Below are 115,343 nucleotides of genomic sequence, written 5' to 3' on the forward strand. Positions count from 1 at the left end.
GAATGTAGGAGCAGGAATAACATTACAAGCTGGAGGAAGCCTAGCTGCGAATAATATAGATTTTGGAGCCGGGAGTACTTTAGATTTTAACGGACCTCTTGGTGGTGGTAACGCAATCCCTTATTATTTTAAAGGAGCTATAGCAAACGGCAATAATGCTATATTAAATGTTAATACAAAGTTAACGGCATATCATTCAACTATAGGAACAGTTGCAGAAATCAATATTGGAGCCGGTAATCTTTTGGAAATTGATGCAAGTGCTGGTGATGTTACTATATTAAATGCTCAAGATATTAATTTTAGAGCTCTAGATTCTGCTTTAGTACTTTCTAACTTAACCGGAGTCGGAGTAAATAATATATTATTAGCAGCTGATTTAGTAGCTCCCGGTGCTGATGAAGGTACGGTAGTCTTTAATGGTGGGGTTAATGGCCTGAATATTGGGAGTAATGTAGCAGGTACTGCTAGAAATATCGGTGATGGAGGCGGTAATAAATTTAACACTTTAAGTATTTATAATGCTGTTACAATAACTGACGATGTAAATTTAGAAGGTATACAGAACGTGCTTATTAACGATAATGCAGATTTTACTAGTAGTACAGCATTTAATGCTGGTACTATACAAATAAAAGATGCTACTTATACGATTGATGCAAATAATGGTAATTTAAATATACCGGCGGGAAATATTCAATTTGCACATGCGGATGCTCAATTAATATTACAAAATAGTTCAGGAAACGACCGTACGATCACACTAGGTGCGAATATAGACCCTGATAATGACGATGAGGGTATAGTAATATTAAATTCTGTAACTGCAGGAAAAAAATTAACGATAGCCGGAGGCAAGATGTTTGGTGGAGCTCATAAGTTACAAACTATAGTTTTCAAAGGAGCGGGAAATTGTGGCGCGGCAGGTACCACTTTTAATACAACAAATATAGTGCTTGATATTACAGGTCAATTAGAACTTGGAGCTACTACGGCAAGTGTAGTTTTATTTAATGATGCTGTTCAATTAACTCAAACCGGTAATATTGGCGGTTTCTTAGATTTTAATGCAAAAAACGGTACGGTAACATTAAATAACAATGTAAATGTTGCGGGAACAGTCCAAAATACCGGCGGTACTAATAACGGTACGTTAATAGTTTTAGGTGCAAGTAATCTTAATAGAGTAAACGGGATTGCTATGTTAAAAGTAGGTGCAGGAAATGTAACTATTGCCAAAGGCGGTAACGTTAAAATCGGCGAAATCCAAGGTACAGGCACAAATACTTTAACATTACCTGCACACTTTAACTTAACAGGCAGCATAAATAAAACCGGTGGTCAGGCTCTGAAGCTAAACTTCATGAATAGTGGTAGTGTTAGCGGTGTTGTAGGGACTGCGGCTAATTCGGTTGGTGATATCACAACGGCAGGTGCTACAAGTTTTGCAAGCAGTGTTAACGCAAAAGGTACGGCGACACTTGGCGGTACTACAAGTTTTGCCAATACATTCACTAATACAGGTGCGGTTACTTTAGCCAAAGGTTCTATCACTAGTTTTGCTAAAAATGTAACGGCTACCAGCTTTGTAGCTAACAGTGCTACTATTAATTTCGGCAATAGCCTAGCCTTTAATAGTAATATAACAGGTAGCGGTACTACACTTACTTTAGGTGCAAATCAAGTAACATATACTGGCACCGGTAGCTTTACCGATACGCTAACCTTAAATACTACTTTTGACGGAGCAGCTAAGTCAGGTGGTAATATCTTAATTAAATCAGGTAGTACTCTTGATTTATCAGGGGTTTCAACTTTAGCACTTGTTGTTACTGCTACTAATTTCGACATGAATAATATAAGCCCAGATACAAAATATACGGTAATATCTGCAGAAACAGCAGGTGGTTTAAAGCCTACTCCTAAAGAGAATGTTAAAATAACTATTAATAATGACAACCGTTTTGTTGACTTTACTTTTGATGCATCGACTTTAACGTTATTTGCAGAGGATATAGCTGCAGATGTTATAGATGAAGATTTTGCACCGGGTGGACCGCTTGCAAATATCCCAAATGCTGCAAATATAAAGAAATCGCTTGAGTTAATGGAGGATGCTCCCAATGGTTCAGATGCACGTCAAGCTTTCAATAACTTTGGTCTAATGACACCGCTACAGGAAGCAGATGCTACAACTCATCTCATGCAAGATGTTGTAAAACCTAGCGATACTATAGCTGCCGTTAATAATCAAGTTGTAGCGAGTAATATATCAAGTAATATAACTGCTCTAAATGCTAGAATGGATAAAGTACAAGCAGGGAATAAAGGTCCTGTTTCTTCCGGTGATGAAGATATGGATGCTAAGTTTGGTGCGTGGATAAGCCCGTTTGTCAGTAATGCAACGCAGAAGATGTGTAACAGTATAAGTGGTTATAAGTCTGATACAACTGGTGGCACTATAGGTTTTGACGGCTTCGTTAGCGATGATCTAGCACTCGGACTTGCATATACAAGAGCCGATACTGACATTAAGCTAAAAAATAATAAAACGGGCGATAAGAATAAGGTAGAGAGCAACATCTATTCTGTATACGGTTTATATAATGTACCTTATGAAAATCTCTTCGTTGAAGCTATAGCATCTTACTCAGATAATAAGATAAGAAGCAAATCAAGACGTGTTATTGCAACGACACTAGAGACTGTCGGTTATCAAACTGCAAACGGTAAGTATAAATCCGAAAGCTATACAGGTCAGTTAATGGCTGGTTATACCTATATGATGCCTGAGAACATTAACTTAACACCGCTAGCTGGGCTTAGATATTCGACTATCAAAGATAAGGGCTATAAGGAAACCGGTACTACTTACCAAAATCTTACCGTTAAAGGCAAGAACTATAATAATTTCGACGGTTTACTCGGTGCTAAAGTATCAAGTAATATCAATGTCAATGAAATAGTGCTAACACCTGAGCTTTACGCAATGGTCGATTATGCATTCAAGAATAAAGTTTCGGCGATTGATGCAAGATTACAAGGCATGACTGCTCCTCTTCCAACCAACAGCTTTAAGCAAAGCAAAACAAGTTTTGATGTCGGTGTCGGTGTTACTGCTAAGCATAAAATGATGGAATACGGGATTAACTACGATACCAATATCGGGAGTAAGTATTTCGCTCAGCAAGGTAGTGTAAAAGTTCGTGTTAATTTTTAATTAACCGTTCTATAATCATAAAAAAAGCCTATATAGTTTGACTATATAGGCTTTTTTTGCTTTATAATGTAGTTTTGAGAAGCGTCATTGCGAGGAGCGAAGCAACGTGGCAATCTCGTCAAATATCCTGAGATTGCTTCGTCACTTACTTCGTAATTTCCTTGCAATGAAGATAAAAACTTAAATAAAAAATTATGTTAGATAATATTAGAAAAACTGCCGATAGTTTTATAATGCGGGTTTTATTCGCAATGATAGCTTTTGCTTTTGTCGGCTTTGGTATTAAAGATGTATTAAATGGAAGAAGAAGCGGCGATATTGTTACTTTTTCTCATGTGAAAAATATCTCCCAGGAAGATTTTTTGAGAGCAAAATCTTTAGAAATTAATGCTATAAGTAAGCAAACGGGAACAAGTTTAACGGATGAAGAAATAGCACAGTTAAATATTGATAACCGAATCCTAAAAAGGCTTGTTTACGATAATGTCTTAGATTATTTAGTGAGTTATTATGACTTAGATCTAAGTGATGATACAGTTAAAATTTTAGTTAAAGAATCACCAGTTTTTAAAAATGAGCAAGGTGTTTTCAATATAAAAATTTTTAAAACTTATTTTAGAAATTCTTATATGGATGAAGAAAAATATTTATTAAACTTCAAAGAAAAAGCTCTAAAAAATATTTTTGTTGGTACTTTTATAGAAAGTTTCTATGTTCCTAAAGCTATGACTGACAATATAGTAGATTATATGGCTGAAAAAAGAGAAGTAGAATTAATACAAATAGATTTACAAAATAAACCGAAAGATTTACAAATCCCTACTCCTACCGGTCAGCAATTAAAGGATTTTTACCAAGATAATAAAACCGCGTTTGAGGTACCTGAGAAACGCAGCTTTTCTTATATTAAAGCTAATATTAAGGATTTAAAAGTCTCAGTTACTCAAGATGAGTTGTTAGAATTTTATAATGAAAATAAAGATGAATTCGGTGATCAAAGTTTTGAAGCGGTACAAAAACAATTACATGATTTATTAAAGACTCAAAAAATCGACATACTTAATATGGAGTTTGCTAAAAAGCTGGAAGATGAGACGGCAGCCGGTTCTAGCTTAGTTGAAATTGCCGAAAAATATAAGCTACCGATACAAAACGTTAACTATATCAGTTATGCAGAGCTTATTGAAGATAAAATAATTGCTGAAAGTGCCGATAGTATTTTTGAGCTTTCGGAAGGTGAATTATCTTATCCTATAGAAACAGAGGATAAAAGCTATCTTATATTGGTAGAATTAAAATCTATTCAGCCGGCAAAAATACCTGAATTTGATGCTATTAAAGAGCAGGTAAATAAAGCTTGGATAAAGCGGAATATTGCAGATGTAAACTTAAAAATTATCAAGGATTTAGCAAAGGAATATAATTCAGATCAAGAGAACATAAAAGAGCTTAAAGCTATCGGAATAAAAATAAGCAAAAAAAGCTATATTAGATCCGAAATGGAAAATGATCTAACACTAACTCCTGAAATATTATTATCAATTTTTAATACTAAAATAGGAAGTAATACGCCTGTATTTCAAGTAGGTGATGAAGTATATTTTGCACATATTAAATCTAGCAGTATCGATGAATTAACAGCTAAAAATATTCATGTCAATTCAGAAAAAAATATAATATATAATATTAAAAATTCTGTAATTGACGAGCTAATTAACTACACAATTATTCAGAATGATATGCAGGTAAAAGCTAATTTTAGTAAGTAGCGAAATCCATCAGGTCATACCGTATCGTCATTGCGAGGAAATTACAAAGTAATTGACGAAGCAATCTCAGGATATTTAATGAGATTGCCACGCAGCCTATGGCTGCTCGCAATGACGATAAAATAAGCCGCACATTATAAACAAAAAAAACTATGAGCTTTAAAGATTTACCGGAGTTTTTAAAATTTTTAGAAAAAAACGGTGAGTTAAAGCGTATTACTCTTGAGGTTAAAACTGACTTAGAAATTACTGAAATTAGTAGAAGAGTATTAGCACAAGGTGGACCTGCATTACTTTTTGAAAATGTTATAAAAGTCGACGGCATTAAGTCCGACATACCTGTTCTAACTAATCTTTATGCTAGTATAAATCGTATTTGTATGGGGCTTAAACTTAAGTCACCCAAAGAATTAAGAGAACTTGGCGTTTTACTAGCATTCCTTAAACAGCCGCAACCACCCGCATCTTTTAAAGAAACATTGTCAATGTTACCGCTTGCTAAGCGTATATTTGCTATGTCTCCTAAAACCGTATCAAAAGCAGCTTGTCATGAAATCGTCATTGACAAACCGAATATTAATATATTGCCGATCCAAAGATGTTGGCCGGATGATATTTCGCCTTTAATTACTTGGGGTATAGTATTTACTAAAGGTCCAACAAAAGATAAAATCGATAATTACAACCTTGGCATATATAGAATGCAGGTTATTTCAGAAAATAAGCTATTGATGCGTTGGTTAAAGTTACGGGGGGGAGCAGAGCATCATAAACGTTGGAAAGAAGCAAAAAAAGAACCTTTTCCTACTGCTATCGTTATCGGGGTAAATCCAGCGGTAACTTTGGCAGCAGTTATGCCGATACCTGAGAATATCTCGGAGTATAATTTTGCTGGTTTACTCGGTAATAAAAAAGTAGAGTTGGTACAATGCAAAACTATTGACCTCAAAGTACCTGCACATAGTGAAATAGTTCTGGAAGGCTATGTAAGTTTAGAGGAGTATTTGCCTGAAGGTCCTTTTGGGGATCACACCGGATATTATAATGATGTTGAGGCATTTCCTGTATTTACGGTTACCGCAATAACGATGAAGAAAAATCCAGTATATTTAAGCACCTATACAGGAGAACCGCCTGATGAACCATCAATCTTAGGTGAAGCATTAAATGAAATTTTTATTCCTATATTACAGCAACAATTTCCGGAAATAGTCGATTTTTGGCTTCCACCTGAAGGTTGTTCATATAGAGTTGCGTTAGTATCGATTAAAAAATCCTATCCCGGTCATGCTAAAAGAATAATGCTTGGGATTTGGTCTTACTTACGGCACTTTATGTATAGTAAGTTTATTATAGTTGTAGATGACGATATTGATGTTCGTAATTGGCAAGAAGTAATTTGGGCAATAGCAACAAGAAGCGACCCAAGGCGTGATACGAGCTTTATAGATAATTCCCCGATAGATTATTTGGATTTTGCATCTCCTGAGTCAGGCCTTGGTAGTAAAATGGGAATAGATGCAACCGATAAAATATACCCTGAGACAAATAGAAAATGGGGTAAAAAAATAGAAATGAGTCAGGAAGTTATCGACAAGGTTAATAGTATGTGGAATAGTTTAAAGATATAAGGTATACTCGTTTAATTTGAAAAATTGGCGTTGTTGTTTCATATTTTTTGATCCTCACTTAGGGCTAATGATTTAATTTGGACGTTTTTTGTCAATAATTACTTACTCGGTAAAAAACCGATGCCTTTTGATTTGCTATATTGGAATGCGGATTCTACTAATTTGCTGGCAAAAATGTATGAGGAATATTTACAAAATACATATTGCAATAACTTGCTAAAAGAGTCTAATAATTTAGAGGTACTCTGAACAAAAATAGATCTTGGAAAAGTTAATTGTAACTCTTTTTTCGTAGCCGCAAAAGAAGATCATATAGCTCCATGGCGTTCAATATATGATGGAGTAAAATTATTAAACGGACATAAGATTTTTTGTCTCACGGATTCAGGGCATGTAGCAGTTGTAGTTAACCATCCCGCTAGTGCTAAATATAATTATCGGTTTAATGACGACTTAAGTTTAAGTAGTCATGAGTGGCTTTATGAAAGCTACGGAATATAAAGGCTCATGGTGGAATTATTGGCTTATAAAAAATAATGATAATAAGCTAGTAGATTCTTTAGATTATCAGAATCTAGAGGCTATTGAAGAAGCTCCAGGAAGTTACGTAAGGAAGTAGGTGTTGTTTGTGGGGATACTAAATCGTCATTGCGAGCAGCCATAGGCTGCATGGCAATCTCATGAGATTTTGCTTCGTCAATTACTTTGTAATTTTCCTCGCAATGACGGAAAAGCCGATCTATGCAACGCCTAAAATATAAATAAGTCATGAAGAGAAAAAATAATAAATTTATAGAAATATCTATTGCCTTTATTTTGGGAATTGCTTTAGGTATTTATGGACAGAATCCGGATTATTTTACTAATCTAATAAGTCAAAAATCATTAGCTTTATCTGCTCTGCAAATAAAGCATTACAATATTTCAGAGCTTTCAAGAAGTAAAGTTAGTACATGTTTTACTCCGCCTGCCGGTTGTACTAAGTTTATAGCAAATCAGATAGATAAAGCTGAAGAATCTATTTATATGCAGGCATACGGTATGAGCGATGCGTTAATTACTACTGCACTTATTAATGCACAAGCGCGAGGAGTAAAGGTTAGAATATTGCTTGATCGTAGTAATTTAAAGCAAAAATTTTCTAAATTACATGAATTACAACGAGCAAAAATTGATGTAGATATAGATAAAGTACCCGGAATCGCTCATAATAAAGTTATAATTATTGATAAAAAGAAAGTAATAACCGGTTCGTTTAATTTCACGGCTGCTGCTGATAAACGTAATGCTGAAAATGTAATTATTATAGAAGATCAGGAGCTAGCAGAATCTTATTTACAAAATTGGTTAAACAGAAAGGCGAGCAACTGAGAGGAGATTGCCACTATGTCATTCCTGCGAAAGCAGGAATCCAGTAGCTAAAAGATATAAATAGATTTTAAACATTTTTGATGACATTTACTAGCTTGTTTGAAATCTTTAGAAGTTGCTGCTTCTTTAGTAGTATTCAAAATAGTATTAACATTATTTTGTATAATTTCGGAATTTTTCTTAAGCAAAGATTGCATGCTTTCTGTAGCAATTTGGTTAGTTATTAAAAGAATATTCATAGCTTTTTGCATTGTATTTGTGATAGATGCTAGATCTACACTAGGGATATTTTTCATAGAACTCATATAAAATTCTGGATTCATATAGGATTTCATTAAATCTAAAAATTGTGTATTATTTCACATTATTCATTATCCTAAAAAATTTTTTGTGTTTTATAGGTTACGTATATGTAAACATAAACCCTCAATTCATGCTCACATTTATAAAATTATGAGTCAATAATTGTTAGCATTAAGAATAATATTAAAAATAGTTAAGTTTTTATAAATGTTAGATACATCAATTCAAGCATTAATAAATAAGTGGCAAAAATACCTCGTTTTGCAAAGAAATTACTCTAATCATACAGTAATTTCTTATAATAATGACCTTAAGCATTTTCTTGAGTTTATGAATTATTATAATTCAGAGCTTGTAACGATAAATCATATTAAAACCGCAGATATCAGATTAATCCGAAGTTGGCTTGCAAAACGTAACTGTGATAATTTTACCGCTTCTTCAATTTCACGTGGTTTATCTGCAGTAAAAAATTTTTATAGGTTTTTAGAGAAAACAACACAATTAAATAGTCATATAATTTTTTCTATAAAATCTCCTAAAAAGACTAAATTGTTACCAAAAGCTTTATCGGAAGATGATGTAGTAATATCACTTGAACATATTGAAGAATACGGGAATGTTAAGTGGGTAGAACTTAGAAATAAAGCCCTACTTGTTCTTATATATGCTTCAGGTCTACGTATATCGGAAGCATTATCAATTACGAAACTTCATCTACAAAATCTAGAATTTATAAGAATAATAGGTAAAGGTAGTAAAGAAAGAATAATTCCGTGGTTACCGATTGCTAAAAATTTAATTACCCAATATTTAGAAATATTGCCGTATAAGTTAGGTGATAATGAACCCATATTTAGAGGAAAGCAGGGTAAGAAATTGCAACCACCGGTATTTAATCGTGAATTAATTAAATTAAAGCATTTTTATGGTTTACCGCAGCATTTAACTGCTCATTCATTTAGACATAGTTTTGCTTCACATTTGCTTGAGCATGGTGCAGATTTACGCTCTCTTCAAGAACTATTAGGTCATAAAAGTCTATCTACTACACAAAACTATACTAAAACAAGTATAAAGCATTTAGAAGCTGTATATACTACCGCATATCCAATTAAAAAATAAAATATATTAATATTCATAATCTTCTTGCATTAATTTTAAGTTATATATTATTTTAAAAACCTTATAAACATAATATATTAAAGTTAATATTGAGATATTAATATGCTAGAAACACTTTTAAAAACCTTATAAACATAATATATTAAAGTTAATATTGAGATATTAATATGCTAGAAACACTTTTAAAAACCTTATAAACATAATATATTAAAGTTAATATTGAGATATTAATATGCTAGAAACACCTAAATTACCTATGGGATATAAACCTTCTCAAGATGAAGAATATATGTGTCCTAATCACCTAGAATATTTTAGACAAAAACTTTTAAGATGGAAAGAGGATTTATTAAAGGAATCTCAAGAGACTTTAAATCATTTAAAGGAAGCAAATTTAAAAGAATCCGATCTTAACGATTGTGCTACTCATGAAACAGAAAGAGCTTTTGAGCTTCGTAGTAGAAATAGATATTGTAAATTAATGAGTAAAATAGAAGAAGCATTATCACGTATTAAAAATGGGGAATATGGTTACTGTGAAGAAACAGGCGACCCAATAGGTATAAAAAGATTAGAAGCACGACCTATTGCTGCATTATGTATTGAAGCTCAAGAGCGTCATGAAAATTATGAGAGAAGTCATTTGGATGAGCCTGGGAATTAAGTAGCTAGGTAATTTATGTGCGTGGATCGCAGGAATCCAAAAACATTTAATGCAACCCCGTGGCTTGACCACGGGGTCTAGAAAAACAAATTATTATATTAATAATTTTAGTATTTTTAACTAGATTCCGCGATCAAGTCGCGGAATGACAATAATTCATTTTTGCAGGCATGATACTTGAACATCTAAAACCTAAAGAAGTTAGAGCATTTACTGTTTCAAATAAAGGTAATCCCATAACATTTGAATATGAGCCGGAAATAAATGAGATAAAAGCTTCTGCATAACCGGAAATTTTACATCCGCCGGCTTTATCTATTCCCTCATCTAAAGAACAATAAAAATTAATCTCTTCATCACTTAATTTTTTGAACTTAACAATAGTCTGAACTATTTTTTGTCTAACTGTAAGCTGATCATTCTCTTTTTTGATAATACATAAACCGGTATAGACACGATGACGACGCCCGGATAACATCTTAATACAATTCTTGACTTCTTCATAAGTAGTAGCTTTCGGCAATATTCTTCTACCTACTGCCGCTACGGTATCGGCAGCTATAATTATAGCTGATTCCTCTATTTGAGATGCAATTTTTATAGCTTTTTCGTACGCAAGTCTTATGGCTAAGGGAGCGGGTAATTCACGCAAATTAGGTGTTTCGTCTATATCTGCCGGAATAATTTGTGAAGGGATAATTTTGATTCTGTTTAGTAACTCAATTCTTGCAGAAGAGCTTGATGCTAATATAATGGGTAGGTTTTTTCTGTTCTGCTTCATACTTATAAAGACTAGTGACGATGAATCACTCGCCCCTTAGTTAAATCATAAGGAGTCATTTCTACCATAACTTTATCTCCTAGTAATATTCTGATACGATTTTTACGCATCCTACCGGAAGTATGAGCAATAATTATATGATCATTCTCAAGCTTTACTCTGAAAGTAGCATTAGGTAAAAGTTCAAGTACTGTACCTGTAAACTGAATGAGGTCGTCTTTTGGCATTATAATTTATGTTTTTATGGTCGGGGCGGAGAGATTCGAACTCCCGACCCTCTGGTCCCAAACCAGATGCGCTACCAGGCTGCGCTACGCCCCGATAATTAATTATGTCTATACTATATACTCTATTATTCGTAGCAAATCAATTTGTTTATGTAAAAATTTATAGATTTTACCTAGAAAAAGTGGTTTTGTTAGGTTCTAAGCGTCATTGTATTAGTCCTGCGGCTTTGTTGTATGGCCCTTATGTTCATACCCGTGGAAGCGGGAATCCAGTCTTTTTTGCTGTTATACTGTGACTTGACCCCGATCTTGTATAACAGACTGTGTCCTGAGATCCCGCAATCAAGTTGCGGGATGACATTAAAGATTACTGGATTCCTGCTTTCGCAGGAATGACATAAGAGGTACAAAAATTAATAAAGTTTTGCGGTTTTCACTAAGAAGCTAAAATAGATAGGTTTTACCCTTGTATTTCTTAAGTTTTATATACGATTTACCGAATTTCTATAAAAAGTACATAAAGTTTAATGTATTTTAAACAAGAAAAAGTAATCATAAGTTACTTTTCTATAGATATTTTTAGTATTAATTAATGTTTTTCAATTAAAAGTAATATGTTATTTATATAACAAAATCATAAGTTAGAAAAATTAAGCCCAAATTTAGGAGATGTTATGTCAAGTCAACGATAAAACATTTAATAAAAAAAGCATTTTTACATCAATTGCGGCATTGATGCTTGCTAGCACTAGTTAGTGCCCTTGATACTGCTAACCGAATCGTAACAGTAGGAGGGGGTGGCTCAAGTAGTTGATGGTAGTGCTTTTGGCGGAGGAGCATATGTATCAGGTTCATTTGTAACCCTTGGTGAAGTAAATAATTTTACTGCAGATGTGCCAGCAATTCCTGCTATATATTTAGATACCTTTAATAATGCAACAATGACTGTGCCAAATAACATATCTTGGACTGGTTATACCTAGTTGATCTTACTAAAGAAAATGTCGGGCGTGTTGTAGATGTCCCTAACGCTATAAACATCACTTTAACAGGTACGCCAGTTACAAATGCACAAGCACTTGCAGTGGTTCCTCCTTTTGCTCCAGGACCAGGAGAAGTACCAGGGAATACTTACTATTTTAACAGCTTTAATTTTAACGATTTAGCTAGTACTTTGATTTTTCAGGATCATCACTTTTTCCTCCTAATGGTGATAATAGAATCGCCTTTATCTCAGGTCCAGGTAGTATAGTAACTTCTGTTCAAGGCCAGGCAGATCTTACATTACAGATTGACACTGACTTTCAATTTAAACATCCAAGTTGGATTAAGGCAAAAACTTTTAATATTGCAAATAATAAGTTACTTAATTTTGCTACTGATACTTCACCAGCCGCAGGTCTTTACGTTAATGAAGTTATGGATATACAACTTATAGAAATAGTATCAAGTTCGGCGGCCAAAATGCTACTTATGACGTAAGTAATGAATCGCCAAATGCTGCAGAATTTGTGGCTAGCTTCAACCTAGTTCCAGCAAATGATGTAGATGGTCAATTAAGAGTACACGTGGCTTCCGGTAGCCGAGAAATTGCACTTAATGCAGGTAGCGGTAATGGAACAGGAGGGACAATAAGGCTTAACAAATTTTTAACCGATGGGATAGAAGCTCCTCTAAATCACACTCCAGCTACAATTACAGGAACCATCTTTGCCCAAACTATTCAGATAGGGAACCAGTATCAGCCTATTAATATAGGAGTAGACACGCCGTATGGTGTGGATTGGATACCGGCGCGGGAGGATTAGTACAATTTACGCAGAACTCGTTAGTACGATTTCAGCAAGATGTAATTTCTGATATAGATTTTAACGGTATGGCCGCACAAGTAACAATCGCTGATGGTAAGAATGTTGGTGGGGCTACCGGTGGTAATATAGATAATAAATTAGGAGGAGGTGTGAATATATTAAATTTTGTCGGTAATAGTACGGTTATCGGTAATGTAGGAGCTACAAATCCGGTTAATATATTATAAATGTTCAAGGCAATAATGCCGGTACAATAAACCTTGCTGCGGGCGGTAATTTAGCGGTAGTAAAAAGTAGCGGAGGTATTAACGGTATTGTTAATGTTTTAGGAGTAGGTACGCTTGGACCTGTAACAGGTATTGTGGCTTTGAATCTTAACGGAGCAGGTAATATAGAGCCAGTTGTTCCAAATACCGGTGTAGTTGAGATAAATGCAAGAAATGCTAATACCAAGTTAACAATAGATTGTATGGCTAATAAGTATGCTATCGGAACAAAAGCAAATCCGGTGAGTAAAGTACAACTTACAGGGCACGGAACACTGGTAATAACTGCTCTTAATACCCCAAATATCGACGTATCCGTTGTAAAAGTTGCTATAGGATCAAAGTTTGGATCAAATTTTTTTCTCCACTCCTTCCGGTCCTATTAATAGCGAGCTTGGGGCTGTAAAGATTGATGGTAATATGAATTTCCAAAATAATGCCGGTACCGTAGCAATATTTGCTAGTGATATAGCAAATAATATAACATCAGCTATTACCGGTAATATAACAAGTACCGGAGGTACTAACGGTACTATAGGTACAGTTGACGGTAACGGAAACTCAACGAATAAAATTACGAACCTTACAATGTTAAAAGCGGGTGTTGACAACAGCACCGTTACGATTAACGCCGGCGGTAATATGTCAATTGCTGAAATCCAAGGAACCGGCACGGGTAATAAGTGTTTACTCAAGCAACTAATTTAACCAGTGGTATTAACATCACAGGCGGTAAAGCTGTGGATTTAATGTTTACCGCTCCAAGCAGCGTTAGTGGAGCTATAGGTAGCAGTACTTCAAAAATGGGTGATATAAATATTAGCGGTGATGTATTAAATTGTACCGGAGGTATTAATGTATGATATGTAATATTAATAAATGGTGGCGACATAAAATTTAAGGGAACAACGAATAGTTTAGATATTTCTGAAGGATCAAGCTTTTCTCCTTTTGCTTTTTAAATCCTGAGGATAGAGCATGGTAATTTTTGATGAATTTACTGCTATTACTTATTCCGGTAGTATAGGTACTAAAGGAATGGTCGATATAGTGCAAATAGACGGGGATGATGTTACAATTCAAGGTACCGTGAAAACAGGCTCGATTTCATTTACTACTGCTCAGTCTGCAACTTTAAGCCTTAATAATACAAGTATAATAAATGAATCAATTACGACCACAGGTAAATCCATACTCTTGCAATATCAAATGATTTAACAACTGGAGCTAGCGGTAGTGGTTCGGTAGGTTCAGACTCAAATCACCTTAAAACCGTTCAGTTCAACGGTGTAGACAGTAAAATCACAATCGATAGCGAAGATTTTTACTCGAGTATAACAACCAAGACTAATAATCAAGGTACGGCAATATTTAACGCTAATAATGGTTTGACCGATGATTTAGGCGGTGAGAATTTAAACCTTAAACTAGTTCAGTAGTAATAAAGGCACGGTAAAAGGGGATACTATGCTAAATATATTACTATTGATGCCGGTAAATCAGCGGTGTTTACCGGTTATAACAGTAGAAGTTTAGACATTCCGTCAGCCGCCACGGTCGGCGGTGTTAAAGTGCCAAGAGCAACAACAAAATTTCATTACAAAACAAAAATCGTTTCAGAGAACTTCAAAGGGAGCAGCAGCAACTCTTCAGCGGAATACACTAATGCTGCACTTGTACAAGCACCGATTAATGGCGGTAGTCATAAATTCGATGATGATGTATGGTTACAAAAAGCGGTAACAGGCACTAATACTATTACTTTTGCACCGAAGAAAACTGCTTTTATTATTGCATCGGATTTAGGAGAAAATACTATAAGTTGCCGATCAAGCAACAATAATGTTTACCTGTGATAATACTAGCGTAAATGTCGGGGGCAATATCTCAGGAAGTAATATAACTTTCGATCTTGGTAATAATAAAGTTACTTATACAGGCTCTGCTACTCCTACCGGTGAGCTTATTATAAATGTCTTCTATGATACTATAAATGCAGGGCAAACAGGCAACGCTAATAGCGGTAATATAGTACTCGCAAGCGGTAGTACCTTTGATTTATCAAATGTTTCTTCAATTAAAGTATTTTTAACTGCACAAAATAATCCGTTTGCTATTGGGCAAGGTAGTGCTTATCCTATCATCACGGCAGGAGGTAATATCATAGTTGGTAATGCTGTAAGCTTACCGTTTAATGTAACCGCTAATGAAGGTGGTTTTGTCAGATGGCAAATTACAGGTAATTCCTTTGTACTTTTAACGATAGAACCAACAGGAGATGTAACAATAGAGAATATCATCAAAGTTTTAATAAATACTCCTGTTGGTAATGTTATAGTAAATACCCTTGTAGGGCAAAGATGAGAAGTTGTTGAACATCTATTACCTAATAATTCAAAGACCTTCAAATGAAATACATAGAATAACTACTCCGCTTATTAACCCAATGGGGTCCTTCCGTCGGTCCGAGTGTTGGAGGTTTTAGCCCTCTACAGCCGCCACCAACTAGCGGTAGTGTAGTTAACAATATATATGTTCCGCCTACCGCTCCGGGCGGCTACGACGTAACACCTAGCAATCCGACAGGATATAATACTCCGACTACTATGGTTACAGGCACAGGCGGATTTGGTCCTAACGGACCTGGTACAGGAAGTAATATTGGGACAGGCGGCGGGTAGCCCATCAGTTGGTACCGGTGGTTTTGGTCCTAACGGTCCTGCTAATGTTGGAGGCAATCCTTACGGTCCGAATGCTTTGGTCGTAACGACTCCAACCTCAAATGTAGGCGCTAACCAGTTATCAACTGGAGGAGGCGGTAGCTTTGGAGGTACTACGGGTTATAACAGTCCGTCAACAGGTGGCTCAAGCTACAATAGTTCAGTTTTCGGTTCGGATGTATACAGTTCATCAACGGCTTCTAGTGGTTAGAGTGGTGCCAGTGGCTCAAGTTATAATAGTCCTGCTGCAACCGGTATTGCTCCTGCTAATAGCGGTAACTCTTCAGCACAAGGGAGCAGTTCTAGTTTGGGAGGTACAACTAAAGGCGGTGTAACCAACAGCGGAAGTAGTCCATACGGTAATAGCTGTAATCCTAAAGCAACAGGTGTTTCTCCTGCTAATAATAGTAACGGCATGGGAAGTAGTTCCGTTAGCGATATGTCTGCTATAGGTAGTAGCCGAGATAATTCTGCAGGTATAAGTAGCGGTGGAAGCTCAGGTAGCGGAATAAGTCGTGCTAAAGCGAATGACGGCTTTAATGCTGCACAAGATAATACTAGTATCGGTAATCAAAAAGTAAGGGAGAGAATTAAGGTTCTTGAAGATGAAAATAACAATGCTACGAATCCTACAGCAGAAGATGCCACATCACGTAAGAGAGGTTTAGCTGTCGGAGGCGGTGATTGTGAACTTGATGAAAGTAAAGCTAATAATTCCATTTACGGGGTATGTGGGCTAGCCTATATTACGGTAAGGCAGTACAAAAAGCCTTTAACGGACTTTATAAAGCTAAATCTACCGGTGGCTCAATCGGGATTGATACCATTATAAACGATAATATAGTTCTGGGTGCTGCTTATACTAGAGTCGATACGAAGTTACGTAAAATGCTAAAGCCGGCAATACTACTAAGGTCGGAACTAATATGGGCTCTATATACGGTTTATATAGCTTTATAAATAACCTATTTATAGAAGGCGTAACCACCTATGCACGAAGTGATGATATTAAAACTAATGAACTACGTAATATTATAGGCGGTTATGAAACAGCACACGGTAAATATCATTCAACTTCTTATAGCGGTCAAGTAGTTGGGGGTTATAATTATCTATGGAAAGAAACTTTATTTGCACCGATGGCAGGAATCAGGCTTACTAAGATTAAAGATTCCGGTTATCAGGAATACGGTACTTCTTTCCAAAACCTAGCTATTCAGAAACGTCAATATAACAAGGTTGAAGGTATACTCAGCAGTGAAATTAAGACAACCTGCTATAAGGATGAATTCATAATTAGACCGCAAATTCATGCCTTTATTAATTACGATTTCAAAGGTAAAACACCGGTAATCGTTGCAGATCTTAACGGTCTTAATGAGCCTCTACCGGTACTGGCACCTAAACCTACTAAAATGCTATATGATTTAGGGGCAGGTGCAGTAATTAAGAAGGGTAGAATGGAGTACGGAGTGCATTACAGTCTGAGCTTAGCTAAAAAATACCATGCCCAGTCCGGTACGCTAAGATTTAAAGTAAACTTCTAAAAACCCGCATCAATTAAGAATAAGGATTTTAAAATCCTTATTCTTAATTACACACCGAATAGCGGATTACTATATAATCAGCTGTTTGCATAAAAATAAGTTGAATTTATACAAGGATTATCATATTAATATTTGTAATTATTTTTCGGGAACTGTGATAGTTTTTATGGTAATTGCATGTAGTTTTTTATTTAATATTTCAGACAGGGCGTTTTTTACTAATTTATGTTGATTAATTAAAGAAAGTCCATTAAATTGAACATCTGATATTTCTAAGGCATAATGGTCTTGATCTCCTACTAAATCAGTAATTTTCATTGTACTGTTCGGAAATGATTCTTTAAGTATTTTTACTAACTCTTCTACAGATATTGTCATTATTTTATCAATATTAATTTAAGTATTAATTAAAGTTTTTTTGCTTAAAGTAAAGCTTTATATGAATTTTTATTATAGAATTTTAAACATTCATTGATAAAATCGACTCTTATGCATATAATAATATTATGTCATTCTATTAATTATTATGAAAAAAGAAACTGAAGAATTAAAATTATTTATCTTAGAATGTTTAAGTGAGAAAAAAGCAGAAGATATTGAGGTAATTGATTTAACAGGAAAACATAAATTAGCCGATTATATTATATTTGCTAGCGGTCGTTCGACTAAAAATGTTGGAGCAATTGCTGAATATGTAGCTTTAGAATTAAAAAATAATGCTGGTATAAATAGTAATATTGAGGGGCTTAGTAAATCAGAATGGGTACTAATAGATGCAGGTACTATTTTAATTAATATTTTTTATCCTGAAGTACGGGAGCATTTTAAGTTAGAAGAAATTTGGAAAAGATGAACGATCATATTCTTATTAACGTTATAATTTTACTCGGTACTGCGGTTTTTATCGTGGCTATACTTAAGCGTCTTAGATTAAGTCCAGTACTTGGTTACTTAATTGCCGGAGCTGCAATAGGTGATCACGGTTTAAAAATCGTAACATATGACCAAACTAAGTTACTAGGTGAACTTGGTGTAGTATTTCTATTATTTGCGATAGGACTTGAGTTATCCTTCGAGCGATTAAAAGCTATGAGACGATATGTATTTGGTCTCGGTAGTTTGCAAGTTTTAACAACCGCTATAGTAATTGCCGGTGCAATGGTGCTTATAGACGGCAATAGTAGTGCGGCTATTATTACCGGCGGTGGTCTGGCCCTTTCATCTACAGCCCTTGTTATGCAGGTTATTGAGGAAAATCGTAGTCAATCAACGCAAATAGGAAGAGTTTCTTTAGCTATTCTGTTACTACAAGATTTGGCCGTAGTGCCATTGCTTGTGATAGTTCCGTTACTTGCCGGTAACAGTAAAGCCTCGCTTGCAGTGGCTCTTGGTATTGCACTCTTAAAAGCCGTAACGGCCTTACTTACAATATTTATTGTCGGTCGTGTTTTTCTTCGTCCTGTATTTTCATTCATTTCATCAGAAAGTAATAATGCAAGCGAGTTACCTATTTCGATGACTTTGTTAATAGTACTTTCTGCTGCTTGGGCTACCGAAACATTTGGTTTATCTTTAGCTCTAGGAGCATTTGTTGCCGGAGTATTAGTTGCAGAAACTGAATTTAGATTGCAGGCAGAGGAAAGTATTTATCCTTTCAAAAGTTTATTTTTAGGATTGTTTTTCATGACCGTGGGTATGAATATCGATGCCCTAGAAATGTATGAAAAAATATCTCATATTCTTACTTTATCTATTGCTTTAATAGGTATAAAAACCTTAATCATAACGGCTTTTTGTATTTTATTCGGTTTTAATAAAGGAGTTGCTTTTTATTCAGGCTTATTATTATCGCAAGGCGGAGAGTTTGGTTTTATATTATTCAGTTTAGGTAAAGATAGTGGAGTATTAGAAGAAAGTACTGCCGATATATTATTACTCGTAGTTACTTTTACTATGGCACTTACTCCATTACTCGCAGCTTTAGGGCAAAAGATTGCTGAGAAAGTTGATAAAGGACTTGGTAAAACTCCGACTCAAATGATTGAGCTTGGGGCAAGAGATTTAACAAACCATATTATTATTGCCGGACTCGGTAATACCGGTAAAATGGTAGCAAGAGTTTTGGAAGCGGAAGGTATAAGTTACGTAATACTTGATTTAGATGATGATAGAGTAAAAGAAGAGCTATCAAACGGTTTGCCGGTTTTTAAAGGTGATGTATCGCAAGCCGATACTCTAAAGGCATTAGGTACGGAAAGAGCATTCACTATAATACTTACTATGAATAATCAAGTAACTATCAAGAAATCGCTTAAAACAATTAGTGGTAATTATCAGGATATACCGGTTGTCGTTAAGTTAAAAAATTTAAAAAATGCTAGAGAGTTTTATGATTTAGGTGCCACAACTATTATTCCAGAAAGTTATGAGACTGGATTACAAATAGGTGGGACAGTCCTAAAAAATATAGGTATTAGTGAGCAGGAAATTAATAGAATAAAAGTACAATTTAGGCTTGGTAATTATATAATAGCAAAAAAAGAGGATGCTTTATCTGAAGCGGAAGATAATGATTAAAATTCTTATTACTTTAATTATTGTAATATTATCAACAACAATTAATGCCGATAATAAAAAATTGCCTATTCCGAGATTTGTTTCAATAAAATCTAATGAAGTAAATGCAAGGAGCGGACCAACTACTAAATCTGCCGTAGAATGGGTTTTTGTTAAAAAAGGCGAACCGGTAGAAATAACTGCAGAGTACAAGCAATGGCGACAAGTACGTGACATTAACGGCGAAGGCGGTTGGATACATTCAAGCGTTTTATCAGGTAAAAGATCAGTAGTTATTACTTCTGATAAGGAAATAGAACTTACCAAATCCGCAGACCATAAAAGCCGAGTTATAGCAAAATTAATGCCAAAAGTTCGTTGTAGTTTAAAAAAATGTAAAGAACAATTCTGCCAAATTACATGTAAGGATTACACAGGTTGGATTTCCAAGAAAGTAATTTGGGGAGTGTATGATGATAATGATAGGTATTAATTAATAGGCTTCTTGCATAACCTCCTTCTAAAGGTAATTTGTACGTCAATCCGGTACTCGCATCCTCACGTACTTTTATGTACGCTGCAGTGCTGTGTTCCGTGTTTCCTTCAAGTTCCTCTTTATAAGATAGGTGATGCAAGAAGCCTAGTACCGATAATAAATTGTAAAAGTAATTTACTGCCTGAAGTTAATTTGCTATGTATAAAAACTTCAAAGATATAGTTATTTATCCAAAGATATTTAGACGGTACAAATGATGTCGCATTTAAAAAACTATTTAGCGATAAAGTAAAATTAATAAATTTATTGAACTCTCTTCTTAGGTTATCACAAGGAGATAGAATCATAGATTTAAGCTATATAACTACTGAACAGTTACCTGTATTTCTTGAAGGGCAAAGAAGTTTGTTCGATATAAAAGTTAAAGATGAAACCGATAGATGGTATATAATTGAGATGCAGCGTAAAATGGAGAAAGATTATCTTAATAGAACGCAGCTTTACGGTTGTTATACCTACGTTAGTCAAATTAAGAAGGGTATGAAACATAAGGATTTATTGCCGGTAGTAATAATTTCTATCATAGGAGCAAAAGCTTTGCCTGATGAATTGCCGTATATTATCATCATATAAAAGAAAGCAATACCCATAAATAATATTTGTTTTCATTAACTTATGTATTTATTGAACTAGGGAAGTTTAAAAAAATGATCTTAAATATGATACCGATGAATGGTTGCATTTATTAAAATATGCTTCGCAAGAACAAGAACCGCCAAAAGAGATTAAAAATGAAATTGTGTTATCGGCATATGCAAGTTTAGAGCAATATAAATGGACAGAACAAGAGCATGATGATTATTTTAGAGCTGAAATGGCTATATAACAAGAAATAGACAAGTTTGAAGAAAAGTTTAATGCCGGGATGGAGAAGGGCATAGAAAAAGAGAAAATTGAAACTGCACAAGAAATGCTAATAGAGAATGAACCTACAGAGAAAATAGCACGATATACTAAGCTTACAATAGAAGAAATAAAAAAGCTAAAAGCAGAAAAATATAAAGTATAGATATTTAAATGAAAACTACCTTACCCGAACGTTCTCTTAAAATTAGAGCAAGGCTTAATTTTATAGTGCAGCAGATTTTAGATATTGCACAGGAAAAATCGCTATGATTATCTTGTACGGCTCTTTTGCTAGAGGCGATTGGGTACATGATCTACCTTACGGCTATCCATAGCGATACTGATATTTTGATAATTCTGAAAAAAGGTAAATATAAAGGATACACTGCTTTAAGATTAAAAGATAATATAAATATATAAGATTAGAAAACACAGGAATAATAAACCATAAGCAAATTATTCCGTATGATTCAAGAATATCGATAAAATTCTAGAGTCAATAGAGGAAATAAGTAGGCAGTTAGAAAAAGGACGTTATTTTTATACCGATATAAAAAAAGAAGGTATTCTTTTATATGATAGCGGTGAATTTATACTTAGCGAGGCTAAAGATTTATCTTGGAGCGATTGGTAGAGGTAAAGGTTTTTTAAAAGGGGCAACTACTTATTTAAGCGATTTGTAGTATGCTTTTTATCAGCCTGTGCCCTTCATCAAGCTACGGAAAGTCTTTACAGTACTATTTTTATTAGTTTCCTCAAACTACAAACCTAAATTACATAATTTACAAGAACTAGGTAGCATGGCAGGAAATTATGACAATGAATTATGGAGTGTATTTCTTCAATTAACCGAAGAACAAAAAAAGTGTTTTAAGTTTCTTGAAAAAGCTTATGTTGATGCGAGATATGATAAAAAATATAAAATTACTAAAGAACAGCTGCTTTGTCTTATTGAAAGAATAGAAAAATTAAAAGAAATCACCGCAAGAATCTGCACAGCAAGAATTAATCCGTAAGGATTGAGTGTCATTCCTAACTCAGTATTACCTGCGTGAATACCGAGTCGTCATTGCGAGCGACTGCAAGGAGCGTAGCAATCTAGCAAAAATAATAAAAATCTAAATATTAGCATTTTTAACTGGATTGCTTCGTCAAAACTTGCAGTTTTCCCTCGTAATGACGGGGCTTTTAAAGATATCTATAGTTATTGAGCAATGCCCATCAAGGTTTTAGTTTAAAGATTGATATAAATATAGTATAATATAAAACTTTAGTATATTCGATGAACTGCAAAAATTGGCTGAGTCGTTCTACAAGAGCTTCGGTGCTCGCGTATTACGTTATACGCCGCTCATCTTGCCTTGTGAACTCCTCGCTCTTTTTGAATTTGATCTTCGTATACTAGGCTTTTAGTTTAAAGATATATATAATTATGAGTAAGAAGCTTTATATTAAGACCTACGGATGTCAGATGAATGTTTATGATTCCGTTAAGATGCAGGATTTGCTTTATCCCTTTGGCTATGAACCTACTGAAAATATTGAAGAAGCAGATGTTATTATTCTAAATACTTGTCATATCAGAGAGAAAGCAGCTGAGAAAACTTATTCTGAACTCGGTCGTATTAAGAAACTACAAGATACCAGAACAAAACAAGGTTTAAGTTCTGCAATAATAGTTGTAGCCGGTTGTGTTGCACAGGCGGAAGGGGAGGAGATTTTTACAAGAACTTCTTATGTTGATATTGTTGTCGGTCCGCAATCTTATTATAACCTACCGGAATTAATCTCAAAAGTCGTTAGACACGAAAAGCACTTAATCGATCTTGATTTTGTTGAAGAAGCAAAATTTGATCAGCTACCTGAGCAATTATATCCGCAAGGAACAAGTGCCTTTATATCGGTACAGGAAGGGTGTGATAAATTTTGTACTTTCTGTGTAGTACCTTATACTAGAGGTGCTGAATTTTCAAGAAATGTAGAGCAGGTTTACAGAGAAGCACTAAAAGTAGTTAGTAGCGGTGCTAAAGAAATTATGTTACTTGGACAAAATGTCAATGCATATCACGGTAAAGGTCCTGCAGATAAAATATTTAGTCTAGCCGATTTACTCAAACATCTAGCACAAATTCCCAATTTAGAGAGATTACGTTATACCACCTCACACCCGATAGATATGAATGATGATCTAATAAAGTTGTACGGTACCGAACCTAAATTAATGCCGTTTCTACATCTGCCGGTGCAGTCAGGTTCAAATAAAATATTAAAAGCCATGAACCGCAAACATGATCGGGAATATTATTTTGATATAATTAATCGCTTAAGAGAAGCAAGGCCCGATATAGTTTTATCCTCTGATTTTATTGTCGGGTTTCCCGGTGAAACAGATGAAGATTTTGAGGATACGTTAGATTTGGTCCGTAGAGTAAAATATGGTCAGTGTTATTCGTTTAAATATAGCCCACGTCCCGGCACACCTGGTGCAACTAGAACCGACCAAATACCTGAACATATAAAATCAGAGAGATTAACTATATTACAACAAGAACTCATGGCTCAGCAACTAGCTTTTAATACAAGTTGTGTTGGTAGTACTATGAAAGTTCTATTTGATCGCAATGGTAAATTCGACGACCAGATAATAGGTAAAACTCCATACATGCAGTCCGTATATATCCAAAACCCTAATAAATCTTTACTTGGTAAAATCATTGATGTAAAAATTACTAAGGCTTCACTTAATAGTTTAACCGGCGAAATATTATAAGTCATGTATAAATCTCTTCTTTTTTGTTTAAAAATTTTTGTCTTCCTTATTTTAGTAGGTTGCGGGATTACTGCTTATATAATATACCACTATTCACGTGATTTGCCTGATTACTCACAGCTTGCACGTTATTATCCACCGTCGGTAACGCGTATTTATTCCCGTGACGGCAAATTAATGGAGGAGTACGCTTTTGAACGTCGTGTATTTGTACCGATTAATAGCGTACCGAGTTCGCTAATAGAAAGTTTTATTGCAGCTGAGGATAAGAATTTCTATAACCATCCCGGCGTTGATTTGTTTGGAATAGTTAGAGCGGCATTTTTAAACATATCTAATTATTTACATCATAGGCGTATGGAAGGAGCGTCTACCATTACTCAGCAAGTGGTTAAAAATTTTCTGCTAACTAACGAAGTTTCTCTTGAACGTAAGATTAAAGAAGCGATTCTTTCTTATATGATTTCAAGAGTATTTACTAAGGATCAAATTTTAGAATTATATCTTAATCAAACATTTTTTGGTCGTGGTGCATACGGTGTTGCGGTAGCTGCACAAAATTATTTTAATAAATCCGTAGAGGAACTTACTATTGCAGAATCAGCTTTTATTGCGGCACTGCCTAAAGCCCCTTCCGAACTTAATCCTGAGAGAAACTATGCTAGAGTAAAAGCTCGTCGTGATTACGTAATAGCACGTATGTTTGAAGATGGTTATATAACAAGAGACGCTGCGAAAGAAGCTATGGATAGCCCGATAGTTTTACGTAAACGAGCTAAGGAAGAAACTGTTACGGCAGATTATTATGCTGCACAGGTCAGAGAAGAAGTAATTAGGATGTTAAATAGTAAGGAAGAATTTTATACCGGAGGTCTTACTATCATTACTTCTTTAGATGCAAAGATGCAGCAATTAGCTGAAAACTCTCTAAGAAAAGGTTTAAGGGAGTTTGATAGAAGGCGTGGTTTTAGAAAGCCTATAGCTAATATTTCTCTTGATAATTGGCAAGGAGAGCTAAAAAAACTACCGACTCCTCCATCGCTTTTAGAGTATAAATTAGCTGTAGTTCTAGATGTAGCCGATAATCATGTAGAGATTGGACTTATAGACGGCAGCAAATCTAAGATGCCTATTGCTGAAATGAAATGGGCAAGAAGTAATCTTAAATCAGTTAAGACCTTGCTTAAAAAAGGTGATGTGATAGTGGTTGAGGTTATAAAAGAGGGGTATGCTCTTCGTCAGATTCCTGAAGTAAACGGTGCTATTATGGTTATGAACCCAAATACCGGACAGGTACTTGCAAGCGTCGGCGGTTATGATTTTTCCACAAGTAAATTTGATAGAGTAACTCAAGCATTGCGTCAACCCGGTTCTTTGAGTAAAACCTTTGTTTATTTAGCAGCTCTTGAAAACGGTGTTAAGCCGAATCAGGTTTTTAATGATGGACCTATTGAGATTTCGCAAGGTCCAGGGATGCCTAGTTGGCGTCCTAAAAATTATGAGGGTAAGTTTTTAGGTGAAATCACTATGCGTACTGGTCTTGAAAAATCTCGTAATCTTATAACCGTAAGAGTTGCAACTGCCGTAGGACTTACAAAAATCGTTGATATAATTAAGCGTTTCGGTATTAATAATGAACCAAAAAAAGTTTACTCTATGGTACTTGGTTCAATTGAAACCACACTTAGCAGAATGACTAATGCTTATGCAATTATTGCTAACGGCGGTAAAAAAGTTGAGCCTCATTTTGTAGAATTAATTAAAGATCGTAACGGTAAAATTATTTATAGGCGAGATGATAGAGAATGTCTTGCTTGTAATGTTTCGGATAGTAATTTAGATACCGCAATATTAGAAATACCGAAAGAATATATCTATAGAGTTACGGATGAAGCTAGTGATTATCAAATTACTTCGTTTTTAACCGGAGCAATAGATAGAGGTACCGGTTATGCTGCGAAGAAGTTAGGGAAAATTATCGGCGGAAAAACCGGTACTAGTAACGATAGTAAAGATACATGGTTTGTAGGTTTTACACCCAAAATAGTAGTCGGCAGTTATGTGGGTTATGATACACCGAAAGAGCTTGGAAAAAGAGCAACAGGCTCAAACGTAGTATTACCGATTTTTATTGATTTTATGAGTAATGCTTATAAGGATAAGCCATCGCTGCCTTTCAAAGTTCCAGATTCAATTAAGCTAATCGCCGTAGATAGAGCAACTGGTAAAATTACACCAAGCGGTACTGTTATAGAAGCATTTAAAGTAAATAATGTTCAGATGCTTGAGAATGAAGATATGATTGATAATCAAGATAATAATGATATTTTTGATTATGTACCGAGTAAGGAAGATCAATCGCAGGAAATTTACTAAACTGTATAATTAGTTTAAGCCGATGTCATTCCCTGTTCTCTATGTCATGCAACAAAACCACCTATTTTTATTTTAACCTATGAAAAAAATTATTTTATATCTCACTGCCCTAATATCACTTACTATAACTTTTATAACTCAAGCGGATTGTTTTTTAGTTAATGAACATTATAAAACAAGAAGGTAATTGTGAGTCTCGTTATGCTCCATGCTCAACATTTAAAATTGCTATAAGTTTAATGGGTTATGATGATGGGTTTTTAATTGATGAAACTCATCCAAAATTACCTATTAAAGAAGGATATGCTGACTATCTTGAAGTTTGGAAACAATCCCAAACACCTAAAGATTGGATGAAGAATAGCTGTGTTTTGTATTCTCAGATTATTACTAAAGAATTAGGTATTGAAAAATTTCGTGATTATGTAACATAATGTGATTATGGTAATCGTGATATTTCAGGAGGAGATAAAGGAAAGAATAACGGTTTAACTAATGCATGGCTTTCTAGTTCTTTAGAAATTTCACCGTAAGAACAATTAGCTTTTCTTCAGAAACTAGCAGAGAATAAATTGCCTGTAAGTGTTCAAGCCCAAGAAATGACTAAAAATATTTTGTTTATTGAAGATTTTGTAGATTGTTGGAAGCGTTACGGTAAAACAGGCAGTGGTAATAAACTTAGCCAAGATAGAACTGTAAAGTTAAAGGATCGTAAAATCGGATGGTTTATAGGTTGGCTACAAAAAAATGACAGAACAGTTTTCTTTGTACATTTCATTGAAGATAATAAAAATTATGATTCTTATGCAGGGCAACGTTCTAAAGAAGCAGCGCAAGAAAAGCTAAAAGAATTGATAAATCAAGAATTGAAATAAATCTCAATTTTTATTTTCGAGGAACAACCAACAGTGAATTTGCTATTGGTTGTTGATTAAAAAGCAATACTCTAGGTTATCTATACTAAAGTACCTTCTTCTTCATAGGAGACTCCGGTCATATCTACCACAGCATGATCATTATCAAGTAGAGTGTTATTTTCAGTAGTAACATCTTCATTAATTTCAGCAGCAAGTTTTTCAGCTTCAATTTCATCAATATATTGTTTTAATTTAGCTTTTGTTGCGTTTTTATTTCTAACATACCAATACCAAGTGAACAGCTATGGAGGCAACTACAGTTGTGCCAATGCTTATATATTGAGCAACCAAGGAATTATCGTTATCACTCTCATCAAACATATTTTCTTGAGAGTTGTAAGTTGTATTGAAAGCAGTATTAGTAAGTTTTGCTACGGTGTTATTAATTAAATTTATTCCCGTTTCAGTCTAACTAGTTAATTGATGTATCATTTTGCTATTCCTTTGGATTTTTAAAATTGAAGGGCATAATCAGCAGTACTTATTTGATAGTCAAGAAATTATTAACAAAAATTAATAATTAATATATAATCATTGCAATTAGGTGAAATTATATAAATTTCAATATCGCTTGAAGTATCTAAAGAAATGTTATAAAGTCAAAAAGTTCATAGAAATTTAAGGGTATTATGCAAGTAGTAAAAGCTTTAGAACAAATTTTAGCAGATAGCTATATTTTAAAACACAAAATTATCATTGGAATGTAGAAGGAGCAGAGTTTAGAAGTCTACATTTATTATTTGAGGGGCAGTATGAAGATTTAGCTGAAAGCTTAGATGAGCTTGCTGAAAGAATAAGAAGTTTAAATGCTAAAGTTCCCGCATTATCAGATTTAATAAAACTTGCATCTATAGATGAGGCAAATCTAAACGCAACGGCAAATGAAATGCTTAAAAGTCTAACAAAAGATCAAGATATTATTAGAGATACATTATATAAGGGACTCAAAGTAGCACAAGCAGAGGGCGGTGAGGGTACAGCCGATATGATTATTGGACGAATTAAGGTGCATGAAAAGAATAGATAGATGCTGAAGAGTAGTATACTCTAGTGTCATTTCCATTTTCGTCATTGCAAGCGACTGAAAGGAGCGTAGCAATCTCAGGAGATAGTGTATGATTCCTGAGATTGCTGCGTCGATGCTGTGCATCTCCTCGCAATGACGTTAATGCTCATAACAAACAAACTAACAAAATAAAAATAAAATGGAACAATATGATGTAGCCGTTATAGGCGGTGGTCCAGGTGGATATGTTGCAGCAATTAGAGCAGCACAATTAAAGAAAAACGTTGTATTAATAGAAAAAGAGCATTTGGGTGGGGTATGTCTTAATTGGGGGTGTATACCGACTAAATCCCTGCTTAAATCTGCTGAGGTTTTTGAATATATAAAACATGCTAAAGATTATGGAATTGATGCTAAAGGTGCTGAAATCAACATTAAGAAAATAGTCGAACGCTCAAGAGAGATTTCAAATAAGCTTGCAGGCGGTGTTAAGTTACTACTGAAAAAAAACAAAGTGACCGTGATAGACGGAGTAGCAAGTCTTGCAGGAAATAAGGTAATAAATATAAATGATAAACCTACAGTAAAAGCAGGAAATATTATTATAGCTACCGGCGCAAGATCTAGGGTTTTAAAAGGCTTTAAGCCTGACGGTAAACAAATTTGGACTTCTAAAGAAGCTATGATACCGCAGCATGTGCCGAAATCTATGATTATTGTCGGCTCAGGTGCAATCGGTATAGAATTCGCTTCGTTTTATAATAGTATTGGTGTGGATGTTACCGTAATTGAGGCACATAATAGAATATTGTCTGCTGAAGATATGGAAATTAGCGGAATCGCTCATAAGAACTTTGAGAAGAAAGGTATAAAAATTATTACAAATGCTAAGTTAATTAAGCAAACAAAATCAAAAGATAAGATAGAAGTTGAGTTAGAGTTAGCAGATAAAACACAAAAATTACAAGCTGAAATTTTACTTATGGCAGTAGGTATTACAGCTAATACGGAAAATTTAGGTCTTGAGAAAACAAAAATTAAAGTAGAAAACGGCTATATAACTACTAACGGGTTAATGCAAACTGCGGCATCAGGAATTTATGCTATAGGCGATGTAGCAGGAGTGCCTTGTTTAGCTCATAAAGCAAGCCATGAAGGTATTATTGCAGCGGAAAGCATAGCGGGCTTAAAACCGCATACTATTAATAAACATAATATTCCTGGTTGCACTTATTCTTCGCCGCAAATAGCAAGCGTCGGTTTGACTGAAGAAGCAGCAACAACCTTAGGTTATAAACTTAAAATAGGCAGATTTCCTTTTATAGCTAACGGTAAGGCTTTAGTAAGCGGTGATAGCGATGGCTTAATTAAAACTATATTTGATGCTAAGACGGGTGAGTTGCTTGGAGCTCATATGATAGGCTCGGAAGTTACGGAATTAATACAAGGATATGTGGTTTCAAAAAATTTAGAAGGAACGGAGTTGGATTTAATTAACACTATCTTCCCGCATCCGACTTTATCGGAAATGATGCATGAATCAGTATTCTCTGCTTATGATAGGGCAATACATATATAATACTCGATGAACTTCAAAAATTGGCTACGTCGTCTTATAAGAGCTGTGGTGCTCACGTATTAAGTATATGCTCCGCTCCTCGCCTTATAGACTCCTTGCTCTTGTTGAAGTTGATCTTCGTATATACGTTTCATTTTACTTCGGAGATATAAATTAAGAAAATGAACAAAGGTAATTTAATCGAGAATTATGCAGTAGCGTTATTTAATAACGCTATGGTTGATAATATACAAGATAAGATCTTTGAAGAAATTACTTCTATAAACCGTATAATTACCGATAATTTTGATATTAGAGAGTTCCTATTTTCTCCTATAGTAAATAAGAACGACAAAATTAACGCAGTCAATTCATTAGCAAAAAATATCAAAATTAGCACAATAGTACAAAATTTTTTATTGTTATTGGTAAAAAATTCTCGTACTGCTATTTTATCTAATATAGTAGATGCTTATAATACTTTACTATATGAAAGTAAAAACATAAAGATAGTTCAGGTTATTTCTGCAAATAAGTTACAACCTAAAGAGCAGGAGTGGATTAAATCTCGTATAGAAAAAGAATTAAATCAAAAAACAGAAATATTATTTGATATAGATAATACTATTATTGGTGGTATTGTAATTAAATATGATAGTATGTTGCAAGATTACTCAATAAAAGGTAGTTTAGAGAAAATAACGAAAGCTTTAAAGACAGTTAATATTGCTGTATAGATATTTATATAGTCATTGCGAGGAAATTACGAAGTAATTGACAAAGCAATCTCAGGATATTTTATGAGATTGCCACGAGGCCTACGGCTGCTCGCAATGACGACTCGGTATCCACACGGGCAATGCTCGTTCGCAATGACAAGAAAATTAGGAGACATAAACCACATGAAACTAAAGCCTATTGAAGTAGCTGAAATATTACAAAAGGAAATAGCTAATATTAATTGCTTAAGTAAGCTTGAGGAAGTAGGGCAGGTAATAACCGTCGGTGACGGTATAGCCCAAATTTACGGTCTTGCTAATGTAAAATCCGGTGAAGTAGTAGAATTTAAATCAGGTGTTAAGGGCCTTGTTTTAAACTTGGAAAACGATAGTGTCGGTGCTGTAATTATGGGGGATGATAACCAAGTACAGCAAGGTGATAATGTCAAAAGAACTAAAGAAGTTTTAGAAGTACCGGTAGGAAAAGCTTTGCTTGGTCGTGTTGTTGATGCTCTAGGTAATCCTATTGACGGCAAAGGCGATATTGCAAGTAAAGAGTACAGACATATCGAGATGAAGGCTCCGGGGATAATAGAAAGAACGAGCGTGAGTGAACCCGTACAAACCGGAATAAAGGCTATAGATTCGTTAATCCCAATAGGTAGAGGACAAAGAGAGTTAATAATCGGTGATAGGCAAACTGGAAAAACGGCTATAGCCGTTGATACTATTATTAATCAAAAACAAGCTCATTCACTTACTAATGAAAGTGATAAAATTTATTGTATTTATGTAGCTATTGGGCAGAAAAGATCAAGTGTTGCACAAATAGTAAAAAAACTAGAAGATGCCGGAGCCATGGACTATACACTCATTGTTTCGGCTACTGCTTCGGAAGCTGCAGCTCTTCAATTCATTGCCCCTTATTCTGCCTGTAGTATGGGCGAATATTTTCGTGATAACGGCATGCATGCACTTATTATTTATGATGATTTAAGTAAGCATGCCGTTGCATATAGACAAATCTCATTATTACTTAGAAGACCTCCCGGGCGAGAAGCCTATCCCGGCGACGTGTTCTACCTGCATTCAAGGTTGCTTGAGCGTGCTGCTAAAATGTCAGAGGAAAAAGGCAGCGGTTCACTTACTGCTCTTCCTATAATCGAAACGCAGGCAGGTGACGTATCCGCATATATCCCAACAAATGTTATTTCGATTACCGACGGTCAAATTTTCTTAGAAAGTGAGCTATTTTATAAAGGCGTAAGACCTGCCGTTAATGTCGGTATTTCGGTAAGCCGTGTTGGTTCTGCAGCACAAATAAAGGCTATGAAGCAGGTAGCAGGTTCGGTAAAGCTAGAGCTTGCTCAATTTAGAGAGCTTGAGTCTTTCTCGCAATTTGGATCAGATTTAGACCCTGCCACTAAAGCACAAATCGATCACGGTAAAAGATTAGTTGAAATATTAAAACAAGCTCAATATCATCCTTTTTCGGTAGAAGAACAAATAGTAAGTATTTATGTCGGAACTAAGAAATATTTAAATGATGTCCCGCTTCAGAAAGTAAAAGAATTTGAAGATAAAATGCTTACGGAGATAAGGTTAAATAAAAAAGATATTTTGGAATCAATAAAAAACGAGCAACGTATAACCGAAGAAACCGAGCAGAAACTGAAAGCATTTTTAGAAAACTTTGTTAAGGAATTTGTTAAATAAGATGATGTTGTTTTTGTGTGGATACTAATCGTCATTGCGAGTTACTGAAAGGAGCGTGGCAATCTTAGGATATTTGACGAGATTGCAACAAAGCTTCGTTCCTCGCAATGACATAAAAATACTAAATAAATATGTCAAATTTAAAGCAGTTAAGAACTAGAATTAAAAGCGTTAAATCTACACAAAAGATTACTAAAGCAATGCAACTAGTATCAGCTTCTAAAATGGCAAAAATAAAGAGTCAAATAGCCAATTCAAATTTTTATATTGAGGCTGTTAGTAAAATGATGTCTGCTATATTATCAATTGATATGTATGAGTTATCTATAGAAGAGCAGAAATTTTTTAATACCGTGCCGAATAAAGCAAATTTATTGATAGTTATGACATCACAGCGTGGTTTATGCGGAACGTTTAATTACAGTATAATTAAGCAAGTTAAGAATGATATTAAAGAGTTAGAAAATAAAGGCGCACAAATAAAACTTATCATTATTGGAAAAAAAGGTTACGAAGCACTAAAAAGGCAATATGTAAATTATATTGATAGTTATTTTGAGTTACCCAAAATTCATGATGAAAATCTGATGCTACAAGTAAAACAAAAAATTATGTCGGCAGTAGAAAATCTAGAAGTTAGTAATTGTGTTATATATTTTAATAAATTAAAGAACGCAATGACTCAAATTATGACTAGACAACAGATTTTACCAGTAGCAAAATATCAGGATGATTCTATGATAGATAATCCTATAGTTAATTTAGTCGGATTCGGATACAAGGAACGAGGAGCGAAGCCTATAAATAATAGGAGAGCGACGAGTGACATAGTAGGCGAGTCCAAATCAATTGACTATAATTATGAATATGAAGGAGAAAATCTCATTTCTAATCTAATTAATTTATATGTGAATTCCCAAATAAATTATGCTTTACTACAAAGTAGAGCAAGTGAGGAGGGAGCTAGAATGACCGCTATGGAAAATGCAACAAATAATGCTAATGATTTAATAAGCAAGTTAGTTTTAAAGCTAAATAGATCAAGACAGGCTATTATTACTACGGAATTAATAGAGATTATAGCCGGTTCAGAAGCGGTTTAGATATACTCGTTTAATTTGAAAAATTGGCGTCGTTGTTTCATATTTTTTGATCCTCACGTACTAGTATATACGCTGTCAAAAAATATGAAACGCCTTGCTCTTTTCCACATTAAACTGCGTCTATCTGTTCTTCGTTTTATTTGTATTATATTTTTTAACAAAAGAAAAAATCATGACAAAAAATATTGGAAAAATTACTCAGATTATTTCAGCGGTGGTGGATGTAAAATTTACGAATAACGGTGAGTTACCGGAAATTTTAAATGCTCTAGAGTGTTATAACGATAAACAAAGGATAGTCCTGGAAGTAGCACAACATATAGGTGATGATACAGTGCGTTGTATTGCTATGGGTTCTATGGAAGGGTTAGTGCGGGGCGTAGAAGTAATAGATACAGGCAGTCCTATTCGTATTCCTGTAGGTACTGAGACGCTTGGGCGTATTATGAATGTTGTAGGTGAGCCGATTGACGGTAAAGGAGACATTAAAAGCTCAAATATTTCTTCTATATATAAGCCTGCTCCTGATTTTACCAATCAGTCAACCGAGCGTAATATATTAGTAACCGGTATTAAAGTGATTGATTTACTTGCTCCTTATACTAAAGGCGGTAAAATAGGACTATTCGGTGGTGCAGGAGTCGGTAAAACCGTGCTTATAATGGAGCTTATTAATAACGTAGCTAAAGCACACGGTGGTTATACGGTATTTGCAGGAGTTGGTGAGAGAACTAGAGAAGGTAATGATCTTTACCATGAAATGATTGACTCGGGTGTTATTAACCTTGCAGAGCCTGAAAAGTCAAAAGTAGCTTTAGTTTATGGACAAATGAACGAGCCGCCGGGAGCAAGGGCAAGAGTTGCGTTAAGCGGTCTGACCATTGCGGAGAGTTTTAGAGATATGAATGAAGGGCAAGATGTTTTGTTTTTTGTAGATAATATTTTCCGTTTTACTCAAGCAGGTTCTGAAGTATCGGCGTTACTCGGTAGGATTCCGTCAGCGGTAGGGTATCAGCCTACTCTTGCAACCGATATGGGCCAACTACAAGAGCGTATCACCTCTACTAAGCACGGCTCAATAACGTCCGTGCAGGCTATATATGTACCGGCGGATGATTTAACTGATCCTGCTCCTGCTACTTCTTTTGCACATTTAGATGCTACAACGGTACTTAGCCGTCAGATAGCTGAGTTTGGGATTTATCCGGCAGTTGATCCGTTAGATAGTAATTCCCAGGTACTTGATCCGATGATTGTCGGTGAAGAACATTATAGTGTAGCAAGACAAGTACAGCAGGTTTTACAAACTTATAAATCGTTGCAGGATATTATAACTATTTTAGGTATGGATGAGCTATCCGAAGAAGATAAACTAACCGTGGCACGTGCTAGAAAAATACAGCGTTTCTTATCGCAGCCTTTCCATGTCGCTGAAGTATTTACCGGAGCTGCAGGCAAATTTGTTAATCTAGCCGATACTATCGCAGGCTTTAAAGGACTTGTAGAGGGTAAATACGATGATTTACCGGAAGCTGCTTTTTATATGGTCGGAACTATAGACGAGGCTATAGAGAAGGCGCAGACGTTGAAGTGACGTTGATGTCATTCCCTCGTAGGCGGGAATGACGTAGTAATTTTACTATATTATTCTATGAACGCAACAATTCTAGTCAAAATAATTACTCCTTTAAGTATTGCATTTGAAAAGCAAGCTAAAATGGTAACAATGTCGGGTGAGGAGGGTATGTTTGGAGTGCTGCCGAGTCACGTTCCGATGATTGTTAGTTTAAAAGCCGGTTTAGTGCAGGTTTATATAGATGATATGCATAAATCCGAAAACACTTATCTTATTTCCGGCGGTGTAACCGAAGTAACGGCAAATTATATTAATATAGCTACGGAAACGGCTATTAACGTTACGAATTTAAGTGAAGCGGAAATAGCAACTAAGCTTCTCGATTTTCAAAAAACTTTATCAGATCAACATTAATTTGTTTGAAAAATCTACGTTTTGGGATAAGGTTATTTTAATGTCATTGCAAGACTTTTTTCCGTCATTGCGAGGAGTGAGAAGCGACGCGGCAATCTTGTCAAACTTCCTGAGATTGCCACGCAGTTCTACGGCTGCTCGCAATGACGATGTTTATTCCACATAATCAAGTGAGAAACAAATGTCAAAAGTACATAATTCAGAATATATACAAGAGTTATCAGTCGATAATACTTCATACAAAATTTACGATATAAATAAAGCGGCAAGCGATATAGATCTTCCCTTAAAAAAGCTTCCATATAGTTTAAGAGTATTATTTGAGAATGTATTACGTTCTAATGGTTCAAAGCAAAGCTTACTTGTATTTAAAGAATGGCTAAAAACTAAAAAATCTGATGCGGAAATAGATTTTATGCCGGCAAGAGTTTTGATGCAGGACTTTACCGGTGTGCCTGCTATTGTAGATTTGGCGGCTATGCGTGATGCGATGAAGAAAATAGGAGGTGATCCGTTAAAAATTAACCCGCTTATTCCTGTTGATTTGGTAATAGACCATTCCGTAAGCGTTGATTCTTATGCAGCTAAGGATTCATGCAATAAAAATATTCAAATGGAAATGAAACGTAATATAGAGCGTTATGCATTTCTTAAATGGGGGCAGCAAGCATTTAATAATTTTAAAGTAGTGCCGCCGGGTACGGGTATTTGTCATCAGGTAAATTTAGAATATTTAGCAAAAGTCGTGTGGCATAAAGACGGCACCCTTTATCCTGATAGTTTAGTTGGAACGGATAGCCATACAACTATGGTAAACGGTTTATCGGTGCTTGGTTGGGGAGTCGGCGGAATAGAGGCAGAAGCTGCCATGCTAGGTCAACCTCTTACTATGATCCTGCCGGAGGTAATTGGGGTAAAACTAACAGGAAAATTAACAGGTATAGCTACCGCAACCGATTTAGTTTTAACCGTTACCGAGATGTTGCGGAAAAAGAAAGTAGTAGGTAAATTTGTCGAGTTTTTCGGTGAGGGTCTTAAAAACCTAATGATTGCCGATCGTGCTACTATTTCTAATATGTCGCCTGAATACGGTGCTACTTGCGGTTTTTTCCCGATTGATCAAGAAACTATAAAATATCTAGAGCTAACAGGTAGAGAAAAAACGCAAATCAGATTAGTAGAGCAATACGCAACCGAGCAGAATCTTTGGTATGATTTTGAACATGCGGCAGAATATACTGAGGTTTTAGAGCTAGATTTATCTATGGTACATAGTTCACTTGCCGGTCCAAAACGTCCGCAAGATCGAGTAAACTTAAATGATGTAGCAAGTAATTTTAAATATGAATTACCGAATTTTGCTTTAGAAAATAAAGACATTGATAAAAAATATGCCGTAGCAAATCAGAATTACGAAATTGGTAACGGTGATGTGGTAATTGCAGCAATTACTAGCTGTACTAATACTTCTAATCCTTCGGTTATGATTGGTGCAGCACTTCTTGCTAAAAAAGCACTAGAACACGGGTTAAAGGTAAAACCTTGGGTTAAAACTTCTCTTGCTCCTGGTTCAAAAGTCGTAACGGAATATTTGAAGCTTAGTGGTCTTGATAAATATTTAGATGAATTAGGGTTTAATCTAGTAGGTTACGGCTGCACTACTTGCATCGGTAATTCCGGACCTCTAAATCCAGAAATAGAGGAAACTATTAACAAAAACGGGCTAGTTGTTGCTTCTGTTTTATCTGGTAATAGGAATTTTGAAGGGCGAATTAATCCGCTTACTAAAGCAAGCTATCTCGGCTCGCCTATTTTAGTCGTAGCATATGCACTTAGCGGCACTCTTAATATAGATCTAACAAATATGCCCATAGGAGAAAATATTTATTTAAAAGATCTTTGGCCAAGCAAAGAAGAGATAGATGAAGTTATTGCAAATTCAATTAATTCCTCTATGTTTATAGAAAAATATTCTGATATATTTAGCGGAACGAAAGAGTGGAAAGATTTACAGGTTACTAATAGTTCTACTTATAACTGGAATAAGAATAGTACCTATATTAATAATCCGCCTTATTTTAAGGATATAGGCAGCAAGAATAATATACAAGATATAAAATCTGCAAAAATTCTAGCAATTCTCGGTGATTCTATTACTACCGATCATATTTCGCCGGCAGGTAGTATTAGTAAAACCAGCCCTGCTGCTAAATATTTAACGGACCATCATATAGAGCCTCTAGATTTCAACTCTTACGGATCACGTAGAGGAAATCATGAAGTAATGATGCGTGGCACATTTGCTAATATTCGTATAAAAAATGAGATGTGTAAAGGTGTAGAAGGCGGGTTTACCATAAACCAGTTAAACGGCACGCAGCAAACTATCTACGATGCAGCTATGGACTACAAAGCTCATGATGTATCGGTAGTGATTTTTGCAGGTAAAGAATATGGCAGCGGCTCATCTAGAGACTGGGCAGCAAAAGGACCTGGGTTGCTTGGTGTAAAGGCAGTGATTGCCGAGAGCTTTGAGCGAATACATCGCTCAAATTTAGTAGGTATGGGTATTTTACCGCTAACTTTTACCGGCAATAATACAAGATTAGATTTAAAGTTAGACGGTTCAGAAACTATTGACATTACAGGCTTAAGCGAGAATATAAGCTCTTATCATCCTGTTAAATGCGTGATAAAAAAACAAACCGGTGCAATAAGAACAATCGATTTAATATTGCAAATATTTACGGATAATGAGATAAATTATATAAAGCACGGCAGTATTATGCATTTTGTGGTAGAGAGTTTGAAGGGGTAGTTTACTGGTATCATCATTGCGAGGAAATTGCGTAGCAATTGTACGTAATCTTGGGAGTTTGTTATTATTTTATGAGATTGCCACGCATCCTACGGCTGCTCGCAATGACAACTCAGATAGCCATGCAACAACGCCACATGGGAACGACATAAAGAGGTAAAAATATGGACAAGCATCTTAAAGAATATACCGAGAGCGGTAAGAAAAATTTAATTGTGGTATATATATTATATTTATGCGGGATCGTAGCTCCGATATTGCCGTTAATCGGGGTATTTTTTGCATATCTTAACAAAGATAAAGGCGATAACTTTGCAATTAGTCATTACGTGTTTTTATTTCGTACTTTTTGCCTTGGGGTTCTTGGGTGGATTGTATGTTTTATATTTACGTTTATCATGATTGGAGTAGTACTATACGTTATACTAGCTGTTTGGTATATACTTCGTGTTGCCATCGGTTTTAAATATATGATAGAAGACAAAGCATACCCAAACCCTATGACTTATTGGATAAAATAAAAATGATAAAGCTGAACGTAGACGGTTCTGAAATAGAAGTATCAGAAGGTAGCACCGTTTATCAAGCCTGTACACAAGCAGGAAAAGAAATCCCTCATTTTTGTTATCATGAGCGTCTAAAAATTGCTGGTAATTGCCGTATGTGCTTGGTTGAAATGGAAAAATCACCAAAGCCTATAGCTTCTTGTGCTATGCCGGTAAGTAACGGTATGGTTATTCATACCGATACGCCGATGGTAAAAAAAGCACGTGAAGGGGTGATGGAGTTTTTACTGATTAACCATCCTTTAGATTGTCCTATTTGTGATCAGGGCGGAGAGTGTAATTTACAGGATCAGGCTTTCAGATACGGCAAAGGTACTAATAGATTCCACGAAAATAAGAGATCTATTAAAGATAAATATATGGGACCGTTGATTAAAACAGCGATGACTAGATGCATACAATGCACAAGATGTATTAGATTTGCGAGCGATATAGCGGGAATAGAGGAAATGGGAGCTATTCACCGTGGAGAACACATGGAAGTAACTTCATATTTAGAGCAAACTTTAGATTCTGAAATTTCCGGTAATATGATCGATATTTGTCCTGTCGGTGCTTTGAACTCTAAGCCTTATGCTTTTAAAGCTCGTAAATGGGAGCTAAAACATACCGCTAGCATTGGAGTGCATGATGCCGAAGGCTCTAATATTCGTATTGATAGTAGAGGCGATGAGGTAATGAGGATATTACCTCGTGTTAATGAAGAAATAAATGAAGAGTGGCTTTCGGATAAGAATCGTTTTAGTTATGACGGTTTAAAATATCAGCGCTTGGATCGTCCTTATATCAGAAAAAACGGTAAGTTAGTAGAAGCTAGCTGGAGTGAAGCTTTAAAGACAGTAGCGGATAAAATAAAATCCGTAAAACCAGAAAAGATTGCTGCTATTGCTGGTTCTCTCTCTTCTGTCGAAGCAATGTTTATGTTAAAAACATTATTGCAAAAGCTTGGCTCTAATAATTACAGCGTTAATCAGTTTGACTATAAACTAGATACCATGCAGCGAGGCAATTATTTATTTAATACTACTATTGCAGGGATAGAAAAGGCTGATTTATGTTTGCTAATCGGAGCAAATCCAAGGCAAATAGCTCCAGTATTAAATAGTAGAATAGGTATGCAAGTACGTGCCGACTCACTAAAAGTAGCAAGAATAGGTGGGGGGCATAACCAAACCTATAAAATTCAGGATTTAGGAAGTGATATTAAGATTATTGAGGAGCTAGCCATTGGTACTCATGAGTTTACGAAAGCCTTAAAAGCAGCAAAATATCTGATGATTATAGTAGGTGACGGTGTATATGCAAGAGATGACGGATATGCTATATTGTCGCTTATTCATAAGATAGTGACTGAATATAATATTATGCGTGATGATTGGAAAGGTTTTAATATATTGCATAATCACGCTTCTATAGTTGGTGGTCTTGATATTGGTTTTAATACTCCTATTAAGCTCGAAGAGTTGGAACTCGCTTATTTACTTGGAACGGACGCAATCCCATTTGATAAGCTGAAATCGACTTTTATAATATATCAAGGACATCACGGGGATGCAGGTGCTAGCAGTGCTGATGTAATTTTACCTGCGGCTGCTTATACCGAGCAGAGCGGAATTTACGTAAATTTAGAAGGTAGACCGCAAATAGCAGAAAAAGCAGTATCGCCTGTAGGGGTAGCTAAAGAAGATATAGAAATTATTAAAGAGCTTTCCGGTTATCTAAAAATAGATATCGGAATGGATAATTTCCAAGAAGTAAGAGTAAGACTTGCTAAAGAATATAAGGTATTTGCTAGTATTGATAGAATTATAGAAAATAAATTTAGTAAGTTTAGCTCTAAAGATAAGTTATCAAAAGAGCCTATAACTGCAGAACCTATTAATTATTATATGACTGACGTGATTAGTAAAAATTCGGTCACTATGGCTAAGTGCGTTGAGGCTAAGGAAGCAAGAGACGAGGAGGCGGCATGATGAAAAATATGCTATTCTCACCCCGTATGTTATTCCTGCAAAAGCGGGAATCCAGCTCTTTTTTTGTAAATTATTTTCTGGATTCTCACTTTTGCGGGAAGGATATAATAAGATTACAATCATGCTAGAACTCTTTTTTGAATATATTTTTCCGTTAATTATCATCGCTCTAAAGGTAGTTGCAATTACTATCCCTTTAATATTGTGCGTTGCGTATTTAACATATGCAGAGCGTCGTGTTATTGGATTAATGCAGCTTCGACGAGGACCTAACGTTGTCGGTCCGTTTGGATTACTTCAGCCTATTGCCGATGCGGTTAAGCTCTTATTCAAAGAGCCGATCATTCCAACCAATTCCGATAAAATATTATTTATTTTAGCACCGATGATAACTTTTATATTAAGTTTAATCGGCTGGGCAGTTATACCCTTTGCAAAGGGCGTAGTTCTGGCAGATATTAATGTAGGTGTTTTATATATTCTTGCTATTTCTTCTTTAAGTGTTTACGGCATTATTATTGCTGGCTGGGCTAGTAACTCAAAATATGCTTTTTTAGGAGCTATACGTTCCTCTGCCCAAATGATTTCTTATGAAGTGTCGATGGGGCTGGTTATTATTACCGTGCTACTTACTACCGGTACTCTCAATTTAAGTGAGATCATTGAAGCACAAAGCACAATGCCGTGGTGGATTGATTTAATGCTACTACCTATGGGTGTCGTGTTTTTTATCTCGGTGCTTGCCGAAACAAATAGATTACCTTTTGATTTACCTGAAGCAGAATCGGAGTTAGTTGCTGGCTATAATGTTGAATATTCCTCTATGGGATTTGCTTTATTTTTTCTAGGTGAATATGCTAATATGATATTAGTTAGTGCAATGACTACGACTTTCTTTTTAGGAGGTTACTTGCCGCCCTTTAATATATCGTGGTTAGATTGTATTCCGGGGTTCTTTTGGTTTGTATTTAAGGTCGGATTCTTATTGTTTTGTTTTTTATGGATTAGAGCGACCTTACCAAGATATCGCTATGATCAATTAATGCGACTTGGCTGGAAAGTATTTTTACCTCTAACTTTATTTTGGGTAGTGTTAGTATCAAGTGTGCTTGTTTATACAGATAATTTACCGAGTATTTAGGTGTTATTGTCATTGTTGCTTGATCGGTTTACCCGTCATTGCGAGGAAATTACGAAGTAATTGACGAAGCAATCTCAGGATATTTGACGAGATTGCCACGCAGCCTACGGCTGCTCGCAATGACAACTCGGTATCCATGCGGGTGATGCCCCGCAGAAATACATCGATCTTTAATATATAATTTTTATGATAAACTATTTAAAATCGTTTTTTCTATATGAGATAGTAAGGGGGATGGCTTTGACTTTAAAGTATTTCTTTAAGCCCAAAGTTACCATAAATTATCCTTATGAAAAAAGCCCTATTAGTCCAAGATTTAAGGGTGAACATGCCCTGCGTCGCTATGAAAACGGTGAAGAACGCTGCATTGCGTGCAAACTCTGTGAGGCGATTTGTCCGGCACAAGCGATAGTAATTGAAGCGGACGAACGAGAAGACGGCAGCAGGCGTACTACTCGTTATGATATAGATATGACAAAATGCATTTATTGCGGATTATGTCAGGAAGCTTGCCCTGTAGATGCAATAGTTGAAGGTCCTAATTTTGAGTTTGCAAGTCTAACTCATACCGCACTTATTTACGATAAGGAAAGATTACTGCAAAATGGCGATAGATGGGAACAGGCACTCGCTAGTAAACTACACAAAGATTACAAGTATAGGTAATATACTCGTTTAATTACTCTTCATTTATTCGGAATATATATGTATATTATGCTATTGTGATTCTGTTAATAGGTTCATTTCAAAAAAGTTAAATTAAAAAAATATATCATGAAAATTCGAACCTTGCATTCGAGATTTCATAAACCTTTGTAATTTAATTATTGCTTTTCTTTTTTTTGACTTTTATTCTCTTAATTATAAAAACTAAAAAACTATATTCCTACTGGAATAAGAGGAACTCATAAAATATATAGTACTAATGAGCAATATTTAAAGCTAAAATCATATGATAAGGATTTATATGAACAATTAAAAGCCTCCAAAAGAGCTAGAAGACAAGAGAATTAGTTATAAGAATAATATATAAAGTTACTAACACACATGCTGTAAGTACAATAATTAATTGTTCAATTTGGATTATAGTTAGCCTTATATTTTTTATTGTACATTGGGAGATTTATAAAAATACGCAAAACAATAATAATTAATCAAGCCGTAATATCTGTGCAGATTTTATAGAGCTTTCTAGATGAGAGGATAGAAGAACAATACCGCCGCTATTTGCTTTCATGACAATTAGATTATTGAGTAAAGCCCTATTTTCTTTGCTTAAGTTAGTTTCAACTTCATCAAGTAGCCATAAGTCAGATTGGCAAGCAATAAGCCTTGCTATGGCTACGATTTTCTGCATTCCGCTAGACAAACTATAGCATTTTTTATCTAATAAGTCGTGTAATTTGAAGTAATGAATAGCAGCATATAGGGTTGCAGCGGAATTATAAATTTCTGACCAAAATTTTAGATTCTCAAAAACAGTCATTTCTGATTTTAGACCTAAATTATGACCGATATAAGTGCAGTAAAGTTTAGCGATATTGTTAATATTACAGTTTCTATAGTAGATATTACCGCTACTCGGTTGCATAATTCCTGCTATCATTCGTAGCAACGAGCTTTTCCCACAACCGTTAGCTCCTTTTATATATGTTATAGAAGAAGGAAGAAAAGTAATATTTAGATCAAATAAGTTTTTAAATTGTAATTGATGAAGTGATAGCATGTCCTTGTCATACCGTAGCTTGACCACGGTATCCATATAAAAGCAATTCAAAATACTAATAATTTTACTAGATATCGTGGTCAAGCCATGGTATAATATCTGTTGCTTTTTAATAAATTTAATTTTCATGATGCTCTTCTGGTGTGGTCCCAGTTAATTCTGTATTATCTTGTTGATTATTATTACCAATTCCAAGTTTCTCACGAGCATCTCTTCAAGCTTCTTTATGATCTGATGCATCAGGATTTACCACATAACTTATATCTATGCCTGTTACCTTATTAGCTTCTTGACCTAGTTTTTTAGTTGCGTTGTTTAATTCATGGTTTGTTTTTTTAATTTCTTTTGCTATTTTTCATATAAATCTCACTTTTAAGTTCTATAATTAGAGTAGCATTTATATTTTTTGTAAGCAATTAAAATTTTACCAGCAAATTTTCCACCGATAAGCTAAATACATTTAAAATAGAACTCGGCATTAGACCAAAGTAAATAATTAATAATATTAAAGGAGCTATTGAGATTATTTCGTATTTATATAAATCTCTGAAATGCATAATTTCTTTATTGGTAATTTCACCGAGCATTACTTCTTTGTATAATTTCAGCATATAAACTGCCCCGAAGATTATGCCGAGAGCTGCTATAAAGGTTGCTACTACATTCACCTTATAAATCCCAAGCAGGCTTAAAAATTCTCCAATAAATCCACTAGTTCCGGGTAATCCGACAGAGCCGAGCATTGCAATCATAAAAAATGCGGCAAGCACCGGCATTTTACTTGCTACACCACCATATTTAGCTATTTCTTTTGTATGTAATCTTTCGTACAAAGTACCGACTATTAAGAATAGACATGAAGAAATCACACCGTGGCTAAGCATCTGAAATATTGCTCCGCTAACTCCGGCTTTAGTAAAGCTAAAAATACCTATCGTAACATATCCCATATGTGCAATAGATGAATATGCTATCATCTTCTTCATATCTTTTTGAGCAAGCGCAATGAGTGATGCATATATTATAGCAATAACGCTAAGGTAAATTACGTAAATTGCAAATTCTTGTGATACACTCGGACATAGAGGTAGTAATACTCTTAAAAAACCGTAACCGCCGAGTTTTAGCAAAATACCGGCAAGAATAACCGAGCCGCTGGTTGGAGCTTGTACGTGTGCATCGGGTAGCCAAGTATGAAAAGGAATCATAGGGATTTTAACGGCAAAAGCAATAAAGATAGCCCACCATAAAATTTGCTGAGCAAATAATGGAATATTATCGGTAAGCTGAAAGATATAGGTTAAATCAAAGCTATGTATTTTGCTATAAATATAAATTAATGAAAGTAAGAAAAATACAGAACCAAAGAACGTGTATAAGAAGAATTTAAGAGCCGCATATATTCTATTCTTGCCACCCCATACGCCGATAATAATATACATCGGCACTAATATTGCTTCAAAAAACAGATAAAATAATAGTAAATTTACCGAGGTAAATGCCCCTATACAAAAAGATTCCATTAATAAAAAACATACCAAATATTCTTTAATATATTTTTTAACGGTAAATAAGCTTCCAATTATACAAATAAGAGTAAGAAAAGAAGTTAGAACCACAAAAAATATTGATATACCGTCAACGCCTACATGGAATTCAAGCCCGATCTTATCAATCCAAGCGTAGCGTTCAACAAATTGATAAGCGGGGTTTGAGGAGTCAAACTCTATTAAAATATAGATAGTTGAGATGAATGTTAAAACAGAACTAAGCACTGCAACATACATTACATATATCGGTTTATCTGCTTTTTTACTTTGACTAATAAACAGCAAAATATATAGCACGCTTATTAGCGGCAGAAAAATACTGATAGATATAATAGGTAATTCTAACATTCTGTAAGATTTTATGGGTTTTTTTCCGTCATGGCGAAGCAGATTACGAAGTAATTGACAAAGCAATCTCAGGAATTTGTTATTATTTCATGAGATTGCCACGCTCTTTACGTTCGCTCGCAATGACGGTTTTAGTTTTTAACGCAAATAACATCAGTACATTATGTTTTTCCAAACAAAATAACTAATTGTTACAACAATAAATGATACTATATACAAAGCATAATTAAAAACATATCCTGTTTGTATTTTGCCGGTAAGAACGCTAAAGCAATTAACGACTCGTGAAAAACCGTTTGGTCCAAAACGATCGATTATTTGCTGATCGCCAAGATAAAATAAAGAAGCTAAACAGTTAATAGGTTTCACAATTAAGCAATTATATATTTCATCGAAGTAATATTTATTGCGTAATATGTTAGAAATTAATACAAGGGGTGTCATCCCGCGGCTTGACCGCAGTATCCAGGCGTTTTTAATATTTTTACTGGATTTCCGCTTTTGCGGGAATGACATAACAGTACTTGACTTATATAAGTAAATCCCAGTAACAATCCCCACTATACCGACTGCCATAGGTAGTAGCTTAATATATAAAGGCGGGTGGCTAATTAGTAATTTATAAATATGTAAATTAAATAGGCTTGCATGGAAATAACCGTTTGGTTTGTCCATAGCAAGTAAATAATAGCCGATCATACCGCTAAAAAAGCTCCCGGCGACAAGTAATATAAGTGGATTATTCATTACTTTAGCCGGTTCGTGAGCATGCTCAAAAACATCTTTTTCTAGCTTAGTTTTGCCATGAAATACCAACATAATAATCTTCATTGAATAAATAGCGGTAAGTATTGCTGCTGCTATTCCAAAAATAAACATAAACGAGCCGCTACTATACGCCGCTTCTAAAATCGAGTCTTTAGAGTAAAATCCTGCCAAAGGATAAATCCCTATTAGTGCAAGTGAGCCGATTAAGAAGTTGCCATAAGTTACCGGCATTTTATTTCTTAAATCACCCATTTTAAAAATATCCTGCTCGTGAACGGTATGTATTACGCTGCCGGCTGATAAGAATAATAAGGCCTTAAAAAAGGCATGAGTTACTAAGTGAAATATTCCGCTATTATAGGCAGATACTCCGCACGCCATGAACATATAACCAAGCTGACTGCAAGTTGAGTAAGCAATAATCTTCTTGATATCGCTGTGCATAATAGCAATGCTTGCAGCAAAAAGACAAGTAACACCGCCGATAATCGTAATAAATTGTAGAATTAAAGGGCTATATTCAAATAAATACGAGCAGCGTGCTACTAAGAATACTCCTGCCGTTACCATGGTTGCTGCATGAATAAGTGCAGATACCGGAGTCGGTCCTTCCATCGCATCAGGAAGCCATACATGTAAACCGATCTGTGCAGATTTACCCATACAACCGATGAATAATAATAAACAAATAATGTCTAGAATGGAAAAATGTAAAAATATTTTTATATTAGATAATAATTCTGCAGATGACAATACATCTTTGTAATTTGCTGAGCCACAATAAACAATAATCGTCATTACGCCTAAGATAAAAGCAAAATCGCTGGCTCTATTTATTATAAAAGCTTTAATCGCTGCTTTATTGGCTGATTCTTTTGAATACCAAAAACCTATTAGTAAATATGAGCAAACGCCGACGCCCTCCCAACCGAAAAATAACTGTAAGAAATTATCGCTAGATACTAGCATTAACATAAAAAAAGTGAATAAAGAAAGAAAAGACAAGAAGCGTATAATCCCCTTATCTTCGGCCATATAGCCAAGCGAGTAGATATGCACGATGCTTGACACCCATGTTACGGCTATAAACATTATGCTAGTTAGCTGATCGATATAAATCGACCAATTTACTTTAAAATTTCCAACATCAATCCATGGTAATAATTTAATATGGATTATATTCCCGTCTAAGCCTGCATCGCAAAATATTATTAATGAGAATAAGGCAGATAAAGATAAAAAGCCGGTTGCAATTACTTGCGCTAATTTTTTGTCTATTACCCTTACGAATAACCCGTTTATTATGCTAGATGCAAGCGGTAACATGATGATCATTATGCAAATATTTTGATACATCATTATCCCCACATCTGATTAATGTCGGTAATTTTAATGGAGCCTTTATTACGGAAATATATTAGTAATATTGCAAGCCCGATTGAGGTTTCGGCAGCTGCTACGGTTAAGATTATAATACTAAAAATTTGTCCCGATAATTCTTGCATATATACGGAAAATGCAACAAAATTTATGTTAACTGCAAGCAGCATTAACTCAATAGACATTAATATATTGATAATATTTTTGCGATGCATAAATAATCCAAACATTCCGATAGTAAAAACTAAGCTGCTTAAGATTAAATAATGATTAAGCGAAATATATTCATTCATATTTAATATTCTCAACACCTTTATTTAGAATAGGCTTTGTCATTAATATGGTATTTTCTTTATTGTGACGTAGTTGTTTTGATATATCTTGACGTTTTACTCCCTCACGCTTCTTTAGTGTTAACGTAATACATGCAATCATAGCGACAAATAATATAAGGCCCGCCATTTGAAACGGTAGCATAAAGTCTGTGTAGAGTACGCCTCCTATTGCTTTAGTATTTGAGATATTATTTGTTATGGTAAACGATACATTGGAGTTGAAATTAATATTTTTAGTACCAAGTAAAATAATTATTACTAAATCGGCAAACATAATCAAAGCTATAAAAATACTTAAAGCTAGATTTGCTTTTAGCTGCGTTATTGTCTTATTAAAATGCATATCTAGCATCATTATCACAAATAAGAATAATACTGCTACAGCTCCAACATAAATCACTATCAGCATCATAGCTAAAAATTCTGCTCCAAGCAAAATCATAAGCCCTGCACCGTTGATAAATGCAAAAATTAACCATAATACCGAATATACGGAATTTTTGCTTAAGACAACGCATACGCTACTGATAGTTATTAATGTTGCAAATAAATAAAAAAATATAGGCATGGTGTTTATATAGGTTGTGTCTTATCTCTATTTTATCCTCGTAAAACTCGTTTTACAACATTAGGTTCTTTCTCAATAATCTTAAGAAGTAATTTTGCAGCTCCGGTAGGTAATCTTCTGCCTTGTTCCCAGTTTCTTAAAGTTGCAACACTCACTCCAAATGTTGTAGCAAATTGTTGTTGTGTTAATTTTAACTTATCTCTTGCTTCATGCACGTCTATATTAGATAATTTTATATCATGTTTATTTGCTTTTAATTTTCCTTTAGTGTATAAAACAGCCTCTTGCATTCCAATTAATATACTTTTGTCGGTTTGATATATAATTTTACCAATTCTTCAGTTAGTTTTTTTAATTCATTACAACTATTATGATTAATATTTTCCATCTTACTTTTTATAAAACCGGTTATTAAAAATACCGGCATATTTTCATTGTAGTAAAAATAAATTATTTTTATACTGCCACTTTTACCTTTATTATTTACTTAAAGTAAATCGTAACTTTCTTCTTAACCTCCAGTGCCTTTTATTATATCACCTTGGTCAGGATTAGCAGCAATGTAATGTATTATTTCAAAGCATTCTTTTTCATTTAAATTATTCTTAGCGAATTTTTGAAACTCTGGAAGCTCAACAACTGAAATCAGTTTTTTACTCATAATAATTATACGCCATTGGCGTAGGAGAATCAATAAATAATTTTTGTTTAGTATCATGGATACCGTGGCAAGACCACGGTATGACAGAGTGCAAATTGGCTACACCAACAAAGCATTAGAAGAAAATTTCTTGATCATCGGAATAAATAAGCTTTCTAGTTCTTTGCGTATTTCTTCCTTGTTTTCTACTTTTTGACCTTCTTTACTTAAAGTTAGCTCGCCTTTTTCTACATGACCAAGTACAGCCTCAATGATTGCTTTTTTATCATGTTTACCATCCATATATCTAAGTGCAAACTTCTCAAAGAAATTAACGCCGATCGGTTCATGTTTTAAATTTGTAACCCACATAGAAGATGTATGGGTTGCTTGATGTATCACCATTTTTGTTGTTTTAGGCTTATCAAGCTCAGGGTTATTTCGATGCTTCTGATTTGTAATACTAATATAACCTTGTAGTACTAGCTTCATTGCATTATTTAAAAGTTCAGCTTTGATTTCGTTTAATTTAGTATTATGTAGCTTTTTATTAGCTTCAGTGGTTATTTTCTCAAAGCTTAACGGATTATTTAGATTTTCGCTGAAAGTGTATAAAATAGCTTTCATATAAGGCGAACTAGTTGTTAAGTTAGAGTCTTGATTGCCGTTTAAGAAGAATTTTAAATTTTCGGAAGCATTATTAAGATCTACTTCTTTGAGTGGTTTTTCAGGCACTATATTAAAGATTATATTAAATTTCGTTATATCATCATTGTTAATATTTCTATTAATTTTCACATCACTATGACATAGTAAAGTGGTTCTAAAACGACGATTCGTAATGAAATCCATATATTGTTCGGTTCTAACTATATCGTTTACCGCTTTTAATTGCTCTACTACTTTCGGCGGCATATTACCGAGATACATAGTCGAAAGATTACAATCGGCTAAATATTGTAAATTGTGCTTTCTTGCTTCATTCATAAATTCATGGAAGTAGAATTGAGCATTTTCTTCTTCTAGATGATCATGACGTAAATAATGATCGGTTTGTTTAGCAAGTAGCTCTGCTTCGGTTTTTAATGCTTCTGCATAAGGAGTTTTAGAGTTTTCTAAACTATCCTTAACAAATTCTAGTAACAATCTAGATTGAGCTATTCTATCCCGTACATTTGCAAATGAGCTAGAATGATACATCATCATATCTCTAATAGTACGGACCATATTCCAGCCAGGGAGGGTATTATAGCTAATATATGCTATTCCGTTTGGACTAAGATTTTTATTACAAACTTCAAAAATTTTATCTCTAACGGTTTTTGGTACCCAAGAAATTACGCCATGGCAAATTATATAATCAAACTTACCGAAAGAATCGTTAATATCAGTTATCGAACAATGATGGAACTCTATATTTTTTAATCCTAGTGCTTTAACATTTTTATTTGCTTCGTCAATTTGTACCTTAGACAAATCAACCCCAACAAAATAAGCTTTTGGATAAAGAACTGCATGTGGTATTAAATTACCGCCTGCTGCACAACCAAGCTCTAATATTTTTGCATTCTCGACTTCAGGAGCATTTACACCGAAAAGAGTTGCAAGTGTACTTAAGTGATAAGGATTTGTAAGAGCATATGGGTAGCTTTCATACGGTATTTCATCATAAGTGTTATGATCTGAAACCGTACCGTTAACAACGGATGGTGCGGAATGTGTTTTTTTTGCCATCTTATCATGACCGTTAGGGGTAGAAGAAGAGTTAGTAGTTTTTAGAGACATATTTTTCCCTTACATAGTTGAATGATTCGTGTCATCCCGCGGGATGATGACATTGTAGCTTTCATATAAATATTTCACAGAATTATTAAAGTGGCAATCTATAAGTAAATCCTATGCCAAATTCTCCAACGGCTATAGTTTTTTTGATAGGATTTGTTGGCACGAATTGCCCCGTTTTCATATCAAGCGTATCATAATTAATTCTTACTCTATATGCCGTTTGTAATTTTGCAGTTGCATCAATACTTAAATTTGAAGTTACATCTTGTGAAATTCCAAGACCTGCTTGCCAAGCAACACAATTTTTATGAGTTTTTCTTACTTTAAAATAATCGCTATTTATAACACTCCACCTAGAAGAGGTAGGCTTAACTTTTACTTGTGCTATTCCACCTCCAAGTATTACAAAAGGTGTGAAAGTTTTTATTTTTTCTAAATCATAAATAAGATTTAGCATATATATATTTGATAATACGGTAGTATTACCTGGGGTTTTAGGAATAGTGAGACCATTACTTAAATTTTGCTGAGGTAATACATAATGCAGACTATATTTAGGTTGATAAGTTGCTGAGAATTCAATAGCTATCTGTGGATATATTATATAGCCTATTTTTCCACTATACATACTTGATTTTTTTAAAATTATTTCGGTATTTGAGTGTTTATGTCGGAATTTACTAACGACCGGTTCAATTATTCCGCCTTCTACTCCTATATAGAACCCTGTTTCTTTTGCGAAAGCAATGTTATTAAAAATGATGATAGTAATAAAAAATAATTTTAGTAATTTAGTCATTATAATTGCTTAAAAAATAAAAAAATATTATATACCCCCTTTATTAATGGTCAATCATATTTTTCCTAATTATGGAAGCAATTATACCAAATAGTAATAAAGTAATAGTTACAGTGAACGCAACATATTCCGGAATCGCTATATAATGATGAATAAATATTTTAAAGCTGATAAATATTAAAATTAAAGCCAAAGAATATTTTATATAACTGAAACGTTCTACAATTTCTGCTAAACAAAAGAATAATGCTCTAAGCCCTAAAATAGCAAAAATATTTGAAGTATAAATTATATAAACATCATTAGTAATTGCGAATATTGCCGGTATACTATCTATAGCAAAGACTAAATCTATTGCTTCTATCAGTATTAGAGATATAAAAAGGGGGGTGCAATATAGTTTGTTATTACGTTTAACAACAAATTTATCCCCTTCAAGGTTAGGGGTAATATTTAGATTTTTTATTATTGACTTGTAAATATAAGAATTCTGTATATCAAAAGTTTTATGTGATACATAGAAAGTTTTTATACCTGTAGCAATAAGTATTACGGCAACAATATATAATAACCAGGCAAATTTATTTATAAGAATAATACCGCCGTAAATCATTACGGCTCTGAATATTATTACGCCTATTATACCGAAAAATAAAACACGATGTTGATATTGCCAGGGAATTTTAAAAAATTGGAAAATAATAGAGATAACAAAAATATTATCAAGTGACATAGCTTTCTCAATGAGAAAGCAAGTATAATATTCACGAGCATGATCTGCCCCCGTATTATAGTAAACATAGATACCGAATAAACAAGCTATTACAAGATAGAAAAGACTAAAAAGTACGCTTTCTTTAAAGCTCATTATGGTATTTTTTTTGTGTATTATTCCCAAATCGAGAATCAGTAAAGCAGCGATTACCGTATAAAAAATAATCCAACTCATTTATTTATCTCTTCATTTTATATTGCATGTGGAAATATAGTCCTCCATCAAACATAACTCTTAGCTGGAATCTTATAGTATTTTCTCCTTGTTTTAAATAACGCTTTATATCAATCGGTAAATTTTTAGCTTGTAATGCTTGACCTTGGTCATTTCCATTGTTACAGTACCTTTTCTCATCTAGAGAATCAATGTTAGTAGGGAAGCTAAGTAACTTTGTGCCGTTGACATATATTAATGTGCAATCATCATACCATAAATCTTTTACTTCAAAATACTCAATATCGTCCATTATTGCATCTAAAGTTACTTTGAATTCTACAGTATGCAATATTGTATTGTCCGGTTTATTTGCTGCAGCTATACGTGCTCCATCCTTTGGAAATGCCATAATGCTTCCATGTGGTACCGGTTTTTTGTTGAAGATATAGTCACCTATTTTAGTTACCGGATTATAAGGGGTCTCAAGTAATTGGTCTGATGGAAAGTCGTTATAACCAACTTTTACGGGGAATCCTTTAAATTTTCTACAGCCGACATTGTGGCCTAAAGGTTCAAACTCGACAACCTTTCTATCAAAATATGATAAACAATGGCGTTCTAAAGGTTTATTAGGATCAATAGGTATCCAATTAGTCGGGCATTTTCCTTTTGCAAGTTCTCCTATATCGCTTTCAGGCCATTCTGCATTACCGTGATTGTTACCGGAAGGAGCTTTCTCTGTGCTAGGAATTTTAGCACAAGTAGGTACTAATATAGGAGCACAAAGATTTAGCTCTTGCCAAGTTTTATCTCTTACATCCTCAGTCTCAGCTTTATATGTCGGCTCAGGAGGAGTATTGTTATCTCCTTTTGTATATGTCACTGTATAATATTTTGAAGGATCTACCGGTACTAATATTGGTCCTATGTTAGGTTTCGGCTCGATTCTATCTGTATAATCCCTACTTAAAACACATATTGGAGTATTAGCCTTATCGTTATTGGTATAGCATTTACTCGGAATCTTATTTATATTGCAAGTATAAATTGTAATACCTCTTCCTGGACCTGACACTGTTTCTTCTAGAGTACAGCGCGTTAGATCTATATCTTTTTTACATAAGCCAAGATTTGGATATTTAACGTTATATTTATTTTTAAAATCTTTACAATTTATAGTATCGTTGTTGTTGAGTTTAGCAAGTACACAATTTGTTGAGTCATGATTGTAACCGGGCATAGGTGATCCATCAGGTAAAGTAGGACGCAGCATAGGGTTACAATGTTGGAAATTTTTCGGCATCAAGCAGGCATGCGTTCCACCTTGGATATATTTACCGTTTATATATTCTAAATATTTTAAATATACCGCACTTGAGTCAGGATTTCCATTACTATCATAAGGTGCTTTATCATCTTTATATTTACCGTGAATAGTCAACTGATTTAGAGTATTCTCTCCTGAAAACGGCATAGCAATATATTTATCTTCCTTTGGATCTTTAGGTATAAACGCAACGGAAGAACTATACTTATAACCGGCAAGCATTACTATGCTTTCTGTGTCAGTGGGGTTGGGAGGTGGAGGTCCGGCGTATGATAACGGCGTTACAAGAGTGCTTGTTTCATCTATGATATTGTCGCCTTCTCTTACTTGTACTGACGCAATGAATTGCGGTTTATAATAAGCATCGTTGGGATTGCTATTATTAGTACAGGTAATTCCGGCATATTGCTTTGCACATTCATAAGCAGCTAAGCTGTAAGAATGATTTACTCGCGGTACGCAATCTATTAAATTACCGGACTCAAATAAGCAAATATTATTAGGATTTTGCTTATCGTCTTCGGTATTACTAATAGAGACATAAAGCTTTCTATCTTTACCGTTGTTGTCTTTTAAGATGACATCTGTCTTTATAGGCATTAAGCTAGCTGTATCTTGCTTTTGTACCTCAGGAAATTTTACGCTTACATCCTTAAATTCGCCGATATTAACTCCCCACACTTTTTGACAGGTAGTTGAATTAGAACTTGGACAGTCCGGTATATCGCTTATGTAGTAATCGTTGGGTGTTTCTACATTTCCAATTTTCTGCGAATATACTATTCTAAATCCCTCATTACAACCGTTAGCCGTAACACTACATGGCGTAGAAATTTCTGTATTAATACATGGAGTGTTGCCTGAAGTATTCTTACACGATTTAATTAAATCTTTAAAAGCCGTATTAGTATGAGTAATTTTTGCTGAAGAAAAATCTATATTACGTGGTTCTACACAAGTTTTGAGGTCAGAGCGAGAACTCGTGCAAAGCGGAACAAGATTGCTAAAGCTAACACGTATGGTATTATTAACAATATTGTTTTTAACATTAATATTAGATGGCACTACACAAGCCGGATTAGTAGAAGATTGGTCAAACTGGCCGCTTGCATCTTTTATGCTACATACATTATGAGCACTCGCATTAGTGCTAATATAATCTAAATTTGGACAATATGGTGGTGGAAAAGGCCCTAAAGGTAATTGTACACAACCAAAAGAATAGCTATCTACAGAACCGTTTAATGACCCAAGTGCTTCAATAATTTTTATTATTAAAGCAGGAAAAAAATTAAAAATCTCTCCTATTGCATTAAGTATTGATTGAAGTACTTTTATAAATTCTGAATTTTGATCTATCATACCAAGAAGCTGCCCTAATAAACTTGGTAAATTTGCTCCTTTTATCGTTTCAACTAAAAATTTTAATACTTTTGCAATAGGGCTAAGTTCGTTAGTGTGATGAAGAGGTTGACGATTAGGATTCCAGTCCATCGGATCAAGATGTGCACCGGAATCTGAAACAAGGTTAACAAGTCCAGGATCGCTATAAGCACAAAGTTTAGGAGGTTTTAAAGTAATTATTTTGTTGTCTACACCGATTATCTTATTATCAGTTTCTGTATAACCGACTTTATTGAGATGTACTCCATCGGTATAACCTGGATCTGCAGGGGAAGGTGGGGCATTTATCCCGGGAGGTGGAGGCATATCCGGTACGGCAACTCTAGCACAGACTCTAGTTAGAGGTATACCGTAACCTGTAGGCCATAATACACATTCTCCATCCCAATTTAAAGTAGAGTTTTGGTGCCAACAAGCTATGGCATTACAGCTTTGAACTCTAATACGAATTTTTGGAGTAAAGTAACTACTATCAGGGGCTTCTTCTGCACATCTATTGAGTAAAAAACCGATAAATGTACCTGGGTAATCAAATTTTAATAAACAAGTATCATTATTACGACCGTCGCTTTTATTCCAAGGAGGACATAATGTGCCTGGTTTAAAAGGTCCTCTTGGCTTTGCATTGATGCCTCCATCCTTATTCCAAATTTCCGTTCTCTCACTTTGACCGCAATTACATGGATCGCTAAGACAAGTGACTATATCATCCCAAATAGATGCATATAAATTAAATGAGAAAAATGAAAATAAGAAAAATAGTAAATATTTTTTTAACACTTTGAGTATTCTTTATGCTCTTTTATAGTTCATAATAAATTATTGTCATCCCACGAGCTTGTAGCGGGATCCAGTCCTTTTTAATTTTTTTTGGATCCCATAATAAATCACGGGATGATAGAGTGAAATATTAGTCCGTATTTAACTCATTATATAGGTAATTAACCCAATTATCCGGAGGACCTTGGTGTTGTTCAAGTATTTTTTTATAAATATCCATTTCCTCCTGTCTGCTTGATAAAATACGGACAACTCCTATTAAAGCGGCAATACTTAATTCAGAAGCTATCGATTCATTATCCTTACTAATTAAGAACATTCTTGCAGAAAGTATTAGCTGTGATAATTTTCGTATTTCCGGCTCGCTTAAACCTAAAATTTTATCTAAATCTTCTATTTTAACGTCAGACGGTAGAATAATTTTAGTATTAATTAAATCAAGCCAAGGTTTTATAGTATATTTTGGATATGACTTAAGATAAATAAAATTGAAATTACTGACGAAAATACCGTTATTTTGAGACAAATTATTATAGATTAAATTTATATTATCATAATAAATCTCAGGTCTGTAAAGTTTATCAAAATTATCGGCAGCAAATATTTTAGGTTTTGTGCCAACTAGACTTAAATGATAAGTAAAAGCATAAATTACTGCTGCACTAATACTTTGGTGTTTCTTTAAATTATTATTAAATTGTTCTAAAAATTTTCTCTCCGTCGGGTAAAATTGTTTAGAAAACGGCTCATCAGAAAGTTTATATAAATTAAACCCTATAACTTTCCCTTCTTCAATGTTAAGAGACGATCCGTCAAATAATCCGGAATATAATTGTTCTTCGGTAAAAACTTTAAGTTTATCAAGTATTTGTATTCCTCCTTCCTCCTTAAAATCTTCTAATTTTAAAATATCGGAAAAAATACGTTTTTCTTTTTCAATTGATAAAATTTTATTTTTTAATTTCTCTAGAAAGGATATCTCTATTTCGCTAAGAGGTGAAATATAATGACCACTGATTAATTTTAAAAATTCTAAAATGAATGCTTGTGATTTTTCTGTATCATCTACTAAAAATGGATTGATAATTTGTTTGTCCGGTTCTAACCATTTGCCTTCTATTGCCTCGATAAAAATTTTAGAATCATTATTATTAGAGATATAAATTATTGTTGGATCGTATTTAGTCGATTCTGATATTAAAAAGTTCAATAATACGGTTTTACCGGTTTTTCCCGTACCAAAGATGCAAGTATTACCTTTATTCGTTTTATCATGAAAATTCATGAAATATGGAGTACCTTTCTCGGTTCGCAGTAAAGTTATAGCCTTACCCCAAGGATTATATTGATTACCGAGTGTAGTATTATGAAGAGCGGTAAGAGAAGCAATATGCTCTACGGATAATGGCGACATTCTACGTATAAAGGCAAAGTTAGCAGGTAATTGCGACCAAAATATTTGCTCAATATTAATATCTTCTTTTACATGAATAATACCAAGTTTAAAAAGTTCGGTTGATGCTTTAGCTACGGCTGCATCTAGTTTATTTTCATCTTCTTCTATAACGGCAATTGAAATTTGCTGATTACAAAATTGAAAATCTAAATTAGCTGCATCAAGCTTATTAATCCCTTTGTGATTAAGTAAAGTTGAGTCGTTAGTAATTTTTAGAATATAATCTTGACCACGCAATTTGGATATTACTTGTTTTTTGCTAATAAAGTAAAATATTTCAGTTATTATTAATTCAATCGGTAACTGTAAAAATTTATCCAGTGTATTAGAAGGAGTTTCATGATATTCTTTTATAGATAGTAAAGAAACGAATTTATTATTTTTCTCATGATCCGTAACTACCATTTTATCGCTGCTAATTGTATAAATACTTCTACCTATTGCATCGGATAAATCTATTATAGGTACCAAACAATCATTATTATTAAGGTTAGCTATGCGATTATATAAAAATAAAGGATTAGAAAAAACATTATCATTTTCAAATATTATACCGAGTTTTTCAGCACCGAATTCGTTTAAATCATTTAAAATATTATTAGTGATATTGTCTAATTTTTGAAAAGCTGAATCTAAGTAGTTATTTTCAAAATCAGTAATTAATTTATTAGATAAAGAATTTATTAAAGAGTTAAAATTTGTGATGTTAACTTTAGCAGAATCATGTACTATAGATATATATAAAGTATTAACGAATTTATCATTCCAATGGTTTTTTCTTTGCCATAAGGTATGAATATTTGCCGGTAATAATTTTTTGTAAGGAGTTGAATCGTCTAAGTTTTGTTTTTCTCGTATTGTATGTAGCCAAAAAGCAAAATCATAATCGGTTATATTCTTTTTTATAGAAACTCTAACCATTTCACGTAAATTTTGTATGTTATCACTTATTTTCTCTGAAGTAATGCCGTGTATTTTGATAATTTGTAGTAATTTACCGTCTTTGGTAAGTAAAGTATTTTCATTATAATGACATGCTATAGGTATAAAATTAGGAGCATTATAATTATATATATCTTTGTCAAATTTTCGTAAACCACTAAACACAAATAACCTGAATTTAAATTATCGTTTTGTATACTCGTTCAACTTGAAAAATTGGCTACGTCGTCTTTGTAAGTCCTCGGATGCTCACGTGTAAGTATACGCTCCGCCCTTCGGCTTACAGACTCCTTGCTCTTTTCCAAGTTGAACTTCGTATAATAACTCTTCATTTCACAGGAGTATATACTAATGAACTTTGCCTGCGTGGATGCTAGAGGCGTCATTGCGAGCAGCTGTAGGTTTCTACTCGATGTCATTCCCGCGAAAGCGGGAATGACATAAGAGTCATGCAACAAAGCCAATTTAACAACAACTAGAAACTTTATATTTAATAAACAATTATTCACTATAGGCAATGATTTTTTGTAATCCTCCCATGTAATTTATCAAGACATCCGGTATAGTTATTGATCCATCTTCATTCTGATAATTTTCAAGTATTGCAACCATAGTTCTTCCGATAGGTAATCCTGAAGCATTTAAAGTATGAACTAAGGTAGTTTCGTTACTGCCGAATTCTTTATATCTTGCTTTCATTCTACGTGCTTGAAAATCTCCACAATTAGAACAGCTAGCAATTTCGCGATATTGCTTTTGTCCCGGAAGCCATACTTCTATATCATAGGTTTTTTTTGCCGCAAATCCCATATCTCCAGTGCAAAGTAACATAACACGATAAGGAAGATTCAGTTTTTGTAAAATAGTCTCTGATGCATTAGTTATATATTCATGCTCATTTGTTGATTCTTCAGGGGTAGTAATAGATACTAGCTCAACTTTACCGAACTGATGTAATCTAATCATACCTCTTGTATCTCTACCGCTACTACCTGCTTCTGATCTAAAGCACGGGGTGTAAGCAACATAACGTATCGGTAATTTTTCTCTTGGTATAATAGTATCGGCGACCATATTTACTAAAGATACTTCTGCGGTTGGAATTAGTCTGTAACCATTGGTTGTTGCAAAAGACTCTTCGGCAAATTTAGGTAGTTGTCCTGCATTATACATAGCATTATCTCGAACTAATACCGGAGGTGATATCTCAAAGAAATCCCACTCTTTAGTATGAACATCAATCATAAAATTAATTAAAGCACGTTCTAGCTTTGCTAAATCACCTTTTAACGTTACAAATCTAGTTCCAGAAATTTTAGCAGTTTGTTCAAAATCCATTAAATTTAATTTTATACCTAGTTCAAAATGCTGTTTATTCAAAGCATTTGGATTTGTCTCTCCGTAAGTACGAACTAATTTATTCATACTTTCATCCATTCCGTAAGGTACTTCTTCGTCCGGAATATTAGGAAACATATTTAATAGTTCATTTAATTCGTTATTATTATTTAGATCCTGTTCAAGTGCTTCCAACTTCTCATTTATATGTTTGACATCTCTTTGTAACCCTTCAAATTCTTCGCCGCTTTTAGAGGCCATATTACCTAAAATCTTTGATTTTACCTTACGTGCATGCTGAAATTCTTGAATTAAACTCGTAATTTTTCTTTTCTCTCCGTCGAGCATAGCAATTTTACTAGACATAGGTTCAATAAATCTTTGGCTAAGCTTTTCATCGAACAATTCTTTATTTTCTCTAATCCATTTGATATTTAACATTTAGTGTCCTCAGTTTTTCTATAAAATTACATATCATTATTGAAGTTTCATATAATAAAAGTAGCGGTATTGCAAGAGCAAACTGGCTTAAAATGTCAGGAGGCGTTAATATTCCTGCAATAATAAAGTTAATTACCACGGCAATGCATCTTTTTTGCTTAAGTGTTTGTACCTTAACTATTTTTAGTATATTTAATATCATTATCACAACTGGCAGCTGAAAGGCGACTCCAAAAGCAATAATTAAATGAATAACTAAATTTAGATACTCGCTAATTCTTGCTTCCAAAACTATCGGTACGATCATATCACGTTTTTCAAAACTAAGAAAAAAATTCCAAGCTTTCGGCATTACAAAGTAAAAAACAAAAATACTACCGCACCAAAATAAAATAGGCGACATAAAAAGAATAAAAGCGATAATTTTTTTTCATGGCGGTGTAACCCGGGACTGATAAATAAATAACACTCCAAAGCAATTATAGGTATAATAATAGTAAAAGCAGTAAAAGCTGCAAGTTTAATATAGGTAAAAAATGCTTCTGTAAGCCCTGTATAAATTATATTTCGTACCGTATCACCGCTTAGCTTAGTAAGCGGTTTTAATAAAACACTATAAATATTGTCGCTAAAATAATAGCAAATAGCAAATATAATTATAAAAGCAGTAAATATTCTAAGAAGCCTTATTTTTAATTCTAATAAATGTTCTTGAAAACTATATAGTTTCATAAAAATTCTGACTCTTCATTTCGCAGAAATATATATCAATATTATAAACTTTTTTTAATAATTGTCATATCTTTTTAGAAATATTCACAAAGCCTAGTTTCTTTCTATATATTTTATAAAATATCGGGATAAATAACATGCTAAACAGAGTATTACCTAAAAAGAATACAGGCCAAGTAAGATATTTTGCACAAATACCGCCAAGGCTAGCTAGAATAATACGGCTAAGCGAGCTAAAAGATGCAATAATAGAATATTGTGTGGCAACAAATTCACTATTGCAAAGGCTAGCAAAATAGATAGAGATAATAGTTCCTGCAAAGCCTGCACAAAAATTTTGTACTGTAACAGTTATTATAAATGTCTTTATATCATAGCCGATAGTAGCAAGAATCATAAACATAAGAGGTGACAATAATTGAATAACTCCACCAATTAAGACACTATGAAATATACCCATTTTTGCAGCTAAAACGCCGCTTAAAGCTCCTCCGACGATCATGATTAGTAACCCGTAAGCTTTGTAAATAACGGCAATTTCATGAGTAGTAAAACTTAAATCGAGCAATAAAGGTGAACTCATAGCCATAGGTATAGAATCCGCAGCCTTATATAAAAAGATAAACAATATAATTAACAGTAAATATTGCTGTTCATTTTTTAAGGAGATAATACTTTTTTTAATAACTTCAAAATATTGTTGTAATCCTATTAAATGAGTAGTTGTATGGTGTATTTCTTTTGATTGTGGTTCTTTGATACATAAAATTACTATAGGTCCAATTAGAGTAATGAATAGAGCCGATTTATATACTGTATTCCAGCCGAAAATAATTGATGAATATAAAGTACCGACGCTGCCAAGTAACATACCTAAACGAAACCCTATGCTACTAAAGGTAAAAGCCATTGAAAGCTCTTCTTTAGATGTAGGTCTCTCAATTCTATATGCATCAAGTACAATATCTTGTGTAGAACTGCAGGATGAAATAATAAATAAGATAATTGCAGTAATATATAAGTTATTACAAGGGCTTATGTTTAAGAACCCCGTCATCGCTAGGATTAAAAATATTTGTGATACCAATGCCCAGCCACGCCTGTGACCGAATTTAGAACATAAAAAAGGTATAGAGTATTTATCTATAAAAGGTGACCATATGACCTTTAAGCAATACGGAAAGGCAGCTAGTGATATCGAACCTATTATATCAGTGGTGTATTTTGCTTCGGATAATTGATATGGAACTGTAAAAAAAATTAAATTGAACGTAAGACCGGAAATTAAGCCTAAAAGTAAAATACCGATTAAATATGTATGGTTATTTATGTCATTCTTGCGTGAATTGATCTTCAACGTCATTGTGAGGAAAAACTGTAAGTTGCGACGAAGCAATCCACTAAAAAACTCTGATTTACAGAATATTCTATTATTATTTCTGGGTTGCCACCACGCTCCTTGCAGTTGTGGCTTTGTTGCATGGCTTGCTTCCACTTCTGTCATCCTGCAAGTGTGTAGCAGGACCCAGTTAAAAATACTAATATTGTTAGTATTTTTAGTGGTTTTCTGGATACCGTGGTCAAGCCATGGTATAACACCGAACACGTTTTTTGAGCCATGCAACAATGCTTTCAGTCGCTCGCAATGACGATTAGGTACACACGCAATAATGCCTCGCAGGAATGACATAAAGGAATGATTAAAAATTTTGTACACGAAATCTAATAGCTTTAAATAGTTACTTAATATTTCATTTTTAGGGAGTAAGGAGCGACTTTGGAAAATATTTTACCGACTACCGGTATTTTAGTTACAATAGTGCTGATTAAGAAAAAGGAAGGAATAACATTTCCTTTAACCATAATTAATTGCTGCTTGGTATCAATATTACCTGTCATAGTAAAATCAAAGAACGGTCCATGTGCTTCCGTATCAAAAATTGTAATTATATTTCCTCTATAATTAAATTTACCGCTCATATCTTCAAATAAAATATTTTTATTATTAGTTATTGAACTAAGAAAACCCGGCAACGAAACAAAGGAAACAAGCCGTGTTAAAAAAGGAGTATCGACTACCGTAAAATGTTTTATAGAAAATTTGCCGTCTAATATTGGCACTATTTCACCTTTTTTTACTTCATATCTTTTTGTATTTAAGTTGATGTTAATTTGACCGTTTTGCATAGTGGTATACATTCCAAGTCCCTTAAGCAATGCTCCGGCATTATCGGATTCAATGAACCATTGTTCAAAAGTTTCCTTAGCAGTAAGCGACATCTTAACTTTTTTATTATCAATATTAGCATTTAGAAAACCGGAGAAACACCGCACTTTATCACATTTAATTGCTAAATCAAGATTACCTAGAATTATATTATTCTTTAAAAGTATTTTTGATATATTAGTTTTTAAATTAATATTACGTGTAGAATCTCCCGCTTTTTCTAAAAACTGCATCATACTAGCATTTGATAAATCTAATCTGTTTCCATAAAGTGCCGTATTAAGATTATGGTTATCTATGATTATGTTTCCTTTTAAATCCGTATGATTATGTTTAACAGAGGCTAGATTAATATTATAAATATTTTTCTTAATTAAGGCATTACCGTTAATTTTTAGATTATCCTGCCCTGAAATGTTAAATACAATATTTCTATCGAAATTTTTATCAGTTAATTTAGTATATAAATATAAATTGGCTTTTTTATATAATTTTTTATGAATAGATACTTTATCTATATAAAATTCTAAATTATTAAGATTAGAATTAACGGTAATAAAACTCTCATTATTATGCTGTTTTTTATACTCAAAATTTAAAACGGTGCTGCCTGAAATTAATTTAAATACTCCAAATCTTTGATTATTTGCCGCAATATTGCTTTTTATTTTAAGTAAACACTCATTATTTTTATCCGATATATCATGATCATAAGTAAAGCTGCTTGCATAATTATTAATGTTACCTTTACCGCTAATATTTAGTTTATTATCTTTAAAACTACCTTTGGCTTCACCGTTTTGTAATAGGATATTATTGTCTAAGGTGTTAAAAGAGATATTTGTTAATGTCGACAAAACATTATAGCTATTAGGGATATTGGGGCTAATAGGAATTATTAGCTCTATTATTGAATTTGCCGTTCCTTTGATTTTTTTAAGATCAATATTTTGGGCTTTAATATTTTGATATGCATCATTTGGGACAAAGGCAATTAAGTCATTAATTTCACCTTTAGCAGTAGCATTAAAAACAAATTGTGATTTATCCAGTCCTTCCCATTTGAAAGTCATAATACCGTTTGAAACGACACTTTTACCGCTATATGCTTCATTAATTAGAAATTTTATTTCCGGTCCTGAAATGATTATATTAGTATCAACTTTAGTCAAAGGTGGTAAATCTGTATGATATTTATATTCAAAATTCGAGATATGTAAATTTGCTTTTAAATTATCTTCTATTAAAATATTTTTTTTAAAAATTTTTTATCTAATTTAATATTTAATTCTCCGTTTTGGATGTAACCTTGTTTTATATGTTCTCGTAAGTATGAGATTATAGGATTATCCGGAATGATTTTTTCGACTGTTTGATAAATTATTAAAGGCATATTTGCGGCAGCTGCACTTGCATCGATATTTTTATCGGTTATTATACCGCTTAGTGATAAAAAAGCTTTGTTCCCAAAGGTGAGTTTGCAATTAACAGTCTTTGGATTATCTTTAGAATAGGTGGTTTTATATGAGCATAAAGCATTTCCTAGAGGTAAGTCTGCTCCTTGCTCATCAGTTAGGATATCACTTTTTATTGAAGTTAGTCGTATGTCGGTTAGGGAATCTTTTTTAATTATATTTAACGAATAATCACCGGTCGTTGAAGTATTTATAATCTCTTCATCGTTATTTGAAATTACGGAAATTTTATCGATATTAAAATTAGCCTCTATTAACGAATTAGAGAAGAAATTTTTGAAATTAAAGAAAAGATTAAAATCGTTAATTTCTCCTCTAGCATTATCTATAAGACTTAAGGAAATTTTATCTATGGATAATCGGTTTTCTTTAAATTCTAAATTATGTAGTACAGCCTTTATATCATTTTTACTTAAATAAAATTCAATTATTTTTTTCAAAGGTTCATTTAAGTGTCCTTTATTTGCACTATAAACAGTTAGAGTTATAGCCAAAGATAATGAAATCAGAATTATAAAAATACTAATAAAGGTTTTTTTAATAAAATTCATTTGAGCTTGTAAATCTATTGAAATATGATAAAAGCTTTATATACTCGGATAGAACTGCAAAAATTGGCTACGTCATCCTACAAGTACTCCGGTACTCACGTATTAAGTATACGCTCTGTTCCTCGTCTTGTGGACTCCTTGCACTTTTTGAAATTGAGCTTCGTCTATACTATACTACTCTTCATTTATTTGAGGTATACACTTGGAATATAACGTATAATTTAAAAATTTAATATAAAAATCACAAAAAATTATGAATATTACATTTATCGGTAGCGGATATGTGGGATTAGTCTCAGGTATTATTATGAGCTATTTAGGTCATAATGTTACTTGTCTTGATAATGATGAGGTTAAAATATCCAAATTAAATAAGCAAATATTACCGATTTATGAAGCTAAACTTGATGAGTATCTTAAGCAAGCTTTAGAATCTGATAGGTTAAAATTTACAAATATTTATAATAATGAACTTCAAAATGCTGATGCAATATTTATTACGGTCGGTACACCTTCAAAAGGGTTGGGAGAAGCGGATTTAAAATATGTTTATGATGCTATTGATAAAGTTTTCAAGCATATAAATAAAGATTGTTTAATAGTCATAAAATCTACCGTTCCGCCGGGTAGTTGCAGTAATATTATAGCTTATTTAAAATCAAGAGGCTTTTCATTTAATGTTGCTTCTAATCCTGAGTTTTTAAGAGAGGGTAGTGCGGTAGAAGATTTTTTATATCCTGATCGTATAGTTATCGGTGTAAATAATAAAGAATCAGAGGAAATATTGCGAAAAATTTATGCACCTTTACAAGGTGCAAAGTTTGTGGTTACCGATTTAGTGACGAGCGAACTTATTAAATATGCTTCAAATAGTTTCTTAGCTACCAAAATTGCTTTTATTAATGAGATGGCTGATTTATGTGAAAAAATCGGAGGTAATATTAAAGATTTATCTAAAGGTGTAGGACTTGACCAAAGAATCGGTCAAAATTTTTTAAATGCAGGACCTGGTTTTGGCGGTTCGTGCTTTCCAAAAGATATTCTAGCATTAAATAATCTTGTAGAAAATCATCATATAGATTGTAGGATTCTTAAGGCAGTAATTAAAAGTAATAAGCAGCGTCCAAGTAATATGGTAGATAAAATAGCTACTTTGTTAGACGGAGATTTAAAAGGTAAAAATATAGCAATTTTAGGCTTAACATATAAAGCAGGAACAGATGATGTAAGAGCAAGCCCTGCCATCGCAATTGTAAAGATCTTATTAAATAAAGATGTATATGTTAAAGCATTTGATCCTATCGGTCTTGAAAATGCTAAAAAGAATTTGGAACATAAAAATTTGCTATATTTAGATTCAGCAGTTGACGCCTGTAAATCAGTAGATATTATAGTTATTGCAACTGAATGGTCAGAATTTAAAGAACTTAATTGGCAAGAAATTTATGATTTAGTAAAATCGCCGATAATCATTGATCTTAGAAATATACTAGATAATGAAGCAATGAAAAAAATCGGTTTTAGATATTATGCAGTCGGAAGTAAAATTTAGTCTTGTCGTTAAGGCTTCCGATGTTATTCCCGCGTAGGCGGGAATCCAGGGTAAAGCGAGATAAATCGAGCTTTTAAAAAGTTTTAAAGTACTGGATTCCCGCCTACGCGGGAATAACATAAAAAGTCTACGGGAATGACATAAGGAGTCATACAGTAAGACAATAAACTTTAACATTAATTTAAAATGCAACCTGAATTTATTCATTTAAGAACTCAAAGCTCTTATTCTTTTCTAGAAAGTGCATTAACGATTGAGAAGGTAGTAGAACTTGCTTCATCGAATAAAATGCCTGCTATTTGTTTGGCAGATAAGGGAAATTTATTCGGCTCATTAGAGTTTGCATTATGTGCAGTAAAAAAAGGACTGCAGCCGATACACGGAGTTATTCTAAATATAAAATACGATATAGATATTTTTGCTCAAATTTTGCTTATCGCTAAAGATGAAACTGGTTATAAAAATTTACTCAAATTATCAAGTCTTACTTTTACTAAAAATGATCGTAAGATATGCGATCACATTGCTTTTGAAGATTTAATCGAATATCAAGAAGGATTAATAGGATTATGCTGTTATACCGACGGTATTGTCGGAAAATGCTTGCTAGCTCGCAACGAGGAGCAAGCGATGCTGTTTGCACGTAAATTACAGGAAATTTTAGGAGATCGTTTTTACTTTGAGATTATGAGACATGAGCTACCGGAAGAACAGTTTATTGAGGATAGTTATATTAGAATTGCTGCCGAGCTTGCTATTCCGCTTGTTGCTACTAATAAAGTTTTGTTTAGTGAGAAAAGCATGCATGATGCACATGATGTATTGTTATGTATATCAGCCGGTGTTACTAAAGAATATCTGGATCGAAAAACAGTTAGCGAAAATTGTTATTTTAGATCACCGCATGAGATGATAGAACTTTTTTCCGATTTACCTAGTGCCATCCAAAATACCGTGAATTTAAGAGAGCGTTGTTATTTTGCCGCACATGCAAACCCGCCGATGCTGCCTAATTTTGCCACCAAAGATATTAGTGAAACGGATTTAATTAAAAAAGATGCAAAAGAAGGGTTGCTTGCAAGGCTTGCTACAAAGTTTAAATCTGAAAATATTTCGTTAGAGAATCAAGAAGCATTGAAAACCGAATATTTTGCTCGTCTTAATTATGAGCTGGATATTATCTGTAATATGAATTTTGCCGGTTATTTTTTGATTGTATCTGATTTTATTAAATGGAGTAAAAAAGAGGGTATTTTAGTCGGACCGGGTAGAGGATCGGGAGCAGGCTCGGTTGTTGCTTGGAGCTTGCTTATTACTGATCTCGATCCGATTAAATTTGGCTTATTATTTGAAAGATTTTTAAATCCTGAACGTATTTCAATGCCTGATTTTGATATTGATTTTTGTCAGGAAAGGCGTGAGGAAGTAATTAATTACGTACGTTCCAAATACGGTAATAATAGAGTAGGACAGATTATAACTTTCGGTAAGATGCAGGCAAAGGCTGTAATTAAGGATGTTGCTCGTGTGCTTAGCTTACCTTATAAATTCGCTGATTATCTAACGGAGCTTGTCCCTTTTAGTGCAGTTAATCCAGTTAGTTTAGAACAGGCAATGCGTGAAGTTCCGGAGCTTGCAAATGCCGCTAAAGGTAATGGGCTGTATAATTTAGACGGTGAAGCGGAGTTAATTAAGTTAGTGATTGATACTTCGTTAATTCTTGAGGGGCTGCATAGGCATTCCTCAACTCATGCTGCAGGAATCGTAATAGCAGGTACTGATTTAGTCGATATAGTACCGGTATATAAAGATGCTAACTCCGATATGCTGGTAGTTGGTTATTCTATGAAATATTCCGAGATTGCCGGTTTAATTAAATTTGATTTTTTAGGGCTACAAACCCTAACTGTTATTACCGATTGTAAGAAACTGCTTAAAGAGCAAGGGATAGAAGTAGATTTTAACAATATAACGTTTGATGATAATAAGACTTATCAAATGTTGTGTAAAGGTAAAGGAGTCGGCGTTTTCCAATTTGAAAGTATCGGGATGAAAGATGCACTTAGACGCCTTAAACCTGATTCTATACATGATTTGATAGCTCTTGGTGCGTTATACCGTCCTGGTCCTATGGAAAATATTCCTACCTATATAGCTTGTAAGCATAAATTACAACAGCCTGATTATTTACATGAGCTATTGAAACCAATCTTAGAAGAAACTTACGGAGTGGTGATATATCAGGAGCAGGTACAAAGAATTGCTCAGGTTCTTGCAGGTTATACGCTAGGAGCTGCCGATTTACTTCGGAGAGCAATGGGTAAGAAGATAAAAAAAGAAATGGAGGAGCAGGAAGAAATTTTTGTTAAAGGAGCAATTGCTAATAATATTTCGGAATCTCAAGCTAAATCCATTTTTGCGACCGTGGCTAAATTTGCCGGATACGGTTTTAATAAGGCACATGCTGCGTCTTACGGTGTTATTTCATACCAAACTGCATATCTTAAAGCTAATTATCCTGCTGAATTTTTAGTAGCATGCTTAAATCTTGAATTGAATAATCACGATAAAATTAATTTATTTTTACAAGAAGCAAAAGATAACGGCATAAAAATTATTGCACCTAATATTAATATTTCTGAAGGGTATTTTAGTGTAAAGTTTTCGGACACTGTCATCCCGCATAGCGTAAAGCCTGTCATACCGCGACTTGATCGTGGTATCCAGGAAATTTCAAAAGATACCGTGGTCAAGCCACGGTATGACATCGCGGGTGCAATAATCTTCGCCTTAGGTGCTATTAAGGGAGTTACGACGAATTTCGGTAAGTTAGTAACGGATGAGCGAAAAGCAAGAGGGGCGTTTAAATCAATTACTGATTTTATTGAAAGATTACCCCCAAAATCTATTAACAGTAAATTATTGGAAAATTTAATCAAGTCAGGCTGTTTTGATGAGCTGCATGATAATCGATTGCAATTATTGTCAAGCATTCCAAAATTGCTTTCTTATTCAACTGCATATCACGAAGAGCAGGAATCTAATCAATTTAGCTTAATTAAAGTTTCTAGTTTAAGTCCAACTATTTTAGTATCAAGCGATTATGCCGATAAAAATACTTTAGCCTTTTATGAATTTGAGGCTATGGGTTTATTTATCTCTAATCATCCTCTTACGGAATATCAAGAAATATTTAGTCGTTTAAATATTTTAAATACTGCGGATTTGCATAATAACTTACCTGATGGTACTAACCGAGTAAATCTTGCCGGTGTAATACAAAAAAAGGATTCTCGTATGTCGGCAAGAGGTAGGTTTGTGACGCTCGTGCTTTCCGATCCTGAGAATATCTTTGAACTTAGTATTTTTAGTGAGGAAGTTTTAAAAGATTATGTACATTTACTTGATGTTAAAAGTTTGGTAGTTGTTAATTGTGACATAGTTAAAGATGAGGGAGGAATAAAACTAACGGCAAAAAGCTTTTCATCAATTGAGGATGCAATTAATAATAAACAATTTGAACTACAGTTTTATCCACAAAATCATGAAGAATTACGGCAGATAGTAACCTTGCTTGCAGCTCGTATAAATAATGAAGATCAGAGTAATGCTAAAGCTACAATCTATTTACAAAGCGCAGATGTAAAGAATTTTGTAGCAAAAATTACATTACCTGAAAAATTCTTGCTCCAAGGGCAAGATTTTGAGATTTTAAAAGGATATAGTAAATAGCGTAGTTGTTGAGTGGTTCGGTTTTCCACTGTCATTCCCGCAAGGCATTGTTGTGTGGATATCGGGTCGTCATTGTGAGCAGCCATAGGCTGCGTGGCAATCTCATGAAATAATAACAAACTTGAGATTGCGGACGTACAATTACTTCGTAATTTTCCTCGCAATGACGAAAAAACCGAGCCATGCAACAAAGCCAATGCCTCACAGGAATGACATCGAAACCTTGAGTCAACTTTTTTTATAGGCAATACCTGAATTGACAGTCAAATGAATCTATAATTGATATAATTGAGTAATATTCTTTGATGTTTTTTTACCGCTAAATACTGCATTATTATTTTTATTATCGCTAAGTTCCATATATTTTGTTAGTCGATGTTTGTCTGCTATTAACTTTGCTTCTTTTTCTAAATTGATATTTTGCTCAAGATTTGGGTCTTTAATTAATTCTTTAAAATAATTACTTATGGATGTTAATCCCAATTTTCTCGTTAAATACTTATAAAATTTATTTTTGATAGTTTGTTTTTTAGGTTCTGAATTTTTATTGAATGTATTATCGGTTTTAACTTCTTATTTTTTATCTTCTAATACTCCTGTATTAATTGATCTTTTGGTGTTTGATTTAGTTTTGAATTATCTGCTCTTACCCCAGCACTGGCATTATATATATACGATAATTTTTTCTGTTTTCTTTAGAATATTTTATAACATTTGCATGTAATCCTGTATTAGTAAGGAGCATTAGAATATAATAAATATGCTTCTCCGGTTTTTTGCAGTTTATCATATATTTCATCTGTAGTTTTTTCTAAAAATTTTTTTAACTGTTCTGCTGGTGGTAATTCAGTTGAGCTAGTTAATTTACGTAAAAAGGATTGCTTATAAATCTCATCTAAGCCATCCATAAAATGGTCTAATTTTTTACCTGTATTTTCGTCAGGATTTAAAGCTTTATACGCTTAGCCGTTATAAAATGAACTGAGCCTAAATTATAATCTTTTGTGGATTTATCATAGGTACGGGCATCGTCAAGCATTTCGCAGTACTGAGTTGTTTTTGCTTCATACTCATATTTCCGTATGTTATTTAAGGCTTGAGTGATATTTTCATAATGTTCTTTCAGCTTATTTTGGTTATTCTTGTTTAGAGCAGTATTTGTAAGTTGATTATCATAATTTTCTAAGTTACCGAACTTTCTATCATTATTCACATTCTCAACCATATTTTCAACTATTAAGCAGGGATCAAAATAATCATGTATTACGAATAAATGTCAATAATTACTCACCTCAATATATCTACTTTATCTAATTGTTCCCATGTAAAATTTGCGTCTTCTCGGCCGAAATGACCGTAAGAAGCCGTTTTTTGATAACATGGAGTGCAAAGCTTAAGATGTTTAATAATTCTTCCTGGACGCATATCAAAATGCTGTGTTATGAGCGTAGTAATTTGTTCGTTGCTTAATGTGCTAGTACCGCAAGTTTCAGCATAAACAAATACGGGAGCAGCTATGCCTATTGCGTAGGATATTTGTATTTCACAGCGATCTGCAAGTCCTGCTCCTACTATATTCTTAGCAATATAGCGTGCCATGTAAGCAGCCGATCTATCTATTTTTGTTGGATTTTTTCCAGAAAAGCAACCGCCGCCGTGTTTTGCCATTCCTCCATAGCTGTCCACGATAATTTCCCTAAAGGTTAAACCGCAATCTGCAACGGGACCGCCTATAACAAAACCGACCCGTCGGATTAATTAGGTATTTAGTGTCTTTATGAAGTAAATTGCTTGGTAATGCCTGTTTAATAATTTCTTCCATTACTGCTTCAATAAGGTCTTTTTGTTGTATTTCCGGATGATTCTGAGTTGATAAAACTACTGTATCAATGGCAATTGGTTTGTTATTTTCATATCGTAACGTGACTTGAGATTTTGCATCGGGTCTAAACCAAGACAAGATATTTTGTTTACGTAAATATACTTGCCTTTTCATTAATAAATGAGCGTAGTAAATCGGTGCGGGCATGAAACTATCCGTTTCATTACAGGCATAACCGAAAACCATACCTTGGTCTCCTGCACCTATTTCATCGTCATTTGCATTGTCAACACCCATAGCTATATCGGGTGATTGTTAATGATAGCTGAAATTACGACACAACAGCTACCGTCAAATCCATAATTTGGATTATTATAGCCGATTTCTTGTATCTTGCTACGTACTATTTGCTCAATATCCACATAGGTACTAGGCCGCTCACTAGAACTAGACCGGTTGTTACAAATGTTTCACAGGCAACACGACCGTTAGGGTCTTGTTTTAGAATCTCATCAAGTACCGTATCTGAAATTTGATCGGCAATTTTGTCCGGATGCCCTTCAGAAACTGACTCAGACGTAAATATAAAATTTTTCATACATTACGCTCCTTTTAAAATTCTTTAAATGTTATATTAATATATGCTTATTTTATCAAATATGTATGCTGTATTATATGTTGAAGTTATTTTTCTGGATTCCCGCTTTTGCGGGAATGACAGCAAGTCATGCAATAACGCCGCCTTTAGCTAGGAATGATACACCTTCAATGAATTTCCATCCAGTTATTACCTGCTCTAATTTCGGTTATAATCGGTACATCCATATTAGTAGAATTTTCCATGATTTTTTTAATAATAGGTGTTATAATTTCTACTTCATCAATCGGTGCTTCAAATAGTAATTCATCATGAATTTGCAGTACTAATCTTGTTTTAAGTTTACGTTTTTCTATTTCTTGATCTAGATTGATCATAGCAATTTTAATTATATCGGCATTAGTTCCTTGAATCGGAGCATTAATAGCCGCACGTTCTGCAAATTGTTTAAGCTTTTTATCATGAATTAGAGGTACAAAACATTTTCTGCCAAAGCAATTTGTGACATAGCCGTTGCTACTTGCAAAAGCTTTTGTTTGCTCCATATATTCTTGCACTCCTTTATATTCAGCAAAATATTTCTTGATATATTCGGATGCTTCGCCGTTAGTAACGTTTAATTGCTTAGCAAGCCCAAAAGCACTTATACCGTAAATGATACCAAAATTTATAGCTTTTGCTTTACGCCTATGTTCGCTAGTTAGTTCGTGTTTTTGTAAGTTAAAGATCTGACAAGCAGTTTGAGTATGGATATCGTCTTTATTGATAAATGCTTGTTTTAGTGCATCTATATTTGCGATATGGCTTAATATTCTAAGCTCAATTTGAGAATAATCGGCAGATATTAATTTATAACCTTCTTCAGCAATAAAAGCTTGTCTGATTTGATTCCCCTCACTAGAGCGAATAGGTACATTTTGTAGATTAGGTTCCTGTGAGCTAAGTCTTCCTGTAGTGGTAGAAGTTTGTAAAAATGTCGTATGTACTCTATGTGTTATATTATCTATCTGTTTCGGCAAACTATCGGTGTAGGTATTCTTTAATTTTGTTAGTTGCCTCCATCTTAATAACAAATCTGCAATATTATATCCATGCTCACTAAGTTTTTCTAGTATTTCCGCTCCCGTTGAGTAAGAGCTTGCTTTAGCTGAAGCTTTACCGAAAGGTAATTGCATTTTTTCGAACAAGATTTCGCCTAATTGTTTTGGCGAACCAATATTAAATTTAGTTCCGCTAAGAGCAAAAATTTCTTCTTCAAGTTTTAGAATTTCCGTTCCAAATTCAGCGGATAATTGTTTTAGGTAATTAGCATCTACTGTAATACCCACTTTCTCCATTTTATCTAAAATAAAACAAATAGGTAAATCAATGTTGCTATAAAGTCTAAAGGTTTTGTTGTCTTTAAGTTCCCATATAGTTTGCTTATAAAGTGCGATAAAGTTTATTACTATTTTTGCTGATTCGATAATTATATTTTCTATCCAAGTTTCTTTCAAAACTTCTTTAAATAAATTTTTCTGTGATAAACCGGCAGATAACGAATACTGCATTAATTCTAAATCTTCTATAGCCGTAATGTCATGAGATTGGTTTGCATAAAATTTCAGTAGAGATTTAAGAGAGTAAGTAATTTTTTTTATGGATTTATCGGTTAGTAAATTGAAGATTATATCCGAAAACCAGTTGTGATTAGTTTTAGTATTATAAGAAAATAGATCATGAGAAGTGTTTGAAATTTTAATAATATAGCTTTGGTTTTGTAGTGATAAAATAAAAGCAAGATTAGCTCCTTTATGCTGTAATAAATATATCCCGAATATTCCTATTTTCGTGGCTTCTTTAGCAAAGTCTGTTAACTCATTAGCATTATTAATTTCTTTTATTTCCGTTACTTTATTATCTGCTATCTCTTTGTGGTCGTTAATTTTAATATCCAATAAATTTTCTACTCTTTTATATAAAGATCTAAAACCGTATTCCTGTAAAAATCCTGTTAATTTATCGCTATTTGGAGGTGACCATTCTAAATTATTTAGCTGAAAATCTAAATCAACATTAGAATTAAGCCCTATTAACTGCCATGAAATTAACGCCGCTTCTCTTGAATTTTGTAAAGTTTCACGTTGTTTTACGCTTGAGACTTGGTCTAAAGAGTTAAATATATTTTCTACAGAACCAAATTGTGTTATAAGACTACTTGCAGTTTTTGGTCCAATAGATGGCACACCCGGAATATTATCCGATCTATCGCCGATTAAAGCCATTACTTCACGTAATTTATCAGAAGTAGTGCCAAATTTTTTAACCACATCATCCTCCGTAATATATTTCCCTTTTAACGGATCATATATCTTGATGTTTTCAGTCATTAGCTGTAATAAATCTTTATCGGAAGAGATAATGACTACATGTTCGCCAAGTGCAGCAGTTTTAGTAGCAAAGGTTGCGATAATGTCATCGGCTTCATAGCCGTTCTTCTCTAGAATAGGAAAATTTAAGTTACTTGCAACATCACGAACTAAAGGTAATTGTACAATTAAATCTTCAGGGGGTGGAGGGCGGTTAGCTTTATAGTCGGGATAAATCTGATGGCGAAAATTTTTCCCGCCGCTGTCAAATACTACAGCGACATGTTTAGGCTTAAAGTCGCTCAGTAATTTTAGCAGCATTGAAGTAAAACCGTAAAGAGCACCGACAGGTTCGCCTTTTGGTGAAGTTAAAGGCTGTTGTGCATAATAGGCTCTAAAAACAAATCCGTATCCGTCTATGAGCAATAAGGTATTTTTTTGAGTCATTTTATGATTTTATTTTTAATTAGATCGTCATTGCGAGGAAATTACGTAAGTAATTGACTAAGCAATCTCAGGAGTTTATTATTACTTCATGAGATTACCGTGCAGCCTACGGTTACTCGCAATGATGACTCAATATTCGTGCGGGCAATGACGTAGCAAAACCTCACAACCCCACTAGATTTCTAGCAAAATCATGTTGGTTGAATATTTTTAAGTCCTCTATCTTCTCGCCTATACCGATAAAGTATAAGGGTAAATTAAATTTTTGTACTACTCCGACAATTACGCCCGCTTTAGCACTGCCGTCTAGTTTAGTCACGATAAGCCCCGTCAAATTAGTAGTATCATTAAAATGTTCTACTTGGTTATAGGTATTTTGTCCGGTAATAGCATCAATGACTAAAACGCTATGAGTGGGGGCATTCTCGTCTAGTTTTTTTATAACTTTTACAATCTTAGACAGTTCATCCATCAAATTTTTCTTATTATGAAGCCTACCTGCTGTATCGATAAAAAGTATATCGATATTTTGTTTTATCGATTCTTCCATCCCGCGATAAGCAACACTTGCGGGGTCAGCCGATTCTTCACCGGTAATAAGTAGTGCATTTGCTCTATCTGCCCAAGTACTTAGCTGATTTACGGCAGCTGCTCTAAAAGTATCGCAGGCTGCAACTGCTACTTTTTTCCCTTGTGCCGAGTACATTGCAGCAAGCTTACCTATAGTCGTGGTTTTACCTGCTCCGTTAACACCGCAAACTAAAATTACGTTTAATTTATTTTCGCTTAAAGTAAAAGGAATTTCTGATTTTGATAGCTGCTGCTCTATTAATTTAGCAAGGGCTTCTTTTACTGTATCACTATCTATTTCTTTGTCAAATTTTACCTTTTTAAACTCTTCAATAATATTAGTTACTACCAAAACACTCATATCACTTGAGATAAGTAGCTCTTCTAGCTCTTCTAGAGTTTCTGCATCTAATTTTTTCTTGTAAAATATTTTGTCGATACCTTCCGATATTTTATTAGAAGTTTTAGATAAACTTTGTTTTAATTTACTAAATATCGAAATCATATTAGATAGTTTTTTGTTTTATGGGTGTTGGTGTTACGCCTGCGTGAGTATCAAGTCGTCATTGCGAGGAAATTACGTAAGTAATTGACGAAGCAATCTCAGGAGTTTGTTGTTATTTCATGAGATTGCCACGCAGCCTATGGCTTGCAATGACGATTAGGTATCTACACAGATAAGTCATCTTGCAATGATGATTAAGGTACTTATCTCTTTTTCTTATTTTTGCTTTTGTTTTTATTTCCGTCAGTGGTTTTATTGAATCTACCTAAATTTTTAACAAATTTTTGTAGTCCGTTAAGTTCCGTTCCATATGTCCTAGTATATTCATGGACTATTTCTATATCTTGTCTATGAGAATCATCTATTACTACTACTTCCTGCATAAAATTATTAGCATCAAACGTAATTTTTATTATCTTCTGCTTTTCAATTTTTGGATTGAGCCAAGCTCTTTGAGACATAACTCTTTCAACATAATACCAGGTATTTTGGGAATATTCCGGTACTATAGTAGGCGTACCTATTAACTCTACGACTTCTGTTTTATTTAGTTTTTTAGACTCTAATTTTACAAGTGCCGAATCATCTATAGATTGCCCTCTATTTTCGATAGTTTTGCAGCCGCTTAAGGAAAAAAAGGCTAATATACTAAAAATGTATGTTATAAAAATTTTCATAAGTTTAATTTTATCTAGATTTTATTACAAGATTATAATATACTGCTTCACTAATTTGACAAATACTTTTTAATTTATATTTAGAGAGGCTAATAATGGCAGTTCCAAAGAAAAAAACATCAAAATCAAGACGTAATAAGAGACGTTCGCACTTAGCACTTGGCAAAGTTAACGTAATAGTTGATTCGCAAACCGGTGAATATAAGCTTCCGCATCACGTTTCTTTAGTCGACGGTACTTATAATAATCGTCTAGTAGTAACAAAGAAAATTAAAACAGAAGAAGAAGTAGCCTAAAAGATTTATGACCTGTAAAATTATTGGTTGCGGCGGGTATCTTCCTTCAAAAATAGTTAGTAATGACGAGCTTGCAAAATTCGTAGATACTAACGATGAATGGATTAGAACAAGAACAGGTATTACGCAGCGTCATATAGCAGGTGATACAGAATATACTTCCCATCTTGCTTTAAAATCAGCTGAAAAAGCTATAGCAGATGCAGGGATATCGGTAAATGATATTGATTTAATTATTACATGTACTACTACTCCCGATAATAGCTTCCCTTCGGTTGCCTCTAAGCTCCAAGGTTATCTTGGTTTAACTAATATACCGTCTTTTGATTTACAAGCAGTATGTGCCGGCTTTGTTTATGGTTTACAAGTAGCAAATTCTCTTATCTCATCAGATAAATATAAAACTATTTTGCTTATAGGAGCCGAGAAAATGACGTCGTTATTAGATTGGAATGATAGGACTACTTGCGTTTTATTCGGTGATGGGGCCGGTAGCGTAATATTACAGCGTAGTAGTGATGATTCCGGTTTAATAGATAGTAATATCTTCTCAAGCGGGGCTGATTATGATGAAATATTATACACAAACGGTGGTGTAAGTATGAACGGTATTAGTGGCAAAATAGTTATGCAGGGGCAAAAATTATTTCGTCATGCAATAGAAAAAATGCAACAATCTATAAAAGATTTACTGCATGCTAATCAATTCAGTGTAAGCGATATTAATTATTTTATACCTCATCAAGCAAATATCCGTATTATAAATAAACTCGCTGAACTATTAAATATAGAAGAGCATAAAGTAGTGAAAACCGTAGACAAACATGCTAACTGCTCTGCTGCTTCTATTCCGCTTGCTTTGAGTACTCTCAAAGCATCAGGCAAAATAAAAAAAGGTGATATTCTACTATTTTCAGCTATCGGTGCAGGTCTTACTTGGGGCAGTGCATTCATTAGATGGTGAATATACTCGTTTTATTAGACATCTTCGGAAACTCTACTGCTAGAGGTAATTTGTACGTTGATCCTGTACTCGAATCCTCACGTACCTCTATGTACGCTGCGGCGTGCCGTGTCTCCTTCAAATTCCTCTCTATAAGCGAGTTTCTGAAGATGTCTATTTGAAAAATTGGCAACACTACTTATTTGCTTATAATTCTCACATATTATATATACGCTGCGGTTATAAGCTTCAAAATCGATTCCTCTTTTCCCCATTAAACTGCATCTATCTATTTATCCAAAGTATATACTTGTATTAAATGATATTTTTACCACATTTATACATGAGTAATTGCATTTTATAATATTTTAGCCTTTAAACTAATAAAATAATGATATATACTAACTCACATAGCTTTTGGTTAGTTTAGTTTTATTACTAGCTAAAATGAATTCAATATTAATAAATTATAATCTCAAGGAGTTTAATTATGAAAACAAAAATTACATTAGCTTTTCTTGCATTATGTGTGCTTGCAGGGTGTAATACAACAAAAAGAGCACCGCAATTTGACGGTAATATGAACCAAAGTGAAGAAACTTCATTAATGAAAGATTTCGAGAAGCATGCAGGAAATGCAGTATGGTTTGCTTTTGATAGCTCTGCTTTATCACCAAAGGCTAAAGAAGAACTAGAGAGACAAGCTTGTTGGTTATCAAAGCATCCTGAAGTAAAAGTTACTGTTGAAGGACATTGCGATGAAAGAGGTACCAAAGAATATAACTTAGGTTTAGGTGAAAGAAGAGCAGCAGCAGCGAAAAAATTCTTAGCTCATAAAGGAATCGATCATAACAGATTAAATACAATCTCTTATGGTAAAGATAGACCTGCTATGATGGGTAATACTGAAGAAGCTTTTGCTTATAATCGTAGAGCTGTAACAGTTGTACACCACTAAAATTATTTACTAATTATAGTATCCTAAAAGGTCGAGTTTACTACTCGGCCTTTTTTTATTTATAACTTGATGTTATTATTGCGAAAGCGTTGATGCGTGGATACCACACCGTCATTGCAAGCCATAGGCTGCGTGGCAATCTCATGAAATAACAACTCTTGAGATTGCTTCGTCAATTACTTTGTAATTCCTCACAATGACGAAAACACTGAACCATATTGCCCTGTTTTTTAGGCGATACCTCAAAAATATAAAAATTTTACTAGACTTAACTGCATAATAATTATATAAATTTCAAATGAAAAGGGGCTGTAGCTCAGTTGGTTAGAGCACGCCGCTCATAACGGTGTGGTCGTAGGTTCAAGTCCTACCAGCCCCACCACACAAATTCTTATTTAAATTCGCATTAGCACTGAATTTATAATGATTAATCTAAAAACACTTTCTTGGTATCTTACTAAATTATATTCTAAGTGTTTCTTTATTATATTATTTCTTTTAATCGGGCTATTAATTATCTCAAATGTTTTTGATCTTTTACAAAAATTCAAAAATATTTATGTTCCTTTTAGTTTTTTTTGGAGACTTATCTTATATAAGATTCCTTATTTACTAGGTCAAGTATCTTCATTAATTAGTTTTACCGCTATGTTATTTTTTCTTAGAAATCTAACAAAAAATAATGAATTAACGGCTATGTTATCTAGCGGTATTCATATTTGGCAAGTGCTTGTTATTCCATGTATTGTAACTTTAATGTTAGGTATAGTTTTTACGACTATATTGAATCCTATCGGTACTATAGGCTTACAAAAATATGAGTTATTAGAAGCAAAACTAACTAAAAAAGCCTTGAGTGAGGGTATAATATCTAAATCAGGCTTATTATTTTTTGAATCTTTAAATGATGAAACTCAAATTATCCACACACAATTTATTAATGTTGCCGAGAAAAAATTAAATAATATTACAATTTTATTTGTTGATCATAATAATTCTTTTTTAAAGAGAATTGATGCATTATACGGTATTATTGAAAATAAAATGTTACATTTAAATAGAGTTAAGGTTTTCACAAAAGAGGAAACTAAGGCTTACAATAATTTAACTATGCAGACAAATTTATCAATTAATAGTTTAGTAAATAAATTTATTCGTCCTGAAATGGTTTCTATTTGGGCTTTACCTAAATTAATTAATGAATTATTAAATTCAGGTTTACCGGCTATTAATTATCAAATTTATTATTACAAGCAATTATTTAAGCCTATAATGATGATGGCAACCGTAATTTTAGCAAGTTGTTTTATTAGTCTTAAACAGCGTGATAATTCCCAAGAAAAAATACTGCTATTAGGTTTATTTTCAGGTTTTATAGCATATTCGTTATCAGAAATATTATTAAAAATACTTACTTATAATAATTTGTCTTTAATTGCTGCTATTTTATTACCTAGTATGCTAATATTTTTTATTAGTAACTTTATTATGTTACATTATAAAGAAATTTAATATAGACGAAGTTTAATTTGAAAAATTGGCATCGTCGCTTCTCATTGTTGATCCTCACGTAGTATTCTACGCTGTGGTCAAAAATTCCGAGGCTTCTCGCTCTTTTCCAAATTAAACTTCGTCTATATTAAATTTTTATTTACTATGGGACTGTTTATTTTGTTAGCAGTTCTATAGAAGTGTTTTTAGAATTTAGAGAGAAAAAATAAAATGATAATGAAATTTTTGGAAGGGTTTTCTTCCGGTATGGCCATAGATCTTGGTACGGCAAATACTATTGTCTATCAAAAAAATTGTGGAATTGTTCTAAGGGAACCTTCTGTTATTGCGTTAATAAAAAAAGATGGTGCTTTTGTGCCTTATGCTTATGGTCATGAAGCAAAAATGATGCTTGGGCGTACTCCTACGGATATTGAAGCAAAAAGACCTTTAAAAGATGGTGTTATTGCCGATTTTAAGGGTGCAGAGGAAATGATAAAGTATTTTATTAGAATGGTACATAATCGTCGCTCTTTTTTTGGGCCGACAATTGTTATTTGTGTGCCTTCCGGTTCTACGCCGGTTGAGCGTCGTGCTATCCAAGAAGCAGCAGAAAGTGCAGGGGGTAGGGATGTCTATTTAATTGAAGAACCTATGGCGGCAGCGATCGGGGCAGGGCTACCCGTAACGGAAGCAACCGGTTCGATGATTGTGGATATTGGAGGAGGCACTACCGAAGTTGCAGTTTTGTCACTAGGGGGCATAGTATATGCAAGGTCGGTAAGAGTCGGCGGTGATAAGATGGATGAAGCTATTATCTCATATATAAGAAGGCACTATAACCTATTGATAGGTGAGGCTACTGCCGAAAAGATAAAGCAAGAAATAGGTACGGCTTATGTAGATGAAAATGCTGAGCCGAGAAAGATGGAAATTAAAGGACGTGATTTAATTTACGGTATTCCTAAAGAAATGATATTGAACGAAAGACAAATTGCTGATAGTCTAATTGAACCGGTAAGTCAAATTGTTGAAGCGGTAAAAGTAGCACTAGAAGCAACACCTCCTGAATTATCTTCAGATATAGTTGATAAGGGAATTGTTTTAACAGGCGGCGGCTCATTATTACGAAATCTTGATTTTGTTCTTAGTGAAGCCACTAAATTGCCAGTAATAGTTGCAGATGATGCCCTCTCTTGTGTGGCACTTGGAACAGGAAAAGTACTTGAAGATTTTACAAAGCTAAAACATGTACTATTTAAACAGGATTAAAAATGGCAATACTTGCAAATAGAGTAAAAAATTCTTCAAATTCATTAGAATTAATAAGAATAATATCAAATACTCTTAAGCGTTTTTTTGTTATATTTGGGCTTGGATTGTCTGTATATTTATTTTTTACTACACCTAAAAAAATATCTAGTATATCACTTGAAGTAACCGGTAATATAGTATCAACCGGTTTAGCAGTGTATGAAGATATATTTGAATATATAAATTCAATAACACAAAAATTTGTTTATTTTCAAGATTTAGAACGAAAAAATATAGAACTTAAACTTGAGATAGCAAGATTACAACATTTACAAAGTGAAGTAGAATTGGTAAGAGCCGAAAACATTGCATTAAAAGATTTGTTAACGATTGCTGAGGAAGAAGAATTTGAATATATTACTACTAAATTACTGAGTGTTTCCTTTAATCCCTTTTCTAGAACTGCTTTGATTTCTGCAGGTAAAAAGCAAGGCATTGAACCTGATCAAATCGTTGTTAATTCAGGAAAATTAGTAGGAAAAGTAATAGAAGTGAGTAATAATTATGCTAAAGTAATGTTAATTAGCGATGTTAATTCTAGAATACCTATTAAAGCTAATTCTTCAAGAGAACAAGGTATTTTAGCAGGTAATAATAATAATAGTAAAATTTTATACTTGCCTAACAATCATTTAGTACAGAAAGATGAGGAGATAGTCACCTCTGGACACGGTAATATTTATCCTGCAGGTATTTTAGTGGGCTATGTGTCTAAAGTGACAGAACATGATGTTATGGTAAACGTAGCAGCTGATCTATCTAAAACGGAATTTGTACAAGTATTATTGCCTAAGGAGTAATTTCTGTTTTTTTTGTACTCTATGTCATTACCGCGTAGGCATTGTTGCATGGATCGGTACAATCACCTGTGTGTCACCCCGTGGCTTGACCACGGGGGCCAAAAAATAATAAAAAATACTAGCAACAAAGCTTTCCCGTGTAGGTGGGAATTCAGCAAAATAACTTCAATATTGCTACAGAAGTTATATATTTGATAAAATAACCATATAAAAACAAGTTTTTATATGGTTTTACTAGATTTTTGCCTACGCGGGAATGACATTGAGTAGGCTTTTCGATCCATGTAACAAGGCTGGTAATACTCGACACACTTTGTATATATCTATCCTTTATTGATTCAGAGGTTATTAATATGGCACTTGCTACTAAAGTAAAAGAATTTTTAGAAGAAAAATTAAAACAAGAAAAGATAGATCGTAAATATCTTGCCGAAGTCACTAATATCCCTTATACTACTGTTAGCAGGATTATGAGAGCGGAAGCTAATCGTGAATTCAACCCTGAAATAGATACTATTTTAAAAATAGCAAAATATTTTAATTGTACTATGGATGAGGTAATAAAAAGAAAAGTACAGAATAATTCATAAAGCTTGATACAAGCGAATTTTGCATGACTAGCCTGTACTCACTCACGTAGTTTACCTACTGCTTTCGCCGCAGGCTTGCATTTAAATTCATCTTGTCTAAATCTTTCTGAAATATGCTGTAGCTACGAAATAAAACATAAAATATGACAACGAAAAATAAAAGAGTTCTTCAGAAATGCGCTTATAGAGAGGAATTTAAAGGAGACATGGAATGTAGCACCGCAGCGACGTCTAAATTACCTCTAGAAGTAGCACTTTCGAGGAACTCTAAAGGACTGATTATAATTTTATCTTCCCCTTCAGGTACAGGTAAGTCGAGTTTAGCTAAAGCATTATTGAAAATAGATAATAATTTGCGTTTATCTATTTCGGCAACTACAAGAAAACCACGTTTAGGAGAAGTAGAGGGCATAGACTATTACTTTAAGACCGGTCTAGAGTTTGAAGAATTAGTTAAGCAGAATAAATTCCTTGAATATGCTAAAATATACGATAATTATTACGGTACGCCTAAAGAATATGTCGAAATGTTATTAAATCAAGGCTTGGATGTTTTGTTTGATATTGATTGGCAAGGAGCAAGGAGTATTAAGAAAAATGCTACTAATGTTGTTGCTATATTTGTATTGCCTCCTAATATTGAAGTATTGGAACAACGCTTAAGAAATAGAGCGACCGATAATGAAGAAGCAATAAAATTACGTATGCAGTCGGCACAAAACGAAATATCACATTCTAATGAGTATGATTATGTAGTTACTAACGATGATTTTGACCGGACGCTTAAAAAAATACATGCGATTATAGTTGCAGCACGAGACAAAGCGTTTTGACTTTGTCGTTTTTTCTTTCTATACTGAGAATTAGACGTTATGTTTCTAATTTTCATGGTACTAATTTAAATGCTTAGAAAACAATTCCTTTCATCAATAATAAAACATTTTAAAACTCATAAAGTTTGTGCCTTGTTAGGACCAAGGCAGTGTGGAAAAACTACACTTTCTAAACAGTTCGTAGAAGCTTATAATATTCCTAAAATCAATATTTTTGATCTTGAAAATCCTTTAGATTTAGCAAGATTAAATGAACCGATGCTTGCTTTGTCTGATCTAAAAGGATTTGTTATTATTGATGAAATTCAGTATAAACCGAATCTATTCCCTATTTTAAGAGTTCTTGTTGATACAACTGATATTAAATTTTTAGTACTAGGCAGTGCATCAAGAGACTTAATTAAACAAGGTTCTGAAACACTAGCAGGTAGAATAGGTTATATTGAAATGACACCGTTTACCTTATCTGAAGTGTCAGGTACTCAGCAATTATGGATACGTGGCGGATTTCCTTTATCATATCTTGCAGATGATGAAGAGTTAAGTGCTTTATGGCGTCAGAATTACATTAAAACATTTTTAGAAAGAGATATACCAAATTTAGGTTTTACAATTCCGTCTATGCAGTTACGTAGGTTTTGGTTAATGCTTTGCCATTATCACGCTAATATATTGAATGCTTCAGAACTTGGAAATTCTTTATCTATCTCATATCATACCGCAAAGCATTATTTAGATATTTTAGAGGGAACTTTTATGATCCGTATTTTGCAGCCTTGGTATGAAAACCTTAAAAAAAGACAAGTTAAGACTCCAAAAATCTTTTTTAGAGATAGTGGAATATATCACGCTTTATTAGGCTTAAATAATTATGAAGCTTTAAGCACTCATCCTAAAATAGGTGCATCATGGGAAGGATTTGCCTTAGAACAAATTGTTAGATATTATAAAGCCGAACCCGAAGAATGTTATTTTTGGTCATCTCATAATCGAGCGGAAATAGATCTTTTAATTTTTAAAAATGGAAAACGTTTGGGGTTTGAAATTAAATATACAAATACACCGAGCATTACAAAATCAATGCAAATATCTTTAGAAGATTTAAAACTTGATCAAATTAATGTAATATTTCCAGGTGAGATTAGCTTTAAATTGTCAGACAAAATACAGGCAATAGGTCTTTCGAGCTTAATTCAAAATGATACAAAAGCTGCAACTATATAGTTACAGCTTTTAGAATGTTATATTATTTCACATACGCCTTTAGAAGCTTTACCGGTAAGTTTGATATCTTTGGAAGTATTATCCACACAATTACCTAAATCTTGATTATATTGGTGGATTTGACTACTTGCTTGCATAGCTTCTTTAAATATTGCGTTATGTTTTTGCTGTTGTTCTTCAAATTGTACTTTTGCAGCTTCTAAAGCTGCTTTTCTTTGTTCAGGAGTTAAATTTTTAAATTTAGACATAATAATTACTAATTTAGTTAAATTCCTCTCGTTTTATTATTTGTAACTTTAATATTAGGAGTACGAGCAGGAGATAAACTCCCAGTATTAGTATCTTTTACTTGTGTTTGTTCTCTGATTTTATTAGCTAAAGATTTAGTTTTATCCACGTTAATTTTATTTAGTACTTTATTATGATGCTCTATATCTTTTACAACGCCGTCTGTCTTAATTGCTTTATGCTGATGTTTTAGAACTAAATATTTTTCATATGCATCTAAATACTTTTCTGGTTCTTTTTTATAACGCTCTTTAATATCACTTCCTAATTTCTTTATTTTATCTTTATTTATGTTGTGTTCTTTTTCATGTTTAATAATTTCTTGATCTAATATTTTTTTACTATTTTCAATCTTCTCTACATGTGCCTTATGTATTTTTAACATTTCTTGGTGAAATTCTAATTCTCCTTTTAATTCTTTAACTTTTTTTGGTGCTAAGCCTTTTTCTTGTAATTGTTGTGATAAATTCGTTATTGTTTTATTTAATTCATTTAATTCTGTATGTGCTTGTTTGTGTTCTTCAGTTATTTTTTTATGGTTTTTATGTAATACTTTATACGCTTGATTTAGTTTAAATATTTCTTCATGAGTTAATATTTCACGATTTAACTCTTCATGATCAATAATGTTTTCCTTTTCTAGTTTATTTATTATCTTATCTAAACGCTTATTACTTTCTTCAATTCTTTTAGTATCTTTAGTAATATTTTTTATAAATTCATTATGCAAATTATTAAGTGCAGCAATTCTTTGTGCGATTTCTTTTTCTTCTTCGGCAAGTTTTATTGCTCTTTGTGATTTTAGAAATTCTTCTTCTTGAACCCTAGCTTTCTCAATAGATTGTTCTACTTCATAGTTCTTGAGCTTAGTTTCAGCAGTCTCTTTTAGATTGGATATGTCAAAATTCAAGCCATATGAAGCTGCTTCGCTTTGTAAACTACTCAATTCTCCTAGAATTATTTCTATTTGAGAGCGAGAAATTGTTAAGATGCTCTTTTAAATTATCGAATTTATATTTTAATGTAGCTGTTATATCAGACATGCTCATCATCTTTAATATTAACGCTAAGAAACGTTAACAAAAGTTAATAATTAAGTCAAGAAAATTTTAATAAAAATTAATCTTGTATTTCTAGCCATTGATTTAATAACTCGTCTAGTTTCTTTTTATCATTAATTAATTGGCTAGTAATGCGGTTATATTTTTGAGGATTATCTAAATATAGATTAACGTCTTCAAGTTCTTTTTCTAAGTGTTTGATGGATATTTCTAGCTTTTCAATATAGTTGGGCAATGTTTCAAGCAAACGCTGATATTTATAAGATAGCTTTTTATTTAGAGGTTCTTTTTGAGCAGTTAGTGATAGTGGTTTTGAAGCTTTTTTGGCTATAGGAGAGGTAGTAAAATACTGCTTATAATCTTCATAACCTCCTGTTAAATCATGAATTTTACCTTGAGCGAAAACTAAAGTTCTAGTAACTAACCTATCTAAAAAGTCACGATCATGGCTCACGACTATTAAAGTACCTGAATAATCTGTAAGTATATCTAGTAAAATTTCCAGACTATCCATATCGAGGTCATTAGTCGGTTCATCTAAAATTAACAGATTGCCAGGGTTAATTAGAATTTTTGCAAGTAATAATCTATTAGCTTCACCGCCTGATAAAATAGCGGTTTTTGCATTAAGTAGTTTAGGATTAAACATGAATTGTTTTAAATAACCGGCAACATGCATGGTTTTACCGTGTGGCAAAAATACTTGATCACCGCCTGTAGGACATAAAGTTTGTTGTAATGTATGATTAGGCTCTAGTTTTTCTCTATGTTGATCAAAATATGAAATATCTAAATTACTGCCATATATAATTTTGCCGCTTTCAGGGGTAAGCTGTTTTGTTAGTAGTTTGATAAAGGTAGATTTGCCTGAGCCATTTGCACCGATTATACCAATTTTCTCGCCGTTTTTTACACGAAAGCTAAAATTATCAATAATTTTAGTATTTTTATAACTAAAAGTAATATTATCTGCTTCAATAATGAATTTACTTTTAGCTATATTTTCGGCAAGCTCTGCCCTAACTCTTTGTGTTGAACTAGCTAGTTTTGCAGTCTGTTCTTGTGTTATTGCTCTTAAAGCTTTCAAATCCGCAAGTCTCTTTTGATTTCGTTTACGTCTAGCAGTAACACCGGCATTTAACCATTCATTTTCTTGAGATAATTTTTTATTTAATTTCCGAAGAGCGGCTTCTTCTTGGTCTATGATAATTGTTTGCCATTCATCAAAAAATTTAAATCCTTTATCGGATTTACGTAAAATTCCTCTATCAAGCCACCAAATTTTATTAGTAACATTTGAGAGGAATGTTCTATCATGACTAACGCAAATAATAGCACCGTTATAAGATTTAACAAATTCTTCTAACCATTCGATTGTTGCAATATCTAGATGGTTAGTCGGTTCATCAAGTAGTAATATTTCCGGCTCTAATATTAAAGCTTTAGCAAGGCTTGCTCTTCTCAGTTGACCGCCTGAATAGGTGGATAAATTATCTGTTCCGTTGATTTGTAATTTTTCTAGAATTATATCGATTTGGTATTTATCTATTTCTTTTGTACTATCTGTTTGTTGTAAGACAAAATCATAAACAGTTAGATGAGTTTTTATAGAAATATCTTGTCTTAAATAACCGGTTGTAACTAAAGGATCTTGAAATAATGCACCGTTATCTAACTCGTAATCACCTGATATGACTTTCATTAAGCTTGATTTCCCGCAGCCGTTACGTCCTATAAGACAAATCTTATCGCCTGTGTACAAATAAAGCTCTAAATCAGATAAAATTACTTTATCCGCAAAACTTAAGTTACCGTCTTTAATGTAATAAATTGGGGTCATAGTTGATTATTGGCTAGTTTTTATGTCATTCCTGCGAAAGCAGGAATCTAGAAAAATAACCTTAATATTGGTACAAAATTACATATTTGATAGAATAAACATATAAAAATAAGTTTTTATATGTTTTACTGGATTCCTGCTTTCGCAGGAATGACATTAAGTTAAAGGTTGGTAAACGAAGTTTAATTTGGAAAAGCACAAGGAGTCCATAAGACGAGGAGCGGAACGTATACTTAATACGTGAGTACCACAGTGCTTATAGGACTTTGTGCCAATTTTTTAAATTAAACGAGTATATTCTTAATCACTAAACTAACATTAGTACCACCGAATCCGAACGAGTTGGAAAGCACGTAATCTATCTTAGTTTTCTTAGCTTTAAGTGCAACTAAATCTATATTCACCTCATCCATAGGGGTATCTAAGTTTAAGGTTGGCGGTGCAATCTGGTCTCTAATTGCAAGAGCTGAAAAGATAAACTCAACACTTCCTGCCGCACCAAGCAAATGTCCTATTGATGATTTAGTAGAAGACATTAAAACTTTGGGATTCGCTTCTAAAAATAATTTTTGTACGGCTGCTAATTCTATTCCATCACCAAGTGTAGTAGAAGTACCGTGTGCATTAATATAATCAATCATATCGGGTGTGATAGTTGCATCTAGTATTGCGTCTCTCATCGCTCTATAAGCTCCTCTACCTTTAGGATGTGGAGCTGTCATATGATAGGCGTCACCTGTAGAGCCGTATCCTATAACTTCACCGTAAATTTTAGCCCCTCGATTTAATGCATGCTCATATTCTTCTAAGACTACAACGCCTGCTCCTTCACCCATAACAAAGCCGCTGCGGTCTTGATCCCAAGGTCTTGAGGCTTTTTTAGGATTATCGTTATATTTAGTACATAATGCTCTAGCAGCAACGAAACCTGCAACTCCGACAGGTGTAACTGGAGCTTCCGCACCGCCTGCGATCATAACATCGGCATAGCCGTGCTTTATCATACGCATAGCATCGCCTATAGCATGTGCCCCTGTAGAGCAAGCTGTTACTGCCGTTTGGTTTGGACCGCTAAAACCGTATTTTATAGAAACAAGACCGGATAAAAGATTAATTAATGAAGCGGGGATAAAGAAAGGACTAACTTTGCCGTTATTTTCTTGATAAAGTTTGATAGAGGTATCTTCGATCATTTTAAGCCCGCCGATTCCTGAACCTAATATCAAGCCGGTTCTATCACGAGATTTTTCATCGTCGGGTAACCAGCCGCTATCTTCAACTGCTTCGGTTGCGGCTGCTACTCCGTAATGGATAAATTTATCCATTTTACTTAGTCTATTAATGTCATCTGCTTGTGTGAAATTTTCAAGTTTAAATCCATCTTTCTCAGAGTTATCTATAAGTCCGGCAATTTTACATGCAAGTTTAGAAGTGTCAAATTCTGTAATAGTTTTTATACCGCTTACTCCATCTACAATATTTTTCCAAGATGAGCTAACATTAAGCCCAACAGGAGTAACAAGCCCAAGTCCGGTAATAACTACTCTTTTATTTACTCTTTGATTCGACATTTTTAATTATCTATTAGGGATTTTTTATGCAGATTAAGATTGGTGTTCTTTGATATATTTTATAACATCAGATACGGTTTTAATTTTAGTGGCTTCATCATCAGGGATATCAATACCGTATTCAACTTCTATTGCCATCATTAACTCTACGGTATCAAGGCTATCAGCTTTCAAATCTTCTATAAATCTTGAATCCGTAGTTATTATCGATTTATCTTTATTTAGCTTTTCAGCAACCATTTCAATAACTTTCTGTTCGATCTTATCCGTTGTACTCATAATTTGAACTCCATAAATCATTTAATTTTATATGCCATATAATAGCGGTTATTCAGCTATTAGACTTTATTTTAACTGTATGAATATTTATTTAAAATATTCATCGCATTTTATCTTTAAAAGAACTTCTAGCACAAAAAATTATTTTATGCTAGCACAAAATAATCTTATTAACTATTTATACCATTAACATACCGCCGTTTACATGTATAGTTTGACCGGTAATATATGATGCCTGATCGCTTGCTAAAAATGCAACTGCGTTTGCCACGTCTTCCGGCATACCGTAAGTGCCTAGCGGAATTTTTTGTACTATAGCTTCTCTTTGTTTTTCATTTAGTTTATCGGTCATATCTGATTTAATAAATCCTGGAGCTACTGTGTTAACCGTAATTCCTCTGGTTGCAACTTCGTAAGAGAGCGATTTGGTCATACCTATTAAACCTGCTTTAGAAGCACAATAATTAGCCTGCCCGGGGTTACCTGAAATTCCTACTATTGAAGATATGTTAATAATACGTCCATACCTGTTTTGTATCATTTTTTTTATTGCTTCACGATTTAAAATAAAATTTGCTTTTAAATTAATATCAATAACTTTGTCAAAATCTTCATCTTTCATTCTAATTGCTAGCGTATCGCTAGTAATACCGGCATTACATACTAAAATATCTAACTTTGATGCTTTAGATATTAAATTGCTACATTCTTCCTTATCGGCAAGATTACATACTTCTATCGTATAATTATCTTTTACAACCTTTCCAAGGGATTTTAATTTTTCCTCATTACTACCGCTAATAATTACATGGCTTCCGAGTTTGTGCAGTAACCTCGCTATAGCTCCACCTATGCCTCCTGAAGCTCCCGTAATTAAGGAAGTTTTACCTGTTAAATCAATCATTTTCTTCCTCCGTTTGATCAAGATTTATATTAGTAATTTTTGACGATTTTTCACGTATTATTTTCTCAATTTCGTTGGAAATTTGTGGATGTTCTTTTAAATATTGTTTGACGTTTTCACGCCCTTGACCTATGCGTACGTTCTTGTAGGAAAACCAAGAGCCGGATTTCTCAACAATATCAAGCTTAACTCCAAGGTCGATTATCTCGCCTTCTTTTGAAATACCTGAACCGTACATTATATCAAAATCTGCAGTTTTAAATGGAGGAGATACTTTGTTTTTGACTACTTTTACTTTGGTTTGGCTGCCTATTACTTCGTCTTTATCTTTAATGGAGCCGATTCTTCTTATATCGATCCTAACAGAAGCATAGAATTTTAAGGCATTACCGCCTGTCGTAGTTTCAGGACTACCGAACAGCACACCTATTTTCATTCTGATTTGATTGATGAAAACAGTAATACAATTGGTGCGATTAATTGATGCAGTAAGTTTACGCAAAGCCTGGCTCATTAACCTTGCTTGAGAAGCCATTTGAGCATCACCCATTTCGCCCTCAATCTCTGATTTCGGTACTAAAGCCGCAACACTATCTATTATTATCATATCAATACCGCTGGAGCGAATTAACGTATCGGCAATTTCTAGGGCTTGTTCACCTGTATCGGGCTGTGAAATAATAAGCTCATCAATATTTACGCCTAATTTTTTAGCATAAGCAGGGTCTAATGCATGCTCGGCATCAATAAAAGCACATGTACCACCCTTTTTTTGAGCTTCTGCAATTAAATGCAATGTTAGAGTGGTTTTACCTGAGCTTTCAGGACCAAAAATTTCGATGATTCTACCTTTGGGAACACCGCCGATTCCAAGAGCTATATCTAGCCCAAGTGAGCCGGTCGATACGGCCTCTATATCAACATGCGGACGCTGCCCTAGTTTCATTACCGAACCTTTACCGTAGCTTTTTTCAATTTGTGCGAGTGCTGCGGCAATGGCTCTTTCCTTATCTGTATTTGACATAAATTTCCATATTATAAACTTACCAATTAAAATATAAGCTTGAGAAAGAAAAATCAAATTTTATTTATGTTATTGTGCTTGTAAGATTAAATCTTGACTTCCATACTAGGTGATGCTTAGATGTTAAATTTACTTGTGTTATGGTTAATTGATTTGGACTTGCTTACTATGTTACCAACTGAATTAACCTAGGACTATTAACAAAAGAAATTTTAAAGCTAATTAAATTACTTGTTAACAGTCCCATAGTTCTCGAAAAAGATGGATTTAGTAAAACCCTTATTAAATAACTTATCACATATGGTACCACAATTTCCGCAAACTGAATATATCGCTAAAGATAATTCATCATCTATATCTTATAAATTTAGATGGCATATTTTAATTATTTTAAGCATTTGCTTACTTTTGGTATCGATGGATGCTACAGTCTTGTATGCTGTTATGCCTACTATAATCCTTGATTTAAAACCATCTAATTTACAACAATTATGGATAATCAATGCATATGCATTAGTATTATCAGGTCTTCTCGTTACCGCAGGTGCATTAGGAGATAGATTTGGTCGTAAAAGATTATTACTTTGGGGGCTTTTAGTTTTTTCCATCGCTTCAATGTTAGTTTATGTATTTGATAGCTTATGGGGATTAGTATTATGTCGTGCTTTACTTGGGTTAGGAGGATCAGTGATGATGCCTTCCACTTTATAATACACATGAACGTATGATCGCAATATCCGTGTGGGGAATAATGGCAACCGTAGGAGTAGCTATAGGACCAGTACTAGGAGGAGTATTGGTTGAGCTTTTAAGTTGGCAATTTGCATTTTTTAATAAATGCACCTATTGCATTAGTAATTATTGCTTTTGATATAGTTTGGATTCCTAAATCATCTAATCCTAGTAATGAACCCATGGGATTGGATAGGAGTATTTCAATCGTTTTTTGGGATGGCAGCTTTAGTTCAAGGCATTAAGATGTTGGCTAAATACGGTATTATGAATCTAGCATCCGGCGGAATGCTATTAATTGGCATTGTGTTACTAATAATAGTTACCTTACGTTACGCCAACTTAAAATTGATGATCCGTTAGTGGATATGCGTTTATTCTTAATTAGCAATTTTAGTATAGGAGTAATAGTTTATTTGCTGATTACGTGTGTCTTAGGATCCATAATGTATCTTATGTCCTTCAGTTTATCAAAGGGTTAAGTCCTTTGTATGCAGGTCTTTATATGTTGCCTGCAGCAGTTTTTGCTTTAATTGCATCTTTAGTTATGCCATATTTACTCACACGATTTATCGCACGTGTAATAATGTTTAGTGGGCTTATCTTTACTACTATATCATTGATTTTACATAGTGACTATAGAGATTTATTATCGAATACTATATTATATATCTTGGATTGCTTGGTATAGGAAGTAGTCTATGCCTATCTACACCGTAACAGTTATGATGAATGCAGTACCGGCAGAGAGATCTGGAGGTGCAGCAGCATTACAAGAAACAGCATATGAATTAGGTAATGTATTAGGTATAGCTGTGATTGTGAGTATTACGTCTTTATATATTAGTAACAATCTAGTAATGCCTCACGGTGTTTCTGTATCAATTGCAGAAATAGCTTATGACTCAATCGGTGAAGGAATAATTATTGCTCAACAACTACCACCTTTATTTGCTCACGAATTAATTAAGGAGGTTAATATTACTTTTGTAAATGCATAATATAGTAGGTATTATTCTAGGAATAATCATGCTAATATTGGCGGGTGTGATTATGTATGTTCTTCATCCTTTTAAAGCATCTATCTCTCTACATTAATATGATGAAACTGGTATAGAAACCTTACCGTCTTTTGCTATTTTTGCACTATTTACCATAATGGTTAATAATGATCTTAGTGCTTATTTTTATAGTAGGTAGTTAATAAAATGAGATGATGATATTTTCAATGCTATAAATCATTACTAAATATTTTTTCTAATTCTGTTAAGCGTGGTTCTATTCTTTCGATATCGCTTTTTGTTATAGGTCTTTCTAGTAAATCTGCTATCTCGGCTCTTAGATTTTTTTATTTTCATTTAAAATAAATTCTATGATGAGTCTTGAGATGGTTTTAGTATTGTGGTCAGACATAGTTGTTCCCGATTAATTAAACTTAAACTGCTTAAGTTTCAACCACTGAAGAGAAAGAAACTCTTGGTGGTCGGGGGAGTAAGAAAACCATCAACGATAGCCATAATAGCCTTTAGGTTCTAAGCTTAAGCTTTAAACCTTGGACATAACTATTATAACCCCGACTGTGAAGTCGAGGATTGCATCAGTTTTGTAAGAAATGTTCTCACTTTTGGCAGAGGTTGCGACACCCCGAAATAGCACTTTGCTACTCTAAGCATCATTTTATATATAACTTTCAAAAAGTCAATGATGGTTTGTTATGGTACTAACAACGTTCTATGCTTCTATACCTAAGGAGTTATATGGTGATGATACATCGGCTAATAAAGGCATTTCGCAATTTTGATAGTCAATATCTGTGTAACAAGGATTAAATATCTCAAATATTTCTATAATGCTTTCTTTATATTCTTCAGACTTGGGATTTGCTGTTCGTATAATTGTTATTAAGCGTGCAAAGTTGCTGATAGTCTGAAAACTATCATCACCGCCAAGACTCTTACATATTTCATGCAATATTCCGCTTGAAGAATCTAAGTTTATTGCTATAGCGGATGGGGAATTTAATTTTACAATTTCATTATTTAAATTAGTTAGTGGTAGTATTGAGAATTCATATTCCTTAATAGATTTTGCTAGTTTTATAATATCATGTAAATTATTTATTTTTATAACTTCATCGAATATAACTGCATTCTTCTTAAAATTTTCATATAATAGTTCTACAAATGCTAATTCTTTATTCTTAATTGCTAAATCTAAATTTTCATTTTTTATATTTCTTCCCTTATACCAATCCCATCCATATTTAATGCAATACCCTAAGATCGTACCTACAGCTAATGTTCCTAATGCTATTCCAGCTATATAAGCACCGCTGCTATATCCACCGTCATTTGTATCATCGTTAGGTCTTTCTGTAGTAGTAGGGTCAGTGTAAGCTTTACCGAGTTGATCTAAAATATCTTTACCTATTTTTGTAGGAGAGACATTATCTAAAGAGAGACCTAAGTGATTTAGAGTATTTTCAAGAGTATTTATAAACGATTCACGAGGGATTAAAGTTTCTTTATAAGCGTTATAGTTTTGTAAAGCACTCATAGCTTCTTCTTTAGTGCATTCATTTAAACCTAAGAAATCAGCTCCGCTAGTTTCGGTAATATTGCCTTGAGAGAATATATAATCATTCATTACTTTATAAAGTTGACTAAGAATACTAGCCGTACCGTTTTGATTAGGTGTTACGGCTTGTTGTAAAAGTATATGAGGATTATTTTCAGCATCGATAAAAATATTATTTATTGGAATATTTAAACCATTGTTGCACTCTTGGTGTAGTATTGAAAAATCATTTGGGGACTCATTGAAAGATTGTTCAATGTTTTTCCAATTACACTGTGTATGATCCACTATATAACCTTTTTTAAAAGCTCCTTCAACAGTACTATATACTGATGAAAATATAGTACTGCTTAATTTATGAATGATGTGGCTTACATTACCCGGTAGACGGCTTACTATTTCATTGCTAAATATAGGCATAACGCATTTAAAACTTATATTTAATATAGATGCCATAATGTTACTCCTTTAATTAATAAAACGTGGTTTCTAAAGTATGTTAATGTTTTTGTCAAGATAAAGTTAAAATAAATTAATATATGGAAAGATTTGAGAAAGATGATTGTTATGCTGTAATGTTTCGTTTTTTTTCGTCATTGTGAGGAGAGACAAAGCCTCGACGTGGCAATCATTTTGTACTAGACTTCTTGCATAACCTATCTTAATAAAGAGGAATTTACAGGAAACGGATGTGAGTACCGGATTGAAGTACAAATTATCTTTAGAAGGAGGTTATGCAAGAAATCTACTGTTTCATGAGGTTGCTACGCTCCTTACAGTCGCTCGCAATGATGATTTGGTGTCCATGCAATAATACCTTGCGGGGATGACATAGAACGAGCTATACAATATTACTTACCTATGCAGAAATTTTTAAAGATCTCGCCTAGTATTTCTTCTACGTTGATAACACCCGTAATTGCACCGATGCAGCGTGCCGTCATTCTAATATCTTCAGTTGCTAGAACTAAATCATTATCTAAGCTAAAAGCCGTTAAATGTGAGAGAGCTTGTTGTAAATAGTTACGATGACGCTGATTTGTTATATAAGGAGTTTCGGTAAATCCTGCCATATTTTCGGCAATATTTTCAATATTTTTTAATATACTTGAAAGAGCAATATTATTTTTTACTGAAACTCTTAAGCATTTATATTTATTTTCAATAGAAAAGATTTTACTAGCTTCGATTAAATCGATTTTATTAATTATTGTGATAGTATTTTCATCAATTAAATTAATAATATCTTCATTTATAGAGGAGTCTAATTTTTCGGCATCAAACATTATAATTTTAATATCTGCTGTTTTAGCTGAATTTATAGCTCGTTTTATACCTTCCTGCTCGATAATGTCACTACTTTCTTCTCTTATACCTGCTGTATCCTGTAAAATAATAGGATAGCCGCCAATGTCTAAATGTCCCTCAATTATATCTCTAGTAGTTCCTGCAATATTTGAGACAATCGCTATATCTCTCTGCATTAAGAAGTTTAGTAAGCTAGACTTACCAACGTTTGGCGGACCGATAATTGCAAGCTTAAGACCACTTCGTAGTAATTCTCCTTTTCTGTTATCATTAAGATATTCCGATATTGTATTTACAAGAATTGTATGAGTATTAGTAACTTCATTAAGGACGGTATCAGGTATATCTTCATCCGGGAAATCTATATAAGCTTCAAGCAGAGAGATAATTTTTAAAAGCTGACTACGCCAATTATTATATAATGCTTCAAGTTTGCCGCTTGCTTGTCTAATTGCTTGCTTATGCTGCATTATAGTTTCGGCATTAATTAAATCTGCTATCCCCTCTGCTGCTGTTAAATCAAATTTGTTATTTAAAAAAGCTCTTTTGGTAAACTCTCCTGCTTCTGCCAAACGAATACCAGCTATATTTAATAATGCATTTGTCAGCATTATAGATATAGCTTTACTGCCATGCGTGTGAATTTCGACTACGTCTTCCCCGGTAAAGCTACCAGGTGACTTAAAATAGACAACCATAACATTATCGATTAGCTCCTTAGTTTCAGGGACTGTAATTTGTTGATAATACATTAATCTCGATTTAAAGTTCTTTCTACCGGTAAGTAGCTGTAAAACTTCTAAACTTTTAGGACCAGAAATCCTAAAAACTGCTACGCCTGCTTTACCGAATGCAGAGCTTTGTGCAAATATCGTTTCCACTTATTTTCTATGCCTCTTGCTTAAGTTATTTTATATAATATAATAACAACAGAAATAATCATATTATTATTAATTAAGAAAATCATGACCCCAAAAACAACCTCTTTAAACTTTAGCCGTTTAAATTGTCAAATTCCGAATTATAAAACTAAAATTCTAGAACTTAGCAAGGAACGTGAGTCAAGTTCCATATATATAGATTTTATTCAAAAGTTTTTAAATTATATTCCGATAGATTATGATTTTGAGAATAGAGCAAAATTATTCCAAAATTTTGCAGATGAAGCCTTTAAGTTTTTTAAGCAAAGGATAGCAAGAGCAAGAAAAATAGCAATAACAAAGACAGTTATCGAAAATGATCCAGCAATAAATGTCTTGATATTACTTGATAATAAGCCGCATATTGTTGATTTTATCATATGTCTGCTTAAAAACATGAATTTGCAAACTAAGTTTTTACTCCATCCGGTAATAAACTGTGTCCGAAATAGTAAAGGAGAATTAGAAAAAATATTAGAAAATTCTGTGTCGGATGAAAAATCAGAATCAATACTACATTTAACCATTTTAGGAAATTTTGACGATAAAACTACTACATTTTTAACCGAGGCTATAAATGAAAGATTAGAAAAGTTAGAGCAAAGCTATAGCCATTTACCGCAATTACGCACAAAATTACAAGATTTATCTAAAAATATAATTGATAATTATAAATTAAATTTTAAAGAGGCTAAAGAATTCTTAAATTGGTTACAAAACGATAATTTGGTTTTATTAGGGACTCTTGATTTTGAAGTAAAATCTTTAAAATTAAGCAATGAAATAGGAGCAGCAAAAATATGGCAAGAAGTAAAAGACGAGATTGATGATATTATAAAATGTTCTGCTAATCCTTTATATCAAAATCAATTAATAATACTCGGTAAAATAAATAGTGCGTCGCTTATCCATTCAGATAATTTAATCGACTATATCTTAGTGAAAAATTTTGACTCTTCGGGTGAATATATTTCGGGAAGTATAATTTTCGGTATATATAATTCAAATATGTATTACCATTCAATAAGTAATATTCCAATCCTACGACAAAAATTTAATTTTGTAATTGAGAAAGCCGGTTTTGCATTATCTGGTTATAATGCTGATAAGTTAAGAATTTTAATGGAGTCGTTACCGAGAGAAGCTTTAATACAAATTGATCAAGGCGATTTATATTGTATGTGTTTACATATGCTCTCAAGTATGATGAGTAAGAAGCTTAAATTATTTATTCAATATGATTGGTCTAGTTCTTTTCTTAATATCATAATTTTTCTGCCACGAGAACGTTTAACGGCTGAAATCCATAATATGATAGATTGTTATTTAGCAGAAAAATTCGGTAGTAAAATTTTATCCAACTATATCACCGAAGTAGCCGGTAATTTTTCTTATCTTTTTGTAACGCTTGAAGCACAAGGGGAACATAAAATAAATTTTGAAGCAGAAATAATACAGCAAGATTTAGATCGTATCTCTACATGTTGGAGTGAAGATTTTTATTTTAAGTTTTCTAAAAAATTCAGCGAATATCAAGCAGGTATTAATTTAAAGCTTTTTGATAATGTTTTTTCGGCAGATTATCGGCAAAAATTTTCTCCGGAAATAGCTTTAGTAGATATTGAATATCTAACGGAAGCAAGTAAGTCACAAAAATGTATGTTTAATCTAGTTTCTGTAAATGAAACGGAATTTTACTTAAAAATATATAGTCCAAAAGTAAAACTTGCACTTTCTAACATATTGCCGCCAATAGAAAATTTAGGTTTTAAAGCAATTGATGAACAAACTTTTGCAATTAAGGAGGCTCTCGAAATCAAAGAAAGCTGGATATATAATTTTATCTTAACTTCTATTGTACCTGTAAAGGATAATATTACCGAATTAAAAATAAATGTTGAAGAAGCTTTAGACAAAATGGCACTTGGGATGCTTGCTAATGATTCTTTAAGTAAATTAATAGTGCTTGCCGGTTTTAATTGGAAGCAAGTTAAACTCGTCAAAGCTTTAACAAGATATTTACATCAAACGGGATTTAGTTATGGTAAAGGCTATGTACAGTTAACGTTACTTAAACATCCCGAATATACAAAAATGTTGGTAAATCTATTTGATATAAAATTTAATCCTAAACATTCGGATAATAATTGTGACGTAATTAAAGATAAACTAAATAATTACTTAGTAACCGTTGAGATGAGTAGTGAAGATAAAGTACTACGTAATATGCTTGGTATAGTTAATGCTATTACTAGAACAAATTACTATCAACCACATAAACATATTTTTTCATTTAAGTTTGATTCTTCAAAAGTACCGGATTTACCTAAACCTGTTCCGTTTGCCGAAGCATTTGTTTATTCTAGAAATTTTGAAGCTGTTCATTTAAGAGGCGGTCCCGTATCACGCGGAGGGCTTAGATGGTCGGATAGAGCAGAAGATTATAGGCTTGAGGTCCTTGGGCTTATGAAAGCACAAATGACTAAGAATTCTGTTATTGTCCCTGTCGGTTCTAAAGGCGGATTTTATGTTCATTTTACTGAGGAAGGGCTTACTCGTGATGAATATATGGAAAAAGTGGTAGAATGCTATAAGAATTTCCTTAGAGGTTTATTAGACATAACTGATAATATCATTGACGGTAAAGTAGTACATCCAAAAGACGTTATTATTTATGATAAAGAAGATCCTTATTTAGTGGTTGCTGCCGATAAAGGTACAGCCTCATTTTCGGATTATGCTAATAGTGTGGCAAGAGAATATAATTACTGGCTTGATGATGCTTTTGCTTCCGGTGGTTCTGCAGGTTACGATCATAAAAAAATGGCTATTACTTCCAAGGGAGCTTGGATTTCCGTAACTAATCACTTTAAAACTTTAGGGTTAGATGTCCAAAAAGACCCTATTACCGTCGTAGGTATAGGAGATATGTCGGGAGATGTGTTCGGTAACGGTATGCTCAGATCAGAGACTATTAAGTTAGTTGCTGCCTTTAATCATAAACATATATTTATTGATCCTACTCCTGATCCTTTATCAAGTTTTAATGAGCGTTTGCGTTTATTTAATTTAAAGGGTTCTAATTGGTCTGATTATGATTCTAAGCTTATTTCTAAAGGAGGCAAAGTATTTGAACGCAGTAGTAAATTAATAAAATTATCGCCGGAAATTAAAAAATTACTTGATATAAATGATAATGAATTATCACCGGAAGAATTAATTAAAGCTATTTTAAAAGCAGATGTTGATTTATTGTGGAATGGCGGAATAGGCACTTATATCAAAGCTAAAACGGAAAATAATTTAGAAATCGGTGATAAAGCAAATGATAACCTTAGATGTAACGGTGAAGAAATTAGAGCAAAAGTTATAGCAGAAGGCGGTAATGTTGGGGTATCACAGAGAGGTAGAGTTGAATATGCTAAAAAAGGCGGGCGCATAAATGCTGACTTTATTGATAATTCAGCAGGTGTTGATTGCTCCGATCATGAGGTAAATATCAAGATTGCTTTAAGTAGTGCGATAACCTCAGGAAAAATTACTTTAGAAGAACGTAATAAACTTCTAAACGATATGACAAAGCAAGTTGAAGAGTTAGTATTACTTGATAATTATAAGCAAACCGAAGCAATAACAATTATGCAACTATCTCCTACTTTAACTGTTAATATACTTAGTCAATTTATAGATATTTTAGAAGAAGAAAAAGTATTAGAGCGGGAAAATGAATTCTTGCCTAGTGCAGAAGAATTGAATAGCAGAGCTATTAGCGGTGAAGTATTAACTCGTCCTGAGCTTTGCATATTGCTATCATATAGTAAGAGATCTGCTTATCATGAGTTAATTAATTCTACTTTTTCCCATGATAAATATTTTGATGCATATCTTATAGATTATTTTCCTGAAATGATGCAAAAAAAGTTTCGTAATGAAATTTTATCTCATCCACTTAAACATGAGATTATTAAAACCGTTACTATAAATAAAATAATGAATCAGCTTGGAGGACCGCTTATTAGTATTGTAAAGCGTGAGATTGGGGCTCCTCTTTGTGATATAATAAGGTCATATACCATTATTTGTGAAATTTTTGATCTTGATGATATATGGGAAACGATAAGTAAGCTACCTACTAATATTGATTACAATGTAAAAATCGACATGTTTACCGAAATAACGAAATTAATGCGTCGAGGTATTTCGTGGTTTATTAAAAATTTAAAACATCCTATTAATATTAGTGAAACTATAGAAGAGTTTAGAGTTCCTGCACAAAACTTAAGAAAAACGGTAGATACTTTATTAGTCGGAGAAACTAAAATAAGATTTGAAGAAAAATTAAATTATTATACCACTAGCGGGGTAGAGGAATCATTGGCTGCTACTATCGCTACATTTGACAATTTAATTTCAGTATTTGACATTATATATGTAACAAAACAGACTTCAGGGAATAATAAAGAGATAGCAAAAGCTTATTTTGTTATAAGTGATATGTTTAGTCTTGATTGGTTACGTAAAGCTTGTGATAGGCAATTGAACGATTCATTTTGGCGTCGCTTAGGTATTCAATCGCTAAAAGATGATTTATATGACAAACAACGTAGATTATTAATAAAAATAATTAATAAATCTAAAACAACTATTGATTTAGATTTATGGATTGATAATAATAACTTAGTTAGAAATTTGCTTGATTTTATTAAAGAAATTAAAGCTCAAGAAACTATAGACTTAAATATAATTATTTTAGCAAACAAGAAATTTGAAATATTCTTACAAAAACTTGAGTAAATTATGTCGTCAATGCTTAAGCAAATTAGGTTAGATTCAGGTAAAACTTTAAATCAGGTATCTAGTGATTTAAAAATTAGAAAAAAATATTTAGTAGCTTTAGAAGAGGGTGATTTTGATGTTTTACCGGGAGAAGTATACGTAAGAGGTTACTTAAAATTATACTTGGATTATCTTAATGTAAAAGATAGAAATGTAGAGCAGATAGAAGCTACTAAACAGAACGAAACCGAAAAATTATTAAATAATAAAAGAGCTACGGTGATAAATTATAAACGTAAAAAACAATTAGTACTTATATCTATTATAATGTTATCAATTATTATTGTAAGTCATCCATTCATAATTAACGCTTAAACGAAAATGGATAATGAAATATTAGACTGCTTACAGAATGAAGCTAATAAAGAGGCATGTGAAGGAGACACGGAACGCGGCACTGCAGCGTACATAGACGTACGTGAGGATGCGAGTACAGGATCGACGTACAAATTACCTTTAGAAGCAAGTTATAGCAGTCTAAAGAAATTAATGGAAGAAGTAGAACATAAACTCGATGATTTGTTGAGTATGCTTGTAAATAATCAAAATGAAGTTCAAAAATTACAAAACGAAAATAAAGCATTAAAAGATAATTATATAATAATGCTAGATCAAATTAACATTTATATTAATGAACTTGAAGAAATAAAAAAACAGCAAAAATAATTATGTCAATTGTTACGGTAACATTAAATAACAAGAGTTTTCAATTATATTGTAATAATGGAGATGAGGAAGAATTACTATCTTTAGCGAATAAATTGAATGATAAAATAGCGGAAATTAAACTTGGTAGTCCCACAGCCTCTTTTGAGCTATTATTAGTTATGGCATCACTTAATGCACAAGCTGAAATAGCTAGTCTAACAGAAAAACTTAATAAAAATGGTCTTCAAAAAAATCATCCCGACGAAGAAAAATTCGCAGAAACCTTAACTACTATAGCAGGTTACCTAGAAAACCTTGCACGTAAAATGGGAAAGTGATATATTAGCTCTTAGCTGCTTGGTTCGTGAGCTTAATATTAACCTAGGACTACCACTAACTTTTAGGACATCGTCCCTGTCTAATACTAATTCAGTTTAGATATATGAAGTCCACCTTTACATAAAGGTCTTTGAAGGATTTTAAGTAACGGCCAAAGCGGTCATGTATACTCGTTTAATTTGAAAAATTGGCTACGTTGTCTTTTGCTGATAATCCTCACGTACTAGTATGTACACTGCGGTTATCAGCTTCAAGACGCCTTGCTCTTTTCCAAATTAAACTTCGTCTATCTACTTTTCGTTTACTCACAGTATACCTTTAAAATGAAACAAACAAAATCACGCAATAAAGTTCTCGGTGCTTTTTTAGGCACTATTATTGAATATTACGACTATAGTTTATATGGTTTTTCAGCGGCAATTATCGCTGATAAATTCTTTTCAGCCAGTACTGATCTATTAACAAAGCTTGTAAATGTTTTTGCCGTTTATGCAGCAGCATATTTATCAAAGCCTATGGGTGCTTATATTTTTGGACGTATAGGGGATATATACGGTCGAAAAAAAGCCTTAAGTTTTACGATTATCGGTATTGTAATCCCTACCTTAATAATAGGTTTATTGCCCGATTATTCCTCGATAGGAGTTTGGAGTACAATAATTTTAGTTTTATGTCGCTTCATGCAAGGTATTTTTATTGGAGGGGAATATGACGGTGCAGCGATTTATGTTATTGAACATTTAGGAGCAAAATACCGATTTACTGCCTCGGCAATAACTAGATGTACAGGAGTAATGGGTTTATTATGCGGAATCGGTGCAACTAATTTCTTTAATTCTCATATTTTTCCGGAGTGGGGTTGGCGTATTCCGTTTTTACTAAGTTTACCACTTGCATTAATAACTCTTTATTATCGCCGGAAATTTGATGAAACACCGGAGTTTAAAAAAGCACACTATAGCCAAGATTCTATTGAAAAACTTAGCTCTATAATTAAAAAGCAATGGAAAAATATTGCACGGTTAATATTTTTAGCCGGAGGTTTTGGAGCAACATATCAAATTGCGATCATCTTTATGAAGCAATATTTACCGATCGTATTACCTTCAGTCGGTATTATTATGAGTGCTTTTTCGGTCTTAATAGTAATATGTTTTGCTGTTTGCATGCCGATTGCCGGTTTTATTGCCGATCGCTTAGGAGTTAATTCAGTATTAAAAATCGCATTTATATGTACTATTACAGCAAGTGTATTTTTTGTGATAGCAGTAAAATATCAAATGACTAATTTAGGGCTTGCAGCTAGTTTAATGTTAGCTGCATCAGTTGCACCTTTTAATTCTCTTGCTCATAGTATAGTTATTAAGTCTTTTGTAGTTAAAGAACGCTATCGTGTTATAAGTTTAGGACATAATATCGGCTCAATGTTAATGTCCGGTACTGCTAATTATATTTGTGCAAAGGTAATAAAATCATTTGATTTTAACCTATTCCCGATTTTATATCTTTGCATGTTTGCCGTACTTGCTTATTCTATGACCATATTATTTAACCGTAATAGGTAAAAAATAAATCTTGACGATAACTTTAAATGTTATGCATAAAATTTTTCATAAATCTATAATTTTTATTATCTTATGTATACAAGGAAATATTAGTTTTACCGATGCAAACGGCAGTATATACGTTAGATATTTGTAATTGCAAAGAACGTAAATATAACTATGAAGATCATTTGGAAGAATTGTTGAAGCAAGAAATTTCATTAGCAATGCAGAAGAATGGTTTAAGAGTTAAGCTATTGTACAACAAAGATATTAGAACACAAAAGCTTGATGATTTAGTATCTTGTTTCCGTAGCTCCTATCCTATAATAATACTTATACTGCTTTATATACGCCTTTATTATGGCCTGAAGGAAAAGCTTTCTCAATGACCAAAAATATAGGTGAACCTGTTATAATGTTAGGAGAAAAAACAGGAGCTGATATATTTGTATTACTTAATTATGTGCAAATGATAAAGACTAATGGAGCTCGTACACGTGACTTTTTAATGAGTGCTTTAGGTTGTTCAGTAAGTAATGCAGATAATATATTTATGTCTATAGGAATAGTAGAAGCAAAAAGTGGTAGAATATTATGGACTAATGCAACGCCCCCAACCATTTAGTAGCTCTATTTTCTCTTCTCGTGATAAATCAGAAATTGGCAATTTTTATTCAGTAATAAATATATTTATCTCCATTATAAACTGAATTTTGTGTCGTTCAGGGGTGGTTGGTGTGGCTTATTATTCCTATCTGTCATTCCGTGATTTATTCACGGGATCCAGTAAAACATATAGTATGGGTAGACAAAACACATCTAATTTAAGTGCATAAACTATAAATCATTTTTATCAAATAGGAAAAATTCACCTATTTCAGGGGTAATCAACTTATTTTCATCAATATTATGTTTTTTCATAGCTTGTCGGAGTTACAAAGGAGCGGCATTAAATGCTTTATCAGCTAATTATAGAAAATATTTAGCGCATAAGTCCAAATGAGTAAATACGGCTTCTTCAGGATGCATATGCACCGGTTTCATAAACCATCTTGGTTCATAAGCCCCTATCGGAATAAGGATTATTAAAATATTATGTTTTTTTCCGATCTCTTTAAAAAGATTATCGTTATAACCCGAATCACCTATAAAACAAATATCTCCTATCTTAGTTTTAATGATCAAAGTTTCCCATAATGCTTTATTTTTATCAAATATTCCTCTAGCTGACCAATGCTGTGTCGGTTCTAAATAAAATTCTACATCGCCTTTAATTTCATCTTCTTAGAAACTTTTTGAATTTAGCTGTATTTCTTGTTCTTTATATGACTCTCCCCACCCTAAGGTAACAATTTCTGCATCGGTAATATGTTTTTTGATTATTACGTTATTCATTAGCGGTGTAATAATCTTAGGCTTATCTTGTACCCACAAATCTTTAATTGTTCTGATGTCTAAATGGTCATAGTGATTATGGCTTATTAATATAACATCTATTTTAGGTAAATCGGTAAAATTAATACCGGGTTTTACCACTCTCGTTGGTCCTGCAAAAGTAAAAGGACTAACCCGCTCCGACCATACCGGATCGGTTAAGATATTTAAACCGTCTATTTGAATTCAAAAGGTTACATGTCCTACGTAGGCTACTCGTACAACGTCATCTCGATCGCTTGATACTAATGAATTTCGTGGAACTCGTCTGTAGCCACGTACTAATGTACACTGTGCAGACTCGTCCTTAAATGCATCTTGTCTGAAGCGATCGAGATTTAGCTGTGTATTTTTACTGCTAGTTATTTTTTGTGATGGAATATCAGTGGAAGTAAACGACAGTGCTGTCGGCCATTTTGGTCGTTTTGAAGTTATTTTCCATTAGAATATCAAGTAAGGTTTTAAGTTTTATATTAGGCTCAATATTGAAAAACATATTTTTATTTAGATAGACCTTCCTTTCGGTTTATTAGAGCTTTTAACTTGTTCAGCAAAAGATTTTGTCTTTTTATTTGTTGGTTTATGAATAAACCCTCTAGTTTTTTCTCCTATCAACATGGCTTCTTGCAGTATATCTTTTGGTAGTTTAGCTATAGATGCCGATATTTCCGGAGTTTGTTTTATTTCTACCGTTATCTTTTTTGCTTTATTTATATCTCTGCCTATTACTTTATCTAGTGGAACATTTTTATAATCTGCAAGAGCAACAATTGCTCCCATATCAGGCATTTTTGTACGACCATCTAGAAAATTTTTCCACGCTGTTTCATGAGTACCTGTTTTTTCACTTAACTTATACGGGGTTATATTGTCTGTTTCTAATATATTCAGTACAAATTTTTTAAAATTATTTCTAATTTCTTCTAGATCATCTTTATTTGTTTCTGATATATCGTTAATCCGATTAAATCTTTCTTTTGACCTTATATCTTCGCTCATTATTTTTTCCTGTAAAATTTACTCCTAAAAATTGAGAGTTAAAATAACTTCATAGATAGTCTCTTAGACTTATTTATTAATATATAACTAATAAATAGTAAATAGAAGATAATTATAATGAAAATAATAAATTTAAGCTATTGAATTAAGTATTTAGGTCTTATATATGAAATTTAAATTAATCTATGTTAACTTTTTTTGTCACAAATTATAAAATTTTTCTGTAGTATGAGCCATGTCTGTTCCACTTCTTTTTCTATAAATTAAATTTCAGATGCAGAATCTAAGATATTTTAAAAAGATTATATAAATTAAAAATTGTTTTTTCTGCATCTTGATCATTTATGAATAAGGTAATTTTAACTTCTGATAATTGTATCATGTGAACATTTATATTATCGTTCGTTAACTTTGATAATATCGTTTCAAGTAATTTACAATCATTTTTAATCCCATAACCAATAAGAGAGATTGTAGCAATTTCGGTATCAAAAGTAAAATCTTGTATCTGCTTATCATCTTTTAAATTAGTCAGTAAAGCTTGTAAATTATTTTTATCGGTTAAATTTGTAATAAAACTATATTCTTCATTATTTTTTATCTCTTGCATAAACTCAATATGATTATTATTTTGTGTAATCATATTTGCAACTTGCAAAAAACTTAAAGACATGCTCTTTACAGATATTTTTAATAAATTTTTATTAGAAGTAATGCTGTTAATAATCCCATTCTCCATATTTTTATCCTTTGAAGTGATTAACGTACCTTCTGTATCCGGTGAAAATGTTGACAGAACACGCATATCTATTTTATACCGCATTACTAACTCTCCGGCTCTAGGGTGTAGTACTTTTGCTCCACTTGATGCTAGTTCTAACATTTCTAAAAAATCTATTTCTTTTATCTTTTTGGCATTTGGAATAATTCTTGGATCAGCAGTAAATATTCCCTCTACATCGGTATAAATATCACATCTATCGGCTTTCATAGCTGCAGCGATTAAGGCGGCAGTAGTATCAGATCCTCCTCTGCCCAAAGTAGTTAACCTATTAGATTTGTTAATTCCTTGAAAACCGGCTATTATAGGGATGGTATTTAACTGTAAATATTTTTCTAGTAAATCTGTAGTAATTGATTCTACTAAAGCTTTACTATGATTATTATCGGTGAGCATCGGTAATTGCCAAGCTAGAAATGATCGCGCCTTTATGTCTTCTTCTTGAAGAGCGAGCGCTAGTAATGAAGCAGTGACTATTTCACCGCTAGAAAGTGCTACATCATATTCTGCACATTGAGAAATGTTATTAAGGCTTGATACTTCATTACACAATGTGACAAGTTGATTAGTAACACCTGCCATAGCCGAAACTACTACAATTACTTGGTTATTTTTAGCTATTTCGGTTTTTATGATAGGAACGATTTTTTTTATTCTATCAATATTTGCAACGGAAGTGCCACCGAACTTTTGAATTATTAAGGCCATAAGTAAAGAAAGCCTAATAGAATATTATGTTATATAATTAATTTCCGCCTGTCGTCATCTAGCGCACTTACAGACATTATTGTGTGGAACGGTTTTCAATTGTCATCTCGCGACTTGATCGCGGGATCCAGCTTAAAATACTAATAATATTAGTACTTTAAATTATTTTTATGACCCTTTAGTCAAGCCACGGGGTGACCAAGTGGATTTTACCAATCAACGTAACAATGCCATAAAAAGCATTTTTCGTTCCACGTAACACTAGTAGATCAAACCGCAATACTTAAGTATTTGCAATTTCTTTAACATTCACGATTTTATGATTTCGCGTAGTTAAAAATTCTACTCTACCTTCTATCAAAGCAAATATTGTATGATCTTTGCCCAGCCCTACATTCGTTCCAGGATGAATTTTTGTGCCGCGTTGTCTAACTATAATATTACCGGGTATTACATATTGTCCATCGGCTTTTTTAACTCCCAGCCTTCGACCGGCCGAGTCTCTTCCGTTTCTAGAACTACCACCGGCTTTTTTGGTTGCCATTTTATAATTCCTTTTAAGTTATTATTATTGTTTGGTAATATCTAATATTTTTAATTCCGTCAATTCTTGACGATGACCGGCTTTACGACGATAATTTTTTCTACGCTTTTTCTTAAAGACTATAATTTTATTATCTTTAAGTTGGTTAGTAATTTCAGCCGTAACGACAGCCCCTTTAACTATTGGAGTCCCAATAAAAGAAGGCTTTGAGTATTCGCCAATCATTAAAATTTGATCAAACTGAATTTTAGAGCCAAGTTCTCCATCAATTTTTTCGACTTTAATAATACTATTTCTGTCTACTTTATATTGTTTTCCACCTGCTTTTATAACTGCGAACATGAAAACTATCTCTTTAAAAATTTATAAATATTTATCGTATCATATTATTATATTAGAAATTAGTCAATGATCTTTTTTTATAGTAAATCTATTGTCGAATATCTATTAACACAAATATAATTGCGTATTGAGTTACCGCAGCAAATATTGCGGCTAGCAAATCATCAAGCATAACGCCGATACTGCCCTTAATATTTTTGTCCAACCAATTAATAGGCCAGGGCTTTACTATATCAAAAAATCGGAATAGACAAAAAGGTGATACGAAAAGTAATATAATATTTATTGTTAGCGGACTAAAATATTTAATTAAATACGATTCATTAGCAAATAAAGCGGAAAAAAATACTAAAACAATAGTTAGTATTTGCCCTACTACTTCATCAATGACCACTTCTTTAGGGTCTTCTGAATTTGTATAATTTAAATATATTTTAGTAAAATAAGTGCCGAGTATTAAGAGTATCAAACATAGGCTAAAGCTTATAATAAATATACTGATAAGTTGAGCTTCACCGAGAGTAAGACTTAAGAAAGGAATGATTATTTTGTTATTAACAATAAAATATATTAAGAAATAAGTTAGAGGGAAAGCAGCAATCGATCCAAAAGTGCCTGGGCAGTATTTTATTTTCCCGATATAAAAAAAAGTAGCAAAAAATTCTGACAATTGTTTTTTAGTAAACATTTCTTTAATTATTTTATCCTAGATTAGAGCTATAATATCTTATATAATTAAATTTTAACTTATACAGCAAAAAAATATCATGGGAATGAGCTTTAGCCATTTATTAATAGTTTTATTAATTATTTTTGTATTATTCGGTGCCGGCAAATTACCGCAAGTCATGTCCGATCTTGCTAAAGGTCTTAAAGCTTTTAAAGACGGCATGAAAGACGACGGTAGTGATAATGATAAAAATAAATAATTAATCTTTAGTGTCCCCCTTTGTCATCCTGTGGCTTGACCAGCCTTGTTGCATGGCTTAAAAAACCTACTCAATGTCATTCCCGCGGAAGCGGGAATCCAGTACTTTAAAGATTTTTTGAAAAGCTCGATTTATCTCGCTTTACTCTGGATTCCCGCTTCCGCGGGAATGACATCCTGAACGTTCGTACAAACATGGGTCAGGTCACTGAGTGACCAAGATACAACAACGCCCTAATTTCCTGAAACAGTAGAATATATCCCATTCTCTTTCCTAATAATATCATATCGTCTCTGAGCTACTCCATCGATGAAATAAATATTACCGGATAAACCTATATAAGGTTGTCTACTGTTCATTCTATTTAAAAACCTTTCAGATGCAAATTCATTGCCTATATAGTTTGCAGTCATACGTCCTAAATCATAAGAAAGAAGATGCATGAAGCCTATATGGTTAATACCTAAGTCTTTTGCCCTATCAGGCACGTTGCTATTGAGTAAATTTAAAGAGCCGGTAAAGCTAATATCGATATTTTCAGGGTAATCGATATCAATACGATGATCACCGATTAAAATAGCCTTTTTATCTAAATTATATTTACGAATACTATCAGCGAGTAGGTTTAAATTTTTTGGATCGTCTGATAGATAAATAACCGGTTTTGTCGTGTCGCTACGTTCATTTATAATATCGGTATTGTCTGAAATATTTCTTGCGGCTTTTGCTATAGATTCAGGATTATCCTCATAAAATTCAGTGCGTGATAATGATGCATTGTTCTGAATCAATATATTTTGCATTACTTGACTAATAGTTTGCGAATGCTTCCCTTTAGGTAATAATGCCATAAAATCTTTATGGTTGTTACTTGCGTAATAATTAATTATACGTATCAGTTGTTTTAAAGGTGCATGACCGAATACAAATAATTTATCTTCTGCAAGAGCCGGATTATTTGACATAGTTATTATAATAATATCATTTGCCTTTGCTTTTTCGGCTATTAGAGAGGTAAAGTTAGAATATAGAGGACCTAAAATAATCTTAGTTTTACGTGCTACTATTTTATCTATAGCGGCTAAAACGTTTTTTTCGTCTGAACCATCGTAAGAAGTAACATGTATGTAAGATTTGATTCCGTCGTTAAGTCCCATTTTAATTAAATCTTTATATTGTTTCCCGACAATACTATCAGGACCCTGATTTGGCATTAAAATTGCAATCTCAATTTCTGTTTGTTCTTTTTTAGGAAAACTTATAGGTTCTTCTTTAGGAGTTTGACAGGACGTTAAATATATCAAGCAAAAAAATGATAGAACGATTCGTAGTTTATGTTTTATACTAGCCATAATGTTACTTAAAATTAAAAAACTATGATTAGATATCTTTCCAAACCGGGATTATATATTGTTTCAACACCGATCGGTAATTTTGAAGATATAACGCTTCGTGCTATATCGACTTTAAAAAATTCGGATATTATCTTATGCGAGGATACTAGAATATCACAAAAATTGCTAGCAAAACATGACATTCATACAAAATTACAAATTTATAATGATCATAGTGACGAGAAAGATAGAGAAAATATCATAAGTTTAATAAAATCGGGCAATATAATAAGCTTAATTTCTGATGCAGGGACTCCTTTAATTTCCGATCCCGGCTATAAGTTAGTTAGAGGTATACGCAATCTTAATTGTCATATAGACGTAGTACCGGGAGTATCTGCACCGGTTACTGCTCTAACTTTATCGGCTCTTCCTACTGATCGATTTTTATTTCACGGGTTTTTACCTAAAACTATAGAAAGTAAGAAAAAGATTTTTTCTGAACTAGTAAATCTTAAGGCTACTTTGATTTTTTTTGAAACGGCTCCTCGTTTGGTAAATACTTTATCGGTAGCTAAGGAAATACTAGGAAACCGAGAAATATGTATAGCTCGTGAGTTAACTAAACTGTATCAAGAAATAAAAACAGGGGATATAGATGAAATAATAGAGTTCTATCAAAATAATATTTTAAAAGGTGAGATAGTATTGTTGATTTCAGGAAATATACAGGAACAAAACCAACACAAAAATTTAGAAAAATTTATAGAACTTTGCTTAAGTAAAAACTTAAGTAGCAAAACTACTACCGAACTTGTTTATGACAAATTCAAAGATGTTTATAGTAAAAAAGAGATATATAGATTGGTGAATAAGCAAAAGATTTAATATAAATTTAGAGTAGAATATTTACCTTAGAATATGCTAAAATAAAGAGAAAATCACATTCAGTAACATAATAATATGTCAAAAGTTAATCCGAGAGTAAATTTAGCATTTAAAAAAATCTTCGGAGTAGAAGAGAATAAAGATTTATTGATATCGCTTATTAATTCGATAGTAAGTGAGAAAGATCAGATTGTAGAAGTAACATTACTTAATCCGTATAATCCAAAGAATTTTAAAGCCGATAAACTATCTATACTTGATATAAAAGCCAAAAGTCAAAGCAGTAAAAGGTATAAATCGAAATCCAAGTAACCGATGAAGTGGATTACGATAAAAGAGCTTTGTATTACTGGGCGAAAATGTATACGGAGCAACTGAAAGAGGGATCAGATTATGTGGCATTAAATAAAACAATAGGGATACACATACTTAACTTTACCAGTATTACAGATACAGATGAATATCATAATTCTTTTCAGTTAAAGGAAATAAAAAGTGGTTTAGTATATTTTAAAGATATAGAGTTACATACGATAGAGATTAATAAATTTGCTAAGTATCCTAAGGAGGAGTTATCTGATGTCGTCAAGAAAGTTAAAAATGCTTTAGATATATGGTAGCATTTTTAACACGTAATGATTTGTTAAATAAAGATAATTTACCGAAAGAATTGGATAATGATGTATTGAAAAAAGCATTAATCATGCTTGAGGTAATAAATTTAAATGATGCAGAAAGAGAGGAATATGAAAATCGTTTAGAGTGGCTTAGAATTGAAACTAGTGCTTTTAAAAAGATGAAAGAGGAAGGAAGAGCTGAAGGCGAAGCTAGAAGAAATATTGAAATAGCACAAGAAATGCTAATTGATAAAGAGCCTCTAGAAACAATAATTAAATATACTAAACTTTCAAAAGAAGAAATAGAAAAGCTAAAAGCAGAAATCGATAAGGCAGAAAAATAAAAAGTCGTCTGCGATATATACTCCGAGTAAATGAAGAATCGGCAGACGACCCATTATAAAAAACAGTATATTTAGTTAGCTGAGCTGTGAGGACAGCAGCAACCTTTTTGAGGCTTATTGCTTTCTGCCGAATCTTTAAGTTTTTTACCGGCTGCCTGCATATCTTGACCTGTACCTTGCATTGTATTACAAGCACTTGTTAAGAAAGCTACAGCTACTAATATAGAAGTTATAAGTGCTGAACGCATAAATTTTACCTTTATCAAATTGAGCCTAGATATTATGAAGTAAGCAACAAAT

110 protein-coding genes, 2 tRNA genes, 1 other RNA gene and 11 pseudogenes are annotated in these 115,343 nt (G+C 33.3%); 72 read left to right on the forward strand and 52 right to left on the reverse strand.

Annotation, left to right across the window (positions count from 1 at the left end; genetic code table 11):
* The 5 genes and pseudogenes from ompA to pld form a co-directional block, all read left to right on the forward strand.
* Positions 1-3,220: pseudogene (ompA, locus tag WSW_RS0103370) on the forward strand (autotransporter outer membrane protein OmpA); the annotation flags it as partial.
* Positions 3,221-3,414: 194 nt separating this feature from the next.
* Positions 3,415-4,989 (forward strand): SurA N-terminal domain-containing protein, encoded by a 1,575-nt coding sequence (locus WSW_RS0103375; protein ID WP_016917074.1) that lies wholly within the window; start codon positions 3,415-3,417, stop codon positions 4,987-4,989.
* 152 nt (positions 4,990-5,141) lie between these two features.
* Positions 5,142-6,620, forward strand: a complete 1,479-nt coding sequence (locus tag WSW_RS0103380; RefSeq protein WP_016917075.1) for a UbiD family decarboxylase — start codon at positions 5,142-5,144, stop codon at positions 6,618-6,620.
* Positions 6,621-7,101: 481 nt separating this feature from the next.
* Positions 7,102-7,239: a hypothetical protein gene (locus WSW_RS1000000111995; RefSeq protein ID WP_029374967.1), complete on the forward strand. Its 138-nt coding sequence runs from the start codon at positions 7,102-7,104 to the stop codon at positions 7,237-7,239.
* A gap of 149 nt (positions 7,240-7,388) precedes the next feature.
* The gene (pld, locus tag WSW_RS0103390) at positions 7,389-7,991 is read left to right on the forward strand and encodes a phospholipase D (protein ID WP_016917077.1); all 603 of its coding nucleotides are present in this window, start codon (positions 7,389-7,391) and stop codon (positions 7,989-7,991) included.
* A 47-nt stretch (positions 7,992-8,038) separates the two neighbouring features.
* Here pld and WSW_RS0103395 read toward each other — a convergent pair whose 3' ends face one another.
* A complete protein-coding gene (locus WSW_RS0103395) occupies positions 8,039-8,314 on the reverse strand; it encodes a phasin family protein (RefSeq protein WP_016917078.1) in 276 nt (91 codons plus the stop codon).
* A 187-nt stretch (positions 8,315-8,501) separates the two neighbouring features.
* On the opposite strand from WSW_RS0103395, the gene WSW_RS0103400 reads away from it, so the two are divergent.
* Together WSW_RS0103400 and dksA are read left to right on the forward strand one after the other, a co-directional pair.
* Positions 8,502-9,419 carry a tyrosine recombinase XerC gene (locus WSW_RS0103400; protein WP_016917079.1) on the forward strand — a complete coding sequence of 306 codons (918 nt, stop codon included), beginning with the start codon at positions 8,502-8,504 and terminating at the stop codon, positions 9,417-9,419.
* Positions 9,420-9,651: 232 nt separating this feature from the next.
* Positions 9,652-10,083 (forward strand): RNA polymerase-binding protein DksA, encoded by a 432-nt coding sequence (dksA, locus tag WSW_RS0103405; protein WP_004997250.1) that lies wholly within the window; start codon positions 9,652-9,654, stop codon positions 10,081-10,083.
* A gap of 133 nt (positions 10,084-10,216) precedes the next feature.
* Here the strand turns inward: dksA and WSW_RS0103410 are convergent, their stop codons facing one another.
* The 3 genes from WSW_RS0103410 to WSW_RS0103420 all read right to left on the reverse strand — a co-directional run bounded on the left by WSW_RS0103410 (position 10,217) and on the right by WSW_RS0103420 (position 11,185).
* Positions 10,217-10,864: a Maf family protein gene (locus WSW_RS0103410; protein ID WP_016917080.1), complete on the reverse strand. Its 648-nt coding sequence runs from the start codon at positions 10,862-10,864 to the stop codon at positions 10,217-10,219.
* Positions 10,865-10,875: 11 nt separating this feature from the next.
* Positions 10,876-11,091 (reverse strand): translation initiation factor IF-1, encoded by a 216-nt coding sequence (gene infA / locus WSW_RS0103415; RefSeq protein WP_016917081.1) that lies wholly within the window; start codon positions 11,089-11,091, stop codon positions 10,876-10,878.
* Between the two features lie 17 nt (positions 11,092-11,108).
* Positions 11,109-11,185 (reverse strand) — tRNA-Pro (locus WSW_RS0103420).
* Positions 11,186-11,888: 703 nt separating this feature from the next.
* On the opposite strand from WSW_RS0103420, the gene WSW_RS1000000109305 reads away from it, so the two are divergent.
* The 4 genes from WSW_RS1000000109305 to WSW_RS0103440 all read left to right on the forward strand — a co-directional run bounded on the left by WSW_RS1000000109305 (position 11,889) and on the right by WSW_RS0103440 (position 13,129).
* Positions 11,889-12,074, forward strand: coding sequence for a hypothetical protein (locus WSW_RS1000000109305; protein WP_016917082.1), 186 nt, complete (start codon positions 11,889-11,891; stop codon positions 12,072-12,074).
* Entirely contained in the window at positions 12,056-12,343 is a 288-nt protein-coding gene (locus WSW_RS1000000112950; RefSeq protein WP_016917083.1) for a hypothetical protein, read from the forward strand. Before WSW_RS1000000109305 ends, WSW_RS1000000112950 begins: the two co-directional genes overlap by 19 nt.
* A gap of 259 nt (positions 12,344-12,602) precedes the next feature.
* The gene (locus tag WSW_RS0103435; RefSeq protein WP_016917084.1) at positions 12,603-12,899 is read left to right on the forward strand and encodes a hypothetical protein; all 297 of its coding nucleotides are present in this window, start codon (positions 12,603-12,605) and stop codon (positions 12,897-12,899) included.
* Positions 12,875-13,129: a hypothetical protein gene (locus tag WSW_RS0103440; protein ID WP_016917085.1), complete on the forward strand. Its 255-nt coding sequence runs from the start codon at positions 12,875-12,877 to the stop codon at positions 13,127-13,129. The genes WSW_RS0103435 and WSW_RS0103440 overlap by 25 nt, the downstream gene beginning before the upstream one ends.
* A 4-nt stretch (positions 13,130-13,133) precedes the next feature.
* Here WSW_RS0103440 and WSW_RS1000000111570 read toward each other — a convergent pair whose 3' ends face one another.
* A complete protein-coding gene (locus WSW_RS1000000111570) occupies positions 13,134-13,355 on the reverse strand; it encodes a hypothetical protein (protein ID WP_016917086.1) in 222 nt (73 codons plus the stop codon).
* Positions 13,356-13,513: 158 nt separating this feature from the next.
* On the opposite strand from WSW_RS1000000111570, the gene WSW_RS0103450 reads away from it, so the two are divergent.
* The 5 genes from WSW_RS0103450 (at position 13,514) to WSW_RS0103470 (ending at position 15,532) form a co-directional block, all read left to right on the forward strand.
* The gene (locus WSW_RS0103450; protein WP_016917087.1) at positions 13,514-13,876 is read left to right on the forward strand and encodes a hypothetical protein; all 363 of its coding nucleotides are present in this window, start codon (positions 13,514-13,516) and stop codon (positions 13,874-13,876) included.
* Entirely contained in the window at positions 13,852-14,031 is a 180-nt protein-coding gene (locus WSW_RS1000000112955) for a hypothetical protein (RefSeq protein ID WP_238528484.1), read from the forward strand. The genes WSW_RS0103450 and WSW_RS1000000112955 overlap by 25 nt, the downstream gene beginning before the upstream one ends.
* A gap of 115 nt (positions 14,032-14,146) precedes the next feature.
* Positions 14,147-14,386, forward strand: a complete 240-nt coding sequence (locus tag WSW_RS1000000112960) for a hypothetical protein (protein WP_238528486.1) — start codon at positions 14,147-14,149, stop codon at positions 14,384-14,386.
* Positions 14,387-14,673: 287 nt separating this feature from the next.
* Positions 14,674-15,024 (forward strand): hypothetical protein, encoded by a 351-nt coding sequence (locus WSW_RS0103465; protein WP_016917089.1) that lies wholly within the window; start codon positions 14,674-14,676, stop codon positions 15,022-15,024.
* Positions 15,011-15,532: a hypothetical protein gene (locus WSW_RS0103470; protein ID WP_016917090.1), complete on the forward strand. Its 522-nt coding sequence runs from the start codon at positions 15,011-15,013 to the stop codon at positions 15,530-15,532. The genes WSW_RS0103465 and WSW_RS0103470 overlap by 14 nt, the downstream gene beginning before the upstream one ends.
* A gap of 193 nt (positions 15,533-15,725) precedes the next feature.
* On the opposite strand, the pseudogene WSW_RS1000000113890 reads toward WSW_RS0103470, so the two are convergent.
* Positions 15,726-15,906: pseudogene (locus WSW_RS1000000113890) on the reverse strand (hypothetical protein).
* Between the two features lie 19 nt (positions 15,907-15,925).
* Between WSW_RS1000000113890 and WSW_RS1000000113895 the strand changes: the two are divergent.
* From WSW_RS1000000113895 to WSW_RS0103490, 4 genes and pseudogenes are all read left to right on the forward strand, one after another.
* The gene (locus tag WSW_RS1000000113895) at positions 15,926-16,099 is read left to right on the forward strand and encodes a hypothetical protein (protein WP_338000717.1); all 174 of its coding nucleotides are present in this window, start codon (positions 15,926-15,928) and stop codon (positions 16,097-16,099) included.
* Positions 16,100-16,195: 96 nt separating this feature from the next.
* A complete protein-coding gene (locus tag WSW_RS0103485) occupies positions 16,196-16,720 on the forward strand; it encodes a hypothetical protein (RefSeq protein WP_238528487.1) in 525 nt (174 codons plus the stop codon).
* Positions 16,618-16,848 (forward strand): autotransporter outer membrane beta-barrel domain-containing protein, encoded by a 231-nt coding sequence (locus tag WSW_RS1000000113585; protein WP_274378111.1) that lies wholly within the window; start codon positions 16,618-16,620, stop codon positions 16,846-16,848. The genes WSW_RS0103485 and WSW_RS1000000113585 overlap by 103 nt, the downstream gene beginning before the upstream one ends.
* Positions 16,794-17,435: pseudogene (locus WSW_RS0103490) on the forward strand (autotransporter outer membrane beta-barrel domain-containing protein); the annotation flags it as partial. The gene WSW_RS1000000113585 and the pseudogene WSW_RS0103490, both read left to right, overlap by 55 nt.
* Before the next feature lie 138 nt (positions 17,436-17,573).
* Here WSW_RS0103490 and WSW_RS0103495 read toward each other — a convergent pair.
* Positions 17,574-17,813 carry a BolA/IbaG family iron-sulfur metabolism protein gene (locus WSW_RS0103495; RefSeq protein WP_016917095.1) on the reverse strand — a complete coding sequence of 80 codons (240 nt, stop codon included), beginning with the start codon at positions 17,811-17,813 and terminating at the stop codon, positions 17,574-17,576.
* A 148-nt stretch (positions 17,814-17,961) separates the two neighbouring features.
* On the opposite strand from WSW_RS0103495, the gene rsfS reads away from it, so the two are divergent.
* The 3 genes from rsfS to WSW_RS0103510 are packed head-to-tail and all read left to right on the forward strand — an operon-like array spanning position 17,962 to position 20,484.
* Positions 17,962-18,288 (forward strand): ribosome silencing factor, encoded by a 327-nt coding sequence (rsfS, locus tag WSW_RS0103500; protein WP_016917096.1) that lies wholly within the window; start codon positions 17,962-17,964, stop codon positions 18,286-18,288.
* A complete protein-coding gene (locus WSW_RS0103505) occupies positions 18,285-20,012 on the forward strand; it encodes a monovalent cation:proton antiporter-2 (CPA2) family protein (RefSeq protein ID WP_016917097.1) in 1,728 nt (575 codons plus the stop codon). Before rsfS ends, WSW_RS0103505 begins: the two co-directional genes overlap by 4 nt.
* The gene (locus WSW_RS0103510) at positions 20,005-20,484 is read left to right on the forward strand and encodes an SH3 domain-containing protein (RefSeq protein ID WP_004997294.1); all 480 of its coding nucleotides are present in this window, start codon (positions 20,005-20,007) and stop codon (positions 20,482-20,484) included. Before WSW_RS0103505 ends, WSW_RS0103510 begins: the two co-directional genes overlap by 8 nt.
* On the opposite strand, the pseudogene WSW_RS1000000113900 reads toward WSW_RS0103510, so the two are convergent.
* Positions 20,477-20,626, reverse strand: a pseudogene (locus WSW_RS1000000113900) (palindromic element RPE1 domain-containing protein); the annotation flags it as partial. The gene WSW_RS0103510 and the pseudogene WSW_RS1000000113900 sit on opposite strands and share 8 nt — an antisense overlap.
* Before the next feature lie 167 nt (positions 20,627-20,793).
* Here WSW_RS1000000113900 and WSW_RS1000000112965 point away from each other — a divergent pair.
* From WSW_RS1000000112965 to nuoI, 20 genes and pseudogenes are all read left to right on the forward strand, one after another.
* Positions 20,794-21,120, forward strand: coding sequence for an Rpn family recombination-promoting nuclease/putative transposase (locus tag WSW_RS1000000112965; protein ID WP_238528488.1), 327 nt, complete (start codon positions 20,794-20,796; stop codon positions 21,118-21,120).
* Between the two features lie 103 nt (positions 21,121-21,223).
* A complete protein-coding gene (locus tag WSW_RS1000000112970) occupies positions 21,224-21,373 on the forward strand; it encodes a hypothetical protein (RefSeq protein ID WP_012151358.1) in 150 nt (49 codons plus the stop codon).
* Positions 21,374-21,412: 39 nt separating this feature from the next.
* Positions 21,413-21,556 carry a hypothetical protein gene (locus tag WSW_RS1000000112975; RefSeq protein ID WP_016917098.1) on the forward strand — a complete coding sequence of 48 codons (144 nt, stop codon included), beginning with the start codon at positions 21,413-21,415 and terminating at the stop codon, positions 21,554-21,556.
* A gap of 538 nt (positions 21,557-22,094) precedes the next feature.
* Positions 22,095-22,409, forward strand: a complete 315-nt coding sequence (locus tag WSW_RS1000000112980) for a HEPN domain-containing protein (RefSeq protein WP_238528490.1) — start codon at positions 22,095-22,097, stop codon at positions 22,407-22,409.
* Positions 22,410-22,825: 416 nt separating this feature from the next.
* A complete protein-coding gene (gene miaB / locus WSW_RS0103545) occupies positions 22,826-24,163 on the forward strand; it encodes a tRNA (N6-isopentenyl adenosine(37)-C2)-methylthiotransferase MiaB (RefSeq protein ID WP_016917099.1) in 1,338 nt (445 codons plus the stop codon).
* A 3-nt stretch (positions 24,164-24,166) separates the two neighbouring features.
* The gene (locus tag WSW_RS0103550) at positions 24,167-26,539 is read left to right on the forward strand and encodes a penicillin-binding protein 1A (RefSeq protein ID WP_016917100.1); all 2,373 of its coding nucleotides are present in this window, start codon (positions 24,167-24,169) and stop codon (positions 26,537-26,539) included.
* Between the two features lie 161 nt (positions 26,540-26,700).
* Complete coding sequence (locus WSW_RS0103555) at positions 26,701-26,973, forward strand: penicillin-binding transpeptidase domain-containing protein (protein ID WP_016917101.1); 273 nt, start codon at positions 26,701-26,703, stop codon at positions 26,971-26,973.
* Positions 26,974-27,138: 165 nt separating this feature from the next.
* Positions 27,139-27,414, forward strand: coding sequence for a penicillin-binding transpeptidase domain-containing protein (locus WSW_RS0103560; protein ID WP_016917102.1), 276 nt, complete (start codon positions 27,139-27,141; stop codon positions 27,412-27,414).
* A 671-nt stretch (positions 27,415-28,085) separates the two neighbouring features.
* Positions 28,086-28,483: pseudogene (locus WSW_RS1000000109340) on the forward strand (Dps family protein).
* 178 nt (positions 28,484-28,661) lie between these two features.
* Positions 28,662-30,041 carry a dihydrolipoyl dehydrogenase gene (lpdA, locus tag WSW_RS0103570; RefSeq protein WP_016917104.1) on the forward strand — a complete coding sequence of 460 codons (1,380 nt, stop codon included), beginning with the start codon at positions 28,662-28,664 and terminating at the stop codon, positions 30,039-30,041.
* 161 nt (positions 30,042-30,202) lie between these two features.
* Positions 30,203-30,757: an ATP synthase F1 subunit delta gene (atpH, locus tag WSW_RS0103575; protein WP_016917105.1), complete on the forward strand. Its 555-nt coding sequence runs from the start codon at positions 30,203-30,205 to the stop codon at positions 30,755-30,757.
* Positions 30,758-30,922: 165 nt separating this feature from the next.
* Positions 30,923-32,455, forward strand: a complete 1,533-nt coding sequence (atpA, locus tag WSW_RS0103580) for a F0F1 ATP synthase subunit alpha (RefSeq protein ID WP_016917106.1) — start codon at positions 30,923-30,925, stop codon at positions 32,453-32,455.
* 131 nt (positions 32,456-32,586) lie between these two features.
* Positions 32,587-33,558: an ATP synthase F1 subunit gamma gene (atpG, locus tag WSW_RS0103585; protein ID WP_016917107.1), complete on the forward strand. Its 972-nt coding sequence runs from the start codon at positions 32,587-32,589 to the stop codon at positions 33,556-33,558.
* A gap of 172 nt (positions 33,559-33,730) precedes the next feature.
* A complete protein-coding gene (atpD, locus tag WSW_RS0103590) occupies positions 33,731-35,152 on the forward strand; it encodes a F0F1 ATP synthase subunit beta (protein WP_016917108.1) in 1,422 nt (473 codons plus the stop codon).
* 57 nt (positions 35,153-35,209) lie between these two features.
* Positions 35,210-35,548: a F0F1 ATP synthase subunit epsilon gene (locus WSW_RS0103595; protein ID WP_016917109.1), complete on the forward strand. Its 339-nt coding sequence runs from the start codon at positions 35,210-35,212 to the stop codon at positions 35,546-35,548.
* A 181-nt stretch (positions 35,549-35,729) separates the two neighbouring features.
* Positions 35,730-38,366, forward strand: a complete 2,637-nt coding sequence (gene acnA, locus WSW_RS0103600) for an aconitate hydratase AcnA (RefSeq protein ID WP_016917110.1) — start codon at positions 35,730-35,732, stop codon at positions 38,364-38,366.
* A gap of 164 nt (positions 38,367-38,530) precedes the next feature.
* On the forward strand, positions 38,531-38,887 hold the full coding sequence (locus tag WSW_RS0103605; RefSeq protein WP_004997331.1) for a DUF4870 family protein: 357 nt from the start codon (positions 38,531-38,533) through the stop codon (positions 38,885-38,887).
* 2 nt (positions 38,888-38,889) lie between these two features.
* A complete protein-coding gene (gene nuoG / locus WSW_RS0103610) occupies positions 38,890-40,905 on the forward strand; it encodes an NADH-quinone oxidoreductase subunit NuoG (RefSeq protein WP_029374973.1) in 2,016 nt (671 codons plus the stop codon).
* A 121-nt stretch (positions 40,906-41,026) separates the two neighbouring features.
* Positions 41,027-42,046: an NADH-quinone oxidoreductase subunit NuoH gene (gene nuoH / locus WSW_RS0103615; protein ID WP_016917112.1), complete on the forward strand. Its 1,020-nt coding sequence runs from the start codon at positions 41,027-41,029 to the stop codon at positions 42,044-42,046.
* 186 nt (positions 42,047-42,232) lie between these two features.
* Positions 42,233-42,712: an NADH-quinone oxidoreductase subunit NuoI gene (gene nuoI / locus WSW_RS0103620; protein ID WP_016917113.1), complete on the forward strand. Its 480-nt coding sequence runs from the start codon at positions 42,233-42,235 to the stop codon at positions 42,710-42,712.
* A gap of 484 nt (positions 42,713-43,196) precedes the next feature.
* Here the strand turns inward: nuoI and ccmA are convergent, their stop codons facing one another.
* The 19 genes and pseudogenes from ccmA to WSW_RS1000000109350 all read right to left on the reverse strand — a co-directional run bounded on the left by ccmA (position 43,197) and on the right by WSW_RS1000000109350 (position 65,549).
* Positions 43,197-43,772 carry a heme ABC exporter ATP-binding protein CcmA gene (gene ccmA / locus WSW_RS0103625; RefSeq protein WP_012151337.1) on the reverse strand — a complete coding sequence of 192 codons (576 nt, stop codon included), beginning with the start codon at positions 43,770-43,772 and terminating at the stop codon, positions 43,197-43,199.
* Positions 43,773-44,188: 416 nt separating this feature from the next.
* The gene (locus WSW_RS0103630) at positions 44,189-45,670 is read right to left on the reverse strand and encodes an NADH-quinone oxidoreductase subunit M (protein WP_016917114.1); all 1,482 of its coding nucleotides are present in this window, start codon (positions 45,668-45,670) and stop codon (positions 44,189-44,191) included.
* 153 nt (positions 45,671-45,823) lie between these two features.
* Complete coding sequence (gene nuoL / locus WSW_RS0103635) at positions 45,824-47,797, reverse strand: NADH-quinone oxidoreductase subunit L (RefSeq protein ID WP_029374974.1); 1,974 nt, start codon at positions 47,795-47,797, stop codon at positions 45,824-45,826.
* A complete protein-coding gene (gene nuoK / locus WSW_RS0103640; RefSeq protein WP_016917116.1) occupies positions 47,797-48,111 on the reverse strand; it encodes an NADH-quinone oxidoreductase subunit NuoK in 315 nt (104 codons plus the stop codon). Before nuoK ends, nuoL begins: the two co-directional genes overlap by 1 nt.
* Positions 48,104-48,721 carry an NADH-quinone oxidoreductase subunit J gene (locus WSW_RS0103645; RefSeq protein ID WP_016917117.1) on the reverse strand — a complete coding sequence of 206 codons (618 nt, stop codon included), beginning with the start codon at positions 48,719-48,721 and terminating at the stop codon, positions 48,104-48,106. The genes nuoK and WSW_RS0103645 overlap by 8 nt, the downstream gene beginning before the upstream one ends.
* 32 nt (positions 48,722-48,753) lie before the next feature.
* Positions 48,754-49,011, reverse strand: a complete 258-nt coding sequence (locus tag WSW_RS0103650; RefSeq protein ID WP_004997354.1) for a helix-turn-helix domain-containing protein — start codon at positions 49,009-49,011, stop codon at positions 48,754-48,756.
* 5 nt (positions 49,012-49,016) lie between these two features.
* Positions 49,017-49,148, reverse strand: coding sequence for a hypothetical protein (locus WSW_RS1000000112985; RefSeq protein ID WP_016917118.1), 132 nt, complete (start codon positions 49,146-49,148; stop codon positions 49,017-49,019).
* A gap of 84 nt (positions 49,149-49,232) precedes the next feature.
* Positions 49,233-49,439 carry a hypothetical protein gene (locus tag WSW_RS0103660; RefSeq protein ID WP_016917119.1) on the reverse strand — a complete coding sequence of 69 codons (207 nt, stop codon included), beginning with the start codon at positions 49,437-49,439 and terminating at the stop codon, positions 49,233-49,235.
* Positions 49,440-49,481: 42 nt separating this feature from the next.
* Positions 49,482-51,146, reverse strand: a complete 1,665-nt coding sequence (locus WSW_RS0103665) for a methyltransferase regulatory domain-containing protein (RefSeq protein WP_016917120.1) — start codon at positions 51,144-51,146, stop codon at positions 49,482-49,484.
* 85 nt (positions 51,147-51,231) lie between these two features.
* Positions 51,232-51,945 carry an outer membrane protein gene (locus WSW_RS0103670; RefSeq protein WP_016917121.1) on the reverse strand — a complete coding sequence of 238 codons (714 nt, stop codon included), beginning with the start codon at positions 51,943-51,945 and terminating at the stop codon, positions 51,232-51,234.
* A gap of 43 nt (positions 51,946-51,988) precedes the next feature.
* Entirely contained in the window at positions 51,989-52,894 is a 906-nt protein-coding gene (locus tag WSW_RS0103675) for a TerC/Alx family metal homeostasis membrane protein (protein ID WP_016917122.1), read from the reverse strand.
* A 4-nt stretch (positions 52,895-52,898) separates the two neighbouring features.
* Positions 52,899-56,387 carry a hypothetical protein gene (locus tag WSW_RS0103680; protein WP_016917123.1) on the reverse strand — a complete coding sequence of 1,163 codons (3,489 nt, stop codon included), beginning with the start codon at positions 56,385-56,387 and terminating at the stop codon, positions 52,899-52,901.
* Between the two features lie 130 nt (positions 56,388-56,517).
* Entirely contained in the window at positions 56,518-58,950 is a 2,433-nt protein-coding gene (locus WSW_RS0103685; RefSeq protein ID WP_016917124.1) for a VirB4 family type IV secretion/conjugal transfer ATPase, read from the reverse strand.
* 38 nt (positions 58,951-58,988) lie between these two features.
* Positions 58,989-59,249 (reverse strand): palindromic element RPE5 domain-containing protein, encoded by a 261-nt coding sequence (locus WSW_RS1000000113910; protein WP_083832938.1) that lies wholly within the window; start codon positions 59,247-59,249, stop codon positions 58,989-58,991.
* Positions 59,250-59,286: 37 nt separating this feature from the next.
* On the reverse strand, positions 59,287-60,564 hold the full coding sequence (serS, locus tag WSW_RS0103690) for a serine--tRNA ligase (RefSeq protein WP_014273802.1): 1,278 nt from the start codon (positions 60,562-60,564) through the stop codon (positions 59,287-59,289).
* On the reverse strand, positions 60,542-60,967 hold the full coding sequence (tatC, locus tag WSW_RS1000000112995) for a twin-arginine translocase subunit TatC (protein WP_238528492.1): 426 nt from the start codon (positions 60,965-60,967) through the stop codon (positions 60,542-60,544). The genes serS and tatC overlap by 23 nt, the downstream gene beginning before the upstream one ends.
* Positions 60,916-61,296, reverse strand: a complete 381-nt coding sequence (locus WSW_RS1000000113000) for a twin-arginine translocase subunit TatC (protein WP_238528493.1) — start codon at positions 61,294-61,296, stop codon at positions 60,916-60,918. The genes tatC and WSW_RS1000000113000 overlap by 52 nt, the downstream gene beginning before the upstream one ends.
* A gap of 64 nt (positions 61,297-61,360) precedes the next feature.
* Positions 61,361-63,013, reverse strand: coding sequence for an MFS transporter (locus WSW_RS0103700; protein ID WP_238528494.1), 1,653 nt, complete (start codon positions 63,011-63,013; stop codon positions 61,361-61,363).
* A 26-nt stretch (positions 63,014-63,039) separates the two neighbouring features.
* Positions 63,040-65,549: pseudogene (locus tag WSW_RS1000000109350) on the reverse strand (transporter AmpG 3).
* Positions 65,550-65,802: 253 nt separating this feature from the next.
* Here WSW_RS1000000109350 and WSW_RS0103710 point away from each other — a divergent pair.
* Positions 65,803-67,101 carry a UDP-glucose dehydrogenase family protein gene (locus WSW_RS0103710; protein ID WP_016917126.1) on the forward strand — a complete coding sequence of 433 codons (1,299 nt, stop codon included), beginning with the start codon at positions 65,803-65,805 and terminating at the stop codon, positions 67,099-67,101.
* A 186-nt stretch (positions 67,102-67,287) separates the two neighbouring features.
* Complete coding sequence (dnaE, locus tag WSW_RS0103715) at positions 67,288-70,833, forward strand: DNA polymerase III subunit alpha (RefSeq protein ID WP_016917127.1); 3,546 nt, start codon at positions 67,288-67,290, stop codon at positions 70,831-70,833.
* Between the two features lie 273 nt (positions 70,834-71,106).
* Here dnaE and WSW_RS0103720 read toward each other — a convergent pair whose 3' ends face one another.
* From WSW_RS0103720 to bamE, 7 genes and pseudogenes are all read right to left on the reverse strand, one after another.
* Positions 71,107-71,316: a hypothetical protein gene (locus tag WSW_RS0103720; protein ID WP_016917128.1), complete on the reverse strand. Its 210-nt coding sequence runs from the start codon at positions 71,314-71,316 to the stop codon at positions 71,107-71,109.
* Between the two features lie 163 nt (positions 71,317-71,479).
* Positions 71,480-71,741 (reverse strand): annotated as a pseudogene (locus WSW_RS1000000109355) (hypothetical protein).
* A gap of 38 nt (positions 71,742-71,779) precedes the next feature.
* On the reverse strand, positions 71,780-72,058 hold the full coding sequence (locus tag WSW_RS0103730) for a hypothetical protein (RefSeq protein ID WP_016917130.1): 279 nt from the start codon (positions 72,056-72,058) through the stop codon (positions 71,780-71,782).
* A 62-nt stretch (positions 72,059-72,120) separates the two neighbouring features.
* Positions 72,121-73,253, reverse strand: a pseudogene (gene metK / locus WSW_RS1000000111600) (methionine adenosyltransferase).
* Positions 73,254-73,420: 167 nt separating this feature from the next.
* The gene (gene polA, locus WSW_RS0103750) at positions 73,421-76,048 is read right to left on the reverse strand and encodes a DNA polymerase I (protein WP_016917132.1); all 2,628 of its coding nucleotides are present in this window, start codon (positions 76,046-76,048) and stop codon (positions 73,421-73,423) included.
* 163 nt (positions 76,049-76,211) lie between these two features.
* A complete protein-coding gene (ftsY, locus tag WSW_RS0103755; RefSeq protein ID WP_016917133.1) occupies positions 76,212-77,123 on the reverse strand; it encodes a signal recognition particle-docking protein FtsY in 912 nt (303 codons plus the stop codon).
* A 203-nt stretch (positions 77,124-77,326) separates the two neighbouring features.
* A complete protein-coding gene (gene bamE, locus WSW_RS0103760; protein WP_016917134.1) occupies positions 77,327-77,800 on the reverse strand; it encodes an outer membrane protein assembly factor BamE domain-containing protein in 474 nt (157 codons plus the stop codon).
* Between the two features lie 95 nt (positions 77,801-77,895).
* Between bamE and rpmF the strand changes: the two genes are divergently transcribed.
* Positions 77,896-78,096 carry a 50S ribosomal protein L32 gene (gene rpmF / locus WSW_RS0103765; RefSeq protein WP_016917135.1) on the forward strand — a complete coding sequence of 67 codons (201 nt, stop codon included), beginning with the start codon at positions 77,896-77,898 and terminating at the stop codon, positions 78,094-78,096.
* Positions 78,097-78,103: 7 nt separating this feature from the next.
* Entirely contained in the window at positions 78,104-79,060 is a 957-nt protein-coding gene (locus WSW_RS0103770) for a beta-ketoacyl-ACP synthase III (RefSeq protein ID WP_016917136.1), read from the forward strand.
* Here the strand turns inward: WSW_RS0103770 and WSW_RS1000000109360 are convergent.
* Positions 79,050-79,314: pseudogene (locus WSW_RS1000000109360) on the reverse strand (palindromic element RPE1 domain-containing protein). The gene WSW_RS0103770 and the pseudogene WSW_RS1000000109360 overlap by 11 nt on opposite strands.
* A 215-nt stretch (positions 79,315-79,529) precedes the next feature.
* Between WSW_RS1000000109360 and pal the strand changes: the two are divergent.
* The 8 genes from pal to WSW_RS0103815 all read left to right on the forward strand — a co-directional run bounded on the left by pal (position 79,530) and on the right by WSW_RS0103815 (position 86,249).
* Positions 79,530-79,997, forward strand: a complete 468-nt coding sequence (gene pal, locus WSW_RS0103780; RefSeq protein ID WP_010977766.1) for a peptidoglycan-associated lipoprotein Pal — start codon at positions 79,530-79,532, stop codon at positions 79,995-79,997.
* A 305-nt stretch (positions 79,998-80,302) separates the two neighbouring features.
* Positions 80,303-80,379, forward strand: a tRNA-Ile gene (locus WSW_RS0103785).
* A gap of 41 nt (positions 80,380-80,420) precedes the next feature.
* Positions 80,421-81,509, forward strand: coding sequence for an LptF/LptG family permease (locus WSW_RS0103790; protein WP_016917137.1), 1,089 nt, complete (start codon positions 80,421-80,423; stop codon positions 81,507-81,509).
* A gap of 210 nt (positions 81,510-81,719) precedes the next feature.
* The gene (locus tag WSW_RS0103795) at positions 81,720-82,760 is read left to right on the forward strand and encodes a rod shape-determining protein (RefSeq protein WP_010977764.1); all 1,041 of its coding nucleotides are present in this window, start codon (positions 81,720-81,722) and stop codon (positions 82,758-82,760) included.
* Positions 82,761-82,762: 2 nt separating this feature from the next.
* Complete coding sequence (gene mreC / locus WSW_RS0103800; protein ID WP_016917138.1) at positions 82,763-83,602, forward strand: rod shape-determining protein MreC; 840 nt, start codon at positions 82,763-82,765, stop codon at positions 83,600-83,602.
* A 353-nt stretch (positions 83,603-83,955) separates the two neighbouring features.
* Positions 83,956-84,192, forward strand: coding sequence for a helix-turn-helix domain-containing protein (locus WSW_RS0103805; protein WP_004997409.1), 237 nt, complete (start codon positions 83,956-83,958; stop codon positions 84,190-84,192).
* 143 nt (positions 84,193-84,335) lie between these two features.
* Positions 84,336-85,025, forward strand: a complete 690-nt coding sequence (gene gmk, locus WSW_RS0103810) for a guanylate kinase (protein WP_016917139.1) — start codon at positions 84,336-84,338, stop codon at positions 85,023-85,025.
* Between the two features lie 69 nt (positions 85,026-85,094).
* Positions 85,095-86,249: an ATP-binding protein gene (locus WSW_RS0103815; RefSeq protein ID WP_016917140.1), complete on the forward strand. Its 1,155-nt coding sequence runs from the start codon at positions 85,095-85,097 to the stop codon at positions 86,247-86,249.
* A 17-nt stretch (positions 86,250-86,266) separates the two neighbouring features.
* Here WSW_RS0103815 and WSW_RS0103820 read toward each other — a convergent pair whose 3' ends face one another.
* The 7 genes and pseudogenes from WSW_RS0103820 to recA form a co-directional block, all read right to left on the reverse strand.
* Positions 86,267-86,497 carry a hypothetical protein gene (locus WSW_RS0103820; protein WP_016917141.1) on the reverse strand — a complete coding sequence of 77 codons (231 nt, stop codon included), beginning with the start codon at positions 86,495-86,497 and terminating at the stop codon, positions 86,267-86,269.
* A gap of 17 nt (positions 86,498-86,514) precedes the next feature.
* Positions 86,515-87,580, reverse strand: a pseudogene (gene roaM, locus WSW_RS0103825) (actin-based motility regulator RoaM).
* A gap of 76 nt (positions 87,581-87,656) precedes the next feature.
* Positions 87,657-89,438, reverse strand: coding sequence for an ABC-F family ATP-binding cassette domain-containing protein (locus WSW_RS0103830; RefSeq protein WP_016917143.1), 1,782 nt, complete (start codon positions 89,436-89,438; stop codon positions 87,657-87,659).
* A gap of 284 nt (positions 89,439-89,722) precedes the next feature.
* The gene (fabF, locus tag WSW_RS0103835) at positions 89,723-91,009 is read right to left on the reverse strand and encodes a beta-ketoacyl-ACP synthase II (RefSeq protein ID WP_016917144.1); all 1,287 of its coding nucleotides are present in this window, start codon (positions 91,007-91,009) and stop codon (positions 89,723-89,725) included.
* Positions 91,010-91,042: 33 nt separating this feature from the next.
* Positions 91,043-91,288, reverse strand: coding sequence for an acyl carrier protein (gene acpP / locus WSW_RS0103840; RefSeq protein WP_029374977.1), 246 nt, complete (start codon positions 91,286-91,288; stop codon positions 91,043-91,045).
* Between the two features lie 178 nt (positions 91,289-91,466).
* Positions 91,467-92,192, reverse strand: a complete 726-nt coding sequence (gene fabG, locus WSW_RS0103845; RefSeq protein ID WP_012151300.1) for a 3-oxoacyl-ACP reductase FabG — start codon at positions 92,190-92,192, stop codon at positions 91,467-91,469.
* On the reverse strand, positions 92,185-93,216 hold the full coding sequence (gene recA / locus WSW_RS0103850) for a recombinase RecA (protein ID WP_029374978.1): 1,032 nt from the start codon (positions 93,214-93,216) through the stop codon (positions 92,185-92,187). Before recA ends, fabG begins: the two co-directional genes overlap by 8 nt.
* A 300-nt stretch (positions 93,217-93,516) precedes the next feature.
* On the opposite strand from recA, the gene WSW_RS1000000113590 reads away from it, so the two are divergent.
* The 4 genes from WSW_RS1000000113590 (at position 93,517) to WSW_RS1000000111610 (ending at position 94,949) form a co-directional block, all read left to right on the forward strand.
* Positions 93,517-93,927: an MFS transporter gene (locus WSW_RS1000000113590; RefSeq protein WP_029374979.1), complete on the forward strand. Its 411-nt coding sequence runs from the start codon at positions 93,517-93,519 to the stop codon at positions 93,925-93,927.
* Between the two features lie 40 nt (positions 93,928-93,967).
* Entirely contained in the window at positions 93,968-94,087 is a 120-nt protein-coding gene (locus tag WSW_RS1000000113595; RefSeq protein WP_016917148.1) for a hypothetical protein, read from the forward strand.
* 35 nt (positions 94,088-94,122) lie between these two features.
* Positions 94,123-94,311 (forward strand): hypothetical protein, encoded by a 189-nt coding sequence (locus WSW_RS1000000112000; RefSeq protein ID WP_167316247.1) that lies wholly within the window; start codon positions 94,123-94,125, stop codon positions 94,309-94,311.
* A gap of 338 nt (positions 94,312-94,649) precedes the next feature.
* A complete protein-coding gene (locus WSW_RS1000000111610) occupies positions 94,650-94,949 on the forward strand; it encodes a hypothetical protein (protein WP_238528495.1) in 300 nt (99 codons plus the stop codon).
* 730 nt (positions 94,950-95,679) lie between these two features.
* On the opposite strand, the gene WSW_RS0103880 is transcribed toward WSW_RS1000000111610, so the two are convergent.
* Together WSW_RS0103880 and mnmE are read right to left on the reverse strand one after the other, a co-directional pair.
* A complete protein-coding gene (locus WSW_RS0103880) occupies positions 95,680-96,981 on the reverse strand; it encodes a DUF5460 family protein (protein ID WP_016917152.1) in 1,302 nt (433 codons plus the stop codon).
* Positions 96,982-97,376: 395 nt separating this feature from the next.
* Complete coding sequence (mnmE, locus tag WSW_RS0103885; protein ID WP_016917153.1) at positions 97,377-98,714, reverse strand: tRNA uridine-5-carboxymethylaminomethyl(34) synthesis GTPase MnmE; 1,338 nt, start codon at positions 98,712-98,714, stop codon at positions 97,377-97,379.
* Positions 98,715-98,798: 84 nt separating this feature from the next.
* On the opposite strand from mnmE, the gene WSW_RS0103890 reads away from it, so the two are divergent.
* The 8 genes from WSW_RS0103890 to WSW_RS1000000109375 all read left to right on the forward strand — a co-directional run bounded on the left by WSW_RS0103890 (position 98,799) and on the right by WSW_RS1000000109375 (position 106,748).
* The gene (locus WSW_RS0103890; RefSeq protein WP_016917154.1) at positions 98,799-103,547 is read left to right on the forward strand and encodes an NAD-glutamate dehydrogenase; all 4,749 of its coding nucleotides are present in this window, start codon (positions 98,799-98,801) and stop codon (positions 103,545-103,547) included.
* A gap of 3 nt (positions 103,548-103,550) precedes the next feature.
* Complete coding sequence (locus WSW_RS0103895) at positions 103,551-103,904, forward strand: helix-turn-helix domain-containing protein (protein WP_016917155.1); 354 nt, start codon at positions 103,551-103,553, stop codon at positions 103,902-103,904.
* A gap of 6 nt (positions 103,905-103,910) precedes the next feature.
* The gene (locus tag WSW_RS0103900; RefSeq protein ID WP_016917156.1) at positions 103,911-104,255 is read left to right on the forward strand and encodes a palindromic element RPE1 domain-containing protein; all 345 of its coding nucleotides are present in this window, start codon (positions 103,911-103,913) and stop codon (positions 104,253-104,255) included.
* Between the two features lie 2 nt (positions 104,256-104,257).
* The gene (locus tag WSW_RS0103905; protein WP_004997454.1) at positions 104,258-104,575 is read left to right on the forward strand and encodes a cell division protein ZapA; all 318 of its coding nucleotides are present in this window, start codon (positions 104,258-104,260) and stop codon (positions 104,573-104,575) included.
* Positions 104,576-104,584: 9 nt separating this feature from the next.
* Positions 104,585-104,743, forward strand: a non-coding RNA gene (gene ssrS / locus WSW_RS1000000110625) — 6S RNA.
* A gap of 156 nt (positions 104,744-104,899) precedes the next feature.
* On the forward strand, positions 104,900-106,141 hold the full coding sequence (locus tag WSW_RS0103910; protein ID WP_004997456.1) for an MFS transporter: 1,242 nt from the start codon (positions 104,900-104,902) through the stop codon (positions 106,139-106,141).
* A gap of 101 nt (positions 106,142-106,242) precedes the next feature.
* Positions 106,243-106,512 (forward strand): hypothetical protein, encoded by a 270-nt coding sequence (locus WSW_RS1000000109370; protein WP_016917157.1) that lies wholly within the window; start codon positions 106,243-106,245, stop codon positions 106,510-106,512.
* Entirely contained in the window at positions 106,509-106,748 is a 240-nt protein-coding gene (locus WSW_RS1000000109375) for a hypothetical protein (RefSeq protein ID WP_016917158.1), read from the forward strand. The genes WSW_RS1000000109370 and WSW_RS1000000109375 overlap by 4 nt, the downstream gene beginning before the upstream one ends.
* A gap of 344 nt (positions 106,749-107,092) precedes the next feature.
* Here the strand turns inward: WSW_RS1000000109375 and WSW_RS1000000113010 are convergent.
* The 6 genes and pseudogenes from WSW_RS1000000113010 to WSW_RS0103960 all read right to left on the reverse strand — a co-directional run bounded on the left by WSW_RS1000000113010 (position 107,093) and on the right by WSW_RS0103960 (position 111,619).
* A pseudogene (locus WSW_RS1000000113010) lies at positions 107,093-107,743 on the reverse strand (MBL fold metallo-hydrolase).
* 318 nt (positions 107,744-108,061) lie between these two features.
* Positions 108,062-108,556 carry a hypothetical protein gene (locus WSW_RS0103940; RefSeq protein WP_016917161.1) on the reverse strand — a complete coding sequence of 165 codons (495 nt, stop codon included), beginning with the start codon at positions 108,554-108,556 and terminating at the stop codon, positions 108,062-108,064.
* Between the two features lie 283 nt (positions 108,557-108,839).
* Entirely contained in the window at positions 108,840-110,045 is a 1,206-nt protein-coding gene (locus WSW_RS0103945) for an aspartate kinase (RefSeq protein WP_016917162.1), read from the reverse strand.
* A 283-nt stretch (positions 110,046-110,328) separates the two neighbouring features.
* The gene (gene rpmA / locus WSW_RS0103950) at positions 110,329-110,589 is read right to left on the reverse strand and encodes a 50S ribosomal protein L27 (RefSeq protein WP_016917163.1); all 261 of its coding nucleotides are present in this window, start codon (positions 110,587-110,589) and stop codon (positions 110,329-110,331) included.
* Positions 110,590-110,613: 24 nt separating this feature from the next.
* Positions 110,614-110,931: a 50S ribosomal protein L21 gene (gene rplU, locus WSW_RS0103955; RefSeq protein ID WP_004997480.1), complete on the reverse strand. Its 318-nt coding sequence runs from the start codon at positions 110,929-110,931 to the stop codon at positions 110,614-110,616.
* Between the two features lie 88 nt (positions 110,932-111,019).
* A complete protein-coding gene (locus WSW_RS0103960) occupies positions 111,020-111,619 on the reverse strand; it encodes a phosphatidylglycerophosphatase A family protein (RefSeq protein ID WP_016917164.1) in 600 nt (199 codons plus the stop codon).
* A 79-nt stretch (positions 111,620-111,698) separates the two neighbouring features.
* Here WSW_RS0103960 and tatA point away from each other — a divergent pair, with 79 nt between their 5' ends.
* A complete protein-coding gene (gene tatA, locus WSW_RS0103965) occupies positions 111,699-111,860 on the forward strand; it encodes a twin-arginine translocase TatA (protein WP_004997483.1) in 162 nt (53 codons plus the stop codon).
* Positions 111,861-112,093: 233 nt separating this feature from the next.
* Here the strand turns inward: tatA and WSW_RS0103970 are convergent, their stop codons facing one another.
* On the reverse strand, positions 112,094-113,212 hold the full coding sequence (locus WSW_RS0103970; RefSeq protein WP_016917165.1) for a penicillin-binding protein activator: 1,119 nt from the start codon (positions 113,210-113,212) through the stop codon (positions 112,094-112,096).
* Between the two features lie 24 nt (positions 113,213-113,236).
* On the opposite strand from WSW_RS0103970, the gene rsmI reads away from it, so the two are divergent.
* The 4 genes from rsmI to WSW_RS1000000113025 all read left to right on the forward strand — a co-directional run bounded on the left by rsmI (position 113,237) and on the right by WSW_RS1000000113025 (position 115,043).
* Positions 113,237-114,082: a 16S rRNA (cytidine(1402)-2'-O)-methyltransferase gene (rsmI, locus tag WSW_RS0103975; protein WP_016917166.1), complete on the forward strand. Its 846-nt coding sequence runs from the start codon at positions 113,237-113,239 to the stop codon at positions 114,080-114,082.
* Between the two features lie 75 nt (positions 114,083-114,157).
* Complete coding sequence (locus WSW_RS1000000113600) at positions 114,158-114,394, forward strand: PD-(D/E)XK nuclease family transposase (protein WP_029374980.1); 237 nt, start codon at positions 114,158-114,160, stop codon at positions 114,392-114,394.
* Between the two features lie 8 nt (positions 114,395-114,402).
* Positions 114,403-114,702 (forward strand): Rpn family recombination-promoting nuclease/putative transposase, encoded by a 300-nt coding sequence (locus WSW_RS1000000113605; protein WP_029374981.1) that lies wholly within the window; start codon positions 114,403-114,405, stop codon positions 114,700-114,702.
* The gene (locus WSW_RS1000000113025; protein WP_016917167.1) at positions 114,696-115,043 is read left to right on the forward strand and encodes a hypothetical protein; all 348 of its coding nucleotides are present in this window, start codon (positions 114,696-114,698) and stop codon (positions 115,041-115,043) included. The genes WSW_RS1000000113605 and WSW_RS1000000113025 overlap by 7 nt, the downstream gene beginning before the upstream one ends.
* 71 nt (positions 115,044-115,114) lie before the next feature.
* On the opposite strand, the gene WSW_RS0103995 is transcribed toward WSW_RS1000000113025, so the two are convergent.
* Entirely contained in the window at positions 115,115-115,291 is a 177-nt protein-coding gene (locus tag WSW_RS0103995) for an entericidin A/B family lipoprotein (protein ID WP_016917168.1), read from the reverse strand.
* Positions 115,292-115,343 lie beyond the last annotated feature (52 nt).

Source organism: Rickettsia honei RB, from assembly GCF_000263055.1.
GTDB lineage: Bacteria > Pseudomonadota > Alphaproteobacteria > Rickettsiales > Rickettsiaceae > Rickettsia > Rickettsia rickettsii.

Coding starts and splice junctions, on each gene's coding strand:
- WSW_RS0103555 (WP_016917101.1), top strand. CDS start 26,701: ATGAACATTATAAAACAAGAAGGTAATTGTGAGTCTCGTTATGCTCCA.
- rpmA (WP_016917163.1), bottom strand. CDS start 110,589: ATGGCAACCAAAAAAGCCGGTGGTAGTTCTAGAAACGGAAGAGACTCG.
- WSW_RS0103890 (WP_016917154.1), top strand. CDS start 98,799: ATGACCCCAAAAACAACCTCTTTAAACTTTAGCCGTTTAAATTGTCAA.
- WSW_RS0103820 (WP_016917141.1), bottom strand. CDS start 86,497: ATGTCTAAATTTAAAAATTTAACTCCTGAACAAAGAAAAGCAGCTTTA.
- WSW_RS0103710 (WP_016917126.1), top strand. CDS start 65,803: ATGAATATTACATTTATCGGTAGCGGATATGTGGGATTAGTCTCAGGT.
- WSW_RS0103995 (WP_016917168.1), bottom strand. CDS start 115,291: ATGCGTTCAGCACTTATAACTTCTATATTAGTAGCTGTAGCTTTCTTA.
- nuoH (WP_016917112.1), top strand. CDS start 41,027: ATGCTAGAACTCTTTTTTGAATATATTTTTCCGTTAATTATCATCGCT.
- WSW_RS0103880 (WP_016917152.1), bottom strand. CDS start 96,981: ATGGCATCTATATTAAATATAAGTTTTAAATGCGTTATGCCTATATTT.
- WSW_RS1000000112985 (WP_016917118.1), bottom strand. CDS start 49,148: ATGCCGGTATTTTTAATAACCGGTTTTATAAAAAGTAAGATGGAAAAT.
- atpG (WP_016917107.1), top strand. CDS start 32,587: ATGTCAAATTTAAAGCAGTTAAGAACTAGAATTAAAAGCGTTAAATCT.
- acpP (WP_029374977.1), bottom strand. CDS start 91,288: ATGAGTACAACGGATAAGATCGAACAGAAAGTTATTGAAATGGTTGCT.
- WSW_RS1000000112960 (WP_238528486.1), top strand. CDS start 14,147: ATGGTAATTTTTGATGAATTTACTGCTATTACTTATTCCGGTAGTATA.
- WSW_RS0103630 (WP_016917114.1), bottom strand. CDS start 45,670: ATGTTAGAATTACCTATTATATCTATCAGTATTTTTCTGCCGCTAATA.
- WSW_RS1000000111610 (WP_238528495.1), top strand. CDS start 94,650: ATGCCTATCTACACCGTAACAGTTATGATGAATGCAGTACCGGCAGAG.
- nuoI (WP_016917113.1), top strand. CDS start 42,233: ATGATAAACTATTTAAAATCGTTTTTTCTATATGAGATAGTAAGGGGG.
- WSW_RS0103665 (WP_016917120.1), bottom strand. CDS start 51,146: ATGTCTCTAAAAACTACTAACTCTTCTTCTACCCCTAACGGTCATGAT.
- WSW_RS0103510 (WP_004997294.1), top strand. CDS start 20,005: ATGATTAAAATTCTTATTACTTTAATTATTGTAATATTATCAACAACA.
- WSW_RS0103605 (WP_004997331.1), top strand. CDS start 38,531: ATGGACAAGCATCTTAAAGAATATACCGAGAGCGGTAAGAAAAATTTA.
- ftsY (WP_016917133.1), bottom strand. CDS start 77,123: ATGATTTCGATATTTAGTAAATTAAAACAAAGTTTATCTAAAACTTCT.
- WSW_RS0103815 (WP_016917140.1), top strand. CDS start 85,095: ATGCTTAGAAAACAATTCCTTTCATCAATAATAAAACATTTTAAAACT.
- WSW_RS0103505 (WP_016917097.1), top strand. CDS start 18,285: ATGAACGATCATATTCTTATTAACGTTATAATTTTACTCGGTACTGCG.
- WSW_RS0103790 (WP_016917137.1), top strand. CDS start 80,421: ATGATTAATCTAAAAACACTTTCTTGGTATCTTACTAAATTATATTCT.
- dksA (WP_004997250.1), top strand. CDS start 9,652: ATGCTAGAAACACCTAAATTACCTATGGGATATAAACCTTCTCAAGAT.
- WSW_RS0103900 (WP_016917156.1), top strand. CDS start 103,911: ATGGATAATGAAATATTAGACTGCTTACAGAATGAAGCTAATAAAGAG.
- WSW_RS0103795 (WP_010977764.1), top strand. CDS start 81,720: ATGATAATGAAATTTTTGGAAGGGTTTTCTTCCGGTATGGCCATAGAT.
- rpmF (WP_016917135.1), top strand. CDS start 77,896: ATGGCAGTTCCAAAGAAAAAAACATCAAAATCAAGACGTAATAAGAGA.
- WSW_RS0103670 (WP_016917121.1), bottom strand. CDS start 51,945: ATGACTAAATTACTAAAATTATTTTTTATTACTATCATCATTTTTAAT.
- nuoK (WP_016917116.1), bottom strand. CDS start 48,111: ATGAATGAATATATTTCGCTTAATCATTATTTAATCTTAAGCAGCTTA.
- WSW_RS1000000113600 (WP_029374980.1), top strand. CDS start 114,158: ATGTCAAAAGTTAATCCGAGAGTAAATTTAGCATTTAAAAAAATCTTC.
- WSW_RS1000000109375 (WP_016917158.1), top strand. CDS start 106,509: ATGACCAAAAATATAGGTGAACCTGTTATAATGTTAGGAGAAAAAACA.
- lpdA (WP_016917104.1), top strand. CDS start 28,662: ATGGAACAATATGATGTAGCCGTTATAGGCGGTGGTCCAGGTGGATAT.
- WSW_RS0103410 (WP_016917080.1), bottom strand. CDS start 10,864: ATGAAGCAGAACAGAAAAAACCTACCCATTATATTAGCATCAAGCTCT.
- WSW_RS0103660 (WP_016917119.1), bottom strand. CDS start 49,439: ATGATACTAAACAAAAATTATTTATTGATTCTCCTACGCCAATGGCGT.
- WSW_RS0103970 (WP_016917165.1), bottom strand. CDS start 113,212: ATGGCTAGTATAAAACATAAACTACGAATCGTTCTATCATTTTTTTGC.
- WSW_RS0103905 (WP_004997454.1), top strand. CDS start 104,258: ATGTCAATTGTTACGGTAACATTAAATAACAAGAGTTTTCAATTATAT.
- dnaE (WP_016917127.1), top strand. CDS start 67,288: ATGCAACCTGAATTTATTCATTTAAGAACTCAAAGCTCTTATTCTTTT.
- miaB (WP_016917099.1), top strand. CDS start 22,826: ATGAGTAAGAAGCTTTATATTAAGACCTACGGATGTCAGATGAATGTT.
- nuoL (WP_029374974.1), bottom strand. CDS start 47,797: ATGATGTATCAAAATATTTGCATAATGATCATCATGTTACCGCTTGCA.
- rsmI (WP_016917166.1), top strand. CDS start 113,237: ATGATTAGATATCTTTCCAAACCGGGATTATATATTGTTTCAACACCG.
- WSW_RS1000000111995 (WP_029374967.1), top strand. CDS start 7,102: ATGAAAGCTACGGAATATAAAGGCTCATGGTGGAATTATTGGCTTATA.
- pal (WP_010977766.1), top strand. CDS start 79,530: ATGAAAACAAAAATTACATTAGCTTTTCTTGCATTATGTGTGCTTGCA.
- pld (WP_016917077.1), top strand. CDS start 7,389: ATGAAGAGAAAAAATAATAAATTTATAGAAATATCTATTGCCTTTATT.
- WSW_RS0103395 (WP_016917078.1), bottom strand. CDS start 8,314: ATGAATCCAGAATTTTATATGAGTTCTATGAAAAATATCCCTAGTGTA.
- WSW_RS0103380 (WP_016917075.1), top strand. CDS start 5,142: ATGAGCTTTAAAGATTTACCGGAGTTTTTAAAATTTTTAGAAAAAAAC.
- bamE (WP_016917134.1), bottom strand. CDS start 77,800: ATGAAAATTTTTATAACATACATTTTTAGTATATTAGCCTTTTTTTCC.
- WSW_RS0103770 (WP_016917136.1), top strand. CDS start 78,104: ATGACCTGTAAAATTATTGGTTGCGGCGGGTATCTTCCTTCAAAAATA.
- WSW_RS0103895 (WP_016917155.1), top strand. CDS start 103,551: ATGTCGTCAATGCTTAAGCAAATTAGGTTAGATTCAGGTAAAACTTTA.
- WSW_RS0103960 (WP_016917164.1), bottom strand. CDS start 111,619: ATGTTTACTAAAAAACAATTGTCAGAATTTTTTGCTACTTTTTTTTAT.
- WSW_RS0103805 (WP_004997409.1), top strand. CDS start 83,956: ATGGCACTTGCTACTAAAGTAAAAGAATTTTTAGAAGAAAAATTAAAA.
- WSW_RS0103595 (WP_016917109.1), top strand. CDS start 35,210: ATGAACGCAACAATTCTAGTCAAAATAATTACTCCTTTAAGTATTGCA.
- WSW_RS0103645 (WP_016917117.1), bottom strand. CDS start 48,721: ATGCCTATATTTTTTTATTTATTTGCAACATTAATAACTATCAGTAGC.
- WSW_RS0103910 (WP_004997456.1), top strand. CDS start 104,900: ATGAAACAAACAAAATCACGCAATAAAGTTCTCGGTGCTTTTTTAGGC.
- recA (WP_029374978.1), bottom strand. CDS start 93,216: ATGTCAAATACAGATAAGGAAAGAGCCATTGCCGCAGCACTCGCACAA.
- acnA (WP_016917110.1), top strand. CDS start 35,730: ATGTCAAAAGTACATAATTCAGAATATATACAAGAGTTATCAGTCGAT.
- WSW_RS1000000109370 (WP_016917157.1), top strand. CDS start 106,243: ATGCAAACGGCAGTATATACGTTAGATATTTGTAATTGCAAAGAACGT.
- WSW_RS0103495 (WP_016917095.1), bottom strand. CDS start 17,813: ATGACAATATCTGTAGAAGAGTTAGTAAAAATACTTAAAGAATCATTT.
- atpA (WP_016917106.1), top strand. CDS start 30,923: ATGAAACTAAAGCCTATTGAAGTAGCTGAAATATTACAAAAGGAAATA.
- WSW_RS0103675 (WP_016917122.1), bottom strand. CDS start 52,894: ATGAGTTGGATTATTTTTTATACGGTAATCGCTGCTTTACTGATTCTC.
- fabG (WP_012151300.1), bottom strand. CDS start 92,192: ATGATTGATTTAACAGGTAAAACTTCCTTAATTACGGGAGCTTCAGGA.
- WSW_RS1000000113025 (WP_016917167.1), top strand. CDS start 114,696: ATGGTAGCATTTTTAACACGTAATGATTTGTTAAATAAAGATAATTTA.
- ccmA (WP_012151337.1), bottom strand. CDS start 43,772: ATGCTATCACTTCATCAATTACAATTTAAAAACTTATTTGATCTAAAT.
- gmk (WP_016917139.1), top strand. CDS start 84,336: ATGACAACGAAAAATAAAAGAGTTCTTCAGAAATGCGCTTATAGAGAG.
- tatA (WP_004997483.1), top strand. CDS start 111,699: ATGGGAATGAGCTTTAGCCATTTATTAATAGTTTTATTAATTATTTTT.
- atpD (WP_016917108.1), top strand. CDS start 33,731: ATGACAAAAAATATTGGAAAAATTACTCAGATTATTTCAGCGGTGGTG.
- WSW_RS0103550 (WP_016917100.1), top strand. CDS start 24,167: ATGTATAAATCTCTTCTTTTTTGTTTAAAAATTTTTGTCTTCCTTATT.
- WSW_RS1000000113595 (WP_016917148.1), top strand. CDS start 93,968: ATGGCAACCGTAGGAGTAGCTATAGGACCAGTACTAGGAGGAGTATTG.
- WSW_RS1000000112975 (WP_016917098.1), top strand. CDS start 21,413: ATGGAGAAGGGCATAGAAAAAGAGAAAATTGAAACTGCACAAGAAATG.
- WSW_RS0103375 (WP_016917074.1), top strand. CDS start 3,415: ATGTTAGATAATATTAGAAAAACTGCCGATAGTTTTATAATGCGGGTT.
- infA (WP_016917081.1), bottom strand. CDS start 11,091: ATGCCAAAAGACGACCTCATTCAGTTTACAGGTACAGTACTTGAACTT.
- rplU (WP_004997480.1), bottom strand. CDS start 110,931: ATGTTCGCAGTTATAAAAGCAGGTGGAAAACAATATAAAGTAGACAGA.
- polA (WP_016917132.1), bottom strand. CDS start 76,048: ATGACTCAAAAAAATACCTTATTGCTCATAGACGGATACGGATTTGTT.
- WSW_RS0103830 (WP_016917143.1), bottom strand. CDS start 89,438: ATGACCCCAATTTATTACATTAAAGACGGTAACTTAAGTTTTGCGGAT.
- WSW_RS1000000113000 (WP_238528493.1), bottom strand. CDS start 61,296: ATGAAACTATATAGTTTTCAAGAACATTTATTAGAATTAAAAATAAGG.
- WSW_RS0103650 (WP_004997354.1), bottom strand. CDS start 49,011: ATGCAAGAGGCTGTTTTATACACTAAAGGAAAATTAAAAGCAAATAAA.
- WSW_RS0103400 (WP_016917079.1), top strand. CDS start 8,502: ATGTTAGATACATCAATTCAAGCATTAATAAATAAGTGGCAAAAATAC.
- rsfS (WP_016917096.1), top strand. CDS start 17,962: ATGAAAAAAGAAACTGAAGAATTAAAATTATTTATCTTAGAATGTTTA.
- WSW_RS0103560 (WP_016917102.1), top strand. CDS start 27,139: ATGACTAAAAATATTTTGTTTATTGAAGATTTTGTAGATTGTTGGAAG.
- WSW_RS1000000113585 (WP_274378111.1), top strand. CDS start 16,618: ATGTGGGCTAGCCTATATTACGGTAAGGCAGTACAAAAAGCCTTTAAC.
- serS (WP_014273802.1), bottom strand. CDS start 60,564: ATGTTAAATATCAAATGGATTAGAGAAAATAAAGAATTGTTCGATGAA.
- WSW_RS0103940 (WP_016917161.1), bottom strand. CDS start 108,556: ATGAGCGAAGATATAAGGTCAAAAGAAAGATTTAATCGGATTAACGAT.
- WSW_RS0103730 (WP_016917130.1), bottom strand. CDS start 72,058: ATGGTTGAGAATGTGAATAATGATAGAAAGTTCGGTAACTTAGAAAAT.
- atpH (WP_016917105.1), top strand. CDS start 30,203: ATGAACAAAGGTAATTTAATCGAGAATTATGCAGTAGCGTTATTTAAT.
- tatC (WP_238528492.1), bottom strand. CDS start 60,967: ATGTCGCCTATTTTATTTTGGTGCGGTAGTATTTTTGTTTTTTACTTT.
- WSW_RS1000000112000 (WP_167316247.1), top strand. CDS start 94,123: ATGAACCCATGGGATTGGATAGGAGTATTTCAATCGTTTTTTGGGATG.
- WSW_RS1000000113590 (WP_029374979.1), top strand. CDS start 93,517: ATGGTACCACAATTTCCGCAAACTGAATATATCGCTAAAGATAATTCA.
- mreC (WP_016917138.1), top strand. CDS start 82,763: ATGGCAATACTTGCAAATAGAGTAAAAAATTCTTCAAATTCATTAGAA.
- nuoG (WP_029374973.1), top strand. CDS start 38,890: ATGATAAAGCTGAACGTAGACGGTTCTGAAATAGAAGTATCAGAAGGT.
- WSW_RS0103945 (WP_016917162.1), bottom strand. CDS start 110,045: ATGGCCTTAATAATTCAAAAGTTCGGTGGCACTTCCGTTGCAAATATT.
- WSW_RS0103470 (WP_016917090.1), top strand. CDS start 15,011: ATGTTTACCTGTGATAATACTAGCGTAAATGTCGGGGGCAATATCTCA.
- fabF (WP_016917144.1), bottom strand. CDS start 91,009: ATGTCGAATCAAAGAGTAAATAAAAGAGTAGTTATTACCGGACTTGGG.